The 115343-nt window shown below is 44.7% G+C and carries 87 protein-coding genes, 1 tRNA gene, 1 pseudogene and 1 other annotated feature (2 of these 90 cut by a window edge); of the genes and pseudogenes, 67 read left to right on the top strand and 22 right to left on the bottom strand.

Annotated elements, in window-relative coordinates; all coding sequences use genetic code 11:
- From rfbG to tnpC, 7 genes and pseudogenes are all read left to right on the top strand, one after another.
- A pseudogene (gene rfbG / locus V6984_RS18460) lies at positions 1 to 1012 on the top strand (CDP-glucose 4,6-dehydratase) (it extends 33 nt beyond the left edge of the window).
- 95 nt (positions 1013 to 1107) lie between these two features.
- Positions 1108 to 1686, top strand: coding sequence for an SOS response-associated peptidase (locus V6984_RS18455; RefSeq protein WP_342757064.1), 579 nt, complete (start codon positions 1108 to 1110; stop codon positions 1684 to 1686).
- A gap of 92 nt (positions 1687 to 1778) precedes the next feature.
- Positions 1779 to 3119 carry a TrkH family potassium uptake protein gene (locus tag V6984_RS18450; protein WP_342757063.1) on the top strand — a complete coding sequence of 447 codons (1341 nt, stop codon included), beginning with the start codon at positions 1779 to 1781 and terminating at the stop codon, positions 3117 to 3119.
- Positions 3120 to 3135: 16 nt separating this feature from the next.
- Positions 3136 to 3786 (top strand): TrkA family potassium uptake protein, encoded by a 651-nt coding sequence (locus tag V6984_RS18445; protein WP_342757062.1) that lies wholly within the window; start codon positions 3136 to 3138, stop codon positions 3784 to 3786.
- 130 nt (positions 3787 to 3916) lie between these two features.
- Positions 3917 to 3972: a sequence feature (sodium ion sensor (DUF1646 type); this cis-regulatory element may regulate processes involved in with the transportation of sodium ions), on the top strand.
- Positions 3973 to 4902: 930 nt separating this feature from the next.
- On the top strand, positions 4903 to 5265 hold the full coding sequence (tnpA, locus tag V6984_RS18440; RefSeq protein ID WP_342756270.1) for an IS66 family insertion sequence element accessory protein TnpA: 363 nt from the start codon (positions 4903 to 4905) through the stop codon (positions 5263 to 5265).
- Positions 5255 to 5614 carry an IS66 family insertion sequence element accessory protein TnpB gene (gene tnpB, locus V6984_RS18435; RefSeq protein ID WP_342756269.1) on the top strand — a complete coding sequence of 120 codons (360 nt, stop codon included), beginning with the start codon at positions 5255 to 5257 and terminating at the stop codon, positions 5612 to 5614. Before tnpA ends, tnpB begins: the two co-directional genes overlap by 11 nt.
- A gap of 281 nt (positions 5615 to 5895) precedes the next feature.
- Entirely contained in the window at positions 5896 to 7509 is a 1614-nt protein-coding gene (tnpC, locus tag V6984_RS18430; RefSeq protein ID WP_342756268.1) for an IS66 family transposase, read from the top strand.
- Between the two features lie 21 nt (positions 7510 to 7530).
- Here the strand turns inward: tnpC and V6984_RS18425 are convergent, their stop codons facing one another.
- Positions 7531 to 9516, bottom strand: coding sequence for a collagen-like protein (locus tag V6984_RS18425; protein ID WP_342757061.1), 1986 nt, complete (start codon positions 9514 to 9516; stop codon positions 7531 to 7533).
- A gap of 461 nt (positions 9517 to 9977) precedes the next feature.
- Between V6984_RS18425 and V6984_RS18420 the strand changes: the two genes are divergently transcribed.
- A complete protein-coding gene (locus V6984_RS18420) occupies positions 9978 to 12326 on the top strand; it encodes a type I phosphomannose isomerase catalytic subunit (protein WP_342757060.1) in 2349 nt (782 codons plus the stop codon).
- A 101-nt stretch (positions 12327 to 12427) separates the two neighbouring features.
- On the opposite strand, the gene V6984_RS18415 is transcribed toward V6984_RS18420, so the two are convergent.
- Together V6984_RS18415 and V6984_RS18410 are read right to left on the bottom strand one after the other, a co-directional pair.
- A tRNA-Ala gene (locus V6984_RS18415) sits at positions 12428 to 12500 on the bottom strand.
- A gap of 666 nt (positions 12501 to 13166) precedes the next feature.
- A complete protein-coding gene (locus tag V6984_RS18410) occupies positions 13167 to 17171 on the bottom strand; it encodes an Ig-like domain-containing protein (RefSeq protein ID WP_342757059.1) in 4005 nt (1334 codons plus the stop codon).
- Positions 17172 to 17435: 264 nt separating this feature from the next.
- On the opposite strand from V6984_RS18410, the gene V6984_RS18405 reads away from it, so the two are divergent.
- From V6984_RS18405 to V6984_RS18385, 5 genes are all read left to right on the top strand, one after another.
- Positions 17436 to 18944: a WecB/TagA/CpsF family glycosyltransferase gene (locus V6984_RS18405; RefSeq protein WP_342757058.1), complete on the top strand. Its 1509-nt coding sequence runs from the start codon at positions 17436 to 17438 to the stop codon at positions 18942 to 18944.
- Positions 18945 to 18982: 38 nt separating this feature from the next.
- On the top strand, positions 18983 to 19978 hold the full coding sequence (locus tag V6984_RS18400; RefSeq protein ID WP_342757057.1) for an SDR family NAD(P)-dependent oxidoreductase: 996 nt from the start codon (positions 18983 to 18985) through the stop codon (positions 19976 to 19978).
- Positions 19968 to 20417: a GtrA family protein gene (locus V6984_RS18395; protein ID WP_342757056.1), complete on the top strand. Its 450-nt coding sequence runs from the start codon at positions 19968 to 19970 to the stop codon at positions 20415 to 20417. Before V6984_RS18400 ends, V6984_RS18395 begins: the two co-directional genes overlap by 11 nt.
- Entirely contained in the window at positions 20414 to 21649 is a 1236-nt protein-coding gene (locus V6984_RS18390) for a protoporphyrinogen/coproporphyrinogen oxidase (protein WP_342757055.1), read from the top strand. The genes V6984_RS18395 and V6984_RS18390 overlap by 4 nt, the downstream gene beginning before the upstream one ends.
- 70 nt (positions 21650 to 21719) lie before the next feature.
- Entirely contained in the window at positions 21720 to 23006 is a 1287-nt protein-coding gene (locus tag V6984_RS18385) for a DUF3329 domain-containing protein (RefSeq protein ID WP_342757054.1), read from the top strand.
- Here V6984_RS18385 and V6984_RS18380 read toward each other — a convergent pair.
- The gene (locus V6984_RS18380) at positions 22998 to 24254 is read right to left on the bottom strand and encodes a hypothetical protein (RefSeq protein ID WP_342757053.1); all 1257 of its coding nucleotides are present in this window, start codon (positions 24252 to 24254) and stop codon (positions 22998 to 23000) included. The two genes, V6984_RS18385 and V6984_RS18380, sit on opposite strands and share 9 nt — an antisense overlap.
- A 174-nt stretch (positions 24255 to 24428) precedes the next feature.
- On the opposite strand from V6984_RS18380, the gene V6984_RS18375 reads away from it, so the two are divergent.
- Positions 24429 to 26447, top strand: coding sequence for a DUF6311 domain-containing protein (locus tag V6984_RS18375; RefSeq protein WP_342757052.1), 2019 nt, complete (start codon positions 24429 to 24431; stop codon positions 26445 to 26447).
- Between the two features lie 9 nt (positions 26448 to 26456).
- Here V6984_RS18375 and V6984_RS18370 read toward each other — a convergent pair whose 3' ends face one another.
- Positions 26457 to 27491 carry a D-alanyl-lipoteichoic acid biosynthesis protein DltD gene (locus V6984_RS18370; protein ID WP_342757051.1) on the bottom strand — a complete coding sequence of 345 codons (1035 nt, stop codon included), beginning with the start codon at positions 27489 to 27491 and terminating at the stop codon, positions 26457 to 26459.
- An 8-nt stretch (positions 27492 to 27499) separates the two neighbouring features.
- Positions 27500 to 28834 carry an MBOAT family O-acyltransferase gene (locus V6984_RS18365; protein WP_342757050.1) on the bottom strand — a complete coding sequence of 445 codons (1335 nt, stop codon included), beginning with the start codon at positions 28832 to 28834 and terminating at the stop codon, positions 27500 to 27502.
- Between the two features lie 405 nt (positions 28835 to 29239).
- On the opposite strand from V6984_RS18365, the gene V6984_RS18360 reads away from it, so the two are divergent.
- From V6984_RS18360 to V6984_RS18350, 3 genes are all read left to right on the top strand, one after another.
- Entirely contained in the window at positions 29240 to 30256 is a 1017-nt protein-coding gene (locus V6984_RS18360; protein ID WP_342757049.1) for an SGNH/GDSL hydrolase family protein, read from the top strand.
- A gap of 142 nt (positions 30257 to 30398) precedes the next feature.
- Positions 30399 to 32183, top strand: coding sequence for an HAD-IIIC family phosphatase (locus V6984_RS18355; protein WP_342757048.1), 1785 nt, complete (start codon positions 30399 to 30401; stop codon positions 32181 to 32183).
- 67 nt (positions 32184 to 32250) lie between these two features.
- On the top strand, positions 32251 to 32505 hold the full coding sequence (locus V6984_RS18350) for an acyl carrier protein (RefSeq protein ID WP_342757047.1): 255 nt from the start codon (positions 32251 to 32253) through the stop codon (positions 32503 to 32505).
- A gap of 4 nt (positions 32506 to 32509) precedes the next feature.
- On the opposite strand, the gene V6984_RS18345 is transcribed toward V6984_RS18350, so the two are convergent.
- On the bottom strand, positions 32510 to 32914 hold the full coding sequence (locus tag V6984_RS18345; protein ID WP_342757046.1) for a VOC family protein: 405 nt from the start codon (positions 32912 to 32914) through the stop codon (positions 32510 to 32512).
- A 295-nt stretch (positions 32915 to 33209) separates the two neighbouring features.
- On the opposite strand from V6984_RS18345, the gene V6984_RS18340 reads away from it, so the two are divergent.
- From V6984_RS18340 to V6984_RS18310, 7 genes are all read left to right on the top strand, one after another.
- Positions 33210 to 34550 (top strand): MBOAT family O-acyltransferase, encoded by a 1341-nt coding sequence (locus V6984_RS18340; RefSeq protein ID WP_342757045.1) that lies wholly within the window; start codon positions 33210 to 33212, stop codon positions 34548 to 34550.
- A gap of 78 nt (positions 34551 to 34628) precedes the next feature.
- Entirely contained in the window at positions 34629 to 35570 is a 942-nt protein-coding gene (locus V6984_RS18335; RefSeq protein WP_342757044.1) for a glycosyltransferase family 2 protein, read from the top strand.
- Positions 35554 to 36954: a hypothetical protein gene (locus tag V6984_RS18330; protein WP_342757043.1), complete on the top strand. Its 1401-nt coding sequence runs from the start codon at positions 35554 to 35556 to the stop codon at positions 36952 to 36954. Before V6984_RS18335 ends, V6984_RS18330 begins: the two co-directional genes overlap by 17 nt.
- Before the next feature lie 32 nt (positions 36955 to 36986).
- Positions 36987 to 38759, top strand: coding sequence for a DUF6044 family protein (locus V6984_RS18325; RefSeq protein ID WP_342757042.1), 1773 nt, complete (start codon positions 36987 to 36989; stop codon positions 38757 to 38759).
- A gap of 33 nt (positions 38760 to 38792) precedes the next feature.
- A complete protein-coding gene (locus tag V6984_RS18320; RefSeq protein ID WP_342757041.1) occupies positions 38793 to 40310 on the top strand; it encodes a DUF2142 domain-containing protein in 1518 nt (505 codons plus the stop codon).
- Between the two features lie 119 nt (positions 40311 to 40429).
- Positions 40430 to 41410: a radical SAM/SPASM domain-containing protein gene (locus V6984_RS18315; protein ID WP_342757040.1), complete on the top strand. Its 981-nt coding sequence runs from the start codon at positions 40430 to 40432 to the stop codon at positions 41408 to 41410.
- A gap of 66 nt (positions 41411 to 41476) precedes the next feature.
- Complete coding sequence (locus tag V6984_RS18310; protein ID WP_342757039.1) at positions 41477 to 42520, top strand: SGNH/GDSL hydrolase family protein; 1044 nt, start codon at positions 41477 to 41479, stop codon at positions 42518 to 42520.
- Positions 42521 to 42564: 44 nt separating this feature from the next.
- Here the strand turns inward: V6984_RS18310 and V6984_RS18305 are convergent, their stop codons facing one another.
- On the bottom strand, positions 42565 to 44157 hold the full coding sequence (locus V6984_RS18305) for an NAD(P)/FAD-dependent oxidoreductase (RefSeq protein WP_342757038.1): 1593 nt from the start codon (positions 44155 to 44157) through the stop codon (positions 42565 to 42567).
- Between the two features lie 566 nt (positions 44158 to 44723).
- Between V6984_RS18305 and V6984_RS18300 the strand changes: the two genes are divergently transcribed.
- From V6984_RS18300 to V6984_RS18260, 9 genes are all read left to right on the top strand, one after another.
- On the top strand, positions 44724 to 45470 hold the full coding sequence (locus tag V6984_RS18300) for a nucleoside phosphorylase (RefSeq protein ID WP_425324265.1): 747 nt from the start codon (positions 44724 to 44726) through the stop codon (positions 45468 to 45470).
- Positions 45471 to 45486: 16 nt separating this feature from the next.
- Entirely contained in the window at positions 45487 to 46101 is a 615-nt protein-coding gene (locus V6984_RS18295) for an ECF transporter S component (RefSeq protein WP_342757036.1), read from the top strand.
- Between the two features lie 23 nt (positions 46102 to 46124).
- Positions 46125 to 46898, top strand: a complete 774-nt coding sequence (locus tag V6984_RS18290) for an energy-coupling factor transporter transmembrane component T (protein WP_342757035.1) — start codon at positions 46125 to 46127, stop codon at positions 46896 to 46898.
- Complete coding sequence (locus tag V6984_RS18285; protein WP_342757034.1) at positions 46889 to 47758, top strand: energy-coupling factor ABC transporter ATP-binding protein; 870 nt, start codon at positions 46889 to 46891, stop codon at positions 47756 to 47758. Before V6984_RS18290 ends, V6984_RS18285 begins: the two co-directional genes overlap by 10 nt.
- Complete coding sequence (locus V6984_RS18280) at positions 47759 to 48628, top strand: ABC transporter ATP-binding protein (RefSeq protein ID WP_342757033.1); 870 nt, start codon at positions 47759 to 47761, stop codon at positions 48626 to 48628.
- Between the two features lie 222 nt (positions 48629 to 48850).
- Complete coding sequence (locus tag V6984_RS18275) at positions 48851 to 49990, top strand: DUF6077 domain-containing protein (RefSeq protein WP_342757032.1); 1140 nt, start codon at positions 48851 to 48853, stop codon at positions 49988 to 49990.
- Between the two features lie 24 nt (positions 49991 to 50014).
- Positions 50015 to 50842: a hypothetical protein gene (locus V6984_RS18270; protein ID WP_342757031.1), complete on the top strand. Its 828-nt coding sequence runs from the start codon at positions 50015 to 50017 to the stop codon at positions 50840 to 50842.
- A gap of 12 nt (positions 50843 to 50854) precedes the next feature.
- The gene (locus V6984_RS18265) at positions 50855 to 52375 is read left to right on the top strand and encodes an MBOAT family O-acyltransferase (protein ID WP_342757030.1); all 1521 of its coding nucleotides are present in this window, start codon (positions 50855 to 50857) and stop codon (positions 52373 to 52375) included.
- Positions 52376 to 52431: 56 nt separating this feature from the next.
- Positions 52432 to 53484, top strand: a complete 1053-nt coding sequence (locus V6984_RS18260) for a hypothetical protein (RefSeq protein ID WP_342757029.1) — start codon at positions 52432 to 52434, stop codon at positions 53482 to 53484.
- Positions 53485 to 53586: 102 nt separating this feature from the next.
- On the opposite strand, the gene V6984_RS18255 is transcribed toward V6984_RS18260, so the two are convergent.
- Positions 53587 to 54555 carry a hypothetical protein gene (locus V6984_RS18255; RefSeq protein WP_342757028.1) on the bottom strand — a complete coding sequence of 323 codons (969 nt, stop codon included), beginning with the start codon at positions 54553 to 54555 and terminating at the stop codon, positions 53587 to 53589.
- A gap of 138 nt (positions 54556 to 54693) precedes the next feature.
- On the bottom strand, positions 54694 to 54840 hold the full coding sequence (locus tag V6984_RS18250) for a hypothetical protein (RefSeq protein ID WP_342757027.1): 147 nt from the start codon (positions 54838 to 54840) through the stop codon (positions 54694 to 54696).
- Positions 54841 to 55268: 428 nt separating this feature from the next.
- Here V6984_RS18250 and V6984_RS18245 point away from each other — a divergent pair, with 428 nt between their 5' ends.
- The 20 genes from V6984_RS18245 (at position 55269) to lspA (ending at position 84857) form a co-directional block, all read left to right on the top strand.
- The gene (locus tag V6984_RS18245) at positions 55269 to 58013 is read left to right on the top strand and encodes a GH25 family lysozyme (RefSeq protein ID WP_342757026.1); all 2745 of its coding nucleotides are present in this window, start codon (positions 55269 to 55271) and stop codon (positions 58011 to 58013) included.
- A 92-nt stretch (positions 58014 to 58105) separates the two neighbouring features.
- Positions 58106 to 59188 (top strand): dTDP-glucose 4,6-dehydratase, encoded by a 1083-nt coding sequence (gene rfbB, locus V6984_RS18240; protein WP_342760050.1) that lies wholly within the window; start codon positions 58106 to 58108, stop codon positions 59186 to 59188.
- 119 nt (positions 59189 to 59307) lie between these two features.
- A complete protein-coding gene (gene rfbA, locus V6984_RS18235; RefSeq protein WP_342757025.1) occupies positions 59308 to 60177 on the top strand; it encodes a glucose-1-phosphate thymidylyltransferase RfbA in 870 nt (289 codons plus the stop codon).
- Positions 60167 to 61555: a glycoside hydrolase family 25 protein gene (locus V6984_RS18230; protein WP_342757024.1), complete on the top strand. Its 1389-nt coding sequence runs from the start codon at positions 60167 to 60169 to the stop codon at positions 61553 to 61555. The genes rfbA and V6984_RS18230 overlap by 11 nt, the downstream gene beginning before the upstream one ends.
- A gap of 98 nt (positions 61556 to 61653) precedes the next feature.
- Complete coding sequence (rfbC, locus tag V6984_RS18225; protein ID WP_342757023.1) at positions 61654 to 62211, top strand: dTDP-4-dehydrorhamnose 3,5-epimerase; 558 nt, start codon at positions 61654 to 61656, stop codon at positions 62209 to 62211.
- Positions 62212 to 62219: 8 nt separating this feature from the next.
- Positions 62220 to 63236 carry an ABC transporter permease gene (locus V6984_RS18220; protein WP_342757022.1) on the top strand — a complete coding sequence of 339 codons (1017 nt, stop codon included), beginning with the start codon at positions 62220 to 62222 and terminating at the stop codon, positions 63234 to 63236.
- A 37-nt stretch (positions 63237 to 63273) separates the two neighbouring features.
- Positions 63274 to 64551 carry an ABC transporter ATP-binding protein gene (locus tag V6984_RS18215; RefSeq protein WP_342757021.1) on the top strand — a complete coding sequence of 426 codons (1278 nt, stop codon included), beginning with the start codon at positions 63274 to 63276 and terminating at the stop codon, positions 64549 to 64551.
- A gap of 29 nt (positions 64552 to 64580) precedes the next feature.
- Positions 64581 to 66722, top strand: a complete 2142-nt coding sequence (locus tag V6984_RS18210; RefSeq protein ID WP_342757020.1) for a class I SAM-dependent methyltransferase — start codon at positions 64581 to 64583, stop codon at positions 66720 to 66722.
- Between the two features lie 97 nt (positions 66723 to 66819).
- On the top strand, positions 66820 to 68964 hold the full coding sequence (locus V6984_RS18205) for a glycosyltransferase family 2 protein (protein WP_342757019.1): 2145 nt from the start codon (positions 66820 to 66822) through the stop codon (positions 68962 to 68964).
- A 59-nt stretch (positions 68965 to 69023) separates the two neighbouring features.
- The gene (locus tag V6984_RS18200; RefSeq protein ID WP_342757018.1) at positions 69024 to 71057 is read left to right on the top strand and encodes a glycosyltransferase family 2 protein; all 2034 of its coding nucleotides are present in this window, start codon (positions 69024 to 69026) and stop codon (positions 71055 to 71057) included.
- 64 nt (positions 71058 to 71121) lie between these two features.
- Entirely contained in the window at positions 71122 to 72843 is a 1722-nt protein-coding gene (locus V6984_RS18195) for a phospho-sugar mutase (RefSeq protein WP_342757017.1), read from the top strand.
- 117 nt (positions 72844 to 72960) lie between these two features.
- Complete coding sequence (locus V6984_RS18190; RefSeq protein ID WP_342757016.1) at positions 72961 to 74403, top strand: glycosyltransferase family 2 protein; 1443 nt, start codon at positions 72961 to 72963, stop codon at positions 74401 to 74403.
- A gap of 1 nt (position 74404) precedes the next feature.
- A complete protein-coding gene (locus tag V6984_RS18185; RefSeq protein WP_342757015.1) occupies positions 74405 to 75403 on the top strand; it encodes a glycosyltransferase family 2 protein in 999 nt (332 codons plus the stop codon).
- Between the two features lie 79 nt (positions 75404 to 75482).
- Positions 75483 to 76892 (top strand): undecaprenyl-phosphate glucose phosphotransferase, encoded by a 1410-nt coding sequence (locus tag V6984_RS18180; protein WP_342757014.1) that lies wholly within the window; start codon positions 75483 to 75485, stop codon positions 76890 to 76892.
- 121 nt (positions 76893 to 77013) lie between these two features.
- Positions 77014 to 78141 carry an LCP family protein gene (locus V6984_RS18175; RefSeq protein WP_342757013.1) on the top strand — a complete coding sequence of 376 codons (1128 nt, stop codon included), beginning with the start codon at positions 77014 to 77016 and terminating at the stop codon, positions 78139 to 78141.
- Positions 78142 to 78256: 115 nt separating this feature from the next.
- Positions 78257 to 79219: a glycosyltransferase family 2 protein gene (locus V6984_RS18170; protein WP_342757012.1), complete on the top strand. Its 963-nt coding sequence runs from the start codon at positions 78257 to 78259 to the stop codon at positions 79217 to 79219.
- Positions 79220 to 79321: 102 nt separating this feature from the next.
- Positions 79322 to 80866 carry a S1C family serine protease gene (locus tag V6984_RS18165; protein ID WP_342757011.1) on the top strand — a complete coding sequence of 515 codons (1545 nt, stop codon included), beginning with the start codon at positions 79322 to 79324 and terminating at the stop codon, positions 80864 to 80866.
- Between the two features lie 197 nt (positions 80867 to 81063).
- Positions 81064 to 82632 (top strand): ATP-dependent Clp protease ATP-binding subunit ClpX, encoded by a 1569-nt coding sequence (clpX, locus tag V6984_RS18160; protein ID WP_425324220.1) that lies wholly within the window; start codon positions 81064 to 81066, stop codon positions 82630 to 82632.
- Positions 82633 to 82667: 35 nt separating this feature from the next.
- Entirely contained in the window at positions 82668 to 84392 is a 1725-nt protein-coding gene (locus V6984_RS18155; RefSeq protein ID WP_342757010.1) for a S8 family peptidase, read from the top strand.
- A gap of 3 nt (positions 84393 to 84395) precedes the next feature.
- Positions 84396 to 84857, top strand: a complete 462-nt coding sequence (gene lspA / locus V6984_RS18150; RefSeq protein WP_342757009.1) for a signal peptidase II — start codon at positions 84396 to 84398, stop codon at positions 84855 to 84857.
- A gap of 51 nt (positions 84858 to 84908) precedes the next feature.
- On the opposite strand, the gene V6984_RS18145 is transcribed toward lspA, so the two are convergent.
- On the bottom strand, positions 84909 to 85709 hold the full coding sequence (locus tag V6984_RS18145; RefSeq protein ID WP_342757008.1) for an AraC family transcriptional regulator: 801 nt from the start codon (positions 85707 to 85709) through the stop codon (positions 84909 to 84911).
- A gap of 116 nt (positions 85710 to 85825) precedes the next feature.
- Here V6984_RS18145 and V6984_RS18140 point away from each other — a divergent pair, with 116 nt between their 5' ends.
- Together V6984_RS18140 and V6984_RS18135 are read left to right on the top strand one after the other, a co-directional pair.
- On the top strand, positions 85826 to 86947 hold the full coding sequence (locus V6984_RS18140) for a glycoside hydrolase family 88 protein (protein WP_342757007.1): 1122 nt from the start codon (positions 85826 to 85828) through the stop codon (positions 86945 to 86947).
- A gap of 18 nt (positions 86948 to 86965) precedes the next feature.
- Positions 86966 to 89053, top strand: coding sequence for a DUF2264 domain-containing protein (locus V6984_RS18135; RefSeq protein WP_342757006.1), 2088 nt, complete (start codon positions 86966 to 86968; stop codon positions 89051 to 89053).
- A gap of 69 nt (positions 89054 to 89122) precedes the next feature.
- On the opposite strand, the gene V6984_RS18130 is transcribed toward V6984_RS18135, so the two are convergent.
- The 3 genes from V6984_RS18130 to arcC all read right to left on the bottom strand — a co-directional run bounded on the left by V6984_RS18130 (position 89123) and on the right by arcC (position 91598).
- The gene (locus V6984_RS18130; protein WP_342760048.1) at positions 89123 to 89320 is read right to left on the bottom strand and encodes an Arc family DNA-binding protein; all 198 of its coding nucleotides are present in this window, start codon (positions 89318 to 89320) and stop codon (positions 89123 to 89125) included.
- A 75-nt stretch (positions 89321 to 89395) separates the two neighbouring features.
- Entirely contained in the window at positions 89396 to 90412 is a 1017-nt protein-coding gene (locus V6984_RS18125; protein WP_342757005.1) for an SPFH domain-containing protein, read from the bottom strand.
- A 247-nt stretch (positions 90413 to 90659) separates the two neighbouring features.
- On the bottom strand, positions 90660 to 91598 hold the full coding sequence (gene arcC / locus V6984_RS18120; RefSeq protein WP_425324219.1) for a carbamate kinase: 939 nt from the start codon (positions 91596 to 91598) through the stop codon (positions 90660 to 90662).
- Positions 91599 to 91970: 372 nt separating this feature from the next.
- On the opposite strand from arcC, the gene cysK reads away from it, so the two are divergent.
- The gene (gene cysK, locus V6984_RS18115) at positions 91971 to 92909 is read left to right on the top strand and encodes a cysteine synthase A (protein WP_342757004.1); all 939 of its coding nucleotides are present in this window, start codon (positions 91971 to 91973) and stop codon (positions 92907 to 92909) included.
- 267 nt (positions 92910 to 93176) lie between these two features.
- On the opposite strand, the gene V6984_RS18110 is transcribed toward cysK, so the two are convergent.
- The gene (locus tag V6984_RS18110) at positions 93177 to 94400 is read right to left on the bottom strand and encodes a transposase (protein WP_342756217.1); all 1224 of its coding nucleotides are present in this window, start codon (positions 94398 to 94400) and stop codon (positions 93177 to 93179) included.
- Between the two features lie 275 nt (positions 94401 to 94675).
- Between V6984_RS18110 and V6984_RS18105 the strand changes: the two genes are divergently transcribed.
- The 7 genes from V6984_RS18105 (at position 94676) to V6984_RS18075 (ending at position 101971) form a co-directional block, all read left to right on the top strand.
- Positions 94676 to 95686 carry a methionine ABC transporter ATP-binding protein gene (locus V6984_RS18105; protein ID WP_342760046.1) on the top strand — a complete coding sequence of 337 codons (1011 nt, stop codon included), beginning with the start codon at positions 94676 to 94678 and terminating at the stop codon, positions 95684 to 95686.
- Entirely contained in the window at positions 95676 to 96341 is a 666-nt protein-coding gene (locus V6984_RS18100; RefSeq protein ID WP_342757003.1) for a methionine ABC transporter permease, read from the top strand. Before V6984_RS18105 ends, V6984_RS18100 begins: the two co-directional genes overlap by 11 nt.
- Positions 96342 to 96410: 69 nt before the next feature.
- Positions 96411 to 97331 (top strand): MetQ/NlpA family ABC transporter substrate-binding protein, encoded by a 921-nt coding sequence (locus tag V6984_RS18095; RefSeq protein ID WP_342757002.1) that lies wholly within the window; start codon positions 96411 to 96413, stop codon positions 97329 to 97331.
- Positions 97332 to 97470: 139 nt separating this feature from the next.
- Positions 97471 to 98283 carry a Cof-type HAD-IIB family hydrolase gene (locus V6984_RS18090; protein ID WP_342757001.1) on the top strand — a complete coding sequence of 271 codons (813 nt, stop codon included), beginning with the start codon at positions 97471 to 97473 and terminating at the stop codon, positions 98281 to 98283.
- 40 nt (positions 98284 to 98323) lie between these two features.
- The gene (locus V6984_RS18085; protein WP_342757000.1) at positions 98324 to 98764 is read left to right on the top strand and encodes an Rrf2 family transcriptional regulator; all 441 of its coding nucleotides are present in this window, start codon (positions 98324 to 98326) and stop codon (positions 98762 to 98764) included.
- 134 nt (positions 98765 to 98898) lie between these two features.
- Positions 98899 to 100512: a phosphoenolpyruvate--protein phosphotransferase gene (ptsP, locus tag V6984_RS18080; protein ID WP_342756999.1), complete on the top strand. Its 1614-nt coding sequence runs from the start codon at positions 98899 to 98901 to the stop codon at positions 100510 to 100512.
- Positions 100513 to 100609: 97 nt separating this feature from the next.
- Positions 100610 to 101971, top strand: a complete 1362-nt coding sequence (locus V6984_RS18075; RefSeq protein WP_342756998.1) for an MATE family efflux transporter — start codon at positions 100610 to 100612, stop codon at positions 101969 to 101971.
- 17 nt (positions 101972 to 101988) lie between these two features.
- On the opposite strand, the gene V6984_RS18070 is transcribed toward V6984_RS18075, so the two are convergent.
- Genes V6984_RS18070 through V6984_RS18060 form a run of 3 tightly spaced genes read right to left on the bottom strand, consistent with a single transcriptional unit; the run spans position 101989 to position 105919 of the window.
- The gene (locus tag V6984_RS18070; protein WP_342756997.1) at positions 101989 to 103806 is read right to left on the bottom strand and encodes a glycoside hydrolase family 2 protein; all 1818 of its coding nucleotides are present in this window, start codon (positions 103804 to 103806) and stop codon (positions 101989 to 101991) included.
- 51 nt (positions 103807 to 103857) lie between these two features.
- Positions 103858 to 104769: a PHP domain-containing protein gene (locus V6984_RS18065; protein WP_342756996.1), complete on the bottom strand. Its 912-nt coding sequence runs from the start codon at positions 104767 to 104769 to the stop codon at positions 103858 to 103860.
- On the bottom strand, positions 104750 to 105919 hold the full coding sequence (locus V6984_RS18060) for an MFS transporter (RefSeq protein ID WP_342756995.1): 1170 nt from the start codon (positions 105917 to 105919) through the stop codon (positions 104750 to 104752). The genes V6984_RS18065 and V6984_RS18060 overlap by 20 nt, the downstream gene beginning before the upstream one ends.
- Before the next feature lie 254 nt (positions 105920 to 106173).
- On the opposite strand from V6984_RS18060, the gene V6984_RS18055 reads away from it, so the two are divergent.
- Complete coding sequence (locus V6984_RS18055; RefSeq protein ID WP_342756994.1) at positions 106174 to 107079, top strand: helix-turn-helix domain-containing protein; 906 nt, start codon at positions 106174 to 106176, stop codon at positions 107077 to 107079.
- Between the two features lie 51 nt (positions 107080 to 107130).
- Here the strand turns inward: V6984_RS18055 and V6984_RS18050 are convergent, their stop codons facing one another.
- The 4 genes from V6984_RS18050 to V6984_RS18035 all read right to left on the bottom strand — a co-directional run bounded on the left by V6984_RS18050 (position 107131) and on the right by V6984_RS18035 (position 110384).
- Entirely contained in the window at positions 107131 to 107295 is a 165-nt protein-coding gene (locus V6984_RS18050) for a hypothetical protein (protein ID WP_342756993.1), read from the bottom strand.
- A gap of 455 nt (positions 107296 to 107750) precedes the next feature.
- On the bottom strand, positions 107751 to 107897 hold the full coding sequence (locus V6984_RS18045; protein WP_342756992.1) for a hypothetical protein: 147 nt from the start codon (positions 107895 to 107897) through the stop codon (positions 107751 to 107753).
- 13 nt (positions 107898 to 107910) lie between these two features.
- Positions 107911 to 109053: a sodium ion-translocating decarboxylase subunit beta gene (locus V6984_RS18040; RefSeq protein ID WP_342756991.1), complete on the bottom strand. Its 1143-nt coding sequence runs from the start codon at positions 109051 to 109053 to the stop codon at positions 107911 to 107913.
- On the bottom strand, positions 109050 to 110384 hold the full coding sequence (locus V6984_RS18035) for a hemolysin family protein (RefSeq protein ID WP_342756990.1): 1335 nt from the start codon (positions 110382 to 110384) through the stop codon (positions 109050 to 109052). Before V6984_RS18035 ends, V6984_RS18040 begins: the two co-directional genes overlap by 4 nt.
- Before the next feature lie 416 nt (positions 110385 to 110800).
- Here V6984_RS18035 and V6984_RS18030 point away from each other — a divergent pair, with 416 nt between their 5' ends.
- From V6984_RS18030 to V6984_RS18020, 3 genes are all read left to right on the top strand, one after another.
- Positions 110801 to 112261 (top strand): methyl-accepting chemotaxis protein, encoded by a 1461-nt coding sequence (locus V6984_RS18030; RefSeq protein WP_342756989.1) that lies wholly within the window; start codon positions 110801 to 110803, stop codon positions 112259 to 112261.
- A 23-nt stretch (positions 112262 to 112284) separates the two neighbouring features.
- The gene (pepT, locus tag V6984_RS18025; protein ID WP_342756988.1) at positions 112285 to 113529 is read left to right on the top strand and encodes a peptidase T; all 1245 of its coding nucleotides are present in this window, start codon (positions 112285 to 112287) and stop codon (positions 113527 to 113529) included.
- Between the two features lie 352 nt (positions 113530 to 113881).
- Positions 113882 to 115343, top strand: the 5' portion of a protein-coding gene (locus V6984_RS18020; RefSeq protein WP_342756987.1) for an NAD(P)-binding protein. It continues 389 nt past the right edge of the window; the window shows 1462 of its 1851 coding nt (coding positions 1–1462); its start codon is at positions 113882 to 113884; its stop codon lies off the right edge, out of view.

The raw sequence follows: 115343 nt of genomic DNA, 5'->3' as shown, positions 1-115343 counted from the left end.
TGGATGTGTAAGGTGCTGGCTGATGCCGGAGCGCTGGTCACTGGCTATGCATTAGAGCCACCTACAAATCCTAACCTTTTTGAAATTTGTGGTGTGGCGGATACGATGAAGTCAATTATAGGGGACATCCGGGATTTAAGGCACTTACAACAAGTATTCGACGAAGTGCGGCCAGAAATAGTCATTCATATGGCAGCTCAGCCAATTGTACGTGATTCATATAAGAACCCGGCATATACATATGAGGTAAATGTTATGGGAACGGTAAATGTACTTGAATGTATACGTAATTCTGTTTCTGTAAAGTCATTTCTTAATGTGACAACTGACAAAGTGTATTTGAATCACGAATGGGAATGGGGATATCGGGAGAATGAAGAATTGAATGGCTATGATCCTTATTCTAATTCTAAATCATGCTCCGAACTCGTTACAAGCAGTTGTAGGAATTCGTTTTTTGCAAATACTTCAATTGCAATTTCTACAGCACGTGCCGGAAATGTTATTGGTGGCGGTGATTTTGCTATGGATAGAATTATTCCAGATTGTATCAGGGCGGCTATAGATAGGAAGGAAATCATTGTGCGAAATCCATTTTCTACAAGGCCTTATCAGCATGTGCTGGAACCTGTAATGGCTTATCTAATGATATGCCAGGCTCAATACGAAGACATTGATTATGCGGGCAGTTATAACGTAGGACCAGACGAAACGGATTGTTGGACAACAGGCGATTTGGTGACTCTTTTTTGTGAAAAGTGGAATGCTCGAATGGGGGCTTCTATTTACTGGAAAAATGAATATGACGGCGGACCGCATGAAGCTAATTTCCTAAAACTCGATTGTTCTAAAATGAAAAAAACATTTGATTGGAAACCGCGATGGAATGTAGAAATAACTATGGAAAAGATTGTTGAGTGGACAGATATATATCTAAATGAAAAAAAAACGAGATGTATCACTGTGTATGGAACGACAGATAGAAGAATTTTTATACACTGAAATATTTTAGAAATGATAAAGTGCCTTCGGTTAATTTTATTAGTGATTGTTTCTGTATGACTGTATATAGTAGAGAATAATTCAGGCTGTGTGAGATAAATCAATATGTGTGGAAGATATTATATTCAGGATGATTTGATAAATGAAATAGAGGAAATAGTAACAGAGATAGATGCTAAAGTAAACTTTAAAGGCGATGTTTTTCCCACCAATAGAGTGCCTGTAATTTATGGAAATCAGGAGTCTCTGGTTCTAACCGATATGATATGGGGATTTCCTCATTTCAATGGAAAAGGAGTTATCATTAATGCCAGATGTGAATCGGTAAAGACGAAGAGGACTTTTAGGGACTCTTTTTTGAATAATCGCTGTATTATCCCTGCTTCCGGGTTCTATGAATGGGACAAGGAGAAGAACAAAGTTCGCTTTGAAAGAAAGAATAGCAATATTTTATATATGGCTGGGATATGGAAATCATATGAAGATGCCAAGCGGTTTGTCATACTAACAACGAGGGCCAATGACTCTGTCCGGAACGTACATGACCGCATGCCATTATTGCTAAAGGAGAATGAGTTAGAAAATTGGATATTTGAAGACGAGTTTGCGGATTGGGCCATACAAAAAATTCCGTCTCAGCTCAATCAAATAAGAGACTATGAACAATTCACATTACCATTTTAATAATATTTTTTAGTATTAGATGTACAGTGGTGGGAACAGTAGAAATTACCTGTTCGAATTGTTCCAGCATGGATAACAAGAGGAATGATATAATGCGGTGTTTGAAGAAAATAAAGATCAGTCCCATACAGATAATTACGCTTGGTTTCGCTTTTATTATATTAATTGGAGCAATTCTTTTATCTTTGCCTATTGCCAGCAAGGATTTCCATTCCATTCCATTCGTAAATGCATTATTTACTTCAACTTCTGCTACTTGCGTAACAGGTTTGGTCGTATATGATACATATACACAATTTAGCTTGTTTGGCCAGCTCGTTATTATATGTCTGATCCAGGTGGGCGGTTTGGGATTTATGATGATTACCACGCTTTTTCTAATGATGACCAGACGTAAAATCGGTCTTTCAGAGCGGAGCGTCTTAGCTGAATCGGTCAATGCGTTTCAGATAGGTGGTGTTGTACGATTGACTAAACGTATAACTATCTGTACAGCAATATTGGAAAGCGTTGGGGCATTGTTGCTTGCCATTCGCTTCTGCCCTCAAATGGGATTGGTAACAGGAATTTATTATGCCATATTCCATTCCATATCTGCTTTTTGCAATGCTGGGTTTGACTTGATGGGACGATTCGATCCATATATATCATTGATTCCGTATCAGAGTGATATTCTTATCAATTTTACTATAATGGCATTGATTGTTATGGGTGGACTTGGGTTTATTGTTTGGAATGATGTGATGGAACGTAAATTGTGTTATAGAAGATACAGGCTTCATACCAAGATCGTACTGTTATCCACGGTATTTCTAATTATAGGTGGTGCAGTTTTATTTTATATTATGGAAAAAGACAATACACTTGCAGCGATGAAGCCGATTGATAAACTGGTGACATCATTATTTCAGTCGATCTCGCCAAGAACAGCAGGTTTTAATAGCGTGGATATGGGAGGACTCACAGAAGGCGGCACATTTTTGCTAATGCTTTTAATGATTATTGGGGCATCTCCCGGTTCTACCGGCGGCGGTATCAAAACAACTACGATTATGGTCATTTTGATGGCAACGGTCGCCTACATCCGGAACACAAACGACATTAATATTTTTCACAGAAGGTTGGAAAGCAATGCTCTTAAACGAGCTGTTTGCTGTGTAACTATATATATAATATTGTCAATTATAGGAATATTTCTTCTTATTATAGGCCAGAAATTGCCTATCAAAGATGTGATTTTCGAGACATTATCAGCAATTAGTACAGTGGGGCTGTCCACGGGCATTACGCGTGAATTGGATACGCTGTCACGTTTAGTCATCATATTGCTTATGTATAGTGGACGGGTTGGTAGTTTAACCTTAATAACCGCGGTATTGGTGCGGACAAAGCCCGGCTTCAGAAATCCAGAAGAAAAAGTTATCATTGGTTAATTTAGGAGGGAAAAACATGAAATCCATATTAGTGATTGGTATTGGCCGTTTTGGTTTACATCTGGCTACAAGAATTGCAGAACTTGGCAATGAAGTAATGATAGTTGATAAGGATGAGGAAAAAATAACTGATTTGCTTCCCTTCGTTACACACGCCAAAATTGGAGATTGCATGGATGAAAAGCTCCTGCAATCTTTGGGTGTAAGTAATTTTGATATATGTTTTGTATGTATTGGAGATAATTTTCAGGCATCTCTTGAAATAACCTCCTTACTAAAAGATTTGGGAGCGAAATATGTGGTATCCAAAGCGGACAGAGCAATTCATGAGAAGTTCCTGCTGCGTAACGGTGCGGATGAGGTTATCCATCCAGAGAGGGATGTTGCGTTACGTGCTGCCCGTAAATATGGTGCACGTAATGTATTCGATTACTTTGAATTAACAGATGATTTCTCCATTCTTGAAATCGGAGTTCCGGATAGTTGGGTGGGGAAAAATATAAAGCGAGTAAATGTACGCTCCAGATACAATGTTAATATTATCGCAATAAAGCTGGATGGAAGAACAATCCCTGTTACCAGCGCCGAGCACGTCTTTGAACAAAGTGAGCATTTAATTATCGGAGGAAACACGAAGGATTGTTCGAAGATGATGCACATAAAATAGTCTTCCAACTGTTGCATTGGATCCTCTAAAAGCGTGGTGTTTGCAGGTCTAGGAAAAAGGTTATTTTATCCATTGACATTTGAGCTTGATATATAGTAGAATATCTTGACAAAATCAATAATGATGGTTCGGTTGGGCAAAGATGAAATTTGCTTTCAAGAATTACAGCTTCTGGGGTGGGAAGTTCGCTTTTTAGCGAGCTCCCGCCTTTTTTAGTTGCTTCTTTACTTTTATTTTTACTAACTTCATTGGCTTTCAGGTTCTTACTTTAATTATACGCTGCAAAAAGGAGGTATACAGATGTACATATTTCGAACAGCAATTTATAAAGAAATATATCAAACCATCCTTTGCGTAATTGGCCTTTTCCTGATAATGATTAGTTTTTATATTTTTACAGACAGACTTGATTCCTCCGTGATTTTAGGCTCAATGGCAGGCAGCGCAGCTTCTATCCTTAATTATGCACTGAACGTATTTACTGTTCAGATTTCTGCTAAATATGATCCAAGAAAAGCCGCGTTAATTATATTAATGTCAAAAATATTTCGCACATTTTTTAATGGGCCTTATTGCATTTATTATATTGTATTTCCCGATATTCCATACCACAAGTGGTATTGTATCAATGTTTTTTTCAAATTTCAGATATTTGGTAATTAAAAAAATAAAATCATTATGAATCGAGGATTATGACCTGCTGCTATTTCTTCTAGGCAATATAAGAGCAGGGCTAAAGAATCTATTCCTAAGATCTTAAAAAGTACCCTCACCGTGACTTAACACTGTCGAGTACGATTTTCAGGAGCAATCTTTAGAGGTTTTGTTGATATATTTAAGGAATTATGTAGAAATTTAAATTCAATTTTAGGGAATGCAGATAGGATAATGATTGTATAAAAAACAAGGGCTTTCTCAAGTCATTTTATGACTTGTGGAAGCCCTCTTTAATCATCAATTCTGTCGGTCCGGTAGCGCCAGTCGGGCTGGTAATTCCGTCTAAGCGTGTATAATTGTTAATCCGCCGCTTTGTAGGTACACGGTAAATAACCAGTACCGTGTCAATTAGTTACATCCATGAGATAATGCCTCCAAAGAATCAAGGAGGTCTATTGAATGGACAAGATCACTCACAAGATGAGATTGGCCCGTTGGAGCAAGCTCATCCAGAAATGTAATGTAAGCGGATTATCAAAAAAACAGTGGTGCGAACAAAATCAGGTCGACGAGAAACAGTTTTACTACTGGCAGCGTAGGGTTCGGGAAGAGGCCTATACCATACAGGCAAGTATGGCTCCCACGGATCTCTCAACTGGTTTTGTTGAAGTTCCTAACGTAATTAAGACTGCGGAACCAAAATACGAATGCGGAAGTTCTTCCGCTACCATCCATGTAAATGGATGTATGATTGAAATTGCAGATTCTGCATCGGATGCATTTCTCCGCCGGTTGATAGGAGCACTATCTTATGTTCAATGATTCATCTGGATTTCGGAAGATATATCTTGCCACCGGCTACACGGACTTACGACGTGGAATTGACGGGTTAGCATCCATTGTAAAATATAATTTCAATCTTGATCCGTTCCAGAAGAATATTTTGTTTCTTTTTTGCGGCAAACGGACAGACCGTGTGAAAGGACTTCTTTGGGAAGGTGATGGTTTCCTGCTACTATATAAGCGACTTGAAATTGGAGGCTTCAACTGGCCTCGTACTACCGAAGAAGCACTGGAGATTACGCAGGAACAGTACCAACGGTTAATGGAAGGTATCGAAGTCATTGCAAAGAAACCGATCCAGGAAGTTGATCGTACAGATCTACTCTGATTTTGTGCATTTCGTAGAAATTGAAAATGTTAAATCTGACAGGATTCGCCGCATCCGGATAGTTATCCACCAGAACAAGCTAGTAAAGTGAATTAGTTCTCCCTGCAAAACCCGGAAAACTAATTCAAGTGGATAAAACTTTGAAAAACCAAGAAAACCAGCCATTTCTTAGAGGTTTCAGAGTAGTTATACACCGTCAAAATGCCGATGACCCGAATTACCCGGATTCGCTTTTTCCCTGCATTTATCGTATAATAGATGACAGTTAAAGGAGCGGCGAAATGGCTAAAAAATACACGGTTGATGAACTGAATGGCTTAAGCAAAGAGAGCATGATGGTTGTCATCCTGTCCATGCAGGAACAATTAGAGCAGCTGAACCAGAACATGGAACGTCTCATCGAGCAGATTGCAGTTGCAAACAATCAGCGGTATGGCCGCTCTTCGGAAAAGCTTGAGGTAATGGATGGGCAGCTGAATCTTGACTTCATATTTAATGAGGCAGAAGCACTCACGGAAACCCTCTATGTGGTTGAACCGGCTGAAGATGATGTACTTCCTGCAAAGAAGAAAAAGCAGGTCGGAAAACGAGATAAGGATTTAGCAGGCCTTCCAGTTGTCGAAATCCCTCATGTATTATCCGAGGAAGAACTGACAGAAATCTTTGGAGTGAACGGATGGAAACAATTGCCTGACGAAGTATATAAAAGAGTCAAGGTGGAACCAGCTGTCTATACCGTAGAAGAGCATCACGTGGCAGTCTATGCAGGCAGGGACAATCAAACGATTGTAAAAGCAGACCGTCCAAAGAGCCTTCTTCGAAACAGTATTGCAACACCATCACTTGTTGCGAGTATCTATAATGCAAAGTACGTAAACGGAATGCCGTTGGAACGTATCAATAAAGAGTATTTACGAAACGATATCCATATATCCAAGCAGGTCCTGGCAAACTGGGTAATCCAATGTGCGGAACGTTATCTGGGGATCATGTTCGATTATCTGCAGAAGGAGCTGCTTACATTCCGCATTCTTCAGGCAGATGAAACACCAGTATTCGTAACAAAGGATGGACGTCCTGCGAATAGCAAGAGTTACATGTGGGTATACCGCACAGGAAAGGGTTATAAGGATACTCCTATCATTCTTTACGAGTATCAAAAGACTCGAAAGACGGAGCACCCGCAAGAGTTCTTAAAGAACTTTCATGGAACCTTAGTGACCGATGCATACGCTGTATATGATTCACTAGATCGAAAGAATCCGGATATCATATTTGCAGGATGCTGGGCTCACGGCAGGCGGCGATTTGCCGAAGCAATCAAAGCGATTCCCAAGAATAGACGGGAATCCGCACAGGATACGGTCGCATATCAGGCATTGAAGCAGATCGCAGCCATATATCATCTGGATAATGGATTATCCGGGCTATCTCCTGAGCGAAGAAGGCAGGAGAGACAGCTCACCGTAAAGCCACTGGTAGAGGCCTTCTTCGCATGGGCAAAAGATGTTCAAATGAGTAACCGCCTATCAAAAGGCAAAACATTGGAAGGCATCAGCTACTGTATCAATCATGAAAAGAATCTTAAAGTGTTCCTGGATGACGGGGATGTACCTCTGGATAACAATGCAACAGAGTCAGCACTTCGCACCTTCTGTGTCCATAAACATACCTGGCGCTTAATCGATACGATTGACGGAGCAAAGGCTAGTGCCATAGCCTACAGCATTACTGAAACAGCCAAGGCAAACAATCTGAATCCATTCCGCTATCTGGAGTTTTTACTCACAGAATTGATGGAACATCAAGAAGATACCGATCAGGATTTCCTGAAAGATCTACTTCCCTGGTCAGATAAAATCCCGGAGAACTGCCGGATAAAAACAAAAGATTAATCCAGGCCGCCAAAATGGCGGTCAAAATTCAAGGCGGTACTCATGGTTTACCGTATACCTTTGTAGGGAGCTCCCTGTAAAGACATCGTCGCCTGTGGTATTTACAAGCTCAATAATTGCCGGAACTGTAGTGATCGTAATAAATGCTGTTCCGCTTATAATGCCGGAAACTACAGGGGAGGACGTTGTCGCTACCGGGGTACCGTCAAGAACCAGTGAAATACTAATTGTTGGAGATGCAGCAGCACCATCAGCAGCTATCCACCAGTTTATAAGATAGTTTCCGGCATCGCTTATTGTAAACTCTCCATTGGATACGTTATAAGAAACAGCCGTACTTTGGTCGTTTAGAACAGTATTAAATATAAACGGCGCTTCATCTGCAACTGTAATTGGCGCCACAGTGTCAAACTCTACGCCAATTCCTGATAAAAGGCTAGGACCAGTCGGTCCAGTAGGTCCGGTAGCCCCAGTAGCGCCGGTGGGACCAGTAGCGCCATCAGCCCCAGTCGGTCCAGTAGGTCCGGTAGCGCCGTCAGCGCCGGTAGGTCCGGTAGCCCCATCAGCGCCGGTGGGTCCGGTAGCGCCGGTAGGTCCAGTCAGCCCATTGACACCGGTGGGTCCGGTAGCGCCGGTAGGTCCAGTAGATCCGTCAGCCCCGGTAGGCCCGGTGGGTCCGGTAGCACCATCAGCCCCAGTCGGTCCGGTAACACCATCAGCACCGGTGGGTCCGGTAGCACCGTCAGCGCCGGTAGGCCCGGTAGCCCCGGTAGGTCCTGTAGCGCCGGTAGGCCCAGTCGGTCCAGTCGGACCGGGGGTATTAGGATCTTCGATCGTAACGATTGCGGAACCCGGAGTTACGGTAATATCGAGAGTGGTTGACTGGAAAGTCATAGCTTCTCCAAACCCTACATCAGCGGTTCCTGTAGTACCGAGAACGCTAAAAAGCAGTTCACCCGGGGCCGCGACGCCAGTAGGTCCGGTAGCGCCCGTAGCGCCGGTAGGCCCGGTCGGTCCGGTCGGTCCGTCAGCACCGGTAGCACCCGTAGCGCCAGTAGGTCCTGTAGCGCCAGTAGGTCCGGTAGGCCCAGTAGGTCCGGTAGGTCCTGTAGCGCCAGTAGGTCCGGTCGGTCCAGTAGGTCCTGTAGCGCCAGTAGGTCCGGTAGGCCCAGTAGGTCCGGTAGCACCAGTCAGTCCCGTAGCGCCGGTAGGTCCGGTAGCACCAGTCAGTCCCGTAGCGCCGGTAGGTCCGGTAGGCCCGTCAGCGCCGGTAGGTCCCGTAGCGCCGGTAGGTCCAGTAGCACCGGTAGGTCCCGTAGCGCCGGTAGGTCCAGTAGCGCCGGTAGGTCCGGTAGGCCCAGTAGATCCATCAGCGCCAGTAGCACCAGTCGGTCCAGTAGGCCCAGTGGGACCGGGGGTATTGGGATCTTCAATTCTAACAATCGCCGAGCCCGGAGTTACGGTAATATCGAGAGTAGACGATTCAAAAGTGATATCTTCTCCAAAACCTACACTAGCTGTTCCGGTAGGACCTATAACATTAAAAAGCAGTTCCCCCGGAATAAAGGCCCCAGTAGATCCGGTAATACCGGTAGCGCCCGTGGCTCCGGTAACCCCGGTAGCACCCGTAGCGCCCGTAGCCCCAGTCGGTCCAGTAGGTCCGGTTGGTCCGCCGGAAGGTCCAGTAGGCCCGGTGGGTCCTGTCGGTCCCTGAAGTGTGGATGCTGAAAGGGCATTTCGTAACTTAGAATTTAAAATAACCTGATTTTGGGCAGCACTGTCCAAAATAGCGAGAACATTTTGATTTACTTCAATGACTTCTTCGATAGTTGCATTAGGACCGGTTACACCGGGAAGTGTTCCTAATGCAAACTGGATCTTTTCGCCTTCGGCGTTTAAAATATGACTTAATCCTAGTTCTTCCAGAGCGATGGAGGCTAAAATATAATTGATAGCATCATCTCTGCTGATTGGAGGGCTTACCTCCGGAAAGATTGGTAATGACATATTTTTATCTCCTTATGATATTGTTTATTATTTTATCCTCATTTTATTATATGTATATTAGCGTAAAGCGTTAGTATCTTTTAGGGCTACAGGTCATATACTAATATGTTAGTCATTTGTATTCTTATATGTGGAGGATTATAGCAGAAATCTATTTGGAAAATCTTTGATGCCATTTCTGATGAAATGTAGTATACTTTGATTTATAGAAAGAGTATAGAAACATCCGGCAGCATGCTTTGTGATTTGCTCATGTATTCGGGCAAAAAATATATGCCTTGTCTTTCGACAAGGCATATATAAACCACAAGGCGCGCTACCCAATGGTTTGGGAGACATCATCGTATGGATGATATAACCTGCTTCCACTAAAATATAGCACATAGTAACAAAAAAATCAAGAAAAAATTAAGAATTTATAACAAAAAAATAAATTTTTTATTACGAAAGGAAATTTCATTGTGAAATGTATTGTACTTGCAGGCGGTCGAGGGGATCGTCTTTGGCCATTATCGCGAAAAAATTATCCAAAGCAATTTATTAAGCTGCAGAAAACTCATTCCATGTTTCAGGAAACTGTAGCGAGAAATCTGCCTTTTTGTGATGAATTTGTAATAGTTACGAATAAAGAGTATCAATTTATAATAGAGAATCAGCTAAGTGTTTTTCAAGGCTTGACGGAAAGCTGTATTTTTGAAGAACTGGGCCGCAAGACTACGGCTGCTATCATCCTTGCGTGTCTCCAGTTTCCTATGTCTGAAACAGTCCTTGTGGTACCCACAGACCAGTTGATCGAAGGGGAAGAGTATAAGGCAGCGATGCTTCGGGCGAAGGAGCTTAGCAAGGAAGGGTATCTTGTGACCTTTGGAATGAAAATCGAGGAGCCTGAAGAGCGTTTCGGTTATATCCGTTTTTGCGAAGAGGATGTGCTTCAGTTTACGGAGAAGCCGGACAGAGCGGAAGCACTGGAATATCAGAAGAGCGGAGAATATCTGGTAAATAGCGGGACTTTTATGTTCAACGTGGGCAATATGCTTCAGGAACTTAAAAAGTATTCTCCCGAGCTGGAGAAGGCATGCAGGAGCGCTTATAAGGCGAGAAAGCATATGAAGAGTCATGTGCTTTATACAGAGGACATATTAAGGACAATACCGGCTGCAGCCATAGAAAAGTCTGTATTTGAGCATACGAAGCGCGCTAAGGTGGTGCACTGCGCTTTTCGCTGGAAGGATATCGGCAGTCTGGAAGATCTAAAGGCGACGGAGCTGGAGACTGCAGAAGTAAGCAAGCAGGTGGCCTATCGCTGTGAGAATACCGAGATTATAAATCAATGCAGTAGAAGTACAGTAGTGGCTAACGAATTGAAAGACATACTGGTGGTAAATACGCCGGATGCTGTTTATATTGGGAAAAAAGGGAAGTCGGACGAGCTTAAGAGCATTATTAAGGAATCTCCCCAGATCAGAGAATTTGTAGATAATGGAAGAATCATGTACCGGGCGTGGGGAAGCTACGAGCTTGTGGTGGATGAAGCGACTTACCGTGTTAAGAAGATCATCATTTACCCGGGAAAAACCATTTATGCACATAGCCATAAATACCGCAGCGAGCATTGGTCTGTGGTGTCGGGAATGGCTAAGATTGAGCTGGATGGGGTGAGTGGCAATTTTGGAATGAATGATGTTATCGATGTGGGCCGGAACATGGTTCATCAGGTGTCAAATATTGGAATCGTTCCCCTCATTATTATAGAGGTGTCGGTAGGTGAAAACGTATCGGAAGAGGATATGGTTTCGGTCGATAGCAGAGACCTTACGGAGATCGACTTGGGCTATCAGTTGGAGCCCTATGTGAAGCTCCAGCCGTCCTATAAAGACTATCTGTGGGGGGGGACAAAGCTCAAGGAGATTTACAGTAAGAATTGTGATTATGATATTATTGCAGAGAGCTGGGAGCTGTCGGCCCATCCGGATGGCCAGAGTACGGTCATGAACGGCCGCCACAAGGGCATGCTTTTTGCCGAATATCTGGAAAAGATAGGAAGAGAAAGCCTTGGCTGGAAGTGCCAGTCTTTGATCCGCTTTCCCATATTGATTAAATTTATAGACGCTAATTCCCCTCTTTCAGTCCAAGTGCATCCTGACGATGAGTATGCGCTGGAAGTAGAGGATGAATACGGAAAGAATGAGATGTGGTATATCGTGGATGCTGAAAAGGAGGCGTACATCTACTGCGGTTTCGTAAAAGAAGTAACCAGAGAAGAGGTGGCTGCACGAGTAGCGGACAATACCATAGTTGAGATATTAAATAAGATTCCTGTAGAAAAAGGAGAAGTATACTTCATCCCTGCTGGAACAGTGCACGCGATCGGCGGAGGTCTGCTGGTCTGTGAAGTTCAGCAAAACTCCTCATGCACATATCGTTTATATGATTATAATCGTAAGGATCGCTTTGGGAATTATCGCGACCTGCATATTGAAAAAGCACTTGATGTGATAGATTACAGGCCGTACATGCCGCAGAAATTTGAGGCAGGAACAGAAAAAGGAGAAACCTATGAATCCCGCCTGCTGTGCAGCTGTAAATATTTTGAATGCGTTAAATATACGATAGAAGGCAGCATGGAAATTCCACTGACGGAAGATTCCTTTCTCTCTTTGGTTTGTATAAATGGAAGCGGAAGTGTTGGAATAAACGAATCGGACTATCCGTCTATGAGCTTTTTCGGAGGAGAGAGCCTCTTCCTTCCGAAATCGGATAAGATATGCAGGATAGAAGGCATTTGCGAAATTCTGATTACAAGAGTGTAGAAGCCTCATCGGAAGCCTTTATATAAAAATCGCACTTGCTAAACCGCAAGTGCGATACTATCCTCTATTAATCCAAAATCAAAAACACAGATAAATGAGAATGGAGATAGCGAGACTCGAACTCGTGGCCTATACGTTGCGAACGTATCGCTCTCCCAACTGAGCTATATCCCCATGCATGAAAATAATTATAGCACTTCTGAATACAAATGCAACTATTTGTTGCTTTTAATTTTATGGCAGGATGCCGTCCGCTATTTTTCCAATAAAAAAGAAATAGTGACCGAAATTGAAGTTTCAAATCACTATTTCTTTCCCCCCTTTACAAAATTTATTATAAAACGACAGCGACTTTGTTGTAAAGTGTAATCCATCGCGTAAAATTGTATAAAACCATGCTTGAAGCTCAAGGGTGCCTATCACCTTGTTATGGCAATCTACATAAAACAAAAGGGGAAAACATAGATAATCAAAATATCAAGAAACATAAAAATGATGTGTTGCGCCTTGCGGTCAGTAATAAGAAAGAAACTGTAATAGGGATAGCAGAGCGAATAAAAGAAGATGTAACAGTTTCTTGTCGCAGATTGAAAAAGAATTGAACGATATGAAAATGCTGGGGATACAAGGAGTACATATCAAGAAGTTCTTGAAGATATTAGATTTACAAGAATTATTATAAAACGACAGTGCCTTTTTGGTAAAGTGTAATTTATCGCATAATATTGCATGGATCTGTGACTGGCGCTTTATATTATCTGAAGAAGGCCGAACAGAAGCTCCCTCCGGCATCACTGCCGAGGGAGCTTTTAGGCATTTCTCAATTTTATGTCTTATTCATTATTCGAACCCGTCAAACTCATCATCGTCAAAGCCTGTCTGCTTTGTATCATCTTTTTTCGTCTGATCTTTTAATTTTTTTATTGATATAACCTTACCGGTCTTTTTTGTATTAACTTCCGGTTCGCGATAGTCGTCGATGAAAGCATCTTCTCCGTTTTCATCGTATGTCTCTTCATCAGATATCTTATCAGAAGATGCAGACTGAATGGAAACAATCTTTAAAGAATCCGGCGTGGCGTTCCCGTTCCCGGAAGTATCAGAAGTGTCCTCTTCGTCTTCAAAATCTTCATCGTCTTTTCTCCTGAACAATAGGAAGGCAGTAACTCCGGCCGCAGCACAGACCAGAACGATTACGACAATAACAGCAACCATTCTTGGATTTATTTTGCCGCTTGCCGCATCTTGGCTGCTTTCCACATTTGTACTTATCGCTTCAATATCTGCAGAGTCATCTCCACTTGCAACCGTACCATCGATGGATGCCAGTTCAGCCATAGAGCTGTCGCTAATAATGACAGCGTAATCGGAAGCATGGGTGAAGGTAAAAGAGATGTCACCTGTCTGGGTGACCTCTACCGTATCCACGAATTCCAGCTTGCTGCTATCCGGATTATAATAGAACAGGTTCGCTATCCGTCCGGCGTTATCCTTCGCTGTGTTGATGGTAAGTATGGGTGCGAAGTCAAAGGTGCCGTCATGAGACAGAGTCAGCTCGATGACCGTATTATTTTCATCATTCCCCTTCACAGCATCTAAGAGTCCCGAAGGGATGTTTCCGGTGCCTATCGTGACGCCCATGTCGATGCCGTTAGCTTCATCAGCTACGATATTACTGCCGTTAATAGTCCAACTTATGCTGTTCCCCATGTTAAGTACTATATCCACATCCTGACCGCGGATGGAGGAAATAGATTCCTCATACAAAACAGTATTATTTTTCATATCGATAGTTGCACGTGCGCTTGTCTCTTCCGTTTTTGAAGAGGAGCCGTTTCCTTTGGAGGTCGTTGTTTTGCCGGAGGAACCGGTCGACGAGCCTTGTGAGGAGGAAGTGTCCCCTGAAGAGTTACTGTCTGTAGGTGAAGTAACAGTATTGCTTTCGGAACCGGTTCCCGTGGAAGAACCGGAGGAGGAGCCTTCCGGATTATTCTGTACCTCCGGCAGCTTGGCGATGATTTCCGTATAGCTGTCACCGCACCGGACACACGTATAGGTACGGATGCCGGTTTCGGTAGCGGTAGCTTCCTTGGTTATCTTGGAGGTATAGCTATGACCCAGGGCCGGAATATCCTCGGTGTAAGTGTCACCGCAGGAGCAAGTGTAGGTTTTTACGCCCTTTACTGTACAAGTAGCTTCTTTTGTTATCGTGGCCGTATAATTATGCTTGTGGGTGGAAGGCAGTTTGTCAATAACTTCCGTGTAGGTATCGCCGCATACGCTGCATGTATAAGTGCGGATGCCGGTATCTGTCTCCGTAGGCTGCTTCGTTACGGCGGAGGTATAAAGGTGTCCTGTAGCAGGAACCGTCCTCGTTTCCTTGTAGCCGCATACATGGCAGGAACGGGAATCCGTACCTGATGTAGTGCAGGTTGCCGCTGTTACATGTTCCCATTCGCCGAAAGTGTGAGTGGTACACTTGGTAACGGGAACTGCGCCTACGATAACCGGAATGTCAATGCCGCTTACTGTGTTATAGTTAGCGGTATCCGGATTATAGGAGGCCTTGTAGGAAGCGGTGCCCTCCTTAAGGACGGTAGCGGGCGCATCCCATGTGAAGCCTCCGGGCAGTGCGATAGAAGCCAGTGTATTGTCTGCTACGGTCTGCAGACCGGCAGGAATGGTATAAGCAGGAGTACCCTTTGCAACTGTCAGGGCCAGCACCTTGTTTATTGTATTATACTTTCCGGTGTCGGTAGGAGTGAAGGTAGCCGGGTAACCGGAGTTTGTAACGACAGGTACCGTAGCGGGGGCATCCCATGACCATCCGGATGGAAGCGTGATATTGTTTAAGGTCTGTGTCGGGCTATAGGTTACGCTGCCCAGAGAAGGTATCGTATAAGCAGGATCAACCTTTTGTACGGTTACTGTGCAGGAAGCCGTAGAACCGCCCGATACGGTTGCCGTAATCGTCGTTGTGCCGGGATACAGTGCGGTTACTATACCGTTAGCATCTACAGAAGCAACGGAGGAATTCGCACTGGCAAAGGTAACGGTAGATGCGGCAACTTTGATGTTATCCACAAAGGCGTTCAAGCCGGAAGTAGTATCTACAGCCATCGTGAGAGAAGTCTTATCCAAAGTTACTGTCTTCAACTCGGTTGGTTTTGTGCAAGCTGAGCCTGGCATATTGTCATATACCGGTATCTTGAATACAAAAGTATTATCTATGGAGCCTGCGTTGGAGTAGGCCTTTTTTACGTTCGAAGACTCGGAAGAAGGTGCTGCGATATTCTGCATATATTGGTGGTTATATGTCTGGGTAGTAGTTACATTGAACTTTTGCAGGTACAAGGTATCCTGTCCTACCTGAATATAATTCTTGGATATAATATTGGACCCGCCCGATAAGGAGAGATAACGGCTTGTCCAACCATAGGATCTCGCTTTGGCCAATCCGTTCGTAATGACTTCTGTGCTTCCTTTACCGGTGGCGCCAATATTAAAATAATTATAAAGTCCCTCATAACCGGAGTAGGTACCGGATATTAAAGCGGATGTGCCATTGGTCCCCTGCTCCTGAAGTACTCTGGAGGCAAGATGGAAGGGGCTTACCTTTAAGGTTTGTCCGATGGAAGTAAAGACCTGAGCATAAGACTGCCCATGATCAGGTATGGCACCAGACATAAAGGAGCTGTTCAGCATACTTTGAACGGCAGTTTGGGTATGGTAGGTCGCATTATAGCTCAATAATTCGAATTGGAATATGTAGCTGTCGGTCAGGAAGTTTCGCGGGTCCATATAATAAGCGAGAATTCCATCGGTTGGATAGGACCAGCTGCTATCGTAGCTTCCATTTTTCCATGCGATATTTGCAGTGGATGAAATCAAGCTCTTAGTGTTCGTATTTTCTGCAGCAATCACACTGCTCCAATCCAAGCCGGTGTCCATCTTTACGAATATCCAGTTCGGATGCGCCGCTTTCAGTGCGGTGAGGGCAGATTGATAAGAGGAAGGGAACTTGCTGATTTCTTCGGAAACCGTAGTGGCAGAAGCGCTCTGTATGCTGAAGGATCTTAATTTTGAAGCGCGGGTAGTTACATATTTCGTCTCCCAGGAAAGCAAATCCTCATCGGAATAAGCCAGATTCCCCCGTTCCACATATCCGCTGTAAGAGGTGCCGCCGTAAGTCAGGGATACCTGATACCATATATTTTTCTGACTGTCTTCGCCCACGCCGGTAATAGATACGGATTGTCCGCTGTAAACGGTAACGGCCGTAGAAGAGCGGCTGTAAGGGCTTTGCTTAATATCGTAAGAGTCGCTGAGGTAGACGAGAGCGAGGATTTCCTTGCCCTGAACCAGCGTATTTAACTCGGTCTTTGCATTTTCCAGATCCGACAGATAAACGGTGGCCTTCACCGCATTCACACTGACGGAAATGTGTGGAACATCCTTTGTTGGATCCAGCGCAGGGGATAAAGAATATAAGGACTGATCCCAGGAAGGGATGAAGTCATAGGTTTCGTAGTCGGTATTATCATAATCAGAACCGCTCGTCCACGTGACGGGAATATCTGTAGAAGCTTCCGCGGAATCCAGATAGACGGATAAGCTCTGAGGCAGCATGGTGGTTATGGCAGACAGCTCAGGTCTGTCATCGAAGCTTAAGCTGGCAACATCGGAAGAAAGCTCCTTAAAGGAAGTGATAAGGGGCGGCGTTCCGGCAGCAGGCGCATCTGTAGCAGCAGCTTCTGTTGCATAAACGGGCAATGAATTTCCCAATAGGGCAATCAAGGTCATAATAAGAACAGAATGTTGAAGTTTTTTTCGCTTGAATTTCATTTTCTTTCTCCCTGCGGCTTTAGTAATTTCATATAAATAGCCTACTCTGATAAATATACTATATTATACCAAAATCATTATGTCAACCGAAACAAGACGAAAATCCATGAATTTACGCGAAAAAGGAAGAAAAAGAGAGTGACATAAATTAAATGAAAGAGTAATATTTTCGTGTAAGCAAATTAATATTTTTAATAATATTTGAAAAAAAGATATAATAATGGTAAAGTATTATATTATGACTTTATAAAGAGGTTTCTTTTTATGAGTGCGAAGAGAATCAAGTTTTTGAATACACATGTTGACAACTTAACGATGGAAGAGGCGGTAAGAGAAGCTAAAAGGCTTATTCTTGAAGGTAAGAACAGTTATGTTGTCACGCCGAATGTGGATCATATTGTAAAAATAGAACATGACGGGCTGTTCCGGGATATATATGAAAAGGCTGATTTGGTGTTGACGGACGGAAAGCCTCTTATTTGGATGTCCAGATGGATGGGGGCACCGATTAAGGAGAAGATTTCCGGCTCCGATTATTTTCCGGAGGTATGCAGGATGGCGGCGAAGGAAGGCTTTTCGATTTTCCTGTTAGGGGCTGCCGAAGGAGTTGCCAAGAAAGCTGCCGTCAATCTAATGAAAAAATATAAAAATCTTAAGATTGCCGGAGTTTATTCTCCAAGCTACGCGTTTGAGAACGACGTGGAGGAGATTGCTTATATTATAAAGAAAATCAACACTGCGAAGCCGGATATCCTTTGTATCGGTTTGGGAACGCCCAAGCAGGAGAAGTTCTATCACCGCTACAAGGATCAGCTGAAGGTGCCGCTCACCCTGCATATAGGAGCCACTATCGACTTTGAGGCCGGAGTGGTAAAGCGTGCCCCCAAATGGATCAGTTATATGGGATTGGAATGGCTTTACAGACTATTAAAGGAGCCGAGAAGATTATATAAGCGTTATTTATTGGAGGATGTGGAAATCTTCCCCATATTCTTAAAATACAGAAAATATGGCAGTGGAAGCAAGGTAAGTGCGGTCCAGCCGGAAACCTGCAGCATATTGGGTGTGGACATCGCGGTGACCAATATGCGGTCTGTAATCGGCTATCTGACCAAGAATCTGGAGCGCCTGCGTGGAGAGTATGTGTGTGTATCCAATGTGCATACTACGGTCATGGCATATAACGACGAAGCCTATTGCCGGATACAGAACGAGGCTGCGCTGGCGATTCCTGACGGTAAGCCGTTGTCCCTCATTTGCAGATTGCGGGGGTATAAGGATGCCAAACGTGTGGCAGGTCCCGATTTAATGCCCGAGATATTGAAGCTGTCGGAGGAAAAAGGATACCGTCATTATTTTTATGGAAGTACAGAGGAGACGCTCAGCTCTTTAGAAGCTAATCTTAAAGAGCGTTATCCCAGACTGAATATTGTGGGCATATATTCGCCGCCCTTTCGAAAGCTGACGCCGGAGGAGGATGCTGAAATTATGCAAGAAATAAGCAGGGCAAGGCCCGATTTCCTTTGGGTAGGACTGGGAGCGCCCAAGCAGGAGCGCTGGATGTATGAGCACAAAGGAAAGGTTGATGCGGTTATGCTGGGGGTAGGTGCGGCGTTCGATTTTCATGCTGGAACGGCGAAACGTGCGCCGAAATGGATTCAGGAATTCTATTTGGAATGGTTGTACCGCCTGATTCAAGACCCGAAACGCTTATTGAAGAGATATGTTCGTTCCAACATACAGTTTATATGGCTCATACTTACGGGGCGCTGACCGACTAGGCAGACAAAAGGAATCGCGGGAGAGGAACTATGAAACGATTGGATGAGAATAAAATTTATTTGATTACCGGTGGCGCAGGCTTCATCGGTTTTCATTTGTCAGAAAGTCTGCTTAAGAAAGGTGCGAGGGTCATTGGTCTCGACAACATGAACGACTACTATGAAGTTTCGTTAAAGGAAGCGCGCCTTGCTATTTTGGAAGAATATGAGCATTATATGTTTTGTAAGTGCGATTTGGCGGATAAGGAGGGGCTGTTTTCCGTATTCGACAAGGAGAAGCCGGATATTGTTGTCAATCTAGCCGCACAGGCAGGGGTCAGATACAGCATTGACAATCCGGACGTATACATTCAGTCTAACATCGTGGGATTTTTCCACATACTGGAGGCCTGCCGTAATTATCCGGTGGATCATCTTGTCTTCGCTTCCTCCAGTTCCGTATACGGAGGAAATGAGAAGATCCCCTTTTGTACGGAAGATAAGGCGGACCATCCGTTGAGCCTTTATGCGGCCACGAAGAAATCCAATGAATTGATGGCATATTCTTACAGCAAACTGTATAAGATTCCGGTTACCGGGCTTAGATTCTTCACAGTATACGGCCCTTACGGGAGGCCGGATATGGCGTGCTACAAGTTCGCGTTAAAAATCATGAAGGACGAGCCCATACAGATTTATAACGACGGCGATATGTATCGTGATTTCACTTATATTGACGACATTGTAGAGGGAGTGGAAAATATCCTCTGCAACCCCCAGAGCGAGGATGAGCAGGGGGCCTTATATAAGATTTACAATATAGGCAATAATAAGCCGGAGAAACTGATGGACTTTATTTCAGCCCTGGAAAGATGCCTCGGTAAGGAAGCTCAAAAGGAGTTTCTGCCTATGCAGCTGGGAGATGTATACCGGACGTATGCGGATGTCTCCCAGTTGGAGAAGGATTTCGGCTTTAAGCCGGATACCTCTATGGAAGAGGGGATCAAGAAATTTACGGATTGGTTTAAGGAGTATTATGAATATTAAGAAGTTATTTGACGAAGTACTGCATTTTGGTATGATAGGAGTTATCAACACGCTGCTGGGATTTTTCCTTATCATGGTTTTTTATAACATTCTGCATCTGAATTATTGGGTGGCCAGCGCCACCTCTTATGTGATCGGAAGTATTTTTTCCTATTTTGCCAATAAGAAGCTTACCTTTAAGGTTCAGGAGAGCAGCAGGGCTTATGTGATTAAATTTGCCCTCAATATTGTAGTATGTTACTTTCTTGCCTATGGCATTGCCAGACCGTTAGTGCGAAGTGTGCTGAGTGAGTATTCCCAGACAATTGTAGAAAATGTGGCCATAGTAATGGGAACGGGGATCTTTATTGTTCTTAATTTTATAGGACAAAAGTTTTTTGTTTTCAATAATAAGGATAAAAATATCGATGGTTCACAGGATGGAATGGAAAGCAAATGAAAAAAGTAAAGTATCTGATACTGGGAGCAGGACCGGCGGGGCTGGCATTTGCAAACCGGTTGAAACAAATGGGTGAGGAATCCTTTCTTGTCCTGGAAAAAGAAGAAGAGGCGGGCGGCTTATGCCGCAGCATGCAGGTGGACGGTTCTCCGCTGGACATAGGCGGCGGGCATTTTCTGGATGTGAGAAGGCCTAAGGTGGTAGAATTCTTATTCGGCTTTATGCCGAAGGAGGAGTGGGATACGTATGAGCGTGACTCGAGAATCTCCTTTGACGGAGGCTTTATTCATCATCCCTTCGAAGCCAATATATGGGAGATGAAACCGGAGAAGCAGAAGGAATATTTGGATTCTATCGCGGACGCGGGCTGCAATAAGGGTGAAGCGATGCCGGAAGAGTTCGTGGATTGGATTTACTGGAAGCTGGGGCGAAAGATCGCAGAGGATTACATGCTTCCCTACAACGAGAAAATGTTCGGCAGCAATTTAAATACGTTGGGAACTTATTGGCTGGAGAAGCTGCCGGGAGTTTCTTATGAGGAGACGAAGCGTAGCTGTGAAGAGAAAAGGGCGTACGGCAAGCAGCCAGGACATGCCCGATTTTATTATCCGAAAAGATACGGTTATGGAGAACTTTGGCTCAGAATGCAGGAGGAGGTTAAGGATAAAATCGTGCTTGGCGCGGCTGTAAACAGGCTTAGCCTGACGGAAAAGACAGTAGCCTGCATGGATGGGAGCAGCTACGTCGGAGAAAATATTATAACTACCATACCGTGGATGGAATTTGCACATATAGAAGGAATGTCCGAGGAGATGAAAGCGGACATCGGAAAGTTAAAATATAGCTCTACACAGATTGAATACAACCCGGAGCGTCTGGATACTCAGGCACATTGGATTTATTACCCTCAGAGGGAGATTTCCTATCACAGAATATTGGTACGGCATAATTTCTGCCCGGACTCCAAAGGATATTGGACGGAGACAAACAAGGACAGAATCCTGCCGGGGGACGGAAGCTTCCGGTACATGAATGAATATGCTTATCCGCTAAATACGGTTGATAAGCCGGGGATTATGGAGCGGCTGTTAGCCTATGCAAAAAAGGAGAGGGTTTATGGCCTTGGCAGATGGGGAGAGCATGAGCATTACAACTCCGACGCTGTGGTGGAGCTTTCCATGAAGCTGGCTGAAGAGCTTTCAGAAAGGAATGGCAATTCATATGAACCGTGATGCTTTTGATATAAAGAACGAAAATTTTAGGAGAATCATTTTTTATTTCTTAATTGCAGTTTCTTTTTTGATGATTTTCATTTACAATGCGTTTACTCCGGCAATGACCGACGATTTGTCCTATGGGAAAATCGTTGCGGGTGCCGACTCCTTTCTTGACTTGATCAGACAGGAGATGCAGCAATATGCCACATGGACGGGAAGAAGTGTCAACCATATGATACTCCGTACCTTCTTAACGGGAGATAAATGGATTTTTAATATCTTCAACAGTATGGCGTTCGTGGCACTTACGCTTTTTATGTATTACAACATCGAATTCAAGAAAAAGTACGACGTTTTCGTATATCTTCTTATCAACCTTTTCCTCTGGACCTTTTCTGTGTCTTTTGCCCAGACGGTATTGTGGGAAACGGGAGCATGTAATTATTTATGGGGGAGCACGATTATCCTGGGGTATATTTCGGCGTTTCGATATTGCCTGAAGAAGGATTACAGAGATTCTCAGCAGACGGCGCCTGCAATTGGCTTACTCCTGATGGGAATCGTGGCCGGCTGGTGTAATGAGAATACTTCCGGCGGCTGTATTCTGCTGACACTCATATGGATCGGCTTTTATTTCTGGGAGAAGAAAAAGGTGCGTCTCTGGATGCTGAGCGGAGTGGCGGGAAATATGATCGGTTTCCTCTTCATGATACTGGCACCGGGAAATGCTAACAGGCAGCAGTATATGGAGGAAGAACATACGGGGCTTTTTGCGATCGCTTCCAGATGGCTGAAATGCAACTTGGCGATTCGAAATCACTTTTTCATTCTTCTGGCGATCTGCATTGTAGTGTTTGTTCTTGTCAGACTGCAGCAGAACCAGTGGAGGCGCAGTAAGAACATGCTCATTTTTTTCTTTGTTTTTATAGCCACCTGCTACGCGCTTGTACTAACTCCTGAACCGGTGGCAAGAGCTTATTTCGGAGCCGGAATTTTCCTCATGATCAGTTGTATTCAGGGAATTGTGGATGTGTCGGACAAGGATTTGTATCTGAAGGCGCTGAAAATCGGAATAACTGCTATCTTTACCCTTTCCTTCCTCTTTACGTATATGGACAGCGGGGCGAATCTGGTGAGGATCTATAGGGAGAGCGAGGAGCGATTTGCTTATATCGAAGAGCAGAAGGCGGCAGGCAATATGGACATTACAGTACCGCTGCTGCGCCCGGCCTTCGAGACGAAGTACAGTGACGCTTACAATTCCGAGCTCAGTGAAGACAGCGGTTACTGGATAAATGTCGCATATGCTACTTATTATGAAGTAAATAGTATCTTAGCAGTTCCCAGAGAAGACTGGGAACAATTAAAATAATATTGTGTGCAGGAGTCTATACACAGAAGAGAAGAACACTGGTGCGTCCGGCAGAAGCGTCGTCTGGAACTTGCTTAAGGAAGCCATCCAGAGTCCTGCAGCGATAAAGAGATAAGGATGCTTGTAAAAGCAGGTGCGAAGCTCTGTAAGGCCTGTCAAAACCACAGCATCCTTTTTAGCGGCCAAAAGAACGATTTGCAGCGCCTGAACAGTAAGGAAAGCGCCGAACCAACGTCCCCAGTCGATGGCAAGTAAAAAGGCCGGAATGAAACACAGGTGGCTTAATAAAAACAAGGAATATTTTATTTTTGCCGTACCCGCTGCCTTTAAAATGCGGTTCCAAAGATAACCATAGATAAGCGCCAGAGGCGACAGAAGAAAAATGGTCACCACACCATAACGAATGCGCTCTGAGAGCTGGTTTAGCATAAGCTCATAAAAGGCGGTGTCGATAGTGGAAAAGTATTCATATCGAAGCGCCGTTTCGTTTACATTCAAGTCTGTCCTGACAGACAAAAGGGCGGTAAGATCGTCTAATGTGCCTATATTCAGCTGAGAGAAGATCTGCAGATAAACAAAAGCTATACACAAAAGAAAAAGGCCTTGGATTCCCAGAACAAAATCGGATTTTCTGCACTTTTCAGAGACGGTATCCACAAACATGGTAAATAAAAGCGGCAGGAAAATAAACATAAATACTTGGTGAACGCAGAGGGCTATGAGCCCGATAATGGTAAAGGAAATCAGCCGTATTGTCACAGAAGATATTTTTATGTAAAGAATGGCGGCGAAAACGGTCAGCATGATGAGATACAGGTCGAATCTACCCATATTTTCACTGGTCCACAGGTAAGCAGGAGAACCTGGGCTCAGCAGATAAAGTGTGATCAGAAGGAGCAAAGCTGTGTTCGCAGGAAGCTTGTTCGTTCTTCTTAGGGCTGAACCGAGGACATAGGAAATAAGCATGAGAAATACGATAATGGAACAAAATACAAAAGTATATGCGCTTTCAGCAGGCAAATAGTCCGGATAAAACAAACGCAGCAGGGAACCGATGAGCAGCCTGGAATCGAAGCCGAGAGAATAGTCCATTACATACCAGCCGCTGTTCCAATCATGAAGGGCGGACGGCGCCTGACTAAGAAACGATAGGAGGAGAAGGAGAAAAATGCAGCCTTCTCTGCGGAATGAGTAACATTTGGATAAAAATTTATGGATGAATACTTTGCTTTTTGTGGTGGCTATCATGTGTATACCTCCGATATTTTATAAAGTTAACTGTAACACACCTCCTTTCGTTTGACAATTCTGCTTTTGACTTTAGCTCCAGCATGTATTAATATTGTGTAGGAAGACTGAAAAAATTTTGAATCCGCCGGAGCGGACATGGGGTATAAGGTTGAAAGGAGCATGGGTATAAAAATGAAAAAGAAGTTTGTTGAAAATAAGCCTGTGTGGATTTGTGCGCTGTTGGGAGCGGCAGTATTTGTACTGATTTACGGCATACATATTTTGAATCCCTGCTATACGGACTGGCTGATGACCAGCGAAGACGGAGACTTGACACAGCACTATCTTGGCTGGAAATTTTTCAGACATGCGGGCTGGAAATTTCCCCTCGGACTCATCGATACGATGGCATATCCTAATGCGACCTCTGTTATCTTTACCGACTCCATACCGCTTTTTGCAGTGTTTTTCAAGGCGGTTCGCTTTTTGCTGCCGGCGCAGTTTCAGTATTTTGGATGGTTCGGTCTATTATGTTTCATGCTTCAGGGCGGAATCGGTGCGATTCTTGTGAAGAAATATTTGAAGAACGATTTTTTGATAGTGCTGGGCGGTATGTTGTTTATACTGAGTCCCGCGTTTATTGACAGAATGTACTGGATGACATCGCTTTCCGCTCACTTTTTATGTCTGCTGGCGCTTACCTTTATCGTATATTACGATGAAGTATTTGGGAAGACGAAGAATGCGCTGATCGGCTGGGCAATAGTAGGGGCGCTGTGCGGTAGCATTCACATATATTTTCTGCCCATGTGCGGAATTATCCTTCTCGGATTTATGCTGATCGATTTCGTGAGAGGAGAGAAAAAGTGGAAAGTGCTGCTGCCTTTTTTATCCTACATTGGGGCAGCTTTGGCCGTGGTTTTCCTTCTGGGGGGCTTTGGATCGGGAATGAAGGCCGGAAATGACGGAGTAGGGTATTACAGCTTTAATTTGAACGGATTTTTTAATCCCCAGGGATGGTCCGGTTATTGGAAGGACATGCCCTATACGGACAGCCAATACGAGGGCTTCGCCTACTTAGGACTTGGAATTCTGGTGCTGCTTTTTATCTCCGTATGTCTATGGCTGAGCAGTGCGGCAATGAAGAAAGTGCGTATATCCATATGGATCAAGGCGCATATCCGGGAGCTGGCATATGTACTTATCATCATGGTTACCCTTATTGTATCAGCTTCTAATATCGTGATGTACAATGACAAGGTATTATATGAGCTGCCCGTTCCGGGATTTATTTATAAAATGTGGAGTATCTTTCGGGCCACGGGACGCCTGATATGGCCGATGGTATATCTGCTCGTGCTTGGTGCAATATGCCTGGATATAAAGGTGGCAGGCAAGAGGGCGAAGGGTATTTTGCTGACGATTTGCCTGCTTTTACAGATTGCAGATATCAGGGGAATGCTGGCCAAGAAGAATGAGATATACAATAAGGTGGACAGCTACCAGACATTATTGCCCTCAGAGGATTGGAGAATGATCGCCGAGGAGACGGATGCAGCGCATATATGCTTTGTATCGGATGTGGCAAACAGCAGAAAGCTATTGTTTTCCTTCGGTGATTATGGGTCAGATTACGGGCTGACCTTGAGCAATTTCTATTTCGCCAGATCCATCGGGGATAAGGAAATCGTAGCTCGGGATACGGCCCTGCAGGAGCTTCCGGCGGATACCATTTTTATCTTTTTCAAGAATGAGGCGCAGAAGTGCCTGAATTACGAAATGAATTATTATGAAATAGACGGACTGATCGTCGGATGCAGTGCTCCTCTCGGAGATATGGAGCCCCTTACCGGGAAAGACTTGACCACCTACCGCTATGAGCTTGAAAGCGGCCAGTTCATGAATAACGGAGAGGTGGTGGACGGCGCATGGATTATCCACCCCTATGGAAATACCTACGGACCGTACCTGAATGCGGAGGCGGGAAAATATAAGGTTACGGTAACGGGAAGCAATCTCGCATCCACAGAGATAAAATGCTATTACAGCGGAGGAGGTAAGATCCTCGAGCCGCAGAATGTACTTCTCGGAGACACTCAGGTGACCTGTGAAGTGGAACTTTCCGAACACGCCGAGGATTTGGAATTTGCCTTTTGGAATGCAGGCGGTGCAGATATGGTCGTTTCAGGTATTATAATCGAAAAAGAATAGAAAATAAGTTTAATTGGGGGGCTGCCAGTTAGGGTCTCCACTATGAATAGGGCCATTATTTTGAAGAAATTCCCGGTATTCGGGGATTTCTTCTTTTATTATATTCATAAAGGCGTTTGCCCCCTCCGTATTTAAGTGATCCGCATCCGCAAAATATTCCAGATGGCCGGTAAAGCGCTCATCCTGCGAATAATCATAATAAGGGACGCCGGTAGCGTCTGTTACGGCATGAATAGTATCATAAAACTCTGTTTTGAATTCAGAGGAAACCATATCGGTATAATAGGAGGTGTAGGGCGTAGTAATGAGTACGGGAGTAATGTCGTTTTCCATACAAAGATTTATAATGTCATACAGATTGTCTATGCGCTCCTGTATGAAATACTCTTCTTTGTTTTCCATATGCCTTTGATACCTGTTCAGAGCCTTTTCGTAAAACTGAGCCGCCAACTCCTCGGAAGTGGGAGCATCGCTTTCAGCGGCAAAAGCTTTTAACGGCAGAAAAGGGGATAAAACACCCGAGGGAAAAATTTTTACAATATCTTCTCCTGCGGACAGAATGGGCAGCCTGTGTGTTACCAAATCGACATAAGGGCTGTAGTCGGGGATATATCGGGGAGAGAGGAAGGTGTAATATTTGGCGTTCAGGGACTGCTTTTCCGTTTCGTTAACCACTTCGTTGTTAAAGGAGAAGTAAGAAATCGGAATGAACAGAATACTGTCTTTTGCAAAATGCTCCCTATACATGGAAAGGATTGCGAGGTCGTAGTTATAGGTCTGGCTCGCCATGGCGAAATTGAAACATTCGTAGCCGGCCTGTTTTGTCAGTCCCTCATAATAAAAAGCATATTCTCCATGAGAGCTTCCAATATTCGCAATCTGGATATTGTTATAGGTGGAATCCATATAGTCGAACTTGTGCGCATCGGTATAAGGGTCTTCCATCACTTGCTTATAGCGGTAATTTAACAACAGCAGAAGCAAAAAGGTGATGCCGCTTACTGCGATACACTTCACGATAAAATACAGGTAAGACTTTTTCATAAGCTTCATCAAAACTGAAAATAATAGAATTCAGTCGATACTCCTTTCTCCGAAAATAAAAGAATGACGAGTAAAAATAAGATATAAACGGGGTAACGCACCCAGATTTTCCTCGAGGAAATATAGGAAATAACGTCTGTCTTCAAGGAGGCATAATCGTAGATCCCAAGTAAAATTACAGGGATGGAGATATATACCATATGCGTATAAGTCATATCCAGACAAATAACCGCCGTTTTTAAATATTCATTCAGATCATTAATCTGAAAAAGGCTTAAGCTGATCATTCGCCATGCATCCGCAAAGCTGCCTGCACGGAAGAAGATCCATGCAAAACAAACAAGGAAAAAGGTCAGGACGAGAGAGAAAAAGCTTAAGATGCCTTTGCGGCGAGCTATGCCTTTTCCTTTCTTACGATAGAATAAGAGGTTTTCTATGATCTGATAAAGGCCGTGCAGGCCTCCCCATACGAGGAAGGTTAATCCCGCGCCGTGCCAGAGACCGCTTACTAAAAATGTGATCATCAAATTCAAAGCATGCCGGAACCGGCCGACCCGATTGCCGCCCATAGGAATATACAAATAATCCCTAAACCAGGTGGATAGGGATATGTGCCAGCGGCTCCAGAATTCTTTTACGCTGTGGGAAAAATAAGGACTTTTGAAGTTCTGTGTCAATTCGATGCCAAACAGCATACCAACGCCTACTGCGATATCCGTATAGCCGGAAAAGTCGCAGTAAATCTGAATGGCGAACATAATCGTAACAATGATGTAAACCAGACCGATATAGCTGTTTACGTTGTCAAATACGGAATCCACGCTGGATACGAGCAGATTCGCGACCACCAGCTTCTTAAAATAGCCGACGGCCATAAGCTTTAAGCCGTAAGAGGCCTTAGAGGAATCGAAGAGCCGCACTTTCTTAAATTGAGGAAGCAGCTTGTCTCCCCGTCCGATGGGGCCGGACAGAAGCTGTGGGAAAAAAGAGACGAACAAGCTGTAATAACCGAAGTGCTTCTCTGCCGGATACTTGCCCTTATATACGTCAATCAGATATCCGAGTGTCTGAAAAGTATAGAATGAAATTCCCACAGGCAGCATAAGCTTTAGGGTAGGGGTCTGTATAGGGATCGAAAATGACTGCGTCGCAGCATTTATAATTTCGAAGAAAAAGTCTAAGTATTTATATAGGAAGAGGATTCCTGTCAAGGAAAGAATTCCTGCTAAAAGCGCCACTCTTTTGGTGTACAGACTTTTTGTGGAGCCGAAGCTTCTCGCTAACAAATAAGAAACCACGGTGCTGAACAGCAGAAGGAATACATACCGTACATCGAGGCTCATATAAAAATAATAGCTGACCGCTAATAAAAAGATATATCGGTATTTGGAAGGACATATCCAGTATAATATAAAAACTATGGGTAAAAATATGGCAAAGGCCATAGAATTAAATAGCATAGGTTACCTCAGTACTTTCTTAAAATAATGATAACATATTATAGTTGATTTTGAAAGCTATGGCAATTAGCATAAAATATCAATTTTTATGCTTTATCAGTTCATATTATATCAATTATTATTAAAACAAATATTTATTAAGTTTTTTTTAAGTCCATAGGAATTATTCCTTAATTATTCAGCAGAAAAAGTTATTGATGAAAAAGTATGCTATAATTCCAGTGTGCACATAAGACGGTCTGATTTATACGTTGTAACAAAAATATATGGATTCCGGGAGGAATAATAATGAGGAGAAAAATGAAAAAATATATTCTCTTAGCGATGCTTCTGGTTATTGCGGGCTGTGGAACCGCAGCAAAAGAGAAGGATCTGGGAGAAGAAACGTCGCAGGGAACGGTAACCGCGCAGGAAATCCCTCAAGCGACAGAGGAAATGAATAAGGAAAACGAGAAGGAGCGGGAAGAATCGAAGCCGGAGGAAGGAACTGTTGTCGTTTCACCGGAGGATTTGATCGAACCTGAGATCGAGGAGAAGGAAGTGACGGAAGTAACTCCGGAATCATCGGATAGCGCCCGTCTGCAGATCGTCTTTCTTGGAGACAGTATTCTGGATGGTTACCGGAATGAAACCGGGATCGCATCGATTACCGGAGAATTGTGCAATGCTGATGTGTACAATCTCGCTATGGGAGGAACGACGGCAGCATTATCTCAATATGAAAACGCCGTATTCGAAGATTGGACCTCCCGCAGCTTACAGGGAGTTGTCCATGCGATATGCGGTAATGTGGATGCGGGCATATTGAACGGCTATCGGGCAGGGGAAGTATTCGCCACCTGTGATTTCAGCAAAACGGATTATTTTGTTATCGAATACGGAATGAATGATTTTCTCAGCGCTATTCCACTCAATAACGATTCCAGTACCAATCAGGAATACACCTATGTAGGGGCCTTGAGGATTGCCATTAACTGGTTGCGCAGCACTTATCCCGATGCCCAGATCGTTCTGTGTTCTCCGAACTATGCACAGTTCTGGGGAAAGGATGGAGCTTATCTGGGAGACGGGAACATGGTGGATAACGGAGGTGGTACGCTGGCAGCCTACTACCGCGTATGCGGTAATGTTTCCGCGGATGAGAATACGCTATTCCTGAATGCATACGAAGGAATAGGCCTGGATACCTATTCGGCGGATGAGTATTTGGAGGACGGTATTCATTTATCGGAGAAAGGCCGCAGAAAATATGCGGAGAAGCTTTCGGAAGTTATTTTAGGATATGAAGAAACAAGGAATAATTAATATTTGAACAGTGTAATGTGAGATTGCGGCAAATAGTAAAATATGTTAAAATACAAGGCGGATGTTTTAGCATCCGTCTTTCTTCATTTTACAGGAGAGTGGGCAAAAAACTGATTCTAAGAAGTTGCAGGAGAAGCATAGAGTGAAAGAACTGGAATATCCTTTTGACAGCGAATATATTTTAAAAAAGTCCAAGAAGCTTAAACGTGAGCTTTTGGAAAATGCCGCGCCGCGCCTTAAGAAAAAGATAGCGGTGCTGGGAGGAAGCACCACCCATGACATCATACGCATGATGGAGCTGTTTCTTTTGGATCAGGGAATCGAACCGGAATTTTATGAATCGGAATACGGGCAGTATTTTCAGGAGGCCATGTTCGAAAACGAGGAACTTTCTTCCTTTGCGCCGGATATTATTTTTTTTCATACGAGTAACCGGAACATTGGGGCATATCCTCAGATGGACGACAGCAAGGAGCGGATTGAGGAACTGTTAGCGGAGCAGTACGAACATTTCTCCGGGATGTGGGACAAGCTCAGAGAGACGTACCATTGTCCGATCATACAGAATAATTTCGAGTATCCATTTTACCGCATGCTGGGAAATAAGGATGCCAGCGATATTCATGGCCGCGTGAATTTTATCACGAGATTGAATGAACGGTTTTATGATTATTCGCAAAACCACGAAAATTTTTATATTAATGATATAAACTATATGGCAGCAGCTTACGGCCTCGATAAATGGTCGGATCCTTTTTACTGGCATATGTATAAATATTGCATGTGCATGCAGGCGATTCCGGAGTTTGCATTTAATTTATCCAATATTATTAAAGCTATTTTTGGTAAAAATAAAAAGGCACTGGTACTTGATCTGGACAACACGCTGTGGGGCGGCGTTGTGGGAGATGACGGAGCCGAGAATCTGGAAATCGGTCAGGAAACCTCTCTCGGACAGGTATATTCAGAGTTCCAAGGCTATATAAAAGCGCAGAAGGAACTCGGAGTGATGCTTAATGTGAGTTCGAAGAATGAAGAGGGGAATGCGTTTGCGGGATTAAATCACCCGGAAGGAATTCTGAAACCGGAGGATTTTATTCTTATAAAGGCCAATTGGGAGCCAAAAAGCATAAATATAGACGCTATTGCCTCGGAACTGAATATTTTGCCGGACAGTCTTGTGTTCGTAGACGATAACCCTGCTGAGCGGGAAATCGTCAGCGTGTCCGTGCCGGGAGTGGCTGTGCCGGACATAGGAAGGCCGGAACAATATATTCATACTCTTGACCGCTCCGGATTCTTCGAAGTAACGGAGCTTTCACAGGACGATAGAAAAAGAAACGAAATGTATAAGGCTAATCTGCTCCGCGAAAAGCAGCAGGCAGGATTTGCAGATTATGCGCAGTACCTCCGTTCCCTTAATATGAAGGCGGCGATAAAGACTCCCGTACCGATGTACATGTCGAGAATCGCCCAGCTAACAAATAAAAGTAATCAATTCAACCTGACGACGAAAAGATACACCCAAAGCGAAATTGAGCAGATCGCAGCGTCTGCAGAACACATTGCCCTTTATGGCAGGCTGGAGGACAAGTTCGGAGATAACGGAATAGTTTCTGTCGTTATAGGGCGGAAGGAAAGAGAAGTACTTCATATAGAATTATGGATTATGAGCTGCCGCGTACTGAAAAGGGATATGGAATATGCTATGATGGACCGCGTCGTAGAGGAGTGCCAAAAGGAAGGTATTCATGCGATTTTGGGCTATTATTATCCCACGGCAAAAAACCGAATGGTAAAAGACTTCTATGATCTGCAGGGCTTTCGCAAGATAGAAGAGGACTCCGAAGGTAATACGACATGGGAATATATAATTCCGAGGGACTATGAAAATAAGAATAATGTCATAGAGGTAGAGAGAGCCTAAAGTCCATAAGACGTGAAATCAAATTTCTCACAACGCGGTTTACTGCATAAAAAGGAAGGAAATAATTATGACTAGAGAAGACGTATTTAAAAGTTTAAATGAAGTGTTTCAGGACGTATTTGACGATGAAACCATTACAGTGAATGATTCAACTACTTCAGAGGATATCGAGGAATGGGATTCTCTGGAGCACATTAACCTGATCGCCGCAGTGGAGCAGGAATTCGGCATGAAGTTTACTATGGGACAGGTGGTAACGATGAAAAATGTGGGCGAAATGGCTGATATTATTATGAGTTACTTTGAACGGAGTGAACAGTAACGCATTAAGAGCGGACCTCCAACAGCTCTATCATCCCAAGACTTGCGTTCATTAAAAAAGTCACGCGCATATTCTCCAGTGCAGGGGCTGGTGTGGGGATATCGATAGCGGCATAGCCGTTTTCGGTAAGGTATGCCAGGTCGCTTTCAAAGTTGTATGATTCGTAGCAAAGATGATAAGGCATATTTTTGTATTTTTTTAGAAGTCCGGAAACGACGGAATTGGGACTGGCCGGAGAGACCAGCTCTACTACGTATCCATCCTTCTCCAGAAAACAAATATTAATTTTGCGGTGATCGTCATAGACGATATCCTGACGGAGCACATATCCCAGCTGTTGGAACTGTGTTACTGCCGCATTTATTTTTTTTACTAAATATCCGATATGGTGTACTTTTAAATCTATCATTGTATTTTTGGGTCCTCCTCATATTCGATGTTACTATTCAGCCCTTGGCTTCCCGGCAACAATTGATGCCACGCCTGCAAGCCCGGAAAGGATTTTTTTTATGGGAGCTACGTTTACATCCTTTTATTTTTTGTGCTTTTATGCATGTATATTAATTATATATTATCTGATTCCTAAAAAAACGCAATGGGTATTTTTGCTTTTATCCAGTATTGCGTATTATTTGCTCTCCGGAAACGGCATACTGATTTTGTATCCGGTCTGCGCATGTCTTGCAGCATACGCGGGCATTCGAATGATGAGCAGAACAGATAGCTTAAAGGCGAAAAGAGCTGCTCTGGCAGGCGTTGTTCTGCTGCTTGTCGGTTCTTTGGTGGTGCTTAAGTACGTGAACTTCGGCATCAATACGGTAAACGGAATTGCGGGGCTTCTCGGAAGTGAGGAGGCGGTGCTTGCCGGATTTAAGTTTATGGTGCCGCTTGGAATATCATTCTATACTTTTTCCATACTAGGCTATGTAATAGATGTGTATAACGGAATTGCCGTGCCTCAGAAGAATTTTTTTAAAATGGCGCTGTATGGCATGTATTTTCCCTCCGTTTTATCGGGACCGATTCTGCGGTACCGGGAGGATGGAGAACAGTTTTTTATACCTCATCCCTTCCATTACAGGGAAGTGACATTCGGCTTGCAGCGGATGATATGGGGCTTCTTTAAAACCTTGGTGATTTCAGAGAGAATGCGCTTTGTGGTGGATACGGTTTATGGTAATTACGGTGATTATCCCGGTGCGTACATATGGCTGGCTACGGTATGCTATGCGTTTCAGCTCTATACCAATTTCTCCGGCTGTATGGATATCGTTCTGGGTATGTCTCAGACTTTCGGTCTAAAGCTTCCTGAGAACTTCGCGACGCCTTTTTTTGCGAAGAATATTTCGGAATACTGGAGAAGATGGCATATCACGCTGGGCGTATGGATGAAGGAATATGTATTTTATCCGCTGCTTCGTACCGGCGTCTTTACCCGTCTTTCCAAGAATATGAGGGAACGGTTCGGCAAGAAGAGGGGAAAACAGCTCACTACCTTTCTGGCTATGTTCGTGCTTTGGTTTTCGGTGGGCATCTGGCATGGCGGGGATTGGAAGTATGTCATCGGTTCCGGTCTGCTTCACTGGTTCTACATCGTGTCTGGAGAGCTTTTGACACCCTTTTTTAATAAATGTATGGAAAAGCTTCCTATCGATCCGAAGAAACGGTGGGTGGATGTGCTGCGTATGCTGCGTACGTTCTTCCTCGTAAATATCGGTTTCGTGTTCTTCCGGGCGGATAGTGCGGCGGATGCTTTTCATATGTTAAAGGGAGCGGTAAGCGTATGGAATGCCGGAATATTGTTTGACGGTTCCGTGTTTACTCTGGGGCTGGATTTTATAGAATTTACAATAGCGATAGTGTCTCTTTGCATCTTGTTCGCGGTATCGGTCATGCAGCAGAAGGAAAGCGTCAGGGAGCGTATTGAGAGGAAGAAACTTCCTGTTCGGTGGGCGATCTGGTATGCTCTTTTATTCTATACCATATTGCTTGGAAATTATGGACCGGGGTACAGTGCGGCGGAGTTCATCTATCAAGGTTTCTAGATGGGTTATTTTGATGGACGGGCATGGGATATTCTGCTAAAATAGAAAAAGTATAAAGAAGCTGGAGAGAGAGTTAAAATGGATAAAATTGCGGTTTTGATACCATGCTACAACGAGGAAAAGACGATTGCAAAGGTAGTGGCGGATACGAAAAAGGCGCTGCCGGAAGCTGTGGTTTATGTATATGACAACAATTCTACGGACAGTACGGCCGCGCTTGCAACTGCAGCGGGTGCCGTAGTAAGATATGAATATATGCAGGGGAAAGGGAACGTGATCCGCAGGATGTTCCGGGAAATCGATGCCCAGTGCTATGTCATGGTGGATGGAGATGACACCTATCCCATGGAATATGCGCCCGAGATGGTTGAGAAGGTTCTTTTACACCACGCGGATATGGTGGTGGGAGACAGACTTTCCTCTACCTATTTTACTGAAAATAAAAGGCCTTTTCACAACTTGGGAAACAGTCTTGTAAGAGGCACGATCAACCGGCTGTTCGGATGCGAGATCAAGGACATCATGACGGGCTTTAGAGCATTCAGCTATGGTTTTGTCAAGACTTTTCCGGTACTTTCCAAGGGCTTTGAGATAGAGACGGAGATGACCATACATGCGGTGTTTAACAATATGCAGATCGAAAATGTTATTGTGGATTACAGGGACAGGCCAGAGGGCAGCGAATCCAAGCTGAACACTTACTCGGACGGCATAAGAGTGATTGGTACGATTGGGAAGCTATATAAGGACTACAAGCCTTTCGGTTTTTTTTCCTTGCTGGCGCTTATTCTTGCGGTAATCGCTACGGTGTTTTTTATTCCCATACTCGTGGATTTTATAAGAACGGGTGTGGTGGATAAGTTTCCGACACTGTTCGTCTGCTGCTTTGTTATGCTGGCGGCGGTTCAGGCTTTTTTTTCCGGCATGATTCTCTCCAATATGGCACTGAAAAACAGAAGGGACTTCGAACTGCGTTTGAACATGATCCAGGGGAAGATAAAAAATGATGATGTGGATTAATAAAGTAAAAAAATATATCGCTTCTTTGGAAAAATGGGATATGGGCCTGCTCATCGTATGTCTGGGCTTCTATCTCTTTTTTCCGTTTTACGACGGACCTGTGTGGTGTGCGGATTCTCCCAGCTATGCCACTATGAACATTACGAGGGAGCCTTTGTATCCTACGTTCCTGTTAATATTCCGCATTCTGTTCGGCGAAGAAGGGTATCTCATGCCCGTGGTAATCGTTCAAAGCCTTCTGGCGGCATATGCGACGTGGAAGCTGGCTGTTACCGTGAAGAAATATAAAGAAGGCAGCAGATTGTTAGCTTTTTTATCCGTATGCTTTCAGTTCGGCGTAACGTTTCTCTGTCGTTTTGTAGCGATTAGAGGTTCCTCGTATATCGACAGTATCATGACCGAGGGGCTTGGTTTGTCTCTCTATGTGCTTTTTATCGTTCAGCTATATAAATACATTATGGAAGAAAAGAAGCGGAATCTGGCAGCGACGGCATGCTTTGCCCTGCTTCTCGTGAACCTTCGCAAGCAGATGCTCATTTCGCTTGCTTTGATGGCAGCAGTGTTTATCCTATATTATCTCATAAAAAAGAGGAATATGAAAAAGCTGCTGTTATTGCTGGGACTGACCGTATGCTTGTTTTTGGCCGGCAAGCTTACAGACCGCTTTTATAACTACTGCGTCCGGGGCGTATGGATAGAGCACTCCGGCAACTCTATGGGGATGCTGTGCACGTTGATTTATACCTCTAAGGAGGGGGACGCTTCTTTGTTTGAGGATGAGACGGTGCGCAGTCTGTATGAGGAGATCTTTGCTGAGGCGAACGAGCAGGGACTTCGCAAGACGTATGCGCCTGAAGGGTGGGTGGATTTATCCACTCATTATGCGGATAGCTACGATGCCATAGGCTACGGTATCATTAATCCGGTAGTTCAGGGCTATATCGCAGAGCATTTCGAATATTCGGAAATAGATGCGGTTATTCAATATGATATATATTGTAATGCGATGGCAAAGACGCTGCTTTCTCAGGACAAGGGTGACCTGCTTCAGGTCTTTTTGGCAAATACATGGAAGGGCTTTGTTAATTCCATTGCAAGGGTGAATACTTATCTGAATTTTTACGCGGTTCTGGCATATGCAGCGTATCTTCTACTGTACATGTATTACTACCTTGGTGACCGCCCGAAAGGAAGGCGAAAGAGATGGAAATCGCCGGACAGTACGCTGACAATGGCGGAGATTGTAATCGGCGGAGTGATCGTGAATTCTGTTGTGGTAGGGGCCATGATATTTACACAGCCCCGTTATATGATTTATAATATGGGCTTGTTTTATACGGCATTGTCCCTGTTGGTATATGATTTACTGCTTAGGAAGAAATAGGTTTTATTTACGGGTAGAGGTAAGGATGACAGATGATTAAGCGGGTGTTTAAATATTGGTATTTGGTTTTGATAGGATCGTTTTTCATAGTCTCGCTTGTGGTTTATGCTTGCTTTGGCGAGGAAAGTTATATTGCGGTGCATGATAATCTTGATTTGTTTGTGGCGCAGTTTCAGATGATGAAAAATACGGAGAGCTTTTTTGCTCATGGAGTAGAAGTCCCTTTTTTGGGAGGGATCAGCAGAGATAATCTTCCCTCTGAGTTTTCGCTTTATACAGTGCTTTTTATGTGTCTGCCATCCTTTGCAGCGTATATAACGGGATATTTTCTTAAGATATCGATAGCAATGGTTTCGGTGTGGCTGCTGGCAGAAGACTGGTACGGTGAAAAACGCAAGGAGTATCGCTCCCTCGTGGCACTGCTTGGCTTTGCCTATGGGGCTTTGAATATGTTTCCTGCCTTCGGTATTCCGTTCGCATCCATTCCGCTTGTCATTTATTTGCTGAGAAGGATATATAAGAAGCCCTCTGTCTGGCTGTATATTGCACTTTTTTGTTACCCCTTTTTGTCTTATTTTTCTTATTTCGGCTTCTTTATCCTGGCATATCTTACAATTGCCGTTATATGGCTTGCCGTTCGAGACAAAAGGCTTTCCAAATCCTTATTTTTGGCACTTTTCGTGCTTGGAGCAGGATATGTGGCCTTTGAATACCGGCTGTTTGGCGTAATGCTTTTTAACGATACGGAGACGATTCGCGCTACCATGACGGAGGCGGACCTGACAGCGGGAGAGGTGGTAAGACAGATTGGGGATGTGTGGAAAAACGGCGTGTTCCATGCGGAAAGCGTGCATGGAAAGCTGGTGCTTCCCGTTTGCATCTTGTATTTTATTTATCTGAACGGTAAATATATGAAGGATAAGAATTGGAAGGGGATTTTCTGCGATAGCTACAATCTTCTTATGCTTGTGATTTTATTCAACAGCGTAATATATGGAGTTTATTATTGGGGAAGCTTTCGCAGGCTGGTGGAAACTCTTCTCCCGCCGCTCAAGGGCTTCCAGTTTAACCGGACAGTATTTTTCAGCCCGTTTCTGTGGTATGCTTCTTTCTTTGTAGTGCTGCAGCGGCTTTCTGACTGTCAGGGCTTGCCTGTTTTGGGGAAAATAAAGAAAAAGAATGTGCCTAAACGGCTAGCTGCGGGTCTTGCGAACGGACTGGCGCTGGCTGCGATTGCTATTATCCTTCTGACGCCCGGCAGATATAATGACTGGTATACTACTTGCAAAAATAAGTCGTTAGAGCTGCTTAAAGGAAAAGTTGCCGACGATATGTCCTATGGAGAATTCTATTCTACGGAGTTATTTGAGGAAATCAAGGCGGATATCGGCTATGACGGCGAATGGGCTGTGGCATATGGAATTCATCCCGCGGTATTGGAGTATAATGATATTGCCACGCTGGACGGCTATCTTGGCTTTTATTCCCAGCAATATAAGGAGGAATTTCGAAAGGTGATAGCGCCTGCACTGGAGAGGGTGGAAGCCAGCAGGATTTATTATGATGGCTGGGGCGCGCGAGTGTATGTGTATTCCGGAACGGATGCTTCTGTGGTAAGCGCGACAAAAACGATGTATGTGACGGATTATGATTTATATATGGATACTGAGGCATTTGAAGAATTGGGAGGAAAATATATTTTCTCAAGGATTGGGCTTGAAAACGCAACGGAGCTGGGACTTACGCTCGTGAAAGTATATGAACAGGAGAAATCCCCCTATGTGATTTATCTATACGAAAAATAGCTTCTAAATCTCAGTTAAGGAAAAAGGTGGTTTATGAAAGGCCTGACATTTAAACGGGAAGAGAATGGAAAAGGGTGGGAACGGACAGGCGAGATTATTTTTTATTTGCTCGTTTTTCTGGCGATTGCCTGCTTTGCGATGCTTCAGACTTATGGAGATCCGCCGGATGAAATCAACCGGTTTAAGGTGGTAAATTTCATCAGGAATCACGGAAGGCTGCCTTATGGAGGGGATCCGGAGGTGATTTTAAACGGTTATGGGGCTTCTTATGCTTTTCAGCCGATATTGACATATATGATACAAGGATATCTGCTCCGTTTTCTTGGGCTGTTTACTACGGATGGATATGTGCTCCTTCTTGCGGCGCGGATGGTAAATGTGTGTTTCGGCGTATTGATGGCATATTATGTGCGCCTTATTTCTAAGGAGGTGTGGAAGAATCCGTATATCCAGTGGACTTTCACGCTTTTGGTAGTCTTTTTACCGCAGAATATTTTTATTCATTCCTATGTCAACACAGATTCTATGGCGATGCTGTCGGTAGCGATGATATTTTATGCTCTTTTACGCGCCAGGCGGCGCCGCTATGATAAGAAGGACTGTATCCTGCTGGCGACGGGAATTATATTGTGCGCAATGTCTTATTATAATGCTTATGGCATTATTTTGTCGGCGATACTTATCTTTATTATAAATTTTGTATATATGGCGTCTGGGCAGGAAGGCGGTGCCGGGAAAAAGAAGCTGGAGGTAAAGTGGCGGGAGATGCTCCGAAAGGGAGGCTTTATATCCGTTATTGTCCTGCTCGGTATCGGATGGTGGTTTGTTCGCAATGCGTTTCTTTACGGCGGGGATTTTATAGCGATGAATGCCCGCCTGGAATGTGCGATAGAAACCGCTACAGCGGAGTTTAATCCGCTGACACGTTTTACCTATCAGAAAGAGGGAATTCCCTTGACTGAGATGCTGTTTGATACGGGATATATTACTCTGCTCAGAGACAGTTTCATCGCGATGTTCGGGCCGATGCTGATTCCCACCCATGGGCTGATCTATATATTTTATAAGCGTCTGTGGATAATAGCCTGCGTGCTGGCAGTTATGCCCGTTAAGAAAATAGGGGCGAAGCTTTCAAGAAGAGAGAGCAGTGCCGGAGAAGGCGAAAAGTATCTGTCAGAGGAAGCTTCTATATGGGGGTATTCCTACGATACGAGTAGAAAAGACTCGGTTGCTTTTTATGCCTGTATGGCGTTATTTTGTATCATAACGATTGGACTCAGCATTTATTATTCCTATACGTGGGAATTCCAGCCTCAGGGGAGGTATATCCTGCCGGTCTTGATTCCGTTCATGCATTTGGTGACAATAGGAGTTCAAAAGGCATGCATAGCTCTTGAATGGTTTCGGATGAGGGTCATCGGCAAAGTGCTTTGTATTGGAATCATGGCATATGTGATGCTTGCCTTTGCCTACAGTCTTTTTGACCGCTTCATGCCATATTATCTGCAGGGAGAAAACATGCTTTCTATGTATGGGAAAGTGCTCCTATAAGATAAAAGCCCTTCGGACAGAAGGTGCAGCGGGTAGTATATGGCTTATCTTGACCATATTCGGGTTGGATGATATGATAGGAATCATTCTTTTATTTTTGAAAGGAGAACATTACAAACATGGCAGTAAGAATACACAATTTTTTGGGAAGATTAGGGTGGAGCGCGAGAAAGTATCTTCCGATGCTGTCCAGCGAAAGCTATCTGAAGCTTCAGTTTATAACGAGAAGGAAATTACAGAAAAATTACATAGATCACTTTATGGGAAAAGAAGAGGTTCCCATGCCGTTAGTTGTAAATTTGGAGACGATCAATCGCTGCAACAGCACGTGTGAGTTCTGTACAGCTAACAAAAATGCGGAGAAGCGGCCATATAAGCGAATGGAGGATGAGTTGTTCTACAGTATTATCGACCAGCTTGCAGAGTGGGGATATAAAGGACATCTGACGATGTATGGAAACAATGAACCGTGGCTGGACACCCGCATTGTGGAATTCCATAAATATGCCAGGGAAAAGCTTCCTGAGGCGTTCATTTTCATGTCTACGAACGGACTTTTACTGGATGTGGACAAGGTGAAGTCGATTATTCCTTATGTGGATCAGCTCATTATAAATAACTACGGTCTGGACATGAAGCTGCACGATAATATTCAGGTGGTCTACGATTATATCAAGGCTCATCCGCAGGAGTTCGGGGACGTGGATATACTGATCCAGATGCGCTATTTAAAAGAGGTACTTACAAACCGTGCGGGCAGCGCTCCGAATAAGAAAGCCACTGATAAGGTGATTACGGAGACCTGTCTTATGCCTTACACAGATATGTGGATTATGCCGAACGGGAAATTGGGAATCTGCTGCTGTGATAATTTTGAGGTGACGGACTTGGCGGATTTGCATGATATGCCTTTAAAAGAGGCATGGAACAGCAAGAAGTATCAGCAGCTTCGAGGGGCGATCCGGACGGGAAGACAGAACTATCCGTTCTGCAAGCACTGCGACTTTATCGATGCGGGACTGCGCATGGATGCGGTAGACGACGTGCTTAAAAATAATGGTGAGGCACACGGGGCGAGACAGTCCATGTTTAAAAAGTAGACAAGCGAAAGGGACGGCGGGGGCAGTCCCTTTAATTTGACGAACACCGCGATAACCAGAGCTTTCATGAGCGGAAAGCTTCTGGTTAGTGAAAGTTCGGACCGAGAGAAGGAGAATGATGGAGTGAAGTCTAAAAAGAAAAAAGTGATTTATATGGCGGCAATGGTATTAGCGTTTGTTTTGATGCTGACGTCCTGCGCAGCGGATGCCGGTACAGAAGAAAATATAAAAGAAAATATAGAAGAAAGCACAGAAGAAAATATAAAAGAAAATATAGAAGGAAACATAGAAGAAAATACAACGGAAAATACTTCAGATAATTCTTCAGAACAAACGAATTCACATAATGATTCTCCCGAGTTGGGACCTGTACAGGACGAAGAACAACAGCCTCTCTCTCCTTGGGCCGGCAAAAAAGTATCCATTTGCGGTGACAGTATTTCTACCTTTACTGGCTATATTCCCGACTACTACAGTAAATTTTATCCGGAAAACGGCGATATTACGGATGTGAACGATACCTGGTGGATACAGGTGATAAACAGAACCGGAATGGAGCTTTGCAGGAACGCATCCTTTTCGGGGAGTACGGTAAGCGGGCAGTCTCAGGACAATCATGAAGGAAGGTATTCCTGCGGCAACCAAAGGATGGCCGATCTGGCAAGCGAGGAAGGAAACTGGCCGGATGTAATCATCATTTTAATGGGAGCCAATGACTTGCTTAACCATATTCCGTTAGGAGCTTATGACGGCGTTTCGGCGGTGGAGGAGGGCTATATAGAGACCTTCAGCGAAGCTTATGCATTAATGTTAGATAAGATGAAGACATGGTATCCTGATGCCGAAATTTACTGCTGCACCATTGCGGAGGTATCCCGCTGGAACGATGCGGGAGAAAAGTTCCCGTTTATGAACGAGCATGGATTGACTGCGAAGGATTATAATGCTTCGATAACTGCCATTGCACAGGAAAAGGGAGCGAAGCTTATCGATGTGTATAACTGCGGGATAACTTATGAAAATGCGCAGGAATATACGAGCGACGGAACACATCCCAACGCGGCGGGAGCGAAGCTGATTGCGGATAAGGTCTGTGAGACCTTTCAATAGAAAAGAGGTATTCCAATTGTGTCATGGTTGGAATACCTCCTTTATTATTCTAGTTCATTGGTTTTAGATTCTTCGTGATACTCTTTTTCCGTGTTCACGCTCCATATATTGCTCTTATCCTTTATGCCGTTCTTTATATTCTTTACAGCTTCGAAGGAAGTACACATAGAATGGTCGATATTGTTATAGCGATGCTGTCCGTTGCGGCCTACGCAGTACAGGTTTTCAATTGTATTTAAGTAATCGATGAGCTTATCCATATCATTGTAGGTGTCGAAGTAGGCAGGGTATGCTTTCTTTACACGTTCCACATGGGAATCCAGCACTTCGGAGGCATCATCGATAAGCCTCATCTTTACCATTTCAGCAATAGCGTACTCTGTGAAGTTATCATCGGACATGGACCAGAAGCGATCGCCTTCATTACAGAAGTATTCCAGTCCCACCCATACGGTATGCTCCAGATCCTTAATCATATAAGGAGACCAGTTGTTATATATCTGCAAACGGCCCATATCTACAGTTCTGTCATGAACATAGATCCAACAGTCGGGAACGATGTTCCCCACGGTTTTCATTTCGGTCAGATTTTTAAGGTTCAGCTTTGGAACGAGGACGCCGAGGGTCATATAATCGCGGTAAGGAAGTCCCGATGCTATTTCGGAGATGTCCTTCGGCACATCATTCATGCCGCCCACCAGATCTTTGACCGGCATGGAAGAGATAAAAATATCACCCTCCATGGTGGCGGTTACTCCGTCGTATGTATAGGTAAGAGATGCGATGCGGCCCGTTTCGTCCTTAGTAAAGCCCGTTACTTTGCTGTTTTTCAGTATTTTCCCGCCAAGCCTGGTGATTTCATCAGCAGTCACCTCCCAAAGCTGCCCGGGGCCGAGCTTAGGATATTTAAACTGTTCGATTAGAGAAGTCTCAACCTTGCGGTTCTCTTTTCCCGGAAGCATCTTTGAGAAAACATCCTTAATAATTGCGATGATAGAAAGTCCCTTTACGCGTTGAGCCCCCCAATCGGGAGCGATTTCACTGGGATTTCTCCCCCAGAGATTTTCTGTGTAATTTTCAAAGAACATGGAATAAAGCTTCCGCCCAAAGCGGTTGATATAAAAATCCTCCAGGGAATTTTCTTTTCTTTTATGGATCAGAGCTTTTAAATAGCTGAATCCAACGACAATGGTCGTAATAAATCCCATGTTCTTAATAGTTTCAAATTTTAAAGAAATGGGATAATCGAAGAACTTCCGGTTGAAATAAATGCGGGATACGCGATTTCTGTTCAGCATGACGCGGTCTTCTTTTTCCGGATCGGGACCGCCCTTGGCAAGCGGCATGGAGCGGCTTAGCAGAATATCATCGTAGGATGGTTTACCCTGTTCCGGCAGCATGCTTTCCCACCACTGATTGACCTCGGGAACCTTTGAGAAGAAACGGTGTCCTCCCATATCCATGCGGTTTCCGTTGTGATTTACTGTTCTGGAGATACCACCGAAGGCGGAACTTTCCTCGAATACTACCACTTCGAAATCATCGTTGCCATGGCTGTCTGCTTGTCTGTTTGTCAGCAATTCATAGGCTGCAGTCAGTCCCGCAGGGCCGGCGCCTATGATAAGAACCCTTTTCATATTTCAAAATTCCTCTCATCAACTAATTATTTGTATTTTAACATGTAATCGATAGAATGTCCATTCTCAATCGAGGGTATCAAACCGTCTGTATCGGGGGTTTGATTACCGATAATAAAATGGTTTTAAAAATTAAGCTGGACAAATGTCTCTGAAATGGTAATATTTTTATAGGAATACTGTAAAACAAATCCGGTTTGGAGACATAATACCTTGTAGTTGATGCATCAAACTATTATAATAAAATGTAACAACGATAAACGGATTTATTGGGGAAAATAAAACATATTTTACAAAGAAATGGGGAAGCTTGCGATTATGAACCCAGATAGTGCTGTGGTCAAAAAAGAATATGTTGCAAATATAACGCAGATTTGTGAATATAAAGCCAATAAATTTGTCCGTAACCAAAATGAAATCTATCAGATTATGTATATAGTGCTCGAAGGCGAACTGGATATTTACGTGGAATCTGAGAAAGGGAAAAAGTACTGCCTGAACACTTACAGGAAGGAAATTAGAGGGAAGAAGGATATAAGAATATGGATAATGAGTACAAATCGCTCATGGAAGAAAGACAAGCTCACATCCGCTTATCGGTGCAGGACGGAGCCAAATATGCGATTTTACCGGGAGATCCGGGAAGAATCGACCATATTAAGAAGTTTTTGTCGGATGCGAAGGAGCTCCAATATAATAGAGAAATGCGAAGTGCCAGTGGCTATTATAAGGGTATTAAGGTGCTGGCCGTTTCTACCGGAATGGGTGGAGCCTCCACCGGAATCGCTGTAGAAGAGCTGCATAATATCGGGGTGGAATATATGATTCGTATCGGAAGTTGTGGTGCCCTTGACTCCTCCCTTCATCTCGGAGAGCTGGTCCTCGTAAATGGGGCGGTGAGGGACGACGGAGCCTCCAAGGCTTATATTGAGCCGATATATCCGGCTATTCCTGATACCCGCCTTCTCATGGCTACTATCCGGGCTGCGGAGGAGAAAGGATTCCCCTTCCATATAGGGAAAGCGAGAAGCCATGACAGTTTTTATACCGATAGGGAGGATGCTATCGATGCCTACTGGTCGGCGAAGGGAATTCTGGGAGCAGATATGGAGACGGCCGCTCTGTTCACTATCGGGGCCCTGCGAGGAGTGAAATGCGCCTCCATTTTGAATACGGTGGTAGAGTTCGAGGCCGATCTGAAGCAGAATATCAATGATTACGTGGACGGAGAATCTATCGTAAAACAAGGCGAGGAAAATGAAATTATTGCAGCATTGGAAGCCTTTGTCATACAAAACAATACGAACAATTAAACGGAGGGAAAAGGAAATGAGTAAAAATGGAAAGAGTTTATGGTCACTGAAATTTAACACGGCGACGCTTGTATTGATTCCGGCGGCTATCGGAATCAACTATCTGGGCAAGCTGTTTGCAGGCGCGCTGAAGCTGCCGTTGTGGCTGGATGCCATCGGAACCTGTCTGGCAGCAGTGCTTGCAGGACCGATCGCAGGTGCGATCTGCGGCGCTGCCAATAACATCATCTACGGTCTTACCATGGACCCGATTTCGACGGTGTATGCCTTGACGAACATCGCTATCGGACTTGTAGTTGGTGTATTGTCCTATAAGGGCTTTATGAAAAACATCAAGTTGTCGCTGCTTACCGCCATCATAGTCGGTTTTGTCGCTGTTGTGGTATCTACGCCTCTGAACATGATTTTCTGGGGAGGAACTACCGGAAACATATGGGGTGACGCCGTTTATGCATGGGCGCTTTCACAGAATATGCCGGTATTTTTTGCGTCTTTTCTGGATGAGGTTATTGTAGACCTTCCGGACAAGATCGCGGTTATCCTGATCGTATTCGGAATCAGCAAGAGTCTGCCAAAGAGTCTGGTGGCGCTTTATCAGAGCGGAGATACTATTGAAAGTCTGGACGATTAATGTAAGAAAGGCCTATTTATAAAATGAAAAGTATTAGTTTGTATGAAGAAAAAGGTTCACTGCTGAATAAGATGGCGCCGGAAAGTAAAATACTCTATATCGTTGTCGCGCTCTTGCTGCCTGCTATCATGGGCAGCAAGTGGATCAGCGTCGGATTCATTGTCATCAGCGCTTGTTTGCTGCTCATATCGAAAGTACTTAAAAAGACTGTGCCGATTTTGAGCATTTCGGGCTTTGTCCTGCTTACTGTTGTTATCATTCAGGGAATATTCCGTGCCGGAAATGTTACTCCGGTGTTCAGCATCGGTCCCATCAGCTTTTATAAAGAAGGGCTGGGCTTTGCTTTGGGAATCGTAATTAATGTGCTCAATATCCTGCTGAGCTTCTGTGTGCTGATTCTTACTGCTAAGCCCTCTGATATTGTGGAAAATTTCGTGAGAAAGGGCTTTTCGCCCAGATTCGGGTACGTGTTCATATCTGTTTTTCAGATTATCCCGCAGATGACAGAAACCATGTCTACTATTACCGATGCCCAGAGAAGCAGAGGAATGGAGACGGAGGGAAATCTTCTGGTGCGTATCAAGGCGTTTCTGCCCTTGATTTCGCCGGTGGTCATGAGCTCGTTGATCAATACGAAGGAACGCGCCTTGGCGTTGGAGGTACGAGGATTTAATGCTAAAAATAAAAAGACATTTATAAATGATGAGAAAAAATGCGGTGCTGACAGATATATACAGATTGGGATGCTTATCCTGCTCGTCGCAGGCATTGTGTGGAGGGTTGCAGGATGGCAGTGAGTACCAATCACTCAAAGATAATCGTAGAAAACTTAAAATACAAATATCTTGCAACAGAATTTCTGGCTCTGGACGGGATTTCCTTTTCTGTGGAGCAAGGTGAATTCATCGGAATTATAGGAAAAAATGACTCCGGTAAGAGCACTCTCTGTCAAGCTATTGCTGGACTGGTGCCTAATTTTCATAAGGGAGCCTATGGTGGAAGGATCATGATCGATGAGCTGGAGGTAAAGAACGTGGATCTGGACGAGCTTTGCAAGAAGGTTGGCATCGTATTCCAGAATCCCTTTAACCAGGTGACCGGTTCCAAGCTTACAGTATATGAAGAAATTGCATTCGGGCTTGAGAACCTGGGAATCGAAAGGCAGGAAATGATACGTCGAATAGACGAGGCGATGGAGCTTTTGGATATCATGAAGTATAAGGATAGGGAACCCTTTGATTTATCGGGTGGACAGATGCAGCGTATGGCCATTGCCGGGATCATTGCAATGCAGCCGGAGGTCATCGTGCTGGACGAGCCCACTTCACAGCTTGACCCGCAGGGCAGAGAAGAAGTGTATCAAGCGGTACAGAAGCTTAGCAAAAAGGGAATTACCATATTTATGGTGGAACATAATATGGAGAAAATTGCCTCCTACAGCGATAGGGTCCTGCTTTTGGACGGCGGTAAGCTCATCGATTTCGATACTCCTCAGAGAATCTTTTCCAGAGAGGATTTGGATACGTACGGGGTGGAACCTCCTGCATTTATGAAGATCTGCAGGGAGTTGAACCTGAGAAATGCCAAGACGGGCTGCTATCCGGTAACTCTGGAGGAAGCTTACGATCTACTTAGCAAGGAAAGGAGGGAAATGTAGATGGAAACGAGTATAGAACACTCAGGCAGGAATGTTAATGAGTATAAAACACTCAATGAGTATAAGACACTCATGGAAATTAAAGATTTACATTTCTCTTATACCGAAGGAGAGGAAATCTTAAAAGGGCTTAATTTCGCTCTTGACGAGAGGACAACTGCTATTATCGGGCAAAATGGTGCGGGAAAGACTACTTTTGTAAAACTGCTGAAGGGTTTGCTTCGGCCTACGGCGGGAGCGGTAGTGTTTGAGGGAAAGGATATACGCGATATGACGGTGGCACAGCTGGCCAGGCATATCGGTATGGTTTTCCAGAATCCCAACGATCAGATTTTTAAGAACCGCGTTCTTGACGAGGTTATGTTCGGACCTTTGAAAATAGGTATGGGAGAGGCTGCAGCCAGGGAAAAATCGTTAGAGGCGCTGAATCTGGTAGGATTGTCTGGCCATGAGAATGAAAATCCTTACGACCTTGGCTTATCCAGCCGGAAGCTTGTGGCAATCGCTTCCATCGTGGCGATGGACCCTAAGGTAATCATATTCGACGAGCCTACGATTGCTCAGGATTATTATGGAAAAGAACGGATCAAATCGGTAATCCGCAAGCTGAGAAGTGAGGGTGTCACTGTCATTACCATCATTCACGATATGGATTTTGTAGCCGATGTTTTTGAGCGTGTTATCGTGTTTGCAAAGGGAGGAGTGCTTCTTGACGGCAGTGCGAAAGAGGTTTTCGCGGACGAGACCATTTTGAAGGAGGCTTATCTGGAGCAGCCAAACGTGACCAGACTTTGCCAGAGCCTTGGCTATGAAGAGGTTTTTTTGAATACCGACGAATTTGTAGCTTATCAGCGTAAGAAACAAGGGTGAGTAAGTCAAATACCCATGGGGTATTTGACCCTCGCGGTATTCGCCAAATGCAAGCAAGCTTGCGCTTGGCTCATTGCTCGCGGGAATAAAAATAGAAATTTATAGTTTTACAAAAAGAGGACGAAGAGAAAACGTTCTCTTTTTGACATATAGGATTAGAAAAAGAGAAAAGCGATGTATGGACAGATAAAGCGATTTGGGTTAAACTTACAAATAGCAACCATGAAGAATAGTGAAACGGAGCAGACAGTAATGATTGTAGTTAAAATTTTAGGCATTATATTATGGATGTTTGTGCTTCCCTTTTGTATCGGACTGATTCCCTTGCGATGGATACCGAAGGAAAAGACAAATATAGGCGTCGTGTTCATCGCCGGTTATATCATCATGCTTCCGATGTGCTGGCTGGTGACGGTGCCTGCGATACTTCTTGTGAAATATGACAGCTTTCTTGTCATGGTACGCTTTTTTACCATTGGCATGGCGATTGCGGCAGCAGCAGGAGTAGCCCTAAGTGCATGGGCGATTAAGAAGAAACGGTGGGTGTCTTTAAAACCGGCATTTCGGTGGACTGACGTTTCAATAGAAGAGAAAATAGAATGGGTTTTGTTTTTGGTGCTCATCGCCTTCCAGCTCTATAAAGCCTTCACTCTCACCTCATTTGACGGAGACGATGCGGAATATGTGGCGCAGTCACTTGTGACCCAGCAGAGCAATACGATGTATCTGATCATGCCGTATACAGGCGGGACAACCTCCTTGGACATAAGGCATTCTCTGGCGGTGCTGCCTATATGGATCGCATATGTGGGAAGAATGACGGGAATCCATACGACTATATTGGCGCATAGCGTCATTCCTTTTGTGTTCATTCCGCTGACCTATGTGGTTTACTTTGAGATCGGCAAACAGCTTTTGCGTAAGAAAAAAGAGTTCCTGCCGGCATTTATGGTGTTTATGGCTTTATTGCAAATATTCGGAAATGTGTCTATTTATACCAACGAGACCTTTTTTCTGACAAGGACATGGCAGGGAAAATCTCTGGCGGCAAATTTCGTTCTTCCTCTCATCGTATGTCTGCTGCTGTGGATATTCGATAAGGAGAATGAGCATAAGACATCCGGGGAGGAACGCTTAGGAGAAAAGGAAAGCACTTTTGGCCTATGGCTCCTCTTATGGCTTACAAATATGACTGCGGGGGTATGTACCTCCATGGTGGTATTCCTCGGAGCGGTGATGGTAGCGGTTATTGCGTTCTGGATGATGATAGCGGAGCGGAAATTCAGCGTGCTCGTTAAGGCGGGGATCGTATGCATACCCAATGTTGCCTATATGATACTGTATTTGCTTTTGCACGTTTAAGAATATAATAGGAGAATTTTTGGCATGTATGGAATTTTTATGGAGAGTGTGGTAATTTTTAAAAATTATGCGGGAAGCCGTCTGACGATTGTTTTGTTTTTGCTGTCGTTAGTTTTTCTGCTTTTTGCGGAAAAGAATAAAAGACGGAGGGCTATCTTCGTGTATACGCCGCTTACATTGCTGTTTCTATTTTTCTTCCCTATTTTCCGAAAGGTGTTCGTTCGGTTGATGAGCGGAGAAGGGGATACTTATTACAGGGTACTATGGCTCATTCCTATGGGCGTTATTACCGCGTATGCGGGAGTGAAGCTGGCCGCTCTGTTATATGATAAATTGAAAGGAAAAATATCTTCTGGTCAGTGTAACTGGATGAAGCGGGCAGTGCTTGCTTCTCTGGCAATAGCAATCGCCCTTTGCGGAAAATATGTGTACGCCAGTCAGTATATGTCTAAGGCGGAGAATCTTTATCATCTTCCTCAGACGGTGATCGATATTTGCGATCTGATAGCTCCCGGGGAAGGCGAGGAGAGGATCTGGTCGGTTTTTCCGACGGATTTGGTCTATTTCGTGAGACAATACGATACGAATATACAGATGATTTACGGGCGGGAAATGGTAGAACCGAAATGGCAGTACGCGGAGCCGGTGCATACGATTATGAACAATCCGACGATTATCGACATCGAGGAGCTGTTAAAGCTGACGAGGGAAAGATATTGCACGTACATCGTTCTTCCCAACAACAAGGACGTGACGGAGGCCCCTGAGAATTTCGGACTGGAGCTTCTGGATACGATAGACGGCTATCCGGTTTATTTCGATCCGGTAGCGGCGGCAAGCGTGAATAATTAGGCGGGTGTGGAAATGTTATTTAACTCATATGAATTTGTATTTGCTTTTCTGCCGGTGTGCCTTCTTGTTTATTATCTGTTGGCGAAAAGGAGCGGAAACAGAGGCACGAAATTATGGCTGATAGCAATATCCCTATGGTTTTACGGAAGCTTTCAGGCAGGATATCTGCTGATTCTCATAGCCAGTATGCTATTTAATTACGGGGCAGTTCTTGGAATGAGCCGGGTGAAAGAAAGTATTTCCTTCTGCAGAAAAGGGATACTGGCAGCGGGGATCCTTGGCAATCTGGGGCTACTCTCTTATTTTAAATATGTTAATTTCTTTATCGAAAATATAAATGCATTCGGAGGTGATCTGCCTCTTTTACAAGCAGCACTTCCTATTGGAATCAGCTTTTTCACTTTTTCGCAGATTTCTTTTTTGGTGGATAACTATAGGGGAGAAATAAAGTCCTGTGGGTTTATGGACTATGTTCTATATATTTCTTATTTTCCTAAGCTGGTGGAGGGACCTATCGTTTCCCATGCCCAGATGCTGCCGGAATTCGAAAAAATCGGGAAAATCGGCTTCAATGCGGAACGTTTCATGCGAGGACTTTGTCTGTTTATTTTCGGTATGTTAAAAAAGGTAATACTGGCGGACACTTTCGGGGGCGCTGTAGACTACGGGTATTCCAACTTGGGAAGCATGCACGGTACTGATGCCGCGCTTTTGGTGATTTTTTATGCGCTTCAGCTCTATTTTGATTTCAGCGGATATATAGATATGGCGATAGGAATCAGCCGAATGTTCAATATAGATCTCCCGATAAATTTTAATTCGCCGTATAAGGCGCAAAATATTGTGGATTTTTGGAAGCGGTGGCATATTACTTTGAATCGCTTTTTCACGAAATATGTTTATATCCCTCTGGGCGGAAACCGACAAGGCTCATGGCGGATGTACCGTAATCTTTTGATCGTATTTCTGCTTAGCGGTCTGTGGCACGGGTCGGGAATGGGTATAAACAATTCATGGAAATTCATTTTGTGGGGAATGCTTCACGGGGTGCTGTACGTATTTACCCGGATGTGGCAGAGAAGAATATCGAAACCGAAAGAGGGAAGTGCTGCACAAAACTTGAAGGCATCGGTCCTTCGCGGGATAAAGGTGCTGTTTACCTTTGGCTATGTCAGTATAGCGTGGGTATATTTCAGGGCGGAAAGCGTAGCACAGGGAAATGAGCTTCTGCGGTTGGTAATAAAGGGTGGTCTTGTTCGCGTTAATAAAGACCTTGCCGAATATTTTAATCTGGATGAGTTCTGGTATATCCTAAAGGTGCTGCATCTGGATGGCTGGGTATACGGCCATTATATTATGATGTTCGCCATTACGGCTTTTTCCCTTTTGCTTGTGTTTTTTGGCCCAAATGCGATGGAGATTTCCGGGAAAATAAAGCCTAAGGCCTGGTCGGCGGTGATAATGGCAGGGCTGTTTTTATGGTGTATCCTGGCATTTTCCAATGTCAGCAGTTTCCTTTATTTTAATTTTTAACAAGAACGATCTTACATAACGGTATGCGTCTCTGGGAGATTGAGGAATAGAAGAGAATGAAACAATATAAAAAGTGGCTATTAATATTTATTGTAATGTTTGCGGCGGCAGCGGCGGCAGTAATACTCCTTGTGGTATATGTAGATCCGTTTTTTCAATATCATGAACCGCTGGAGGATTTTCCTTACGTTGTGGACAATCAGATCAATCAGAATCCGGGAATGGCAAAGCACATGGATTACGACAGCGTGATTCTCGGTTCTTCCATGACGGTAAACTTTAATACAAACTGGTTTCAGGAGCTGATGGGGCTTAAGACCTTGAAGCTCAGTTACAGCGGCGCGTTTCCCAGGGATGAGGCGAACATCATGGACATCGTGTTTAAAAGCGGCCATGAAGTCAAGGCGGCCTTTTTGGGAATTGATGTGATTACCTATACCGGAGGCGTGGAGGAGACTAAGTATCCGATTCCAAAATATTTGTACGATGATAATGTATGGAACGATATATCCTATGTGCTGAATAAGGATGTGCTTCTGGAATATATTCTAAGACCCCTTGCAGATCCGGACAAGACGGATTTGGCTACCGTTTATGCAAGCTGGTGGACGGAGGAATATTACAATAAGCAATGGGTAATGCATAACTATGAGCAGCCGGAGCCGGTGGAGGAGGAGGCAGATCCTGAGAATTACGTAAACAATGTAACGGTGAATTTGGATGCGAATATTTGCCCTTATATAGAGGCGAATCCGGATACGGAGTTTTATATTTTTTATCCTCCTTACAGCATCTTGTTCTGGAACGATGTCTTGAGGGAAAATCATATGGAGGCTACCATGAGGGAATATGAGTACTTGACGGAATGCCTGCTCGAATATGATAATGTCAGAGTATTTTTCTTTCCCAGTCAGGAGTGGATTGTAAGTGATTTGGACAATTACGCGGATTACAGCCATTATCATCCGGACATCAACCGTTATATGACAGAATGCTTCGCTTCGGGTGAGTGTGAGGTAACAAAAGAGAATCTCCACGCGGAGCTTACTAAGATGAGGGATATTGTAAAGACTTATGATTTTGAAGAATTGTTTTCAGTAGAATACTGATTTTAGCTTATAGGATTAGAGAGTTGATGCGGACTTGTGCATTTTTTCAAAATGGGAACGACAAAATTGAACTGTCGTTCCCGTTTTGTTGGTTCCCATATTTTACTTAGAAGAAGTGTGACCGGTATTTATAACCTCAGCCAGCCTGTCGGCGAGAGCATTTCTTCCGGCGTCGTTCAAATGGATATAGTCGGTCATATAATCCCTGTAATTATCTTCGTTTATCGTGCCGTAATAGTTGTCGATGATGGATACGCCACAGGAAATTGCTACATCCACTTCCTTCACCAGATAATGGGGAAGAGCGCCGTTCCCAAGGTCCACGGTGCCTCCGTTCTGGTAATTGCCGTTCTCATCGATGCACTGCGCAAAAGTATGAGACATGACGAAGATGCGAATATAGGGGTATGCTTCCTGAATTGTCTCGATAGCACTTCGAAGGCCTCCGGTATAAGTACTGATTTCATAAGGGTCGTTAGGATTATCGGAAGGGACTTTTTCCAGATAGTCGATAGCGTCATACATGATGACAATAGTGTCTATCTTATCATAATCTATAGATTCCAGAGTGGCTGCGGCCTGCGCATATCTTTCGTCCTGCTCCCCTGCCGACACGGACTTGAGAGCGGTGAAATCCTTGCCTGCAATGCTTTTGGCAACGTATGGAAGATTGAAGTTATCCCTTGGGTACCCTTCGTTATAAGCAGAATATTTCGCTCCGATACCGGAATCGGGAAATCCGCCGTTGTATACGGTGGATTCTGTTTTTTGTGCTAAAAGAGAAGTAAAGCTGTTTTCCCCCATTTCGTCGGTAAGAGGATTGCCGCCCAGACAGAGAATGGTGTTCACGCCATCGTCCGTTCTTCCCTCCAGATTGGTATCGCTTAAGGGAATGATGGTATCCAGTGCTTCGATATCATAGCCTTCTGCCAGATTGTTCGGGTCGTAATCGGACTGGGTCCCGATGTTCCAGATGACGAGCTTTATGATGGCAATCGCCGCAATGATAAGAATTGCGCCGAGAATTATATAGTGCCAGTTCAAAGATAACTTCTTATTTTCATTTTCCATAACGATTCCTCCTATGAATGTATATTGTACTATTATTTATTTCAAAAATCTATACGAAATATGAGCCGGATAAAATTTTAAGATTTATTTTATCCGGCTCATATTCCTTCTCTTTCTTCTTCGTAATCCTTGATTTTGTCAGCAGCGCTGACTGTTAAGCTCTTTATACCACTTGCTGTACTTATACATGCGATAGGTGGTGCTGAGCTCCTTTAGCTGTTCCTTATCGGCACATTGCTCTTTGAAAGCATTTCTTTGTGCCATGTCCATACTGACGTAATCCATGTATGGAATACGGAGCTCAATAATGGCTCCTCCGCATTTCGGACATGTCATCTTGTGACCATTTAACATGTGAACCCGATGACAAGGTTTGCAATAGTGCATGTACATCATGAAAAAAATCCCCTTTTCCAATAACATAATATAACTAAGCCTGTTTTTAATTGTGTCAGTTATGACGAAAAAAGTCAATAACTTAATTAAGTAATTCATCGACAAAATTAGAAAAAATACTAATTTAATCATACAATTGGCCAAAATTATGTAAATCATGAAAATAGTATGGCAAAAATTCATCATAGATTTAAGATATGCGTTATATGGGAAGAAAAAGTCAGACAAAAGAGTGATATGGTGAAAAACATTGAAAAAAGGTATTTTTTATGTTAATATGTATCCAAATGATTATTTGGGAAGGGTTTACATAAACAATGAAAAAAGAACATAGCAAATCCGATAATGCTATTAGGGATAACGAAATGAATAATTTTGATATCGTGAAAGAGCTGGATTTCATGGAATTGGATGAAAATGGCTTTTATGACGATGAGGATGAGTATTTCGAAGAGGAATATACGGGGGTTCCTGTGAAAAAGAAATCTGCTTCTAAAAATGAGAAAATTGTCTCTGAAAATGAGAAAATTATCTCAAAAAATAAGAAAATTGCTTCTGAATATAAGAGAAGTACTTCGGTAAGGAAAGGACACACATCTAAGAAGAAACAAAGCGCTCCGTTAAAGAAGAAAAATACATCTGTCAAAAAAGGAAATACATTGGAGAAGCGGGAAAGTACTTCAATAAAGAAGAAAAGTGTTTCAGCCAAAAAGACAAAAGTATCAACAGCAAATAGGGCTAAGAGCTCCCGGAGTAGAAGGAATAACGGTAAAGAAAGCCGCTTATGGTACAAAATAAAATGTATGGATACCATAGATAGAGTCGTTGCGACTACCGGTGTTTTGATTATGGTGTTCGCCATTGTGACGTGTACGATGTATGCGGACGCGAAAGTGGCCGATATGCAGGTGGCTTCTTTTCAGGAGATCGGCGCCGGAATGGAAGGAATCGAGGTTATCGGCGAAAGCGGACTTCTGGCAGTGGCTGATGCCCAGGCAGCTAAGGTGGCTGTTCAGGAAGAAATGACCGAGGCGGCGGAGTACGATGAGAAGGAACTGGAGACGACAGAGTCGATCAAAGTTGAGATGCATCTTAGTTCCATGCAAAAAGACTTAAAAATAAAATTTGTGAACAGCACGACCGGCAAGCTGGTCGCCAGCATACCTTTTGAAGTAAATATTACGGATGCAGGCGGGAAAACGTATACGCTGAAGGATGAAGATAAGGACGGAATTATTTATAAGACCGATATGGCGGCAGGTAAATGCAGTGTTGCCATGGCAAGTATTTCCGGTGCGGAGGATTATACTTTTTCTACGGAAAGTGTATCGGTGACTATAAAGGATAAAATCGAATACAAGAAAGTGGATGTTTCCGATGAGGTAAAGAAGGAATCGGATGTTAACGTTGCGGCGGAAGATACGAAGAAGCAGGATACCACAGTGGAATCTGTGCTTACGGATACGGTAGCGTGGGTGGAATCAACTAAGACGGCATTAAATGGATCAGGAAGCGAGGCCGGTTATGAGGAAGTGCCGAAGGATAAGATCACGGATCCTAATACTCTTGTAAAAGCGAGTGAATTCATGCGCTTTGCGGCAACGACCACGGACCAGACGACGGCGGTTACCACCACGACTCCTACGGATACGACCACAACGCCTACGGACACAACAACTCCCACGATTACGGAGATAAAGGTTAGCCTGGACAAAACCAGCCTTCCCTTGAAGACAGGTGAGACTGCTGTTTTGACGGCAACTACGGATCCTGCAGGTAATGCGGTGGAATGGAACAGCAGCAATGCGGGAATCGTATCGGTGACGGGAGGAACTGTCGTTGCGGTGAGCGCCGGGACGGCGGATATTACAGCCAAGACATCTACCGGACATATAGCGACCTGTACGGTAACAGTTACGGAGCCGGAGAAGGTGAAGCCAACGATTACGATCAGTGCGACAACCGGCAAGGTGCTTACGGAAAAGACGCTTAAGCTTACTGCGGAAGTAAAAAATGCGTCGGATGCTTCCGTGACATGGTCTTCCGATAACGACGCGGCAGCGATGGTAGCAAGCGACGGCACGGTAACCGGTGTGAGTGCCGGAACGGCCACGATTAAGGCGATGAGCAATGCGGATAATTCTGTTGCGGCAACCTGTGAAATTACCGTTAAGGCCAATCCGGAAAAAGACAGCTCCACCAAGTTGAAGGACAACGACGGCAATCAGCTCTATGTTAAGGAAACGGACAGCAAATTAAGAGAAGCCGTTTATTCTGATTATTTCAAGGCGGATAAATTTTATAAGGTATCCTCTGTGAGTGCCGAGTACAAATATACCGGCTGGCAGACTATCGACGGCAAGACCTATTATTTCAATGCAGACGGCAATAAGGTAACCGGTGAGCAGATTATCCAAGGGGCGAAATATAATTTCGGCAGCGATGGAGCATTAGCATCCTCTTCGGGAAATATGGGAATCGACGTATCCAAGTGGAACGGAAATATCGACTGGAACGCAGTAAAGAATTCCGGTGTATCTTATGTAATCATCCGTTGCGGTTATCGTGGTTCCAGCACGGGCGCCCTGATCGAGGATCCGAAGTTCCGGTCCAATATTCAGGGAGCTTCGGCAGCAGGCCTTAAGGTGGGAGTGTATTTCTTTACTCAGGCTGTAAACGAGGTGGAAGCAGTAGAGGAAGCCTCCATGGTAGCGAGCTTGATCAGCGGTTACAAAATATCCTATCCGGTGTTTTTGGATGTGGAGCCCAGCGGCGGACGGGCGGATAGCATCGGCAAGGATACGAGGACTGCGGTTTGCATGGCATTCTGCCAGACCATTCAGAACTCAGGGTATACGGCGGGAATCTATGCGAACAAGACATGGCTGACCTCCTATATTAATACGGCAAGCCTTACCAGCTATAAGATATGGCTGGCTCAATATGCGGCGGCCCCCAGTTACTCGGCGACGAAGTATGATTTGTGGCAATATTCCTCCAAGGGCTCGGTATCGGGCATAAGCGGTTCTGTGGATTTAAATATCAGTTATCTGGGATATTAATTAATTATTCTTTATAAATTGCGGTGAATATTGCAAAGAGAAGAATAATGAGCTATAGTGAGAATAAAAAACGGAAAGGCATGTTAAACATTATGAAAACTTATCTGGTAACGGGCGGGGCAGGCTTTATCGGCTCTAATTACATTCATTACATGTTTAAAAAATATGGAAACAATATTAAGATTATTAATGTGGACGCCCTCACCTATGCGGGAAATCCCGAGAATCTGAAGGAAGTGGAAAACAAAGATAATTACGAATTCATTAGGGCGGATATCTGTGATAAAGAAGCGATCTCTAAAATATTTGAAAATAACGACATCGACAGAGTCGTACATTTCGCGGCAGAAAGCCATGTGGACAGAAGTATCCGCAATCCGGAGGTGTTCGTGCAGACCAATGTTCTCGGAACAGCAGTAATGCTTAACTGCGCAAAGAGTGCCTGGGAGCTTGAGGATGGCAGCTTTAAGCCGGACAAGAAGTTTCTGCATGTATCTACGGATGAGGTATACGGCTCTTTGGAAGAAGACGGCGAATATTTCTATGAGACTACGCCGTATGCGCCTCACAGTCCTTATTCCGCAAGCAAGGCCGGTTCGGATATGCTGGTAAAGGCATATATGGACACTTACCATTTCCCTGCGAATATAACCAATTGCTCTAATAACTACGGCCCTTATCAATTTCCGGAGAAGTTGATTCCCCTCATTATCAACAATGCACTTCAGGGAAAGAACCTTCCGGTATACGGAGACGGCAAAAATGTCAGGGACTGGCTGTATGTGGAAGATCATGCCAAGGCGATTGATATGGTTCAGGAGAAGGGAAAGCTCTTTGAGACTTACAATGTGGGCGGACATAACGAGAAGCAAAATATCGAAATCATAAATATTATCATAGAAACGCTGCAGGAAATGCTTCCTGAGAACGATCCGCGTAAGAAGCTGGTAAGCAAGGACTTGATTACTTACGTGGAGGACAGAAAGGGCCATGACAGAAGGTATGCCATAGCACCGGATAAAATCAAAGCGGAAATAGGCTGGGAACCGGAAATCATGTTCAAGGAGGGCATCAGACTGACGATTCAGTGGTTCTTCGAGAATGAGGACTGGATGAAGAATGTTACCAGCGGAGAATATCAGAAGTATTATACGGATATGTATAGCGGAAAGTAAAGAACTATATTTTTGATGGGAACGGTTTTAAATCGTTCCCATTTTACGTTTTCAATCCAGATATTTTGTGATATACTAAATGGTAATGTAAACGACCTTGAAAGGAGAACGTTTTTAACATGAAAGGAATTATTCTTGCAGGTGGAAGCGGAACACGCCTCTATCCGTTGACGAAAGCGATTTCGAAACAGATAATGCCGGTTTACGACAAGCCGATGATATATTATCCGCTGTCAACCCTAATGCTGGCAGGTATCAGGGAGATACTAATTATATCTACACCCAGGGATGTGCCCGTATTCGAGGAGTTATTCGGCACGGGAGAGCAGCTTGGCATCGAGATTCAATATGCGGTCCAGGAATATCCCAGGGGGCTTGCGGATGCCTTTATCATCGGAGCGGATTTCATAGGAAACGATAGCGTGGCGTTGGTACTGGGCGACAATATTTTTTATGGACAGAGCTTCTCCAGGGTGCTTCGCGAGGTTGCGGAGAGAGAAAAGGGAGCGACCATTTTCGGATATTATGTCCGCGACCCCAGGGAATACGGAGTGGTAGAGTTCGACGAAAAAGGGAAAGCTCTTTCTATAGAAGAGAAGCCGGAAAACCCGAAAAGTAACTATGCGGTGCCGGGGCTGTATTTTTATGACAATGACGTGGTGGAAATTGCCAAGAACGTAAAGCCTTCCGCACGCGGTGAAATAGAGATTACGAGCGTAAATAACGAATACTTGCGCCGTGGAACGCTGATGGTGGAGACGCTGGGAAGAGGCTTTGCATGGCTGGATACGGGGAATCATGATTCTCTTCTGGATGCGGCGGATTTTGTATCGGCCTTCCAGAAAAGGCAGGGGCTGTACATTTCCTGCATTGAGGAGATAGCCTATAAGAGAGGATTTATTACGAAGGAACAGCTCCTTAAGCTGGCGGAACCATTGATGAAGACAGATTATGGAAAATACATGATAGAGGTTGCTAATGGGCTCTAAGCTGAAGAATGTGACTGTTTTTCTGGTCATTATAATGTTTGCAGCGGTAATAGGAAGCGTATTATATGCAAACAAGGATATTTTTAACAAAAATGAAGAACAAGAGGTATTTGCCGAAGTCCAGGAGAGCGGAGAAACGCAGACAGATGCTCAGGCAGACCGGATAGGCTCGGATGAGCGTGCGTTTTTAACGGATGAAACCTTTTTTGACCCGGACAGAAAGCCTTATTCTTCTATAGAGAAAATGAGCGAAAAAAATCTGTCCCTGCTCATGACTTCGATAGAAAAGGATCTGCGCATTCAGATCGTGGATAACGCGGGTAAGCTCGTGAAGGGGGAGACCTTTTGCGTGGTCCTGAATGGAGATAAGGAATATTTGGACGAGGATCAGGACGGTGTCATTTACATCGACCATCTTCGTGCCGGATCCTATGAAGTGACTTTGAAGGAGACGGTGGGCTATCGGGTGCCGGATACGTCGGCCAGAATTGAAGTGAAGCAGAGCGTGGAATATGCGGCGATCGACGATATCAGCCTGCTCATATTTACGGAGGATGACGTAGACCCTGCATTGGAGGATTTGGAAGTAAACGGTGCTGAAGATGATGCGGACAATACTGAGATAACCAAGATGCAGGCAAGCAACCCCAATGCTAAGATCGGTATCGACATTTCAAAGTGGAACAAGGAAATTGACTGGGATAAAGTAAAAAATGAAGGCGTGGAATTCGCGATTATCCGTGTGGGTTATCGTGGAGCTACTACGGGCGCGCTGATTGAGGATCCTTATTTCCGAACCAACATAAAAGGTGCCCTGAACGCAGGTATTCCTGTAGGAGTATACTTCTTCACGCAGGCGGTGAATACTGTGGAAGCGGTGGAAGAAGCCAGCATGGTTATAAATATGTGTAAGGATTACGATATCAGTTATCCGGTTTTCATCGACACGGAGGGCGCGGGCGGCAATGGTCGGGCGGACGGCCTGGAACTGGAGGCGCGCACGCAGATATGCAAAGCCTTCTGTATTACGATGGAAAGTGCCGGATATAGAGCGGGCGTATACGGAGCAAGAAACTGGTTTAACGAGATGTTAGATATGAGCTTGTTAAAAGACTATGTCGTATGGCTTGCAGAATACAGAGATGTGCCGGTATATCAGGGCTACTACCACATGTGGCAATATACCTCCGGCGGGAGCGTGGACGGAATCGAAGGAAAGGTAGACTTTAATTTAAGTTATCTGAAAATAGAATCACCTAAGGCGGATGAAGCCGAGAATGCCGAGGGAATCACAACACCGCCGAAGATAGGGGAGTCCCTTGACGGAGAGGTAGCGGAGCCCAAAACAATCGGCGGAACAGAGAATGCTGAATGGTAGTGTGATGCCAACGGGCAGCCGCTAAATGGACAAGCAGGCATGTCTGCTCGGCTCGTTGCCTGCGTAAGAATAAAGAAAAGGAGCAAAAGTCGTTTAATATGGGAAAGATAACGGTAGAGACATGTGAGATAGAAGGGCTTAAAGTAATTACGCCTGCAGTTTTTGGAGATTCTAGGGGATATTTCATGGAAACATATCATTATGAGGAGTTCAAAGAGGCTGGAATCGATCAGATTTTTGTTCAGGACAACCAGTCGGCTTCGAAAAAGGGCGTGCTTCGGGGATTGCACTTCCAGAAGGAATTTCCTCAGGACAAGCTGGTAAGGGTAGTAAGCGGAGAAGTGTTCGACGTGGCGGTAGACTTGAGAGAAGGAAGCCCGACTTTTGGCAAGTGGTTCGGCGTGGTACTGTCTGCAGAGAATAAAAAACAGTTTTTTGTCCCGAAAAATTTTGCACATGGATTTCTTGTACTGTCCGATGTTGCGGAGTTCGCATATAAATGCACGGATTTCTATCATCCGAACGATGAGGGAGGCCTGCTTTATAATGACCCCGATATCGGGGTAAAATGGCCGATTCCGGAAGGAATGGAACTTATCATGTCTGAGAAGGACACGAAATGGGGCGGCATAAAGGAATATGCCCGGGAGAAATAGGACGTCGTATGGTTAAAGATTCACTCAATTTGAAAATAAAAAGTATTCCTAAGAGGGCGGCGATCGCAGCATTTTATCTTATTGCCCTCATTCTGGCAGGGATCGTAGTGATGCATCACAATCCGCTTGCAGATCAGACCACAGAGCTTATGAAAAAGGTGATGGCGTGCGTGCTCATCGCTTTTACCTGCGTGATATTCGGTATATTTTATGAAAGGCTTACGGTGCTGCCCAAGGAGCTGCTTCAGAACCGGAGGCTGATATGGAAGCTGGCGAAGAACGATTTTAAAAAGAGGTATGCCGGCTCTTATCTCGGTATGGTATGGGCCTTCGTACAGCCGGTGGTAACCGTGGTCATGTACTGGATCGTGTTCGACAGGGTATTCGATACGAGAAGCCAGCTTGTTGCGGGCGGGATAGAGGTTCCTTACGTCTTATACCTGACAGCGGGACTGGTTCCGTGGTTTTATTTTTCGGAAGCGCTGAGCAATGGGACGACGGCACTCATGGAATATAATTATCTGGTCAAAAAGGTAGTTTTTAAAATCAGTATTTTGCCTATTATCAAGGTAATTGCGGCTACTTTCATACATGTATTTTTCGTGGTGGTTTTATTGCTTATTGCCATAGCATACGGCTATTATCCCAGCATATACACGCTGCAGGTTTTTTATTACAGTTTCTGTGAATTCGTGCTGGTGCTCGCCATCAGCTATTCGACCTGCGCAATTGTTGTATTTTTCAGGGATTTACAGCAGATCATAGGTATTGTTCTTCAGATCGGTATGTGGGCAACGCCTATTTTATGGGACATATCCATGCTGAGCGATACGATGAAGCCTTTATTCAAGCTGAATCCTATGGTTTATATCGTGAATGGCTATCGCAGCGCCGTGTATGAGCAGGAATGGTTTTTTGAACATTTTTATTCCTCTACTTATTTTTGGATTTTTACGGTTACGCTGTTTTGCATCGGTTCTTTGATTTTCAAAAGGCTGAAGGTACATTTTGCGGATGTGATGTAGAAAGAAAATATTAGCAGTGCAACGGAGAAATAGCTGAATGGAAGAAAAGAAAATAGCGATACAGACCAAGGAATTGGAAAAAGTATATAGATTATATGATAAGCCTTCGGACCGGATGAAAGAAGCCTTTGGACTATCGGGAAAGAAGCGCTACAAGGAGCACCATGCGCTGGATAAGGTGGACATGACGGTATATCAGGGCGAGACGGTTGGAATCATCGGAACCAATGGATCGGGAAAATCCACGATTTTGAAAATCATTACGGGAGTGCTTAATCCCTCTGGGGGTGAGGTAGCCGTGAACGGGCGCATTTCTGCACTTCTCGAACTGGGCGCAGGCTTTAATATGGAATACAACGGCATAGAAAACATTTACTTAAACGGTACGATGATCGGCTTTTCGGAAAAGGAAATCGGGGAGAAGATGGATGCCATACTGGATTTCGCGGATATCGGCGACTATGTGTACCAGCCGGTCAAGACATATTCCAGTGGAATGTTCGTGCGGCTGGCATTTGCGGTGGCAATTAATATTGAACCGGAAATATTGATTGTTGACGAAGCCTTGTCGGTGGGCGACGTATTTTTCCAGGCAAAGTGCTATCATAAATTTGAAGAATTCAAGAAAATCGGAAAGACGATTTTATTTGTCAGCCATGATTTAAGCAGCATCAGCAAATATTGTGACAGAGTAATACTGCTTAATAAGGGGAAAAAGCTGGGCGAAGGTTCACCTAAGGAGATGATAGACGTCTATAAGAGAGTGCTGGTCGGGCAGTATGCGATTGAAGATGAAGATAAAGAGAACCTTTTAAACGACAGTGATTTGAGAGAGGCAGCGGCCGTGAAAGCGGGAGTCAATCCTGATTTGCTTGAATATGGAACTAAGGTGGCTTGTATAACGGAATATTATATTACGGACAGCGAAGGGATAAGGACTACGGCTGTCATAAAAGGGCATGAATTCACGATTCATATGAAGGTAGAGTTTTCTGAGGACGTTCCGGCACCTATATTTGCATTTACGGTTAAGAATATAAGAGGTACCGAGATTACAGGGACGAATACCATGTTCGAAAAAACATTTTTAGAGCCGGTAAGCGCCGGAAGTGTAAAGATGATTACTTTCAGGCAGAAGATGAGCCTTCAGGGGGGAGAATATCTGTTGTCTTTAGGAGTGACCGGATATGAGGACAACGACTTTGCCGTATATCACAGGCTGTACGATGTAATTAACGTTACGGTAATATCGGATAAGGATACGGTAGGTTATTACGATATGGACACGGAGGCTGAGGTAAGCGACTGTATTTAGCAACAGACCAGGGCAAAAGGAGAACTGATATGAATGTTTCTTCAAACATAGAGCAGATTGGGAAAATAGTTCTTGATTATAAATATTATCCGGGCGAGGACCTTTATTGTGACGGAGAGGTAGAGGATGAGATTCTGGACATCGTTAAAAACTACTCTCCTATAGAATATAGGCGTATTATCGAAGAACGGGCAAAATGGCCGGTTCTCTATCATTTGTCCCCTCTCAGGGAAAATATTGTGGACTGGGTTCCTATGGATAAGGATGCGAAAGTGCTGGAGGTTGGAGCCGGCTGCGGTGCAATTACGGGCAATCTTGCCAAAAAGGCGGGAAGCGTTACCTGCATCGACTTATCTAAGAAGAGAAGTATGATCAATGCCTATAGACATCAGGACTGCGATAACGTCACCATACATGTGGGGAATTTTATGGACATAGAACCGGAGCTGCCGAATGATTTCGATTTTATCTATTTCATTGGTGTATTCGAGTACGGTCAGAGCTATACCGGAACGGTCCGCCCCTATGAGGATCTGCTCAAGATGATGCTTCGTCATTTAAAAAAGGACGGGAGAATCATTATTGCTATCGAAAACAGACTGGGACTTAAGTATTTCGCCGGATGCAGGGAAGACCATCTGGGGACTTATTTTTCGGGAATTGAGGATTATGCGCAAGGCGGAGGCGTGCGTACCTTTACGAGAGAGGGACTGGAGAATATTTTTCATGCCTGCGGGGTAAAAGACTATTCCTTTTATTATCCCTACCCTGACTATAAGTTTATGACTGCCTTGTATTCTGACGGGAGGCTCCCGATGCCCGGAGAGCTGTCGGAGAATAATAGGAATTTTGATAGAGACAGAATGTTGCTCTTCGATGAGAAGCAGGCTTTCGATGCGGTGATAAAGGATGGACTTTTCCCTGTGTTTTCCAACTCTTATGCTGCGGTTATCGGAGATGATTTCGATATAAAGTATGCCAAATATTCCAATGATCGTTCGCCGGAGTATGAGATTCGTACGGAGATATGTATTGATGGAGAAGGGAAAAAGATAGTAAAAAAACATGCGTTATCGAATGAAGCCATAGATCATATCAAAAGCATGGAGACGGCATACATCGATTTGAGGCAAAGATTTGAGGGCGGTAAGCTCCGGGTCAATAAGTGCAGCTTATGTGAGGACGGTAAATCAGCTCAGTTTGAATTTGTAGAAGGATTAACGCTGGAGGAGATTCTGGACGGATGTCTGGAGAGAAATGAAATTGATAAATTCCATGTGTTATTTAAAGAATATCTGGAAAGAATTTCTTATCATGAGGAGATGCCGGTGGCAGATTATGATTTGATTTTTTCCAATATATTGATTACACCGAAAGAAGTTTCGGAAGAAACGAATGATGAAGCAGAAGAGGATTCTTCTTTGGATGAGTCAGGCCTCAAGGCGATAATGGATGGAGCTTGGACTATCATAGATTACGAGTGGACTTTCGGTAAGCCGGTCAGTGCTAAGGAAACGGCTTTCCGCGCAGTGTATTGCTATGTTCTCGAAAATGAGAAGCGAAATAAACTCAATTTGGATGCGATAATAGAAACCCTTGGTATTACCGAAAGGGAAGCGGAGGAGTTCCGTGAGCAAGAGATGGGATTTCAGGAGTTTGTTACAGGAAAACATAAATCTATGGCACAGATGCGTGATGCCATAGGCTATAAGATCATGGAGCCGCTAAAGTGGGTGCATAAGTTTGATGATTCTTCCGAGAAGGAAAGAATACAGATTTATGAAGATCGGGGAAACGGATATTGTGAGGAGGATTCCTATTTCGTAAGAGATGCTTATGAAGGGGAGAATCTGATTCGTCTGGAGTTGGAGACGGCTGGAAACGTTAATATGCTTCGTATAGATCCGGCCATGGATTATTGTGTCGTACGGGTGAAAGAGCTGACCTTTAACGGAATGGCAGTGGAACCTGGCAAGAAGAATATTATCACTAATGGAAAGAGCCTGAAGGATGGGAGTTACGTGTTCGCTACGGAGGATCCTAATATAAATATCCGACTGGGAAATTTGGATAGGATGGATAGGAATGAAATCGTCGCAGAAATGGAAATTGTGCGCGTGCCGGAAGAAATCGCGAAGGATATGGCGGGAGCGGTGAAGAAGATATGGTGATTTGGTGATTGCGATTGCGAAACTGGCAGGGATAGAAAATTTTATGTGTAATTTTGGGAGACTGTGAAGTTCGCATTTGGAAGTTGAGGAGAGGAATTTGGGCGGTGGAATAAAGGCGTGGTTAAAAGAAAAGTTGATAGAGGGGCAGCATAAACGGTATGATAGGTTGTTCGAGGAAAAGAGCGTTTCGTATGACGAGTGGATTCGAAAGAGGGAAGACGCTCTGAGGGATAGCCTTGCGGAAGAGACGAAAACGTACGGTGGAAGAACGCTTAGTATCAAGCGGGTTCCGTATGAGGCGGTGAAGGATTATTTGACGGCAGGCGGTGCTGATAAAGAGGCGGCGGATATCGTTCTGTTTCAGGCGTCTGGCGGAAAATGTGCAGTGCTGGCGGAAGAATTAATCAATGACTTTTTTCTTGCGCATCCGCAGATTTCCGTGGCTTATGGAGATGAGGATGTACTGAGTCCCGACGGAATCAGATATACGCCATGGCTGAAGCCTGACTGGTCTCCTGATACTTTTCTGTCCTGCTTTTATTTTGGCTCCATATTTGCGGTGCGCACTAATGCCTTAATGGAATTGTCTAAGGAGGAGATACTTGGCATCGGAGGAAAAGAGGCTGAGGACGACCGTGTGTGGATTTATCATATGTGCCGTCTATTGGCTCAGAAGGCAGGTGGTTTTGAAAGGAGACAAGAAAGAAATCCGGATGAATTTCCTGTGGGACATATCGATGAAATCCTGTTCCATTCTTTTTTGAACAGGGAAGGAGAACTGCTTTACAATGAGGGCAGTTATCCTTATGAAAGCAGCACTTCTGATGAAAGCTGCTGTTTCAGTGAACATATTCCTTCCGATGAAGATATCACTTCCGGTAAAATAGAGAAACAACTTATTTCTATCATTATCCCTTCCAAGGATAATGAGAAAGTTCTGAAACGATGTATAGAGTCGGTAAAGAATTCGGCAGGGATGCCTTATGAAATAATTTTGGTGGATAATGGGAGCGAGGAGCGGACCAGGGAGGGCTTGAATGCTTATTTAAGCGGACTCGGCATTAAGTATACTTATATTTATGAGAAGATGCCCTTTCATTTTTCTGCTATGTGCAATAAGGGAGCGACAGCGGCAGCGGGTGAAGTGTGCTTGTTTCTCAATGATGATGTAGAGGTGCCGGAGGTAAAGAAAGCGGACGAACGAAAGTTATCCGGCTGGCTGGAAAGGCTCTATGCGGAGGCAATGAAGCCCTACACAGGTGCCGTCGGGGTCAAGCTGTTATATCCTGATTCCAATAGAGTGCAGCATGGCGGTATTGTAAATTCGCGTTTGGGGCCGGTGCATAAGCTTCAATTCAAAGATGATAACGATCGTTATTATTATGGATGGAACCGTGGCATGAGAAATGTCATCGCGGTAACGGGGGCTTGTCTTTCCGTAGCGAAGGAGAAGTTCGAGGAGGTGAACTGCTTTCCTGAGGAACTGCCAGTGGCCTTTAATGATGTGGACTTATGCTTTTCCTTGTATGAGAAAGGATATTATAACGCTGTTTTACAAGAGGTGACGTTATATCACTATGAATCGCTTAGCAGAGGGCAGGATGGAGAAAGGGATAAGCTTGAGCGGCTGCTCGCAGAAAAGAGGAAACTCTACGCCCGGCATAGAGAGCTTTACGGGAAAGATCCCTTTTATCATAAATATCTGGCAGGAGATATGCTTTCTTCGGGCTTTGAGCTTAGGGCAGATTACGATTGGCAGGAGGGTATGCCTTATGGGAAGGTTATAAAGGCTGACGGGCTGCTTAAGGACGCCAGGGAGGATGCATGCGTCATGATCAGTCTGGAATATGCAGGAACTGTGGAGGAATGGCGCTGTGGCATAGAGCCGGAGTATGAACGGGGCAATCATATGCAAGATTATTATATACAAGGGTATTCCTTTGTAGCAGGTTCGGATAACGCATGTTATGAAAAGGCGATTATACTGGAGAGAATAAGTACCGGGTCAGAATCTTTAGAAGGAGAACACGGGCTTTATACAGTCTCACCGGAGATTCTTCTTCGAAAGGACGTGGAGCGGAATCTTCCGGATCAGGTTAATGTTGGAATGGCAGGTTTCGGAGCAGTGCTTCGGGGTGAGGATGCCGAAAAGGGAAATTACAGGTTGGGGATTCTTGTTAAAGATAAATGCTCCGGTCAGAAGCTTTATTCATGGACGAACCGTTACCTGAATATTAAGTGAGCAAGCGTTATGTTGCTATGAGGCCGCAGGCTGAATAGTAATTAGGGAAAGGACAGAGAATGCAGGAAGAAAAGACGGATTATAATGAAAATTATTATAAAGAGGCCTATGAAAAGGAACATATAAAATGTGCTGATTTAGCGGGCCGGATTGCGGAGCTGGAGGAAAAGAATGAGGAGCTTAGTTTTAAGATAAACCGGATTAAGAGCAATCCTGTTTGGAAAGCGAGCGCGCCCTTTCGCAAAGCTATGCATTTTCTTCTTCGTCAGCGCGGCCGTTTAAAAAACTGCGGAAATCTGAGAGGACTTGTGGCTAAGATAAAGTATAAGAGCAGAGAACGCGAAGCCATGGAATGTTTTGGTACGGCCAGCTTTCCCAATGAAGCAAGAAGAAGGAAGGAAAGAGAAACTATTTTCCCCCGAATGGTAAAGTTCAGTATTCTGGTACCGCTATATAATACTCCTAAGGAGTTTCTTACAGCTATGCTGGATTCCGTAATAAATCAGACCTATGAAAACTGGGAGCTTTGTCTTGCAGACGGTTCCGACATGGAACATTCCTACGTAGGAGAGATATGCGGGGAATACATGGAGGGGGACAAAGCGCATACTGGAGGAGAGGCCCGTATCGTTTATAAGAAGCTGGAGAGGAATGAGGGTATTTCAGGGAATACCAATAGATGCTATGCGATGGCCACCGGAGAGTATATCGGGCTGTTCGATCATGATGATATCCTGCATCCGTCGGTGCTTTACGAATATACCAGAGCCATAAATGAGCAGAATGCGGATTATATTTACTGCGATGAGACTACTTTCAAAAATAATGATATCAATAAAATGCTTACTATGCACTTTAAGCCCGATTATGCTGTAGATAATCTTCGGGCTAACAATTATATATGTCATTTCAGTGTGTTCCACAGACGACTTTTGGAGGGGACAGAACTGTTTCGCAGCAAATATGACGGCAGTCAGGATCACGATATGATTCTGCGTCTGACGGACCGTGCTGAGAATGTGGTTCATGTACCGAAGCTCATGTACTATTGGCGTTCTCATGCGGGCAGCGTAGCTTCAGGTATTCAGGCCAAGACATATGCTATCGATGCGGCGAAAGGAGCAGTGGCGGAGCATCTGCGGGGGCACGGTTACGAACATTTTAAAATATCCAGCACCAGAGCTTTTGAGACAATTTTTAAGATCAGCTATCAGATTATCGGCAATCCTAAGATTTCCATCGTTATTGCCAACAAGGATCACAAAGAGGATCTGAGCAGATGTATCACTTCTATTTTGGAGAAATCCACCTACGATAATTATGAAATCATCGTGGTGGAAAACAACAGCGAAACGCCGGAGATATGGGAATACTATGATAAACTTAAAGGAAATGAGAAAGTAAGGATAATAAATGCTGAAAAGATACAGCATAATGCAGATAAAAAGTTTAATTATTCTGCAGTGAATAATCTTGGCGCAAAAGAAGCTGCCGGCGAGTATATTCTTCTACTCAATAACGACACGCGAGTGATTACGGTCAACTGGATGGAGGAACTGCTCATGTACGCGCAGCGTGCGGATGTGGGAGCCGTAGGTGCCAAACTCTACTATGAAAATAAGACGATACAGCACGCTGGTGTGGTTCTTGCGCTCGGTGCTCACCGTACGGCAGGTCATAGCCACTATGGACAGCATAGGGAAAATCTGGGCTACATGGGAAGGCTTTGCTATGCGCAGGATGTATCTGCGGTAACGGGGGCCTGTCTGTTAGTTTCCAAGGAATTGTTTGAAAAAGTGGGAGGACTGGATGAATCCTTTGCCATATCCCTAAACGACGTAGATTTCTGCTTAAAGCTTAGGGAATTAGGATATTTGAATGTTTTTACCCCCTTTGCGGAGCTGTATCATTTTGAATCCATATCCAGAGGCTTGGATGATGAGGGCGAGAAGGCGGAGCGCTATAATGAGGAATCTGCAAGGTTTCGGGAGAAGTGGAAGGAGGTCCTGGAAAAGGGCGATCCCTATTATAATCCCAATTTTTCCTTGGATCGCAGTGACTTTTCTTTGAAAATAGAGAAGAATGTGATATAATCCCAATGTGATAATATCACATAGAAAACTAAATATCAGAGTACAGATACAGGAGGAACCTGAAATGAGTTACAAGGAAGAGTTTGAGTTTTGGTTAAATGATTCATACTTCGACGAGGACACGAAGAAGGAGCTTTTAGCAATTAGAAATGATGAAAAGGAAATGGAAGACCGTTTCTATAAAGAACTGGAATTTGGCACCGGCGGCTTGCGCGGTGTAATCGGTGCGGGAACAAACCGCATGAATATCTATACGGTAAGAAAGGCAACACAGGGACTTGCCAATTATATTATCAAGCAGGGCGGCAAAGAAAAAGGAGTGGCCATCGCTTATGACTCCAGAAGAAAGTCTCCCGAATTTGCCGATGAGGCGGCTTTGTGTCTTGCGGCTAATGGAATTAAAGCATATGTTTTCGAGGATTTGCGCCCTACGCCGGAGCTGTCCTTTGCACTTAGAAAATTAGGCTGTATTTCCGGTATCGTAATTACGGCCAGCCATAACCCGCCCGAATACAACGGTTACAAGGCGTACTGGGAGGACGGTGCGCAGGTAACGGCGCCTAAGGATGAAGAAATCATTACGGAAGTGAAGAATGTAACGAATTATCACGAAGTAAAGACGATGGATAAGCAAGAAGCGATTGAGGCCGGCTTGTATCAGGTGATAGGAAAAGAAATTGACGATGCTTATATGGAAGAGCTGAAAAAGCAGATTATCCATCCGGAAATCATCAAAGAAGTATCTGATGACATTAAAATCGTTTACTCTCCTTTCCACGGTACGGGCAACATTCCGGTAAGACGCATTTTATCGGAGCTGGGCTTTAAGCATGTGTACGTTGTTCCCGAGCAGGAACTGCCGGACCCCGATTTCACTACGCTGGAATATCCTAATCCGGAGGATCCCAAGGCTTTTGTCCTTGCTCTGAAGCTGGCGAAGGAGAAGAATGCGGATATTGTGCTGGCAACCGACCCTGATGCGGACAGACTAGGTATCTATGCTTTGGATACAAAGAGCGGCGAATACATTCCTTTTACCGGAAATATGTCGGGTATGCTCATCGCGGAATATATTTTAAGGGAAAGAAGTGCTACGAATACGATGCCTGAGAATCCGGCACTCGTTACGACGATAGTTACAACGAATATGGCAAAGGCCATTTCCGACGACTATAAGGTGAAATGCATCGAAGTTTTAACCGGTTTCAAATATATCGGGGAGCAGATCAAATGGTTCGAGGAGAGCGGCTCCAATAACTATGTATTCGGTCTTGAGGAAAGCTATGGCTGTCTTGCGGGAACCCATGCGAGAGATAAGGATGCGGTAGTTGCCGTTATGTGTCTATGCGAAATGGCGGCATGGTGTAAAAAGCATGGAAAGACCGTATGGGATCAGATGCTGGATATATATGATAAATACGGATACTTCAAAGAGACTCAGTATGCCATCACGTTAAAAGGTATCGAGGGTTCTAAACAAATTGCTCAGATCATGGATAAACTTAGAAGCAATCCGCCGAAGAACTTCGGAGATCTGAAAGTAGTCGAGGTAAGAGACTATGCTTCCGGTAAAATCGTGAATATGGAAAACGGAGAGGAAAGCGAAACAGGGCTTCCGAAATCGAACGTGCTTTATTTCGATTTGACATGTGACTCATGGTGCTGTGCCCGTCCGTCAGGAACTGAGCCGAAGCTCAAGTTTTATATGGGAGTAAAGGGAACGAGCCTCGAAGACGCACAGGCTAAGGTAGAAATGCTGACAGAAGACTTAAAAGCATTCATTTAATGTAATAGGAGAGTGCACGCAGCACACTTTTGTTCTATATTAACGTGTAATTATAAGGACTGTCGTATAGACGGTTTTCGCCCATGGCGTAAGCTTATATGCGGCAGTCCCTATACTATGAACGTATTCGGAAGGTTAATGAAGATGGGGAACTCTATTTTGAAAAAGAGCAATTGGAAGAAGGCTTTTTATTATCTGAAGAAAAATGGACCTAAAAGCGCATATTATGCGGTTACGGAAAGGCTGGCAAGGGAAAAAGCGGCGAACTACAGCTACCGGGAACCTTCGGAGGAGGAAAAGAAACAGCAGAGAAAGGAGGCGGAAAGGTATCCGTATACCTTCAGCATCCTTGTGCCCGCCTATGAAACGAATCCGGAATATCTTCGGGAAATGGTGGACAGCGTCCTGAATCAGACTTATTCCAGGCTGGAGTTGATCGTAGCGGACGCAAGCGCCTCGGGGCGGGTAAAAGAAGTAATAGAGACATATGATGACAAAAGGCTTCGTTACGTTAGGATAGCAGAAAACAAAGGGATTTCTGCGAATACAAACGCAGCGCTGGCAAAGTCGGAGGGAGAATATGTAGGACTGCTGGATCATGATGATGTCCTGACGCCCGATGCATTATACGAGATGGCGAAAGCCATAGCTGAAAATGAAAAGAACGGGAATACTGCATGGATGCTGTATTCCGATGAAGATAAAGGAAACGGGGACTGTACGGAATTCTACGAACCCCATTTCAAGCCGGACTTGAACGTTGATTTGCTATTGTCCAATAATTATGTCTGCCATTTTCTAGTCATGAAGAGCAGCCTTATCAAAACCCTTGGTTTCCGGCCGGAATATGACGGAGCACAAGATTTCGATTTAGTACTGCGTGCGACAGGAAGGCTTCTCTACGAGACGAAGGATCAGAGAAGGGATCTTATGCGGGAATGTGAGAATGCCGGGAGAACCGCAGTAGTTCATGTTCCCAAGGTGCTGTATCACTGGCGATGCCATACCCAGTCTACAGCGGAGAACCCTGAAAGTAAGAGGTATGCGTATGATGCCGGAAGGCGTGCCGTACAGGATTTCATAAACAGCTGCGGATGGAAAGCATCAGTATCGGATAGCAGACATCTGGGTTTCTACCGGATAACATATGAAGGCGGTATTTTCTCACAAAGACCGGAGGTAGGAGTTATCGGAGGAAAAATACTTAAGACCGGAGGAAAGATAGCAGGGGGCATATACGATGAAAACGGTGTCTCAATATATGAAGGACTTCATAAGGAATACAGCGGCTATATGCATAGAGCCACCCTTCTCCAGGAAGCGTATGCCGTAGATGTGCGCTGCATGAAGGTGAAGAAAGAGCTTTGGAGCTTGTTCGAGGAGACCTTTGGCATACCATATGCAGAAAATGAGCGTACCGGATATTGCATGTGGTCCGGTATCGGCGCTGAAAATACAGTACTCAGGGAATTGAGCATGGATTTTTGCAAACGAGTGAGGAAAATGGGTTATACTGTTGTTTTTATGCCGGAAGCATCGGTAAAGATAACAGCGCAGTAAAATGACAATAGACGTAAAAAGGATTGTGGCGAAATATATGGAGTCGACAGTAGTAATACCCAATTATAACGGGATGAAATATATGGAAGACTGTCTGGAAGCACTTTATAAGGGGACAAAGATTCCTGAGGTAATAGTGGTGGATAACGGTTCCTCCGATGAAAGTATTAAGCTTGTGAAGGAGAACTATCCTCAGGCAAAGATAATATGTTTTGATAGGAACGAAGGCTTCAGCGCTGCCGTGAATGCGGGAATAAAAGCGGCGGTGACGGAGTTTGTCATTCTGCTCAACAACGATACGAAGGTGGAGCCGCATTTTGTAGAAGCGCTGGAAAAGGCCATAAGAAAAAATGGAGATGCTTTTTCTGTGAGTGCAAAGATGCTGTCCATGAAGGAGCCGGACCTTATCGATAGTGCAGGAGACCTATACTGCGCTCTTGGCTGGGCTTTTTCTCTTGGAAAGGGAAAAGAAAAGAGCCGTTATGGCAAAGCGGCGGAGATATTCTCTTCCTGTGCGGGCGCTGCCATTTATAAACGGGAAGCTTTTGAAAAAATCGGTTATTTCGACGAAAACCACTTCGCTTATTTAGAGGATATAGATATAGGATATCGGGCGAAACTCTCTGGACTTCGTAATTATTTTGCGCCTGAAGCCGTGGTTTATCACGCGGGCAGCGGATCCAGCGGATCCAGATATAATGAATTCAAGGTGAAGCTTTCATCCAGAAACAGCATTTACCTGATATATAAAAATATGCCATTATTGCAGGTGCTTTTTAACCTGCCGCTTCTTGCGCCGGGCTTTTTAGTGAAGTTTATGTTCTTTATTAAAAAGGGTATGGGGAAATCGTATCTTTTGGGATTGGCAGAGGGTTTTAAACTGTCTTTTTCCAAAACGGGACGACGTAACAAGGTACGGTTTGAAACGAAAAATTGGCAAAGTTATGTGAAAATCCAGTTAGAGCTTTGGATAAACATATTTCGAAGAGCAAAGGGATAGTCTATTTATAGAAAATTAAGTTGTACTTTTTGTAATAATATTGTAAAATGTTTAGCAGTATAGGAAATTTGGTGAAGATATGATAAAGGATAACCAAAGGTATTTCAATAGATTACACCTGCTGGTGGATGCGGTTGTCGTAGCACTTTCCTATTCACTTGCATGGCTCATTAAATTTAAAACGCCATTTGCGAATACAGAGCCGGGCGTCACTGCGTTGTCCGTAGCGACATACTTCAGTGCGCTTTATTTTATTGTGCCCGGATACGTTTTACTATACTACTTTTTTAATATGTATACACCTAAGCGGGCAACGAGAAGGAAGTATGAAATATCCAGTATCTTTAAGGCGAATACTGTAGGCGTATTTCTTTTCATGGTAATGTTGTTTGCTGTTAAACAGGAGCATTTTTCGCGTTCCCTTATTTTTATTTTTTATGTAATCAATATTATTTTGACCACCTTGTCCCGGTCAATGATTCGAAATGGTCTGCAATATTTCCGCAAAAAAGGGTATAATCTAAAGTATGTTCTGTTAGTAGGATATTCCCGTGCAGCGGAGGAATATATTACGCGAATTAACGCGAATCCCCAATGGGGATATGTGGTAAGAGGAATATTGGATGACAGAGTTCCCGGAGGAACCTTGTATAAGGGTGTAAAGGTTTTAGGAAGAATCGACAACTTGCTTTATATACTGCCCGAAAACAAATTGGATGAAATCGCGGTCACGCTTGCTTTGGAGGATTACGACAGATTGGAGCGGATCGTGGATTTATGTGAAAAATCCGGTGTGCATACGAAATTTATTCCCGACTATAACAGCCTTGTGCCCAGCAGGCCGTATACGGAGGATTTGATGGGGCTTCCTGTTATTAATATCCGTTACGTGCCGCTGACGAATACTTTGAACTGGGTGGCGAAACGCGCAGTGGATGTGGTCGGTTCGTTCTGCGGAATCATCATTTCTTCACCGATCATGCTGGTAACCGTTCTTCTCATAAAGTGCACCAGTCGTGGACCGGTGATTTTCAAGCAGGAAAGAGTTGGACTTCACAATAAACCGTTTAAGATGTATAAGTTCCGCACTATGGAACTACAGAAGACTTCTCAGGAACAGAAGGCATGGACGGTAAAGGATGATCCCCGTGTGACGAAGGTGGGCAAGCTTCTCAGGAGGACGAGCCTTGATGAACTGCCGCAGCTTTTTAATATCTTGGCAGGAGAAATGAGTCTGGTAGGGCCCAGGCCCGAAAGGCCGCTGTTCGTTGAAAAGTTCAGGGAAGAGATTCCGCGTTATATGATCAAACATCAGGTGCGTCCCGGGCTTACCGGATGGGCACAGATCAACGGCTATAGAGGTGATACTTCCATAAGAAAGCGTATCGAATACGATATATTTTATATAGAAAACTGGACAATGGGTCTGGATATAAAGATTATGTTTTTAACTGTATTTAAAGGGTTTATTAATAAAAATGCTTATTAGATTTCTATTAAAAAGTTTACTGAAAGTGCGTAATATGAACATCACTAAGAGGTTCTTATTAAATTATAAAGTTTATTTATGTATAGGCTGTAAATTTGCAAGAAGATAAGGGAGAATGGAAATGGCTACAAATTCAAAGAAGAGCAGAAACAGTGAAAGCGTTAAGTCTTCAGGAAATAGCAAGGGAAAGAAGATGTCTGCAAAAGAAAGAGAGAAGAAAAAGAGGAAAAAGATAATTCTTTTTATCGTGGAGATATTCGTATTACTCGTTATGGTCGTAGTATTGTACGGTGTACTTAAGGGAGAAAAAGTCGGCAAGGTGGAACTGAATGCGGACGAATTAGTTATCAATGAAGAGGTCAAGGAACGTGAAGAAACAACCAATATGAAGGGCTACCGGAACATAGCTCTGTTCGGTGTGGATTCCACGACGGGAGCGTTGACGAAGAATACGCGAAGCGATACGATCATGATAGCTTCAATCAATCAGGATACGGGAGACTGCAAACTGGTTTCCGTGTATCGCGATACCTATTTGAATCTGAGCAACGATACTTATAATAAATGTAATTCCGCTTATGCGAAGGGTGGCCCGGAGATGGCCATCAACATGTTGAACATGAATCTGGATATGAACATTACCGACTTCGTAACGGTAGGCTTTGCCGGACTGACGGATACCATCGATGCACTGGGCGGTATTATGATTGATGTGGACAGTTCGGAGATTCACCACTTGAACAGCTATCAGTTTACAATGGCAGAGGACTTGAAGCGTACTTATAATGAAGTGACGGAGACGGGCTATCAGCTCCTCAACGGTCTTCAGGCTACGGCATATTGCCGAATCCGTTATACTGCGGGTGATGACTTCAAGAGAGCCGAGCGCCAGAGAGAGGTATTGATGGCGGTTGCGGAGAAAGCGAAGACTGCTTCGCCGGCAACACTGAATGAAATCGCTAATGATGTATTCAGCGAGGTTTATACCTCACTGGACTTGACGGAAATCGTAGAGCTGCTGGGCGGTATAAGTAAATACAACATTGTTGGCCAGGCGGGATTCCCCGACGAGCAGTACAGAACCACGGGAACCATCGGTTCCAAGGGAAGCTGCGTTATCCCTCTGGATTTGAAGGAAAATGTGGAATGGCTGCATCAGTTCCTGTTCGATGAAACTTACACCGTATCCTCGGACGTACAGACATACAGCGATAAGATAAAGAGCGATACGAGATCATATATTAAGTAATTATACGTTACTGTGAACAGTAACACTAATAAATGTAAAAGGGCCTGAGAAAGAGAGCAGGTCCTTTTTATTAAAATCGGGAAATGATCAAATGGCGAGAGGGAGACGGAGACGAATGAATGAAATCGATGTAATTATTCCTGTATATAAGCCGGATAAAACATTTTTTACGTTAATAGATAAGCTGGAGAAGCAGACGGTTCCGGTAGGAAAGATAATTATAATGAATACGGAGCAAAAATATTTTGACAGATTGGTATATGGAACTCCTTTTGTTGAAAAGTACGGAAATGTACATGTGACTCACTTGTCCAAAAAAGAATTTAATCATGGAGATACGAGAAACCGCGGTGTGAAAAAATCGCAAGCCCCCATCTTCGTTATGATGACGCAGGATGCGCTCCCGGAGGATGAGCACCTGCTGGAGAATCTCATCCGGCCTCTGGAAAAAGAGGGGACGGCGGTCTCTTATGCAAGGCAGCTACCGGCAAAGGACTGTAATGAAATGGAACGCTTTACCAGAGCTTTCAATTATCCGGAGACAAGTGTGGAAAAGTCCTCAGCGGATGTAGAGAGACTGGGGATAAAAGCCTATTTCTGCTCTAACGCGTGCGCGGCATATAAGAGGGACATCTTCGATTCTTTGGGAGGATTTGTCAAATATACAATTTTTAATGAGGATATGCTATATGCGGCCAAAGCGATAAAGGCGGGATACCGTGTGGCATATGCCGCCCAGGCAAGGGTGATTCACTCCCATAACTATACAGGCAGACAGCAGTTCCACCGGAATTTTGACTTGGGTGTATCTCAGGCTCAGCACCCGGAGGTGTTCGAAGGGATAACTTCCGAAAAGGAGGGGATCGCTCTGGTAAAAAAAATGACCGGACATTTATGGCAGGAGGGTTATAGAAGCCAGATTCCGACTTTTTATTTTAACAGTGCATGCCGTTACGCCGGTTTTGCTCTTGGTAAGAATTACCGGAAGCTTCCGGTGAAGCTTATTTTAAGGTTTACGATGAACAAGGAATATTGGGAACAGGAGAAGCGGATAAGATCAGGCAAAAATTTTGAATGATGAAAAAAACGTTAACAAAAAACGCATATTTTCATCACAAAAAGAACACAATTCCCGAATATACTGAGTTCAAAGATTAAGGAAAGGAAAGAGGGAATTGTTATGTATGAGAATAATTATCCGAATGATTACGAAAACAAAAATGTAGTTGATGGTACGGCAAGAGACGTTTCATCCGGCAACGGCAATTTCAGCGGACAGAGCACAGGTTATAATAATGCAAATACTTCCGGTTATGGTAACGGCAGTTATCGTTATGGCAATAACTATAATTATATGGAGAACGCTTATCGTCAGGGAAACGGCGCAGGAGACGGCGGAAATCATCAGCCGGGGAAAGAGAAGAAAGAAAAGAAGGGCGGCGGCTATTTGAAGAAGACGGCAGCAGCCATAGGACTCGGATTATTTTTCGGAGTTTGTGCAGGACTCGGTTTCTTCGCGGTGGAATCCACCACGGGAGCGCTTACCAGATCCTCGGTAACAGCGGCATCAGAAACAGTAGAGTCAGCGAAAGATACTGCGAATGCCATTGCTGAGACGGCGAAAAGCATTGACACTACCGAGCCGGCGACAGCCATAGTTACCGATGTCAGCGATGTGGCAAAGAATGTTATGCCGGCAATCGTTTCCATTAACAATACTTATACGGAGACGATGACTACCTTTTTTGGTCAGTCCATGCAGAGTGAAGCTACGGCAGCAGGGTCAGGAATTATTGTGGGCGAAAGCGATACGGAGCTTCTTATCGTATCCAACTATCATGTGGTAGAGGGCGCAGATACGCTGAAGGTACAGTTCGCCGACGAGTCGGAAGCGGAAGCTCAGATAAAAGGAACTGACGCAGATATGGACCTGGCGGTCATTGCAGTGCCTTTGGAAAGCCTTAGTGCGACCACAAGGGATGCCATTGCAGTTGCAGCTCTTGGCGATTCCGACAGCCTTATTGTAGGAGAACCGGCAATAGCTATCGGTAATGCTTTGGGCTATGGCCAATCCGTAACGGTAGGTGTAATCAGTGCTGTGAACAGAGTTATCGATTTATCCAGTCCGAGTAGCAGCAGCTCTTCCGAGTCGGACACCACCTTTATACAGACCGATGCGGCTATCAATCCAGGTAACTCAGGCGGAGCTCTGCTCAATCTGAAAGGCGAGGTAATCGGGATTAACTCTAATAAAATCGGTGGAGATGCAATAGAAGGCATGGGTTATGCAATCCCCATTTCAGCCGCCAAACCGATTATTGAAGATTTGATGTTAAAAGAGACGAGAACAAAAGTAACGGAAGAAAATAAGGGTTATCTTGGGCTCTCTCCTCTTACTGTAGTGGATGAAATGGCACAGACTTACGGTATGCCTAAGGGCGTATATGTATCTCAGGTATATGAAGGAACTGCAGCAGAAGCGGCAGGGATCAAGAAAGGCAATATTATTACGGAATTCGACGGTAATAAAGTGACCACGGCGGAAGACCTCTTGAGTGTTATGGAATATTATTCCGCAGGCGATACCATCGATGTAACGATTATGCAGGGCAGTCCCACCGGATGGGAAAGTAAGACAGTCACCGTAACGCTGGGTGAAAAGTATGCAGCCTATGATACAAATAGTAATGATACAAATAGTAATGATACAAGCGATAATGAATAAATAGTGGATGAAGCGGTTATTTTAAAATAACCGCTTTTTTCTAATAAATTTATAAAATAACTAACGGGCAATTTAGAAAATGTTAACTTGTGCAACATTTATGGATGCCGTATAATGAAAATCAGTAAATTCAATATGCGAATATAGTATATTATATTCGTGCTGATAAATGAAGTACAAGGAGCGAAGGAAATAAAATGAGCGATTTTGATAATAAAGGTTATGAGGAAGAAGTAAAAGCATTTTCTAATGAAGATCCCGAAGAAAATATGGAAAAGAATGATTCCGAAAAGGGAAATGACAGTGCTTTGGAGGAAATGAAATCCGAAGAGAAAAAGTCTGACGAGAAAAAGGAAAGCGAATATGAAGACGTCTGCTTCATCTGCCGCAGACCGGAGAGCAAGACGGGTAAGATGTTCAAATTGCCTAACAACATATCCGTATGCAACGACTGTATGCACAAGACTATGGATACGGTCAGCCAGTTCGATTATCAGGGCATGCTGAACAATACCAATCTAAACGGAGAATTGGACAAACTAAATAAAGGAAAAGGAATCCCTAACATCAGTTTTGTAAATCTGGCGGATCTGCAGGGAGACGGCGGCATTCCCAACAAGCAGAAGCTGAAAAAGAAGAAGCCAAGGGAAGTGGTAGAGCCGGTACTCGATATTAAAAACATTCCTGCGCCCCATAAAATAAAGGCGCAGCTAGACGAATATGTGGTAGGGCAGGAGAAGGCGAAGAAGATTATTTCCGTTGCGGTATACAATCATTACAAGCGCGTTTTTACGGGAATGATGGATGAAATAGAAATCGAGAAATCCAACATTCTTATGCTGGGGCCTACGGGAAGCGGCAAGACATACCTCGTTAAGACTTTAGCGAGACTTCTGGATGTGCCGTTAGCGATAACAGACGCAACTTCGCTTACGGAAGCCGGTTATATCGGGGATGATATCGAAAGTGTAGTATCCAAGCTGCTTGCGGCGGCGGACAACGAGGTGGAGAGAGCCGAGCGAGGTATTATATTCATCGATGAGATCGATAAGATAGCCAAGAAGAAAAATACCACCTCCAGAGATGTCAGCGGAGAGTCGGTGCAGCAAGGAATGCTGAAGCTGCTGGAAGGAGCGGAGGTAGAGGTACCGGTAGGAGCTAACAGCAAGAACGCTATGGTTCCCCTTACTACGATGAATACCAAGAATATTCTGTTCATTTGCGGAGGCGCTTTCCCCGATTTGGAGGAGATCATAAAGCAGCGCCTGAACAAAAGAACCTCTATCGGATATACAGCGGAGCTTAAGGATAAATACGACAAGGACAAGAATATTTTGAGCAAGGTAACGGTGGAGGATATCAAGAAATTCGGAATGATTCCCGAATTCATCGGACGTCTGCCTATTATATGCACCTTGGAAGGTTTGTCCAAGGAGATGCTCGTTAAAATCCTTAAAGAGCCCAAAAATGCCATTCTCAAGCAGTATCAAAAGCTGCTGGAGCTGGATGAGGTCAAACTGGAATTCGACGAGGGAGCTTTGGAGGCGATTGCAGAAAAGGCGATGGAAAAGGATACAGGAGCCAGAGCACTTCGTGCCATTATCGAGGACTTCATGTTAGACATCATGTATGAGATTCCCAAAGACGACAATATCGGGCGGGTAACGATTACAAGGGAATATATAGAAAGTACCGGAGGGCCGATTATCGATATCCGCAGCAATTCTCTGGAGCTGCCGGATAATCTTAACGTAATTGAGCAGTAGGTCATATAATAGTAAAAAATGAAGAGTAAATATATATGGCCTGCAGAGAACAGATGCTGTCTAATGATTATATGGAAATCCTGTTGGATTATACATCGCCTTATATAGATGAAATCTATCCCGAACATTGCATAGAATTAATCGATGATGAGTTCGCTGTAGTTCTTGTGAACAGAAGCCTGCTCCCGCCTATCAGTATATCTACCTTTACCTATACCGCAATTCCGAAACTGTACGGACTTATGCAGGAGAACGCTACTCCGGAGCAAAGTAATTTTGACCCCCTGAGTTTAATCCGAACGGGAATTCTGCAAGTACAGCGCCCGCCCCTGTCCCTGACCGGAAGAGGCGTGATTATCGGCTTTATTGATACCGGAATACAATATGATCTGCAGGTGTTCCGCAGAGAAGACGGCACTTCCAGGATTCTGGCGATATGGGATCAGACGATTCAGGACGGCATTCCGCCCGAGGGTTTTTCCTACGGCACGCTGTATACCAATGAGCAGATAAACGAAGCGCTGCAAAGCGACGATCCGCTTTCCATAGTACCCACCACAGATACAATAGGGCATGGAAGCGCAGTGGCCAGTGTGGCGGCGGGGAGCAGTATCAATTTCGGACTTACTTTCCTGGGTGCAGCGCCGGATGCGGATATTGTAGTAGTAAAGTGCAGGGAGGCGAAGCAATACCTGCGCGATTATTATTTTATACCGGAGGGAGTTCCTGCCTATTCCGGAACAGACATCGCGATGGCGGTGAAGTACTTGGACAGCTTCGGCATTGCAGGAATCCGGCCGGTGGTAATGTGCATTGGCATGGGCTCGAATATGGGCGATCATGCGGGGAATTCTCTTTTACCCAGATACCTGAGCCGCATAGCGGAAAAAAGAAGCCGCGTGGTCGTTGTGTGCGGCGGCAACGAGGGCAATGCGGAGCATCATTATGGAAGCTCTATTACCATGAGCTCACGACTGGTGACGGAAGTAGTGGAAGTACGCGTGGACGCTCAGGAAACCGGGTTTGTGATGGAACTGTGGGGCAGCCCCCCCAATTTGTTCAGCGTGGCGATCCGCTCACCGGGCGGAGAGGTAATTCCGGCTATCGATTTCAGGAGCAGAACGACGCGAAGTTTTTCTTTTATATATGAAAGAACTAAGGTAACAGTAGATCATATCCTGGTGGAGCAGGTAGCGGGGGAGGAAGTGGTAGTATTCCGTTTTGAAGATCCCACACCGGGGGTATGGACTTTTAATATTGTCATAGAAGGAGACAGCGATTACTCGGACATTAATATGTGGCTTCCGATTACACAGTTTTTAAATGGAAATACTCAGTTCCTTCGTTCAACACCTTATACGACGCTCACGGAGCCATCCTTGGGAAATAATGTGATCACACCATCCACTTATGACGACAGCAACGACAGCTTTTATATAAACTCGGGAAGAGGGTTTGCCAGGGGCAGGGAAGCTAAGCCTGATTTTGCGGCACCCGGAGTCAACGTCTCCACGGTGTTTGGAGACCGGACCGGATCCAGCATGTCGGCAGCCATTACTGCGGGCGCTTCTGCGCAGTTCATGCAGTGGGCGGTAGTGGAGGGGAATGAGCCGTTGGTTCAGTCTCCCCAGTTGAAGACATATTTCATGAGAGGAGCGAGAAGGGATATGGAGGTTCTTTATCCCAGCCGTTCGTGGGGATACGGACAGTTGGATATCGAGCGTACCTTTAGGATCATCGCCGGAACAGTAGGAGGATAAAATTTGAATTATATCGGGATAACAGCAGCAATCTTTGGCGCGGACTTCTTTATAAAAAATCATATGGAGAAGACCCTCGAGGAGGGGAAAGAGGTAGAGAAGGCGAAGGGTTTTGTGCGGCTTCGCAAGCATCATAATAAAGGAGCTTTTCTTAATGCAGGTCAGGAAAAAAGGCCGGTGGTAGCGTTCGTTTCACTGGCACTCACCTTAATTCTTACCGTGTTCTTTATTATGACGCTTGGAACGAAAGGGAATACCGCTCTGAAGATGGGATTGTCCCTTTTGCTGGGAGGAGCTTTCAGCAATACGTATGATAGGTTGAAGCGTGGATATGTGGTGGATTATCTGAGCTTTCATGTGAGATGGAAATGGTTCAGCAATATTATTTTTAACATATCGGATTTTTGCATTATCATAGGAGCCTTTGTTACAGCGCTGTCTATGGGAAATGATAAAAATACTTAAAAGCCTGGCAATGTGAAGATGGGAAAATTTTCACATTGCCGTTTTTTAATTCTACCCTCTATCCGAATCAAATCTATTTGCACTTTTTCGATATTTGGATGGAGTAATTCCCATCTGTTTTTTGAACTGACGGTAGAAGTGTACTTCGTTTGTATAACCACAGACTTCTGCAATCTGTTCCAGTGTCAGATCGGTGGTTGTCATGATATACTTGGCATAGTCAATGCGCAGCCGTATGAGGTCTTGCTGAAAAGATATACCGAACAAATCGCGATACAAATGTTGAAAATACGATTCGCTTACCCCCATTTTATGAGCATGTTTGTGGATATTGTGGTTTTCCGAGGCAGTATGCTGCAGTTCCAGACGCAATAGCTGTAATTGTTCCTGAAAGTGATTGAAAGGTTTTAAGCTGTCTTTATTACTGTGCGCTGCGGTCAGATGATTGATGAGAACAGTGAACACGGCCTCCGCGTTCTGATTGGAAAAGGCAGGATGACCATAAGACTTCTCCCATAGAATCTGACGAATAAAAGATGTAAACATTTCCGTATTCCCAATCGGGAAAGGCTCATTGGTGGGAAGGCCGTGCTTCTGGAAAAAAGAGGTGTCGTCCAAATTGAAATGCAGCCAGTCATCCATGTATTCCCCTTTTGAATTCCCATAGAAATAAGGCGTGTGAGGAGCAAGAATAAGAGCATGGCCGGGTAAGACATCATGATGCCTGTCGTTTATCTGGAATTCTCCGGAGGTTCTGACGATCAGTATAACATAATTGGTCAGACCTTCCGGACGTGACATCCTATAACTGCTGGGGTGCCTTGTGCCGCAGCCTCCTTTGATTATCTCCATCGAAATATCTCCTTAGTATAGCAGGATTAGTTAGTTTTTTTGTATTATAGGCAATTATGTATATGCTGTCAATAGTGTAGTATTACATTAGTGAAAGCAGTTAGGAGGTATTGGGAATGAATGAGAAGCTTTGGGCAGAGGAAGTGTCCGATAGGATAAAGCAGAAAATGTCGGTTGTGGCGGAAAGAAATCGCCATAAGATACCATATACTACGGAAAAGGGTATCTATGATGATTGGACGGCAAAAAATATCTGCTGGTGGACGAATGGATTCTGGGGAGGAATGATGTGGCAGCTTTATTGTGCAACAGGTGCGGATATATATAAAGATGCTGCAGAAGAAAATGAAAAAAAACTGGATATTAATCTGATGACAGCGGAGGGAATGGATCACGACAATGGATTCAAATGGCTGACTACCGCAGTGGCTGATTATCGTATAACAGGAAGCGGAGAAGCAAGAAACAGAGGGTTATTGGCAGCGGATAACCTGGCAGGAAGATTTAATCCGTCAGGAAGATTCATACGGGCATGGAATGATGGAGGAGATGGCAGTAAGGCAGGATGGGCGATTATCGATTGTATGATGAATTTGCCGATATTATATTGGGCGTATGAGGAGCTGGGCGATCCCCGCTATCTTCATATAGCCAGAAGCCATGCGGATATGACGATGGAGCATTTTGTAAGGCAGGATGGTTCGGTGAAGCATATCGTAGAGTTCGATCCTTTGACAGGAGAATATAAAAAAAGCTATGCAGGGCAAGGATATAAAGAAGGCTCTTCATGGACCAGAGGACAGGCATGGGGAATCTATGGATTTACGTTGAGCTATCTCCATACAAAAGATAAAAAATATGTGGAGTGTGCAAGAAAGATCGCGGACTATTTTGTTTCCAATATTCCGGAATCCCGGTTGGTCCCTGTGGATTTCAGACAGCCGGCAGACTGTATGCTGGAGGATTCTTCTGCGGCAGCTATAGCGGCTTGTGGTATGCTGGAACTCGCCAGGGCCGTGGGCGAAGCAGACGGAGCGCGTTATCATGAAGCAGCAGTGGATATGCTGAGAGCTCTGACGGAAAAAAGATGTAATTGGACGCAGGAGTGTGATAATATTGTAGAGAAATGTACAGCAGCTTTTCATGATGAGAATCATGAATTCTCTATTATTTACGGAGATTACTTCTTAATAGAAGCTATTTGGAAGCTGACAGGTGAAGAACTGTTTATCTGGTAGGATGAGGAGGAAGAGAAAATGGTATTTTGTCCGCATACATTGGATTATGAGTTGAGTCCCTATACGGGTCTGACCAGAGAAAGCTGGATCGAAGCAGGAGAGTATCTTCTGACTGGGATATTCAGGAACATAAAATCCTTCGATGCTCCGGTTATCATGCCGAGAAAAGAAACGAAGATTACCTACCCCCATATGAATGCGTCTTTGGAACTTCAGGAAACAGAACGAAGAGCAGAAATCTTTGAAGGTTTGGCAAGAAGCTTTTTCATAGCGGCGCCGCTTATTCATAATCAGCCGGATTTACAAGTCGGCGGATACAGTATGAGAGAGTACTATAAGAGTCAGGTGCTTCGCGCCTGCTCCAAATGGGATGAAATTTACGTCGGTGACTATGAGACGCTGCAGGAGGCTACCGGCTATGCGGATTCTTTCCGTGCATTCCAGCAGACGGTAGAGACGTGTGCATTGGTAATCTGTCTGTGGGTATGCAAGGGAGAAATATGGGACACCTATACAACGCAGGAGCGAGACATCATAGCTGCATTTTTGCGAAGCTTTGCTCATGCCAATACCGTCCCCCAGAATTGGCGGTTGTTTAATATGCTTGATATGGCTTTTCTTCATATGGAGGGCTATGAAATAGATAAAGAAATTATGCTGGATCATGCACAGGCCATATTGAATTATTATGCCGGGGATGGATGGTATAGGGATGGGCACTCTTTTGATTATTATTCCTGCTGGGCTTTTAACGTATATGCGCCTATATGGAATTTGTGGTATGGATATGAGCATGAACCGTATATCGCCAGATGTTTTGAAGAGAATTCTAATCAATTGATGAAGACTTATGGAGATTTCTTCGATGAAGATGGACATACAAATATGTGGGGAAGGAGCAATATATATAGAAATGCTGCTACCAGCGCTTTTGACGGCAATTTTTTTCTGAAAAATTCAAAGGCAGACCCGGGGCTTGCAAGGAGGATTTCTTCCGGTTCATTGATGCAGTTTCTCTCCAGAGAAGACTTTATGTATGAAGGAGTTCCTACGCTGGGATTCTATGGACAGTTCTCGCCTCTTGTACAGGGATATTCGTGTGCAGAGTCTCCTTTTTGGCTGGGAAAGGCATTTCTATGCCTGCATCTGCCTCCCGAGCATCCGTTTTGGACGGCGAAGGAGAACAACGGAAGCTGGGAGAAGCTTCCGGAAAAAGAAGTAAAGGAGACAGTGCTGTCCGGCCCGGCTCTTTGCTTTTCCAATCATAAGGCAAACGGGGAGACCATACTGCGTACGGGCAAGGTGGTAAAAGATAGAGGAGACGTCCATGGTATGTGGAATTATTCCAAGCTGACTTTCAACACGAAATACCCATGGGAATCCACCCCGATATTTGATAGGGGCTCTGAAAATATAAATGTTGGTGAGGTAGAGGCGCAGCAGTATGTATTGAAAGATGTTGCAACGGGGGAATTGCAGAGGTGCAATGTTACTTTTTGGAGTGGGGAAAAAGAAGGTATTCTTTATCGCAGGCAGTTCTTTGATTATAATCTGTCAACGGAATCTATGTGGATACAGGCGGTGAATCTGGCGGATTTTCCTGTGTCTTATGGGATCATGAGGGTGGATAAGCTGCGTCTGTTCAGGCGTCCGGTAATGCTGACGCTGGGAGCATACGGATTCCCGGATAATGGTACGGAGATTATAGAGAAGGAAGAAGGAAAAGCAAAGGCAATGATTTTGAAGGGAAGAGACTTCACCGGAATAGAAAGGCAGCTTGCCATGACCATTTATGACGGCTGGGACAAGCTGCAATATGTGAAGAGCGCCGGTACTAATCCTGATTCTAAGAAGTCTGTAATAATTTATGCAGTTACCGAACGAAAGAAACAGTACGGCGGATATGAACCATATGTGATGATTTCCCAGGTGATCACCAAAGAAGATCACGAGGACTTTACGGATATAGAACTGTTCCCTATTGCGTCGGTGGAATATGAGGACAGAGAGTCGGCCGGAGCTTATGGAACGATCCGCATACGGATGAAAGATGGAAGAAATAAAGCGGTGAATTTCGAAGGGATGGAAGCGCAGCTGCTTTTGTAGTTTTTATATTGTTTCGGGCAAATTTATTCGTCTGGAAAGATTGAATGAATAAGGGGGACTTTCGTCCCCCTATTTTTCTTTGTTTTTTCTTTTTCTGACGCAGTCTGCGAGCAGATATTCAATTTGTCCGTTGATGGAACGGAAGTCATCCTCCGCCCAGGCGGCCAATTCATTCCATAAGCCGGGAGAGAGCCTTAGAAGCACTTGCTTTTTAGCCTTCTCCTTTTCCTTGATAGCCTTTTCGCCCTTTAGGATGGCGGCTTCCATTTCCTGAATATTTTGAAGCCTCGCCTTGAGGGCTTCTTCTTTTTGAGTCAATTTATCGTCCATAAGCGATACCTGCTAGTAAATGGTGCCCGTATTTACGATGGGCTGCGCATCTTTGTTGCCGCAGAGGATAACGAGAAGATTGCTTACCATTGCGGCCTTGCGCTCTTCATCGAGAACTATGATTTCTTCCTCACCGAGCTGGTCGATGGCCATTTTAACCATACTGACAGCACCCTCTACAATTTTCTGGCGTGCTGCGATAATCGCTACCGCCTGCTGCCTTTGCAGCATCGCTGCCGCGATTTCTTCGGAATAGGATAAGTGTGTGATGCGCACTTCCTTAATTTCGAGTCCGGCTTCCAGTACTCGTTCCTGTAATTCCCGCTTCATACAGTCCGCTATTTCCTGACTGCTGCCCCGTAAGGTCTTTTCATCCGCATCCTCCTCCATCGTATCGTAAGGATAGAGTCTGGCAATATTGCGGATGGTGGAATCGCATTGAATGGATAAAAAGGATTTGTAATTGTCCACGCTGAAAACGGCTTTGGTAGGGTCTGTTACCCGCCAGATAACGATAGCACCGATGATGATGGGATTGCCTAAGACGTCGTTTACCTTCTGACGCTCATTGTTCAGCGTCATGGTCTTGGTGGATATTTTCTTCGTACGTACAGGAGCAGCAGTTGTTTCTGTCGTCCCGGACAAGGTGTTAAGATTAACGGAGGCACTGGCGGATGAGCTTGCCGGATTGAAGCCGGCAGCAAAAGGATTCGTGTAATAGAAGCCTTCTGTTTTAATCGTGCCGTAATATTTACCGAATAAGGTCATAACGAAAGCCTCGTTGGGATTTATGACATGAAAGCCTGCCAGCATAATGCAAAGGGCCGTAAAGAGCAGGATGCCCAATGTCAGCGCGAAGCCGCCAAGTCCCGGCTCTGACTTGGAGAGCAGGATGCTGCCGGCTACAATGACGAGCACGGAAGCTGCAAAGCCGCATAGGATCAGTAAAAGGGCTGCAAAGCCGCTTTTTGGAACAATTTCTTTTTCTTCAATCATGTGAATACTGTCGTTGTTTTTCTGCATATTCATAATGAATCCTCCAAAGTAGTTATTAATATGATATCAATTTGATATCATTATAATAATATTAAATGGAGGATTTGTCAAGAGGGTAAATTACTGCCGTCAATTGACAAGATGTTGCCTTTCTCCGACCATTGTGACCTTGTCGATCAATGGTGTGCACAAAAAAAGAACACAGTATGCACTGCGTTCTTTGCTATTCAGTAATCGACATCGCGAGGTGTTTTTTGTGTATTGGTTATCGCAATGAAGACTATGGGTTCATTGTGATAACTGTTCCGCCCTTACCCTTTACCGCATCAGCAACATTGTCCAGCGAAGCGATGAGGACGCTGCCCTTAGGACAAGCCTTTAAATAAGCAATTGCAGCTTCGATCTTGGGAAGCATATTACCTTCACCGAATTGCTTTTCTTCTATATATTTCTGAGCCTCCGTTATGGAAAGGGTACTTAGTGCTTCCTGATCTTCTTTTCCATAGTTCTTATAGATGCAGGGAACTCCGGTAAGAATAATGAGCTGGTCGGCGTTTAAATCCTCAGCGAGCTTTCCTGCGATGGAGTCCTTCTCGATAACTGCGGATGCGCCTTGCAGAGCGTGATTCTGCTCAATAACAGGAATTCCGCCGCCGCCGCAGGCGATGACTACCTGTCCGGCTTCCGCCAGAAGGCGGATGGCCTCGATTTCGACAATATCGATAGGTTTAGGTGCGGCAACGACTCTTCGGAAGCCCTGTCCGGCTTCCTCCACCACGTAATTTCCTTTTTCAAGTTCGGCCTCCGCCTCCTCCGCGGACATATTGCGTCCGATAAGCTTGGTGGGCTCATAGAAAGCCTCGTCGTAGGGATCTACTGTTACCTGTGTCAAAATGGTGCTGACTGTCTTGGGTATGCCGCGGCTTAAAAGCTCCGCACGCAGAGAGTTCTGGATGTCGAAGCCCACATAGCCCTGACTCATCGCCGAGCAGACGCACATAGGGGCCGGAGTATAGTCGGTATATACGCGGCGAAGCTCCGTCATCGCCTTGTGAATCATGCTTACCTGCGGTCCGTTGCTGTGGGTGATAGTGAGTTGATAATCTTCCTCTACCAAATCCGCCAATGCTTTTGCCGTTATCTTTACGGCATCCCACTGCTGCAATGTCGTATAGCCCAATGCCTGATGACCAAGAGATACCACCACTTTTTTCTTCATAATATAATAACCATGCCTTTCTTCTTAGCCTGCAAACTTTTGTCTGAGGGCGTAATATTTGCAAGTGAAATTAATTTCATTTCACTTTTATAACCATGTTCCTTTTAATATGGGGCGTTTAGAACGGTGCAACGAGTTCTCAGACATCCCCTGATACCTTTGTTAAAATATAAGAAAATTATATCAAAATGCCGGGTATTGGACAACCACAATTTGTTATAATATGAAAGATAAAAGTATTTGGAAGTAAAAATAAAAAAATAATTAAAATAGTAGTTGACAGATCACAGTCAGCGTGGTAACATTCAATTCATAATAAACCTACTGAGTTAGTATGAAATAGATAAAGAAAATGAAAGGAGATAGAAAGAAATGGCAAATATTAAGAACAGCGCAACGGAACTGATTGGAGGAACTCCCTTATTGAACGTGAAGAACTTCGCTAAGGCGACGGGAGTAGAGAATGCGACACTGCTGGCGAAGCTGGAGTACTTCAATCCGGCAGGCAGCGTAAAGGACAGAATCGCACTTGCGATGATCGAGGATGCGGAGAAGGCTGGTAAGCTGAAGGAAGGCGCGACGATTATCGAGCCTACATCGGGCAATACGGGAATCGGTCTTGCATCTGTTGCGGCGGCGAGAGGCTATCGTGCGATTTTAACGCTTCCCGATACCATGAGCGTGGAGAGAAGAAACTTGTTAAAGGCATACGGAGCGGAATTGGTGCTGACAGAAGGCGCGAAGGGAATGAAGGGTGCTATCGCCAAAGCGGAAGAGCTTAGGGATACCATACCCGGAGCAGTTATTCTCGGACAGTTCGATAATCCGGCTAACCCGGCAGTTCACGAAGCTACCACGGGACCGGAGATATGGCAGGACACCGACGGCGAGGTGGATATCTTTATTTCAGGTGTAGGAACGGGCGGAACGATCACCGGTGCCGGAAAATATTTGAAGTCCAAGAAGGCAGATGTGAAGATTATCGCAGTAGAGCCGGAAGCATCTCCTGTACTTTCCGGAGGCAAGCCGGGACCTCACAAGATTCAAGGTATCGGCGCAGGGTTCGTACCCGCAGTACTGGATACACAAATTTATGACGAAATCATTCCTGTAAAGAATGAAGACGCTTTTGCAGCAGGAAAAGCGATTGCGGTAAAAGAAGGAATCCTGGTAGGAATTTCCTCCGGCGCAGTGCTCCATGCAGCAGTTGAAGTAGCAAAGAGACCTGAGAATGCAGGAAAGACAATAGTTATCCTTCTTCCTGATTCAGGAGACCGTTACCTTTCCACACCTTTGTTCACAGAAGAATGAAGGAAAGTTTCTTTATATTATTTATGTAAAGAACGTTAATTCAAACATAAGAAAAGCGTGGATGTAAGGTTACTGTTAACGGAGTGAACAGTAACAGCGTAAATGGGCGGCTTGAGTTTCCGTAAAATGTAATTTTTAAAAAATATAACTTCTCCTAAAGTACCAATCTGTCTTTTTTTTGAAAAATAAAAGGACAATACTTCGAATAGAGTCACCGAAACAAGCCCCGTGGGAACCGGACTTTGGGAGAAATATTATGTTATCTATTTATGCGATCAGCTTAAAGCAAAGTTGACGGTATGCAGGACGTTTTGTTCTGAACCAAAGCCTGACACCTTCTTTTGCATACGACAGTATACCAGAGATACCTTTCGCTAATCGGTAATAGCAGAATTGAACTTTTTCCTTTATAGGAGCTGCTGTCTGTATGATTGAAACTTTTAGGGCATTTGTTTCTGCTTTCATTGAAACCAGCGCAAGAAATGCCATACACATGGTAATGTAAAAATTTAGAGCATTGATTGCTTTCAGTTTCCGAACTCGGAAGTTTTCGAACTGGAAGACCTGTTTCTTGCAGCGGAAATATTCCTCGATGCGCCAGCGGGAGAAATAAAGTCTTGCAATCCGGATTACATCATCTCTGGATTTTAATTCTTTGTTCGTTGCGAGCATCATCGGATACTCTGTGATGCCATAGACAAGAACCAGAAAAATGTCTTTTCTGGATGCGGTGATCTGAACCTTCACATGGGATAGATAAGCCTCCCGTTTTTTACCTTTATAGAATACAGGTGTCGTGATTTTACCTTTCCGACGATTTCGAAGTTCTGTGGCAGCTACCCATTTGTTATGGAAAAGGAGCTTTCTTTTAGCAGTAAGCCGAATCACATAGTCCTGTTTTAATTCATCAAGCTTAAGGAACATCTTATTATCATCATAGCCCCGGTCCATAACAAAAGTAGCTTTTCCAAACATTGCTTTTCCACGCTCCATGGCATCGAAGGTAACGCTATTGACAGAGGTGAAGGTCTTTTCTTTTGAAGAATGGATTTTGGAGTAAATGCTGACAGGATGATTGTCTTTTGTCATGACACAGGCCTCTGTTACATGGTAGCCTTTCTCGTAGACATTTTTTGTTTTAGTACTTTTGGAACCATCCCTTACCATACCAAGAGCCTCAAACTTATATCCGTCAGGCTTGATGACGTCACTGTCATCGATATGGATTACCGGATCATCGGGCACCCATTTACGAACAGTTTGAAGATAAGAAAGTAAGGCTTGTTTGGAAGTCCCTTTATTTAAATGTCTGGTAAGGCGCTCAACACTGTTGACCTTTTTAGAGTCTTCGTGAAGTTGATCTGCAATATCAGTCAGAAGACAACTACCAGAAGCTAACATGCCATAGGTCATGTCCGAAGTAAACTTTTTGTCCGGTTTGGAAAGCTTACGGGATATTTTGTTTGAAAAAGATAAAATTTCACGTTTCAAAGTGTAGGTTTTTGTAGTAGAATTAAGCATGAGGAATCCCTTTCTTTATTGTTTAGTGTAGATTTTGTTTCGCAACTTAATTCTACTACAAAAGGACTGGTGATTCCTTATATTTTGGGCATTTTCTGAAAGTTGTTCATTGCATTACTAGTGAAACAAGGGGTTTGTGGATAAAACTACGAAAACTCAAGAAATGGGCGGGCATTGCAGAAAACGGCAGCTTATGGTATGATACGGTCTGTACTATTATATTTTTGCGACAGATGGGAGCAGTTATGGAGACTATCATACAGGTTAAAGATGTCGGAAAGACATTTATTGGTAAAGATAATACGGTAGAAGCGCTAAAGGGCATCAATCTGGAGATTCACAAGGGTGAAATCTACGGAATCATCGGCATGAGCGGTGCGGGGAAGAGTACGTTGGTACGCTGTCTGAACTTTCTGGAGAAGCCGACCACTGGTACGGTCATGATAGAAGGAAAGGACCTCGCCGGCTTGCCGGAAAATGAACTGCGACGGACCCGCACACAGATAGCAATGATTTTTCAGCATTTTAATCTGCTCATGCAAAGGACCGTTCTGGATAACATCTGCTTCCCCCTGGAAATTACGGGGCAGAAGAAAAAGGAGGCCCGCAGCCGCGCGAAGGAGTTGCTTGAAATCGTAGGACTTTCCGAAAAGGCGAAGGCTTATCCGGCGCAGCTTTCCGGCGGACAGAAGCAGAGAGTGGCTATTGCCAGAGCCTTGGCGACCAATCCGAAGATTCTGCTCTGCGACGAAGCCACAAGCGCTCTCGATCCTACCACGACCAAATCCATCCTCGCTCTTTTGAAAGATATTAATGAAAAATATGGCATTACTATTGTCATCATTACCCATGAAATGGCTGTGGTGCAGGAAATATGCACTCACGTAGCAATTATAGACGGCGGAACGCTGGCGGAAACCGGAACGGTGGAGGAGGTCTTTACAAGGCCTCAGACACCGGCCGCAAAAGCGTTAGTATTCCAGAATGGCGGAAACCATGAACAGATGAGAGGCAAACGCTGCATCCGCATCGTTTTCAAGGATCATTCTTCCTTTGAACCGGTCATTGCCAATATGGTTCTGGAATGCAAGGCGCCGGCCAACATCCTTCTGGCCGATACAAAGGATATCGGCGGCGTGGCACACGGACAGATGATATTGCAGCTTCCGGAGGATGAGATCATAGCAAGAAAGATGATTCATTATCTGAAGGAAAGAAAGCTGGAAGTGGAGGAGTTGAGTAACTATGTGGGATAATGCGACAATAATGATGCTTATAAAAGAAACGGGCACCACCCTGTACATGACGCTGACATCGACGTTTTTTGCTTATTGTATTGGACTGCCTATGGGAATTTTTCTTGTAATTACTGCGAAGGACGGTCTTAGACCTAATGCGGTAACTTATAAAATATTGGATGTAATTGCAAATATAGTGCGAAGCGTTCCGTTCTTGATTTTACTCATGCTGCTGATTCCCTTTACCAGATTTGTGGTAGGGAAGAGCTACGGAGCTACAGCGACGATAGTACCGCTTACTGTGGCGGCGGCACCCTTTATCGCCAGGCTGGTGGAATCTTCTCTTTTGGAGGTGGACCGCGGCGTGGTAGAGGCGGCGCAGAGTATGGGAGCCAGTACCGGAACTATTGTTTGGAAAGTTTTTTTGGGAGAGGCAAGAACCTCTTTGATTGCGGGAGCTACCATAGCTCTTGGAACGATCTTGGGATATTCTGCGATGGCAGGTGCCGTTGGCGGCGGCGGCCTGGGCGATGTGGCGATACGCTACGGATATTACCGCTATCAGGCCGATATCATGATCGTTACGGTTATTTTATTAGTTATACTTGTTCAGATTCTGCAATATATCGGTACGAGGATGTCCAAAAAGCTGGATAAACGAATTACCGGATAGACGCGGATTTATGATATAAATGAGTGAAGAACACTCATGAGTGAAAAACGCTCAAAGGAGGAGAAGATTATGAAAAAAAGAATTTTAACAGCAGTATTAGCGACAGTCCTTGCGGCAGGTACTCTCACCGCATGCGGCTCTGCGGGCGAGACGGCTACAGCACCGGCAGAAACGGAGAGCACAGAAGCTCCCGAAGAAACAGCAGCACCGGCGGAGGAGACGGCGCAGGCCGAGGAGCCTGCAGCAGAAGTAACAGAAAAAGGAACCATCACGGTAGCGGCTACGGAAGTTCCCCATTCGGAGATCCTGGAAGCAGCAAAGCCTATTTTGGCAGAGCAGGGCTGGGATTTGCAGGTTACGGTATTCAACGACTACGTTCAGCCTAACGAAGTAGTGGAATCCGGTGAATTCGATGCGAACTATTTCCAGCATACACCTTATCTCGATAGCTTTAATGAAGAAAAAGGAACACACCTTGTAAATGTAGGTGAGATTCATTATGAGCCTCTTGGAATTTATGCAGGTACGGAATCCGACCTTGCAAATATTTCCGACGGAGCGACGATTGCAGTTCCTAACGATACGACCAATGAGGCGAGAGCGCTTCTTCTTTTACAGGATAACGGAATCATTACCTTGAAAGAGGGCGCAGGTATGGAAGCAACCAAGAACGATATAGCGGAGAACCCTCACAACGTAGAGATTGTTGAGCTGGAGGCAGCTCAGGTTGCCAGAGTTATCGGAGAGACCTCTTTCGTAGTGCTGAACGGTAACTATGCATTGCAGGCGGGCTTAAATGCTCAGACAGATGCTTTAGCATATGAAACTTCCGATTCCGAAGCGGCTAAGACCTATGTAAATGTTATCGTTGTTAAAGAAGGCAATGAAGGCAACGAAGGCGTAAAAGCGCTGGTGGATGTATTGAAGTCTGATGAGATTAAAGACTTCATCAATGAGAAATATCAAGGTTCCGTTGTACCTTTTGAATAGTAATAAAGAATCAATAACGTAAGGTCTGGAGACCGATAAAAACGATGAGAGGGTGTATGTGAAGGAAGTGCCGAAACTTACAAAGCGGTAGTTTTCATGGCACCCTCCTTTGTTATGATGAAAGGATAACACTTATAAAATGAAATATATTTTTCTGGATATTGACGGTACGCTGTTCGACCATAATGCTCTTTGTATTCCGGAGAGTACGAAGCGAGCTGTGGAGCTGGCGCGGAAGAAGGGAAATAAAATTTTCATTTCTACGGGACGCTCTTCTTGTATGATTGACCTTGTTGACGAAATTGGCTTCGAAGGGGTGATTGCGGCTGCGGGAGCATATGTGAAGGTCGGTGAGGAAGTTATCTATGAAGAAAGTATTGAAAAGGAAGAATTGAAAGAAATCACAAGCTTTTGTGATGAACAAAATGTGGCATATATTCTGGAAGGAAAAAGCGGAGTCTATCTGGATTCCAAAGTGACCGGATTCTTTGATGGAATGGGCGGTATGGATAATTCGCTGAAGGCATTTTTTTCCCATAAAATGTTTCGGGGGATGAAAGAGTATCTTGTAGATAAAGAAATCATATATAAAATGGGGTTATACGCACTGCGCGAGAAAGACTTATTTAAGGTAGAGGAACGGTTCTCACAGGGATTCCATATGGTGCCCGGACAGGTGGACGAGAGATATCCGTACAGCGCAGAGCTTCTGCTTTTAAAGAACAATAAGGCAAGCGGGATAAGAAGAGCGATAGAATATTCGGGCGGGAATATGGCGGATACGGTTGCTATAGGCGACAGTCTGAACGATTTGGAAATGATTAAGGAATGTACAATAGGAATCGCTATGGGAAATGCGGACGAACGGTTGAAGCCTCACGCGGATTTCGTGACGGCGGATGTCGGAAAGCATGGGATATACAAAGCTTTTGAGCGGTTTCAATTGATTTGATAGACAATAGAATTGAGCAATGAATTGGAAGGAGGAAAACATGAAAATTTCGACGAAGGGACGTTATGCGGTCCGCGTTATGATCGACCTGGCGCTGAACAATACGGGTGAGTATGTTAAGGTGAAGCAGATAGCGGAAAGGCAGGGAATTTCGGAAAAGTATCTGGAACAAATTATCGCCATTTTGAATAAGGCGGGGTATGTGAAAAGTGCCAGAGGTGCACAGGGCGGATACCGCATTTCGGGGAGCCCGGAAAACTATACGGTAGGAATGATCCTCCGGCTGACCGAGGGCAGCTTATGCCCGGTGGCATGTTTGGAAGATGAGGTGAATGAGTGCGAAAGATGCGACACCTGCGAGACCTTAGGGGTATGGAAGGAATTGAACGACGCTATCGATAAGGTGGTGGACGGTGTGACGATTGCGAATCTGATAGAGCGTCAGATGGTAAGAGAAGACGCCATAGATTACTCAATTTGATTTTTAGCTCTCTTATATTATGAAAGTAAATGTTTACTTATCGCATTTTATGCTTTAAACTATACGTATAAAATGCGATAAGCCTCGCATGTCCTGAAATAGGATAAGGGAGGGCTTGGAAAGGTAGACGGAATATGACAGTATTTGAAGGAAAATCTGTTTTTTCGGGAATTGCGATAGGGAGGATCGCCATTCTTAAGAAAGACGATCAGTGTGTGAAAAGAACACATGTGGAAGATACCGGAAGAGAGCTGGAGCGTTTGAATGCCGCTAAGGAGAAGACCATCGAACAATTGCAGGAGCTGTATCAGAAAGCGGTTATGGAGGTTGGAGAATCGGGAGCAATGATTTTTGAGGTGCATCAGATGATGGTGGAAGATGAGGATTATCTTAGCTCTATTACCAACATGATCGAATCCCAAAGTATAAATGCGGAATATGCAGTAGCGGCCACAGGCGATAATTTTGCGGGGATGTTCGCGTCTATGGATGACGACTATATGAAGGCCAGAGCGGCCGACGTCAAAGACATATCGGAGCGTTTGATTAGTGCGCTTCAGGGTAAGGGAGAAGCTTCTCTGGAAGCGGAGGAGCCTGTTATCGTAGCAGCAGAGGATCTGGCGCCCAGCGAGACAGTGCAGCTTGATAAGAGCAAAGTGCTCGCTTTTGTGACCCGATTTGGTTCTTCCAATTCCCATACGGCTATTTTGGCCCGGACCATGAATATTCCTGCGCTTATCGGCTTGGATTATGAAGCGGATGTAGATGGGAAGATGGCCGTAGTGGATGGATTTACGGGAAAGCTTATTGTGAATCCCGAAGAAAGTGTTCTGCGGGAATATGAGGAGAAACGCAGAAAGGAATTGGAAAAGAGGCAGCTGCTTCAGGAGCTTAAGGGAAAAGAAAACGTCACAAAGAGCGGCAGGAAAATCAACATCTATGCCAATATCGGCAACGTATCGGATGTAGCCAGCGCTTTAGTGAATGACGCCGGAGGGATCGGTCTTTTCAGAAGTGAGTTTCTTTACTTAGAGAAGGAAACCTTCCCGACGGAGGAGGAGCAGTTCCAGGTTTATAAGACAGTGGCAGAAAATATGGCGGGTAAAAAGGTTATCATCCGTACGCTGGACATCGGAGCGGACAAACAGGTGGATTATTTCGGATTGGACCATGAGGAGAATCCGGCCATGGGTTACCGTGCAATCCGTATCTGTCTGGACAGACCGGAGATATTCAGGACACAGCTTAGGGCTTTATTCAGGGCCAGTGCCTTTGGGACGATTTCTATTATGTATCCGATGATTATTTCGGTAAATGAAGTAAGGCAGATTAAGGAAATCGCAGAGCAGGTTAGGAAAGAACTGACGGAGGAGGGGTTTCCTTTTTCCGAGGTGGAGCAGGGAATTATGATAGAGACTCCTGCAGCGGCAATGATCAGCGATCTGCTGGCGAAGGAGGTAGATTTCTTCAGCATTGGCACCAACGATCTGACTCAATATACGCTGGCAATTGACAGGCAGAACGCCAAGCTTGATAATATCTATGATTCCCATCATGAAGCGATTCTGCGGTTAATAAGGCTGGTGGTGGAGAACGCTCATAAGGAAGGCATCTGGGCCGGAATCTGCGGAGAGCTTGGCGCGGATACCACCCTTACAGAAGAGTTTGTGAGAATGGGTGTGGATGAGCTTTCCGTAACGCCCACCTTTGTATTACCGGTTAGAAAAGCAGTAAGAGAAATGGAATAAATTAAGTTACGGATATGTTCGATACAAGGAATCTGCATTGCAGGTTCCTTGTGTGTGTGCAGAAATAAGAATATATTTATTTGGGAGATAAAATATTATGGGAAAGAGTTCCACGAGAGACATGACGAACGGGTCTCCGATGAAGCTGATAGTGGGCTTCTCCGTTCCGCTTTTATTCGGTTTTCTGTTTCAGCAGTTATACAGTGTTGTAAATATGATAATTGTAGGCCGGTTTCTGGGTGTAGATGCATTGGCAGGGGTGGGAAGTACCGGCTCCGTTAATTTTTTGATCATCGGCTTTTGCATGGGCGTCTGCAACGGATTTGCCATTCCGTTAGCGCATAAATTCGGTGCTAAGGATTTTTCGGGAATGCGAAAGTTCATCGCCAACAGCGTTTGGCTGTCGATTTTGTTCGCGGCGGTGATGACAGTGGTGACTACTCTTTTTTGCCGGCCGCTGCTTCTTCTGATGAGGACGCCGGAGAATATTTTTGATGATGCTTATACTTATATCTTTATAATTTTTATAGGAATTCCGGCTACATACCTTTACAATCTGCTTTCCGGAGTTATCCGCGCTATGGGAGACTCTAAGACGCCCCTCGTCTTTCTTACTATATCCTCTTTTTTGAACATTATCCTGGATCTGGTGTTTATAGTCGTATGCGGGCTGGGGGTTGCCGGAGCAGCGATAGGAACTATCGTATCCCAGATGGTGTCTGGGATTATGTGTCTGATCTATATCAGAAAATTCCCGATGCTTAGAATTGAAAAAGAAGAGTGGAAAATAGACTTGTCTCACGTGAAGACCCTATGTATCATGGGCATTCCTATGGGACTGCAATATTCCATTACGGCAGTCGGCAGCGTTATTCTTCAGTCTGCGGTGAATACCTTGGGCTCCGGGGCAGTTGCTACGGTAACTGCGGCCAGCAAGGTGAGCCTGTTCTTCTGCTGTCCCTTTGATGCATTGGGAGCCGGAATAGCTACCTATGGCGGCCAGAATGTGGGAGCCAGGAAGCTGGACCGTCTGGGAGCAGGTTTGAAGGCCAGCGCGGTACTTGGGATCGCTTATTCTGTTATCGCCTTTGCGACGTTGTTCTTTTTCGGCGGACATCTGTCATCCTTGTTTCTGGATGCGGGAGAGACACATCTGATCGCCGATGCGAGACAGTTCCTGATCATTAACAGTGCGTTCTACGTCCCGTTAGTCTTTGTGAACATCATGCGATTTATGATCCAGGGAATGGGCTTTAGTTCCTTCGCTATCCTCGCGGGTGTATGTGAGATGGCGGCGCGAAGTCTGGCAGGAATCCTGCTCGTTCCCATATTCGGTTTCGTAGCAGCTTGCTTTGCCAGCCCGTTGGCATGGATATTTGCGGACATCTTTTTGATTCCTGCGTATATTCACGTGAAAAAAAAGCTGGAGAGGATTCTAAGTACATCGTCCTACAAATAATATTTGAGGACCATATATTAGGGCAATAGCTTACATACCTTGCGGTCATAGGTAAGAAGTCCGTTGACTTCCTCCTCCACGTCGGATACCTGTGTATATACGGCACCGCACAGCCCTTTTTCGATAAGAGGTTTTAGCTCCTCATCGATAAGCTTATGGTAGGCCTTGGTAAGGGCTTCCTGATCTGCGAACTTCTTGTAGCCGTAAATGCGTTCTACGCTGGAATGTCCGTCGATGTGACAGGCATAGCCGCCATATTCGGATACAACAAAGGCACGGGGATCCTTTGGTACCTTCAGCTTTCTGAAATAATTGTGCACACTTTTAAAGTCTCCGCCGCCTTGGTCGAACCAGCCGCTCGTCTGGTCCACCGGGCGGGTGGGGTCTTTTTCTTTTAACAGCTTCGCTGCAGCATTGGAATCGAACTGCCCCCATCCCTCGTTAAAGGGAACCCATACGGCAATGGATGGAACGTTGTATAGATAATCCACGGTATCTGTACATTCCTGAAGCCATTCTTCCCGCCCTTCTCTGGAATGCCTGCCGAACAATTTGTAATTATCGTCGCTTAGCTTCTGGAAGAAGCGGGGGAAGAGAGTGGGCAGGTAGCAGACGATGGGCATGGAATAATGGGAGCCTCCGCTGACCATGTCCTGCCATACGATCATTCCCAGCCTGTCGCAGTGATAATACCAGCGTGCAGCCTCTATCTTGATATGTTTGCGCATCATATTGAAGCCAAGCCTTTGCATTGTGCGAATGTCGTAGATCAGTGCCTCGTCGGAGGGTGCGGTATATAAGCCGTCGGACCAGTAGCCCTGGTCCAGGACACCGTGCAAGAATAAAGATTTATGGTTCAAACAAAAGCGCATGATGCCCTTTTCATCGGGCTGCGTAGTAAAAGTGCGCATGGCAAAATAGCTCTCCACCACATCCTGACCATAGGAGATGATTAAGGTATAAAGAAAAGGAGAATCGGGGCTCCAGGGGTGAATCTCCGATAGCTTGGCACGTACCGCGATTTGGTAATCGCCGGAAGGTGCATGGTTGCCGGAAGACGTGCTTTCACCAGAGGAAGACAATGAAGAAGCCTCGTAGGAGGTATCGAAGATACAATAACCGTTCGAAAGGATGCGTATATTCAGAGGTTCCCGCCCTGAAGCGGACAGAAGAAGAGACACCTCGCCTTTATCGTAGTCGGGTGTTATCTTCAGCTTGTGTATGTAATGCTCTGGCACGCATTCCATCCATGCGGTCTGCCATATACCGCTCTGGGCAGTATAGAACATACCGCCTCTTTTCAGGGTCTGTTTTCCCCTTGAATGGTGAGAAGTATCGCTGAAATCCTGAACTCTTACAAGGAGGGAATTAGCACCCTGGCGAAGAAAAGAAGTAATATCGGCTTCAAAGGGGAGATAGCCGCCGTGATGCTCACAGACTGTATCCCCGTTTATATAGACTGCCGTATGCTGGTCCACCGCTCCGAAATGCAGTATGAGACGGCAAGAATCAGGGACATCGCAGACTATGGTGCGCTCGTACCACAGGTATTCGTGGGGCTGCAGCTGTCTTTCCACACCGGATAACAGACTTTCCGGAGAAAAGGGAACGAGAATCTGCCCGTCATATGCATCGGGGGCATCCTTGGAGGTGGTAAAAGCATAGTTCCAATAACCGTTCAATATCGTATAGTTGTTCCTTTTAAGCTGAGGGCGGGGATATTCCTCCAATACGTGGGCAGGGTCGATCGCTTCGCCCCACTTAGTATAGAGCTTGTTCAGAATATCCTCCTCGTGTGTTTTATTGATATTTCTAGCAGCATCGATAATGTCCATTTATGATTTACCTCACAGAATTTAAGTCATATAGTAACTACAGTATATCACTTAATTTACCTGCGGAAAATAGCTATTTAGCAGCGTTGCTATTTCTTCTGTATCGATAGTACAATTAATCTGCCCTATTCTGATGGCAGGCTTCGTCTTCCCATGGAAATCACTTCCGCAGGTGGGAAGAAGGTGAAACTCACGGCATTTATTCAAAAAGTATTCCGCAGCGGGAGCGTCATGGTAGCTGCTGAAGGACTCAATTCCGTCAAGACCTGTTTTAAGAATAGGGTGAAGCAGTTCGTGGCGGTTCTGCAGGTTGATCCCGGGATGAGCGAGGACGGCAATCCCTCCGCTATTGTGTATAATCTTTATGATTTGCATCAAGGAGGGATAGATTATCTTAGCGTAGCAGACTTTGCCTTGCGAATAGTAATCCCAATAGAAATTCACATAAGGATTATCACCTCTCGCTCCGTCGCTACGATAAGGAGAAAGAAGCGGATGATCATTATACTCCGGACGGGCAAGCAAAAGCTCGGCGAACATCTCTCCGGTCCAACAGTCCTTCCAATAGTTGTTCTCTGCTAACTCCACCATATCATTTTCCGTAATATGAAAGCCCAGTTTCTGTGTAAATAGCAGCATTTGCCGAGAAGCCTGTTTCTGCTGTTCCTGAATATTTTTCTCCAGCAGATAGAAATCATCGTTTGTATAGTCGATGCCATATCCGAGGACGTGAAGGTTGACATCTTGAAAGGTGCAGTCGATTTCGATGCCGGGAAGGAAGCGGATACCGGTATCCTTCGCGGCCGGCTGCCCCTCTGAAACAGCACGCACACAGTTGTGGTCGGTGATGGACATTATGGTGATGCCGCATTCTTTGCATTTTTGCACGAGGGTAGTGGGAGTGTACTCCCCGTCATCGCTGTAATAGCTGTGCATATGGAGATCAATTATCTCTTTTGCCATGAACTTTATTCATCCTTTCTGCCATGATAAACATGAGCACAATGAAGAAAATCAGGTACAGAGGATACAGTGAAATAGAAACGTGTTCCGCAATGAATCCGAATAAGGGCGGGATGAGGGTGGAACCCACATAGGCGCATGCCATTTGCATACCCATGATGGCCTGAGACTTATCGGCGCCGAAATTATCGGGTGTCTCGTGGAGCAGACTGGGGTAGATGGGTGCACAGCCTAATCCGATGAAAATCAATCCGGCAAGAGTCATGATGTTTCCAAAAGGGAGAAAGAGCAGTAATGTTCCCAGTCCCGCAATAGCCTGCCCGATACGTACCATCCGGCGGTCCCCCAGCTTATCCGTGATAAAGCCGCAGATAAGACGTCCGATAGTAATTCCGAGGTAGAATAAAGCGGCCCACTTCGCTGCGGTCTGAGCGTCGATGTCCTTATGAAGCACCATATAGCTGCTGGCCCATAAGCCGGTGGTGGCCTCTAATGAGCAGTAGCAGAAAAATGCGATTAGGATAGCCTTGGCTCCTGGGAGCTTTATGGTATCCGACAGGCGCAGAGTCTTCGGAGCGTGGGTTTCCTCCGCATGTGCTTTCTGTTTGCGCTTCCATAGGGGCAATGTGGGAATGAGGCAGAGCACGAGAGCGAATTGCAGGATGCCGATGACCATGTAGCCGGAATTCCATTTAAATCCGTTTGTCAGGCAAAGTCCCATGATATAGGGGCCGGTGGTGGCACCGATGCCCCAGAAGGAGTGAAGCCAGCTCATATGGCGGGACTTGTAGTGCAGGGCTACGAAGTTGTTCAGGGCGGCATCTACACTTCCTGCGCCCAGTCCGTAAGGGATGCCCCATAAGCATAGCTGCCAGAAGGAGCCGGAGAAAGAAAAGCCGAATAGTGCCAGAGCCGTCATGGCTACGCTGACGAGAGTAATCACTCCGGTGCCGAAACGGCGGATCAGCCTGTCGCTGAAAAGACTGGACACGATAGTTCCTGCCGCTATAATCATACTGATAACACCCGCATAGGATACGGGCACGTGAAGTTCTCCATACATGGACGGCCAGGCGGAGCCGAGAAGGGAATCCGGCAGTCCGAGGCTGATAAATGCGATATAAATGATAACTAATAAAATGGTTGTCATGTCTTTTCTCCTTGTAAGTATATACTATGATGTAAGAATATCGTTACTGTTCACTCCGTTCACAGCAATGCATGATTTCTTCATTTAAATTCGCTTTGCGAAGCAGAAATCATCTCTTGAATCACGTTCTTACGCAGCTTAACAGCAAGTGTTAAGCCGCTGTGTGAACAGTAACAGAATATCGCCTTCCATGCCTTGAAACAATACTTATTTGGACATATAATGTAATAAAAACGACTAAAAGGAGAATTCCTATGGCACTTCAGCAATGTATGCTCAATCTGGACCGAAGCGGACGGGAGCTCAGCCCCCATGGGACTATCGATTTTCCCTGCGCCGGCTATTCCTACCGGTGTACCAGCCGGGCGTGGGATGAGATTCCATGGCATTATCACGAGGAGTTGGAGATTATTTATATAGAAGAAGGTATGATGCGGGTTCAGATTCCCAGCAAGGTTTTCAAGGTGAAAGCGGGAGAGGCTGTCTTCATTAATTCAGGTATTCTCCATCGTGCTACGGCGGATCCGTATTGCGAATATCATTCGCTTGTTTTTTCGGACCTGCTTGTGACAGGCAGCAAGAATTCGGTTTTCGCTCAGAAATATATGGAGCCTCTCGTTCGTTATTCTCTCCTGGACGGCTGTCAGTTTTATCGGGAAACAGGCTGGCACGTATCACTTATCGATCATTTTACTGAGGCATTCACAGCGATGGCGGGGAGCGGTTTTGGCTACGAGCTCGAGGTGAGAGAGCATCTATCCTCGTTTTGTATGCTTCTGTATCGCCAGTATAAGGAAGAAATGGATGAGAATAATTCACAGGTCAGTCAGGATGATATACGTATACGAAGAATGTTAGATTTCATCCATGAGCGTTATGCCGAGAACATACAGCTCTCACAGATAGCGCAGGCGGCGGATATAGGGGAGCGGGAATGTCTGCGCTGCTTCCAGAGAGTCATTCAGGTTTCTCCCATACAGTATTTGCTGAAATACAGGGTGATGCAGGGGGCTTCCATGCTGACAGGCGCCTCTGTCCTCTGTGTGGCGGAGGTATCTACGCTGTGCGGTTTTGACAGCCCCAGCAACTTTTCCAAAGTATTCAAACGATTTTTCGCATGTACGCCCAAGGAGTACAGAAGGAATATGATGAAACAATAAGAAAACCCCGCATAATTATATGCGGGGGTAACAAAGGGGAGAAACATGAATCTATATGTAATTAAGCTGCCATACATCGGAGCCGGAAACTTTTTGCTTCTCGTAAGAGAGCAATTCCAGGAAATAATCATGAAAGAGAGAATACATTTTCCAGTTATCGTTTGATGAAACCATTTCTGTCATGGATATCCTTTGTGGTGTTTTTTCTTTATGCATATTGTGGTATCCACCTCCTTTTGATAACTCTAGTATACGGTACAAATATGAACTTGATGTGTTCATTTCCTTAAACAAAACTAATGATTCTTAGAAAAGAATGAGGAAATTATTAACTAAAAATAAAATGGAAAAGGGTTGCCAAAAAGGTAATATGTAGAAAATTGTGAGAAGCAGTTGAGAATCTGCCGTCTTCGTGATAAAATAAAAGCGCAGTAGCTTAATAATAGGTGTTTTGTTTGGGAAAACGGTTCGGAGGACGTAAAAGTTCTTTTGAGCCGTTTTTTCGTCTGCGGGCAATCTTGATTAGGGTGTCAAAAGTCCTTTACGCATTCGTTCTTTTGGTTATGATTCCATTGTCTGAGAAAGTTGACGAAAAGGACTTTTGACACTCTAGTAAATCATAAAAAAGAAGGACGCCAAGCGTCCTCCTTTAAAATACTTAAATGTATAATTTATTTTTTTTCTTCGCTTTTTTTTCCGGTTCCGGCTGTGAGTTTGGAAAGAAGCATGGCAATACCGATGATTAAAAGGGTTGCGATAAAAATACCGCCCATTCCTTTTCCCATAATCTCCAAAGCAATTATTACATTGTCCATCATAATACGTTCCTCCTTACTTCAAGTAGTTGGTTACAAGGTTAATAACAAGTCCTCCGGCGATAACGGAAGCAATCTGTCCGGATACGTTAGCACCCGCAGCCTGCATGATAAGAACATTGCCCGGGTCCTCTTTCATAGCCATTTTCTGTACAACACGTGAAGACATGGGGAATGCGGAGATACCTGCCGCACCGACCATAGGGTTGATCTTGTTGTGAGGTATGAAGAGGTTGATAAATTTTGCAAAGAGCACGCCGCCCATGGTGTCGAGTACGAATGCGGCAAGACCGATCAGCATAACCAGTAAGGTATCGGTATTTACGAAATCTGCAGCCTTCATACTGAAGGAGATGGTGATACCGAGTAAAAGTGTGATCAGGTTAGCAAGAGCATTCTGTGCCGTATCGGACATCGTACCGAGTACTCCGCATTCACGAAGCAGGTTACCGAACATAAGGAAACCAACGAGCGAAACGGAAGACGGAGCGATGAATCCAACGATAAAGGTAACGATGATAGGGAATGCGATACGCATGGATTTGGAAACCTGAGAGGGCTTGTAGTCCATACGGATACGGCGTTCCTTCTTCGTCGTAACCAGCTTAATAGCAAAAGGCTGAACGATCGGTACGAGGGCCATGTAAGAGTAAGCGGCCACGGCTATGGCACCGATATATTTGGAATGTAGTATCTGGGATACCAAAATTGATGTAGGGCCGTCGGCAGCACCGATGATACCGATAGAAGCAGCATCCTTCAAGTCGAATCCGAGAAGAGTCGCAAGGAGGATAGCGGCAAAAATACCGAACTGAGCGGCAGCGCCGAATAAGAACATGATAGGCTTGGAAAGCAGAGGACCAAAGTCGATCATAGCTCCGATACCGATAAAGAGCAGGATTGGCAATGCTTCGGAAGCTTCAATGCCGACTTCAAACAACCACTGGATAATACCGTGGGTTTCGCCTACGCCTTCGAGCACCTGATTGATTACACCGGAAGCGGGAAGGTTGACAAGAATGGCGCCAAAGCCCATCGGTAAAAGCAGTGACGGCTCGTATTCCTTCTTTATAGCGAGCCAGATCAGCAAAACGCCGACGAAGTACATAACAATTTGCTGCCATGTTACTGACATAATTCCTTCAATAATAAAATTCATGATTCGTTCTCCTTTTGTTTATTTATTATTTCTGCCGTAGCAGAAGTAATGACACGATCTTTTAACTCCGTAATGGAAAAGTTTGCTTCCGGTGTCTTAATGGTAAGCGGAAGCTGGCCTTCCTCAGGGATATACCCTAGCTGCTCAATTAAATATCCGGACAGAGTATCGCAGTTGCTCGTGAGGTGAAGGTGTAACTCCTCGTTCAAATCGTAAATGAGCATGCTGCCGGGAATGTGGTATGCGCCGGAAGAAAGCTCTACAATACCCGTATCCGCTTCTTCATATTCTTCCCAAATATCTCCCACAATTTCTTCGATCAGGTCTTCTAACGTGACGAGACCCGATACACCACCGTATTCATCCACCAAAACGGCCATATGGATCTTGCTTTTCTGCATTTCCTGAAAAAGCTTGTCGATCTTTTGGTTCTCCGGAACGAAATAAGGCTTCTGCAAAAGAGTCCTTATATCTACATTGGTAAAGGATTGCTCCTTGGCCTTGATCATGAAGTCCTTCACGGAAAGAATTCCGATGATGGTGTCCATGTTCTTGTCGTAGACGGGAATACGGGAACGCCTGCTCTGCAATATGGTGTCCAAATATTCATCCCGGTACTTGGAAATATCTATAGCAATCATATCCTGCCTCGGGGTCATCACTTCCTTCGCCTTCTTATCATCGAAGGAAAAAATGGAAGTGATCATCTCCTTCTCGATATCATTGAAAACGCCCGTTTCCTGTCCTGTTTCCAAAAGGGACTTTATTTCCTCCTCGGATACCTCCTCCTCGAGAGAAGCGGACTTCATTCCGATGAGATGAAGGAATCCATTGGTAGATAAGGAAAGAAGCTTGATAAAAGGCGCCATGGCAATGGATACATAGTAAATAGGAGTTACACAGAAGAGGCTGAATCCCTCCGCCTTCTGCAATGCCACTCTCTTCGGCACCAGTTCTCCGAAGACAAGTGTGAAGTAGGACAAAATCAATGTGACGATTACCACAGCGAGCGTTCCGCTATAGGGAATACTAAGCTCCTCCATTTTACCTGCGAGTATCTGAGAAATACCTGTCGCTGCGGATGCACTGGAGAAAAAGCCCGCGAACGTTATCGCTACCTGAATGGTAGATAAAAAACTAGTGGAATTCTCCGAAAGGCGAAGTATCAAAGCCGCCTTCTTGTTGCCTCCCCCTGCCAGCCGCTTGATTTTGTTCTTATTGACGGAAACTACAGCCATTTCGGCTCCTGCGAAAAACGCGTTCACCAGTGTTAAAAATACTAGAAATAAAAGTTGTAAAGTAATCGTTCGGGCGACAGGGTCGCTGTCCATGAATAATACCTCCTTAAAAGTGTGTAATTTCTTAAATTACAATTGTTTTTAGTGTTTTTAATATTAGAGGAGAGGCATGATAAAAAGACTTTTACTGTAACCTTATCCGATACAATAAAAATCTTGCCATTTCAATTCTTAGCGTATGAAACATAATCTAGTTGGATATATCGCAAAGAATCCATATAAATGACGGTTGCTCCCTCTTTATTTAAGCCTTATCAATTTGCATCTATATTATATATGAAAAGTGTATATTTGTACACAAAAATTTTCCAAATATGAAAATTGAAAATTAGGAAAGAAAAAAATCGAAATATACGGTAAATGGGAAATTTTTCTTTAATTTTCTTCTATATAGTGTTATATTATTTAGTGGGTGTATTATAGCATTAGTAATGGTGGAGGATAAGCAGATGACAAGAGAACAATACCTAAGAATTGATAAGAAAGTTTTTGTGATTATAGCATGTACGCTTATTTTCAGCGCGGTATCCATGCTAAATGATGTGAGAGGAGAGAGTGCACAGCTTCAGAATTACATTGGCTTGTTCACTCCGATCGTGCTGTTAATAGTCAGTATCATCGGCTTCATGATTTGCAAAGGAAGAAGGATATGCGGTTCCGTGCTGACCGGGTCGGGAGCACTGACCTTTATCGTGCTCATGTCCGTGAGTACCTTTTCTTCGACTTATATCTATGCCTTTCCTATGATCATAGGGGCGATGATGTATCTGAATGTACGGTTTGCTGTGGCAGGTACTATAGCCATAGTCATCGGTAATACGATATGGACAATAGAGGATGTGGCGGCCGGAAGGCTGGTATGGGATGACACTGTTATCCGCTGGGGAATATCGCTTATCATATGTGCGACTGCCTATGTGTCGCTGAAGCTGATACAGCAGTTTAATGAAGAAAAGATGGACAGCATCAGTGCAGTAGCCCAAGAACAGGCGAAGGCAGCGGATAAAATGGTCCAGACTGCGGATAATATAGGCGTGGATTTCGAGCGTGCCAATGAATTGTTAAAGCGGCTTCAGGAAAGCGTGAATTCCAACAGCTCCGCTATGCAGAACATTGCGGAAAGTACGGAGAGCACGGCGCAATCCATTCAGGAGCAGGCGGCGATGTGCTCCAACATTCAGGAGAGTGCGGATGTGGCAGGGAAGGAAACCTCCAAGATAGCAGAGGTATCTCTTACTACCTCTGAGAACGTAGCGGAGGGTGTAGGCCTTGTCAACAGCCTGAAGGAACAGGCTAAGGGCGTGGAGGAAGCAAGCCGCCAGACGGTAAGCGCCACAGCCAGACTGACAACCAGCGTGGATGAAGTGAAGCATATTGTTGGGGATATTATGAATATTTCCTCCCAGACCAATCTGCTCGCTTTAAACGCATCCATCGAAGCTGCGAGAGCGGGAGAAGCGGGTAAAGGCTTCGCTGTAGTGGCGGATGAAATCAGACAGCTTTCGGATCAGACGAAGGGTGCGACAGAGAGGATTACGGGAATCATTTCCGAGTTGATAGAGGATGCCAGGAGTGCGTCGGAGAGCTTGGATCATTCCGTAGGTTTCATTAACGAGCAAACGAAGATGATAGAGGTCACGAAAGAGAAATTCGAGACGATTAACGATGAAGTAATTGAGCTTGCAGGAAGTATCAATAACCTGGAGCAGACTATGGAAGACATTATGCAGGCTACCGGAGTAATTTCCGACAATATTTCCCAGCTTTCGGCGACAGGAGAAGAAGTTGCGGCATCTTCGCAGGAGGGCGTGAAGTCCGCTGAGGAGTCTGTGGGCCAGATGGTAGAGTGCAGGCGTATGCTGGAATCGATACATGAGCTGGCGCAGGAGCTTAGAACCTACGCAAAATAAAGAATTGACCTAAGGAGAGCAGCATGTCGACAGTAGTAGATAACTTTTTGAAATATGTACGATTAGATACCCAGTCCGAAGACGGGAGGGCATCTACTCCCTCTACGGCAAAGCAGTTCGATTTGGCGAAGCTGCTTGTAGAGCAGCTCGAAGAAATGGGCGCAGAGGAAATAACTCTGGATAAGGAATATTGCTATGTATATGCGTCCATTCCTGCATCGAGGGGGTTGGAGAGTGCTCCGGTTCTAGGATTTATCGCCCATATGGATACTTCTCCGGCAGTGACGGGGGCGGGCGTAAAGCCCCGTATCGTGGAGACTTATGACGGAGGCGACATTGTTCTGAATGGGGAGAAGAACGTAGTGATGCGGACGAATGATTTCCCCGAGCTTTCCTATTATATTGGAAAAAGCTTGATCGTGACGGACGGAACTACGTTGTTAGGAGCCGATGATAAAGCAGGAATCGCGGAAATCATGGCTATGGCGCAGTACCTTCTGACGCATCCGGAAATCGCTCATGGAAAACTGCGAATCGGTTTTACTCCGGACGAAGAAGTGGGAGCCGGAGCCGATTATTTTGATGTGGATTTATTCGGAGCTGATTATGCTTATACGGTGGACGGCGGCAGACTGGGGGAGCTGGAATACGAGAACTTCAATGCGGCAGGGGCAAAAGTAACCGCATATGGCCGGAGCGTACATCCCGGCGATGCCAAGAATAAGATGATAAATGCTTTGCTTATACTTCAGGAATTTCAAGCTATGCTTCCCGCATTTCAGAATCCTATGTATACGGAGAAGTACGAGGGCTTTTATCACTTGGATTCGTTAACAGGAAATGTGGAAGAAGCGGTTTCCGAATACATCATACGTGATCATGACAAAGAGAAATTTGAGCAGAAAAAGGAAAACTTTCTTAGGATAGGGTGCTTTCTGAACGAGAAATACAGAGAAGGCACTGTAGTCATTGATTTAAAGGATTCTTATTATAATATGAAAGAAATCATAGAGAAGAATATGCACTTGGTAGATAATGCCAAAGCAGCCATGGAGGAAATCGGCGTGACACCCATAGTCATCCCGATCCGAGGCGGCACTGACGGTGCGAGGCTTTCCTTCATGGGGCTTCCTTGCCCCAATATCTGCACGGGTGGGCATAATTTTCATGGAAAGTACGAATATATTTGTGTGGAATCTATGGAGAAGATCGTGGAGCTGCTGATACGTATTTCTCAGAAATACGGCCTGGCACAAGAAGACTGCTGAGACTTTAAGACATATACGCTTATATGCAGGATGAAACGATTATTTGCAGGTATTGAAAGGTCATGCTGGCACAGGCGAACCAAAGCCTTCAGGGTGTACTTAACTTAATAAACGGATAGGAAACATATGACAGACGATACCCGGCATATACTGTAAAAGTTATGCCGGGTGTTTTTGTGTGTGAATGACATTACTGTTCACTCCGTTTTCAGTAATAAAGTGTCGGGATATGTTGACAAGGCAATTTTTTTGTGACTTAATTATAATTAAGATATAGGTAAGTACATACCTTATAGTTATTTTGTACAAGTATAAACAAAGGAAATTTGTTTTAATGCAGAGAGGAGAAAGGATGAGTCGATTAAGAATTAGTACCCCCAATCAGGCCCAGCTTACAGTGGAGCGGCTGTACAAGGATCTGGAAAGACATATCGTCGCCAGTCCTCCGGGGTTATGTCCGGTGGATTTACAACTATCTTTTTTGAGAGTATGCCATGCCCAGACCTGCGGTAAATGTGTTCCCTGCCGCGTAGGGCTGTTGCAGCTTTCGAAGATGTTGGAAGATGTGCTGGAAAATCGAGCCACATTAGCCACATTGGATTTAATGCTGAGGACGGCGAGCAGTATTGCCGATTCTGCCGATTGTGCTATAGGCTATGAGGCAGCAGGCATGGTATTAGCAGGTTTAAAAGGTTTCCGTGAGGACTATGTCTATCACATTGAGCATGGAAAATGTTCCTACGGCATTACACAGCCTGTGCCGTGTGTGGCTTTGTGTCCGGCTGGTGTGGATATCCCCGGATATATCGCGCTGGTAGGAGAAAAGCGGTATGCGGATGCGGTAACGCTGATTCGTAAAGACAATCCTTTCCCTACCGCCTGTGCATTGATTTGTGAACATCCTTGTGAAGCTCGCTGCCGTCGTAACATGATCGACAGCTCCGTGAACATCCGCGGCATGAAACGCATGGCAGTTGACAACGCCCGTGCCAACACCGTACCCGTTCCTGAGAAAGCACCCTCTACAGGCAAAAAGGTAGCTATCATAGGAGGAGGACCAGGCGGATTATCGGCGGCCTATTATCTGGAGCTCATGGGCCATCATGCCGTAGTATATGAAGAAAAGGAAAAGCTGGGAGGCATGCTGAGGTACGGTATTCCGAACTATAGATTCCCAAGAGTACGTCTTGACGAAGATATTGAAGCGATTCTTTCTACGGGTGTGGAAGTGCATACGGGGAAAAAGGTTGGAAAAAAAGAGGACGACATCTCATTAGATAAACTGCGGAAGAAATACGATGCCGTATATATCGCTATCGGCGCACATATCGATAAAAAGATGGGCATTGAAGGAGAAGATTCGGCGGGCGTGATTTCCGCTGTAGAAATGCTTAGAAGTATCGGAGAAAACAACCCTCCCGATTTTACCGGAAAAAGGGTCATTATCGTGGGCGGCGGCAATGTCGCCATGGACTGTACTCGTTCGGCGATTCGCCTTGGTGCTGCGCAGGTAGGGATTGCCTATCGAAGAAGACAGGAGGATATGACAGCTCTTCCCGAAGAGGTCGAGGGAGCCATAGCCGAAGGCGCTGAGCTTTATCCCCTCAATGCGCCTATCAAAATTGAAGCGGATGCAAAAGGGAATGTTACTGCTGTCTGGATCGAACCCCAGATCATCGGTCCTATCGATGCATGGGGACGTGCCCGTCCGGTACGTGCCGATAGAGAATTGGAAAGGATACCTTGTGATATTGTTGTGGTTGCCGTAGGTCAGGGAATCGAATCGCACCATTTCCAGGAATCAGGAGTTCCGG

It is taken from the genome of Kineothrix sp. IPX-CK (genome assembly GCF_039134705.1).
Taxonomy (GTDB): domain Bacteria; phylum Bacillota; class Clostridia; order Lachnospirales; family Lachnospiraceae; genus Kineothrix; species Kineothrix sedimenti.
Note: the sequence above shows the minus strand (reverse complement) of the source record. Positions and strands in the feature narration are given on the sequence as shown.

Bases quoted from the DNA above. Each gene is read 5' to 3' on its own strand.
- V6984_RS18155 (WP_342757010.1), top strand. From the start codon at position 82,668: ATGGCCTGCAGAGAACAGATGCTGTCTAATGATTATATGGAAATCCTG.
- V6984_RS18040 (WP_342756991.1), bottom strand. From the start codon at position 109,053: ATGAATTTTATTATTGAAGGAATTATGTCAGTAACATGGCAGCAAATT.
- V6984_RS18410 (WP_342757059.1), bottom strand. From the start codon at position 17,171: ATGAAATTCAAGCGAAAAAAACTTCAACATTCTGTTCTTATTATGACC.
- V6984_RS18030 (WP_342756989.1), top strand. From the start codon at position 110,801: ATGACAAGAGAACAATACCTAAGAATTGATAAGAAAGTTTTTGTGATT.
- V6984_RS18220 (WP_342757022.1), top strand. From the start codon at position 62,220: ATGGTTAAAGATTCACTCAATTTGAAAATAAAAAGTATTCCTAAGAGG.
- pepT (WP_342756988.1), top strand. From the start codon at position 112,285: ATGTCGACAGTAGTAGATAACTTTTTGAAATATGTACGATTAGATACC.
- V6984_RS18445 (WP_342757062.1), top strand. From the start codon at position 3,136: ATGAAATCCATATTAGTGATTGGTATTGGCCGTTTTGGTTTACATCTG.
- tnpA (WP_342756270.1), top strand. From the start codon at position 4,903: ATGGACAAGATCACTCACAAGATGAGATTGGCCCGTTGGAGCAAGCTC.
- V6984_RS18180 (WP_342757014.1), top strand. From the start codon at position 75,483: ATGATAAAGGATAACCAAAGGTATTTCAATAGATTACACCTGCTGGTG.
- V6984_RS18360 (WP_342757049.1), top strand. From the start codon at position 29,240: ATGAGGAGAAAAATGAAAAAATATATTCTCTTAGCGATGCTTCTGGTT.
- V6984_RS18200 (WP_342757018.1), top strand. From the start codon at position 69,024: ATGCAGGAAGAAAAGACGGATTATAATGAAAATTATTATAAAGAGGCC.
- V6984_RS18230 (WP_342757024.1), top strand. From the start codon at position 60,167: ATGGGCTCTAAGCTGAAGAATGTGACTGTTTTTCTGGTCATTATAATG.
- V6984_RS18370 (WP_342757051.1), bottom strand. From the start codon at position 27,491: ATGAAAAAGTCTTACCTGTATTTTATCGTGAAGTGTATCGCAGTAAGC.
- V6984_RS18365 (WP_342757050.1), bottom strand. From the start codon at position 28,834: ATGAGCCTCGATGTACGGTATGTATTCCTTCTGCTGTTCAGCACCGTG.
- V6984_RS18060 (WP_342756995.1), bottom strand. From the start codon at position 105,919: ATGACAACCATTTTATTAGTTATCATTTATATCGCATTTATCAGCCTC.
- V6984_RS18055 (WP_342756994.1), top strand. From the start codon at position 106,174: ATGGCACTTCAGCAATGTATGCTCAATCTGGACCGAAGCGGACGGGAG.
- rfbB (WP_342760050.1), top strand. From the start codon at position 58,106: ATGAAAACTTATCTGGTAACGGGCGGGGCAGGCTTTATCGGCTCTAAT.
- ptsP (WP_342756999.1), top strand. From the start codon at position 98,899: ATGACAGTATTTGAAGGAAAATCTGTTTTTTCGGGAATTGCGATAGGG.
- V6984_RS18185 (WP_342757015.1), top strand. From the start codon at position 74,405: ATGACAATAGACGTAAAAAGGATTGTGGCGAAATATATGGAGTCGACA.
- V6984_RS18090 (WP_342757001.1), top strand. From the start codon at position 97,471: ATGAAATATATTTTTCTGGATATTGACGGTACGCTGTTCGACCATAAT.
- V6984_RS18330 (WP_342757043.1), top strand. From the start codon at position 35,554: ATGATGATGTGGATTAATAAAGTAAAAAAATATATCGCTTCTTTGGAA.
- V6984_RS18165 (WP_342757011.1), top strand. From the start codon at position 79,322: ATGTATGAGAATAATTATCCGAATGATTACGAAAACAAAAATGTAGTT.
- V6984_RS18270 (WP_342757031.1), top strand. From the start codon at position 50,015: ATGTATGGAATTTTTATGGAGAGTGTGGTAATTTTTAAAAATTATGCG.
- rfbA (WP_342757025.1), top strand. From the start codon at position 59,308: ATGAAAGGAATTATTCTTGCAGGTGGAAGCGGAACACGCCTCTATCCG.
- V6984_RS18310 (WP_342757039.1), top strand. From the start codon at position 41,477: ATGAGCGGAAAGCTTCTGGTTAGTGAAAGTTCGGACCGAGAGAAGGAG.
- tnpB (WP_342756269.1), top strand. From the start codon at position 5,255: ATGTTCAATGATTCATCTGGATTTCGGAAGATATATCTTGCCACCGGC.
- V6984_RS18075 (WP_342756998.1), top strand. From the start codon at position 100,610: ATGGGAAAGAGTTCCACGAGAGACATGACGAACGGGTCTCCGATGAAG.
- V6984_RS18135 (WP_342757006.1), top strand. From the start codon at position 86,966: ATGGTATTTTGTCCGCATACATTGGATTATGAGTTGAGTCCCTATACG.
- V6984_RS18320 (WP_342757041.1), top strand. From the start codon at position 38,793: ATGAAAGGCCTGACATTTAAACGGGAAGAGAATGGAAAAGGGTGGGAA.
- tnpC (WP_342756268.1), top strand. From the start codon at position 5,896: ATGGCTAAAAAATACACGGTTGATGAACTGAATGGCTTAAGCAAAGAG.
- V6984_RS18070 (WP_342756997.1), bottom strand. From the start codon at position 103,806: ATGGACATTATCGATGCTGCTAGAAATATCAATAAAACACACGAGGAG.
- V6984_RS18245 (WP_342757026.1), top strand. From the start codon at position 55,269: ATGAAAAAAGAACATAGCAAATCCGATAATGCTATTAGGGATAACGAA.
- V6984_RS18300 (WP_425324265.1), top strand. From the start codon at position 44,724: ATGGAAGAAAGACAAGCTCACATCCGCTTATCGGTGCAGGACGGAGCC.
- V6984_RS18305 (WP_342757038.1), bottom strand. From the start codon at position 44,157: ATGAAAAGGGTTCTTATCATAGGCGCCGGCCCTGCGGGACTGACTGCA.
- V6984_RS18335 (WP_342757044.1), top strand. From the start codon at position 34,629: ATGGATAAAATTGCGGTTTTGATACCATGCTACAACGAGGAAAAGACG.
- clpX (WP_425324220.1), top strand. From the start codon at position 81,064: ATGAGCGATTTTGATAATAAAGGTTATGAGGAAGAAGTAAAAGCATTT.
- V6984_RS18260 (WP_342757029.1), top strand. From the start codon at position 52,432: ATGAAACAATATAAAAAGTGGCTATTAATATTTATTGTAATGTTTGCG.
- V6984_RS18290 (WP_342757035.1), top strand. From the start codon at position 46,125: ATGAAAAGTATTAGTTTGTATGAAGAAAAAGGTTCACTGCTGAATAAG.
- arcC (WP_425324219.1), bottom strand. From the start codon at position 91,598: ATGAAGAAAAAAGTGGTGGTATCTCTTGGTCATCAGGCATTGGGCTAT.
- V6984_RS18190 (WP_342757016.1), top strand. From the start codon at position 72,961: ATGAACGTATTCGGAAGGTTAATGAAGATGGGGAACTCTATTTTGAAA.
- V6984_RS18385 (WP_342757054.1), top strand. From the start codon at position 21,720: ATGATTTTCATTTACAATGCGTTTACTCCGGCAATGACCGACGATTTG.
- V6984_RS18450 (WP_342757063.1), top strand. From the start codon at position 1,779: ATGCGGTGTTTGAAGAAAATAAAGATCAGTCCCATACAGATAATTACG.
- V6984_RS18035 (WP_342756990.1), bottom strand. From the start codon at position 110,384: ATGGACAGCGACCCTGTCGCCCGAACGATTACTTTACAACTTTTATTT.
- V6984_RS18095 (WP_342757002.1), top strand. From the start codon at position 96,411: ATGAAAAAAAGAATTTTAACAGCAGTATTAGCGACAGTCCTTGCGGCA.
- V6984_RS18265 (WP_342757030.1), top strand. From the start codon at position 50,855: ATGTTATTTAACTCATATGAATTTGTATTTGCTTTTCTGCCGGTGTGC.
- V6984_RS18175 (WP_342757013.1), top strand. From the start codon at position 77,014: ATGGCTACAAATTCAAAGAAGAGCAGAAACAGTGAAAGCGTTAAGTCT.
- V6984_RS18405 (WP_342757058.1), top strand. From the start codon at position 17,436: ATGAGTGCGAAGAGAATCAAGTTTTTGAATACACATGTTGACAACTTA.
- V6984_RS18215 (WP_342757021.1), top strand. From the start codon at position 63,274: ATGGAAGAAAAGAAAATAGCGATACAGACCAAGGAATTGGAAAAAGTA.
- V6984_RS18315 (WP_342757040.1), top strand. From the start codon at position 40,430: ATGGCAGTAAGAATACACAATTTTTTGGGAAGATTAGGGTGGAGCGCG.
- V6984_RS18105 (WP_342760046.1), top strand. From the start codon at position 94,676: ATGGAGACTATCATACAGGTTAAAGATGTCGGAAAGACATTTATTGGT.
- V6984_RS18285 (WP_342757034.1), top strand. From the start codon at position 46,889: ATGGCAGTGAGTACCAATCACTCAAAGATAATCGTAGAAAACTTAAAA.
- V6984_RS18130 (WP_342760048.1), bottom strand. From the start codon at position 89,320: ATGGAAGCCGCCATCCTAAAGGGCGAAAAGGCTATCAAGGAAAAGGAG.
- V6984_RS18455 (WP_342757064.1), top strand. From the start codon at position 1,108: ATGTGTGGAAGATATTATATTCAGGATGATTTGATAAATGAAATAGAG.
- V6984_RS18340 (WP_342757045.1), top strand. From the start codon at position 33,210: ATGATGAGCAGAACAGATAGCTTAAAGGCGAAAAGAGCTGCTCTGGCA.
- V6984_RS18275 (WP_342757032.1), top strand. From the start codon at position 48,851: ATGAAGAATAGTGAAACGGAGCAGACAGTAATGATTGTAGTTAAAATT.
- V6984_RS18065 (WP_342756996.1), bottom strand. From the start codon at position 104,769: ATGGCAAAAGAGATAATTGATCTCCATATGCACAGCTATTACAGCGAT.
- V6984_RS18380 (WP_342757053.1), bottom strand. From the start codon at position 24,254: ATGATAGCCACCACAAAAAGCAAAGTATTCATCCATAAATTTTTATCC.
- V6984_RS18375 (WP_342757052.1), top strand. From the start codon at position 24,429: ATGAAAAAGAAGTTTGTTGAAAATAAGCCTGTGTGGATTTGTGCGCTG.
- V6984_RS18050 (WP_342756993.1), bottom strand. From the start codon at position 107,295: ATGCATAAAGAAAAAACACCACAAAGGATATCCATGACAGAAATGGTT.
- V6984_RS18345 (WP_342757046.1), bottom strand. From the start codon at position 32,914: ATGATAGATTTAAAAGTACACCATATCGGATATTTAGTAAAAAAAATA.
- V6984_RS18425 (WP_342757061.1), bottom strand. From the start codon at position 9,516: ATGTCATTACCAATCTTTCCGGAGGTAAGCCCTCCAATCAGCAGAGAT.
- V6984_RS18125 (WP_342757005.1), bottom strand. From the start codon at position 90,412: ATGAATATGCAGAAAAACAACGACAGTATTCACATGATTGAAGAAAAA.
- rfbC (WP_342757023.1), top strand. From the start codon at position 61,654: ATGGGAAAGATAACGGTAGAGACATGTGAGATAGAAGGGCTTAAAGTA.
- V6984_RS18195 (WP_342757017.1), top strand. From the start codon at position 71,122: ATGAGTTACAAGGAAGAGTTTGAGTTTTGGTTAAATGATTCATACTTC.
- V6984_RS18145 (WP_342757008.1), bottom strand. From the start codon at position 85,709: ATGGAGATAATCAAAGGAGGCTGCGGCACAAGGCACCCCAGCAGTTAT.
- V6984_RS18350 (WP_342757047.1), top strand. From the start codon at position 32,251: ATGACTAGAGAAGACGTATTTAAAAGTTTAAATGAAGTGTTTCAGGAC.
- V6984_RS18395 (WP_342757056.1), top strand. From the start codon at position 19,968: ATGAATATTAAGAAGTTATTTGACGAAGTACTGCATTTTGGTATGATA.
- V6984_RS18325 (WP_342757042.1), top strand. From the start codon at position 36,987: ATGATTAAGCGGGTGTTTAAATATTGGTATTTGGTTTTGATAGGATCG.
- V6984_RS18255 (WP_342757028.1), bottom strand. From the start codon at position 54,555: ATGGAAAATGAAAATAAGAAGTTATCTTTGAACTGGCACTATATAATT.
- V6984_RS18390 (WP_342757055.1), top strand. From the start codon at position 20,414: ATGAAAAAAGTAAAGTATCTGATACTGGGAGCAGGACCGGCGGGGCTG.
- V6984_RS18045 (WP_342756992.1), bottom strand. From the start codon at position 107,897: ATGATGGACAATGTAATAATTGCTTTGGAGATTATGGGAAAAGGAATG.
- V6984_RS18400 (WP_342757057.1), top strand. From the start codon at position 18,983: ATGAAACGATTGGATGAGAATAAAATTTATTTGATTACCGGTGGCGCA.
- V6984_RS18210 (WP_342757020.1), top strand. From the start codon at position 64,581: ATGAATGTTTCTTCAAACATAGAGCAGATTGGGAAAATAGTTCTTGAT.
- cysK (WP_342757004.1), top strand. From the start codon at position 91,971: ATGGCAAATATTAAGAACAGCGCAACGGAACTGATTGGAGGAACTCCC.
- V6984_RS18100 (WP_342757003.1), top strand. From the start codon at position 95,676: ATGTGGGATAATGCGACAATAATGATGCTTATAAAAGAAACGGGCACC.
- V6984_RS18280 (WP_342757033.1), top strand. From the start codon at position 47,759: ATGGAAACGAGTATAGAACACTCAGGCAGGAATGTTAATGAGTATAAA.
- V6984_RS18140 (WP_342757007.1), top strand. From the start codon at position 85,826: ATGAATGAGAAGCTTTGGGCAGAGGAAGTGTCCGATAGGATAAAGCAG.
- V6984_RS18295 (WP_342757036.1), top strand. From the start codon at position 45,487: ATGAGTAAAAATGGAAAGAGTTTATGGTCACTGAAATTTAACACGGCG.
- V6984_RS18085 (WP_342757000.1), top strand. From the start codon at position 98,324: ATGAAAATTTCGACGAAGGGACGTTATGCGGTCCGCGTTATGATCGAC.
- V6984_RS18170 (WP_342757012.1), top strand. From the start codon at position 78,257: ATGAATGAAATCGATGTAATTATTCCTGTATATAAGCCGGATAAAACA.
- V6984_RS18250 (WP_342757027.1), bottom strand. From the start codon at position 54,840: ATGGATTACGTCAGTATGGACATGGCACAAAGAAATGCTTTCAAAGAG.